At 72.9% G+C, this 114,989-nt stretch carries 99 protein-coding genes, 1 pseudogene and 1 riboswitch (1 of these 101 running past the window's edge); of the genes and pseudogenes, 74 read left to right on the top strand and 26 right to left on the bottom strand.

The window, feature by feature from the left end:
• The 5 genes from ACFY61_RS25680 to ftsH all read left to right on the top strand — a co-directional run.
• Positions 1 to 893, top strand: the 3' portion of a protein-coding gene (locus ACFY61_RS25680) for an ammonium transporter (RefSeq protein WP_389475508.1). The gene continues 454 nt to the left of window position 1, outside the view; only the last 893 of its 1,347 coding nucleotides appear in the window; its start codon lies off the left edge, out of view; its stop codon occupies positions 891 to 893.
• Complete coding sequence (locus tag ACFY61_RS25675; RefSeq protein ID WP_389475506.1) at positions 890 to 1,228, top strand: P-II family nitrogen regulator; 339 nt, start codon at positions 890 to 892, stop codon at positions 1,226 to 1,228. The genes ACFY61_RS25680 and ACFY61_RS25675 overlap by 4 nt, the downstream gene beginning before the upstream one ends.
• Before the next feature lie 17 nt (positions 1,229 to 1,245).
• Positions 1,246 to 3,678, top strand: a complete 2,433-nt coding sequence (locus ACFY61_RS25670; protein WP_389475504.1) for a [protein-PII] uridylyltransferase — start codon at positions 1,246 to 1,248, stop codon at positions 3,676 to 3,678.
• Between the two features lie 870 nt (positions 3,679 to 4,548).
• Positions 4,549 to 6,117 carry a signal recognition particle protein gene (gene ffh / locus ACFY61_RS25665; RefSeq protein ID WP_389475502.1) on the top strand — a complete coding sequence of 523 codons (1,569 nt, stop codon included), beginning with the start codon at positions 4,549 to 4,551 and terminating at the stop codon, positions 6,115 to 6,117.
• 172 nt (positions 6,118 to 6,289) lie between these two features.
• Complete coding sequence (ftsH, locus tag ACFY61_RS25660) at positions 6,290 to 8,227, top strand: ATP-dependent zinc metalloprotease FtsH (RefSeq protein WP_389475500.1); 1,938 nt, start codon at positions 6,290 to 6,292, stop codon at positions 8,225 to 8,227.
• Here the strand turns inward: ftsH and ACFY61_RS25655 are convergent.
• Positions 8,224 to 8,901 (bottom strand): methyltransferase type 11, encoded by a 678-nt coding sequence (locus ACFY61_RS25655; RefSeq protein ID WP_389475498.1) that lies wholly within the window; start codon positions 8,899 to 8,901, stop codon positions 8,224 to 8,226. The genes ftsH and ACFY61_RS25655 overlap by 4 nt on opposite strands.
• 143 nt (positions 8,902 to 9,044) lie before the next feature.
• Between ACFY61_RS25655 and proS the strand changes: the two genes are divergently transcribed.
• The 18 genes from proS to ACFY61_RS25565 all read left to right on the top strand — a co-directional run bounded on the left by proS (position 9,045) and on the right by ACFY61_RS25565 (position 23,262).
• The gene (gene proS, locus ACFY61_RS25650) at positions 9,045 to 10,457 is read left to right on the top strand and encodes a proline--tRNA ligase (protein ID WP_389475496.1); all 1,413 of its coding nucleotides are present in this window, start codon (positions 9,045 to 9,047) and stop codon (positions 10,455 to 10,457) included.
• Between the two features lie 198 nt (positions 10,458 to 10,655).
• Positions 10,656 to 11,255 carry a hypothetical protein gene (locus tag ACFY61_RS25645; RefSeq protein ID WP_389475494.1) on the top strand — a complete coding sequence of 200 codons (600 nt, stop codon included), beginning with the start codon at positions 10,656 to 10,658 and terminating at the stop codon, positions 11,253 to 11,255.
• A 158-nt stretch (positions 11,256 to 11,413) separates the two neighbouring features.
• The gene (gene rpsP / locus ACFY61_RS25640; protein WP_389475492.1) at positions 11,414 to 11,851 is read left to right on the top strand and encodes a 30S ribosomal protein S16; all 438 of its coding nucleotides are present in this window, start codon (positions 11,414 to 11,416) and stop codon (positions 11,849 to 11,851) included.
• Positions 11,852 to 11,853: 2 nt separating this feature from the next.
• Positions 11,854 to 12,093: an RNA-binding protein gene (locus ACFY61_RS25635; protein ID WP_266383839.1), complete on the top strand. Its 240-nt coding sequence runs from the start codon at positions 11,854 to 11,856 to the stop codon at positions 12,091 to 12,093.
• Positions 12,094 to 12,175: 82 nt separating this feature from the next.
• A complete protein-coding gene (gene rimM / locus ACFY61_RS25630; protein WP_389475490.1) occupies positions 12,176 to 12,730 on the top strand; it encodes a ribosome maturation factor RimM in 555 nt (184 codons plus the stop codon).
• Entirely contained in the window at positions 12,730 to 13,551 is an 822-nt protein-coding gene (gene trmD / locus ACFY61_RS25625; RefSeq protein WP_389475488.1) for a tRNA (guanosine(37)-N1)-methyltransferase TrmD, read from the top strand. The genes rimM and trmD overlap by 1 nt, the downstream gene beginning before the upstream one ends.
• Positions 13,552 to 13,683: 132 nt before the next feature.
• Positions 13,684 to 14,034: a 50S ribosomal protein L19 gene (gene rplS / locus ACFY61_RS25620; RefSeq protein WP_389475486.1), complete on the top strand. Its 351-nt coding sequence runs from the start codon at positions 13,684 to 13,686 to the stop codon at positions 14,032 to 14,034.
• A gap of 42 nt (positions 14,035 to 14,076) precedes the next feature.
• A complete protein-coding gene (lepB, locus tag ACFY61_RS25615; protein WP_389475482.1) occupies positions 14,077 to 14,808 on the top strand; it encodes a signal peptidase I in 732 nt (243 codons plus the stop codon).
• Entirely contained in the window at positions 14,801 to 15,610 is an 810-nt protein-coding gene (gene lepB / locus ACFY61_RS25610) for a signal peptidase I (RefSeq protein WP_389475480.1), read from the top strand. The genes lepB (ACFY61_RS25615) and lepB (ACFY61_RS25610) overlap by 8 nt, the downstream gene beginning before the upstream one ends.
• A 133-nt stretch (positions 15,611 to 15,743) precedes the next feature.
• Positions 15,744 to 16,637, top strand: a complete 894-nt coding sequence (gene lepB, locus ACFY61_RS25605) for a signal peptidase I (protein ID WP_389475651.1) — start codon at positions 15,744 to 15,746, stop codon at positions 16,635 to 16,637.
• Positions 16,638 to 16,683: 46 nt separating this feature from the next.
• On the top strand, positions 16,684 to 17,454 hold the full coding sequence (gene lepB / locus ACFY61_RS25600) for a signal peptidase I (RefSeq protein ID WP_389475478.1): 771 nt from the start codon (positions 16,684 to 16,686) through the stop codon (positions 17,452 to 17,454).
• Complete coding sequence (locus ACFY61_RS25595; RefSeq protein ID WP_389475476.1) at positions 17,444 to 17,959, top strand: NUDIX hydrolase; 516 nt, start codon at positions 17,444 to 17,446, stop codon at positions 17,957 to 17,959. The genes lepB (ACFY61_RS25600) and ACFY61_RS25595 overlap by 11 nt, the downstream gene beginning before the upstream one ends.
• A 55-nt stretch (positions 17,960 to 18,014) precedes the next feature.
• Positions 18,015 to 18,323: a DUF2469 domain-containing protein gene (locus ACFY61_RS25590; protein ID WP_153486264.1), complete on the top strand. Its 309-nt coding sequence runs from the start codon at positions 18,015 to 18,017 to the stop codon at positions 18,321 to 18,323.
• A 105-nt stretch (positions 18,324 to 18,428) separates the two neighbouring features.
• The gene (locus ACFY61_RS25585) at positions 18,429 to 18,791 is read left to right on the top strand and encodes a YraN family protein (protein WP_389475474.1); all 363 of its coding nucleotides are present in this window, start codon (positions 18,429 to 18,431) and stop codon (positions 18,789 to 18,791) included.
• The gene (locus ACFY61_RS25580; RefSeq protein WP_389475472.1) at positions 18,791 to 20,416 is read left to right on the top strand and encodes a YifB family Mg chelatase-like AAA ATPase; all 1,626 of its coding nucleotides are present in this window, start codon (positions 18,791 to 18,793) and stop codon (positions 20,414 to 20,416) included. Before ACFY61_RS25585 ends, ACFY61_RS25580 begins: the two co-directional genes overlap by 1 nt.
• Positions 20,413 to 21,606: a DNA-processing protein DprA gene (dprA, locus tag ACFY61_RS25575; protein WP_389475470.1), complete on the top strand. Its 1,194-nt coding sequence runs from the start codon at positions 20,413 to 20,415 to the stop codon at positions 21,604 to 21,606. The genes ACFY61_RS25580 and dprA overlap by 4 nt, the downstream gene beginning before the upstream one ends.
• Positions 21,607 to 21,815: 209 nt before the next feature.
• On the top strand, positions 21,816 to 22,652 hold the full coding sequence (whiG, locus tag ACFY61_RS25570) for an RNA polymerase sigma factor WhiG (protein WP_389475468.1): 837 nt from the start codon (positions 21,816 to 21,818) through the stop codon (positions 22,650 to 22,652).
• Positions 22,653 to 22,704: 52 nt separating this feature from the next.
• Positions 22,705 to 23,262, top strand: coding sequence for a TetR/AcrR family transcriptional regulator (locus tag ACFY61_RS25565; protein ID WP_389475649.1), 558 nt, complete (start codon positions 22,705 to 22,707; stop codon positions 23,260 to 23,262).
• A 111-nt stretch (positions 23,263 to 23,373) separates the two neighbouring features.
• On the opposite strand, the pseudogene ACFY61_RS25560 reads toward ACFY61_RS25565, so the two are convergent.
• Positions 23,374 to 23,709 (bottom strand): annotated as a pseudogene (locus ACFY61_RS25560) (peptidoglycan DD-metalloendopeptidase family protein); the annotation flags it as partial.
• A 287-nt stretch (positions 23,710 to 23,996) separates the two neighbouring features.
• Here ACFY61_RS25560 and rpsB point away from each other — a divergent pair.
• From rpsB to ACFY61_RS25515, 9 genes are all read left to right on the top strand, one after another.
• Complete coding sequence (gene rpsB, locus ACFY61_RS25555; protein ID WP_389475466.1) at positions 23,997 to 24,896, top strand: 30S ribosomal protein S2; 900 nt, start codon at positions 23,997 to 23,999, stop codon at positions 24,894 to 24,896.
• Positions 24,897 to 25,031: 135 nt separating this feature from the next.
• The gene (tsf, locus tag ACFY61_RS25550) at positions 25,032 to 25,868 is read left to right on the top strand and encodes a translation elongation factor Ts (RefSeq protein ID WP_389475464.1); all 837 of its coding nucleotides are present in this window, start codon (positions 25,032 to 25,034) and stop codon (positions 25,866 to 25,868) included.
• A gap of 162 nt (positions 25,869 to 26,030) precedes the next feature.
• The gene (gene pyrH / locus ACFY61_RS25545; RefSeq protein WP_389475462.1) at positions 26,031 to 26,810 is read left to right on the top strand and encodes a UMP kinase; all 780 of its coding nucleotides are present in this window, start codon (positions 26,031 to 26,033) and stop codon (positions 26,808 to 26,810) included.
• Positions 26,811 to 26,882: 72 nt separating this feature from the next.
• A complete protein-coding gene (gene frr / locus ACFY61_RS25540; RefSeq protein WP_389475460.1) occupies positions 26,883 to 27,440 on the top strand; it encodes a ribosome recycling factor in 558 nt (185 codons plus the stop codon).
• The gene (locus ACFY61_RS25535; protein WP_389475458.1) at positions 27,440 to 28,420 is read left to right on the top strand and encodes a phosphatidate cytidylyltransferase; all 981 of its coding nucleotides are present in this window, start codon (positions 27,440 to 27,442) and stop codon (positions 28,418 to 28,420) included. Before frr ends, ACFY61_RS25535 begins: the two co-directional genes overlap by 1 nt.
• Before the next feature lie 86 nt (positions 28,421 to 28,506).
• A complete protein-coding gene (gene rlmN, locus ACFY61_RS25530) occupies positions 28,507 to 29,619 on the top strand; it encodes a 23S rRNA (adenine(2503)-C(2))-methyltransferase RlmN (RefSeq protein ID WP_389475456.1) in 1,113 nt (370 codons plus the stop codon).
• A 20-nt stretch (positions 29,620 to 29,639) separates the two neighbouring features.
• Positions 29,640 to 29,749, top strand: a riboswitch (TPP riboswitch).
• A gap of 88 nt (positions 29,750 to 29,837) precedes the next feature.
• Positions 29,838 to 30,935, top strand: coding sequence for a thiamine ABC transporter substrate binding subunit (locus ACFY61_RS25525; RefSeq protein ID WP_389475454.1), 1,098 nt, complete (start codon positions 29,838 to 29,840; stop codon positions 30,933 to 30,935).
• A gap of 53 nt (positions 30,936 to 30,988) precedes the next feature.
• A complete protein-coding gene (locus tag ACFY61_RS25520; RefSeq protein ID WP_389475452.1) occupies positions 30,989 to 32,602 on the top strand; it encodes an ABC transporter permease in 1,614 nt (537 codons plus the stop codon).
• An 8-nt stretch (positions 32,603 to 32,610) separates the two neighbouring features.
• Complete coding sequence (locus tag ACFY61_RS25515) at positions 32,611 to 33,627, top strand: ABC transporter ATP-binding protein (protein WP_389475647.1); 1,017 nt, start codon at positions 32,611 to 32,613, stop codon at positions 33,625 to 33,627.
• A gap of 39 nt (positions 33,628 to 33,666) precedes the next feature.
• Here the strand turns inward: ACFY61_RS25515 and ACFY61_RS25510 are convergent, their stop codons facing one another.
• From ACFY61_RS25510 to ACFY61_RS25485, 6 genes are all read right to left on the bottom strand, one after another.
• Positions 33,667 to 34,566 (bottom strand): hypothetical protein, encoded by a 900-nt coding sequence (locus tag ACFY61_RS25510; protein ID WP_389475450.1) that lies wholly within the window; start codon positions 34,564 to 34,566, stop codon positions 33,667 to 33,669.
• Positions 34,567 to 34,645: 79 nt separating this feature from the next.
• Positions 34,646 to 35,737 (bottom strand): LOG family protein, encoded by a 1,092-nt coding sequence (locus tag ACFY61_RS25505; protein WP_389475448.1) that lies wholly within the window; start codon positions 35,735 to 35,737, stop codon positions 34,646 to 34,648.
• Between the two features lie 51 nt (positions 35,738 to 35,788).
• Positions 35,789 to 36,907 (bottom strand): hypothetical protein, encoded by a 1,119-nt coding sequence (locus tag ACFY61_RS25500; RefSeq protein ID WP_389475446.1) that lies wholly within the window; start codon positions 36,905 to 36,907, stop codon positions 35,789 to 35,791.
• Positions 36,889 to 37,698 carry an ABC transporter ATP-binding protein gene (locus tag ACFY61_RS25495; protein WP_389475444.1) on the bottom strand — a complete coding sequence of 270 codons (810 nt, stop codon included), beginning with the start codon at positions 37,696 to 37,698 and terminating at the stop codon, positions 36,889 to 36,891. Before ACFY61_RS25495 ends, ACFY61_RS25500 begins: the two co-directional genes overlap by 19 nt.
• Before the next feature lie 173 nt (positions 37,699 to 37,871).
• Complete coding sequence (locus tag ACFY61_RS25490; protein WP_389475442.1) at positions 37,872 to 39,251, bottom strand: aspartate aminotransferase family protein; 1,380 nt, start codon at positions 39,249 to 39,251, stop codon at positions 37,872 to 37,874.
• The gene (locus tag ACFY61_RS25485; RefSeq protein ID WP_389475440.1) at positions 39,236 to 39,739 is read right to left on the bottom strand and encodes an Lrp/AsnC family transcriptional regulator; all 504 of its coding nucleotides are present in this window, start codon (positions 39,737 to 39,739) and stop codon (positions 39,236 to 39,238) included. The genes ACFY61_RS25490 and ACFY61_RS25485 overlap by 16 nt, the downstream gene beginning before the upstream one ends.
• A gap of 169 nt (positions 39,740 to 39,908) precedes the next feature.
• On the opposite strand from ACFY61_RS25485, the gene ACFY61_RS25480 reads away from it, so the two are divergent.
• The gene (locus tag ACFY61_RS25480) at positions 39,909 to 41,348 is read left to right on the top strand and encodes a gamma-aminobutyraldehyde dehydrogenase (RefSeq protein ID WP_389475438.1); all 1,440 of its coding nucleotides are present in this window, start codon (positions 39,909 to 39,911) and stop codon (positions 41,346 to 41,348) included.
• 72 nt (positions 41,349 to 41,420) lie between these two features.
• Complete coding sequence (locus ACFY61_RS25475) at positions 41,421 to 42,599, top strand: PotD/PotF family extracellular solute-binding protein (protein ID WP_389475436.1); 1,179 nt, start codon at positions 41,421 to 41,423, stop codon at positions 42,597 to 42,599.
• Positions 42,600 to 42,649: 50 nt separating this feature from the next.
• Here ACFY61_RS25475 and ACFY61_RS25470 read toward each other — a convergent pair whose 3' ends face one another.
• The 4 genes from ACFY61_RS25470 to ACFY61_RS25455 form a co-directional block, all read right to left on the bottom strand.
• On the bottom strand, positions 42,650 to 43,339 hold the full coding sequence (locus tag ACFY61_RS25470) for a glycerophosphodiester phosphodiesterase (RefSeq protein WP_389475434.1): 690 nt from the start codon (positions 43,337 to 43,339) through the stop codon (positions 42,650 to 42,652).
• 20 nt (positions 43,340 to 43,359) lie between these two features.
• Entirely contained in the window at positions 43,360 to 44,421 is a 1,062-nt protein-coding gene (locus ACFY61_RS25465; protein WP_389475645.1) for an adenosine deaminase, read from the bottom strand.
• Between the two features lie 70 nt (positions 44,422 to 44,491).
• On the bottom strand, positions 44,492 to 46,084 hold the full coding sequence (locus ACFY61_RS25460; RefSeq protein WP_389475433.1) for a TROVE domain-containing protein: 1,593 nt from the start codon (positions 46,082 to 46,084) through the stop codon (positions 44,492 to 44,494).
• A 374-nt stretch (positions 46,085 to 46,458) separates the two neighbouring features.
• Positions 46,459 to 47,016, bottom strand: coding sequence for an NADAR family protein (locus ACFY61_RS25455; RefSeq protein WP_389475431.1), 558 nt, complete (start codon positions 47,014 to 47,016; stop codon positions 46,459 to 46,461).
• A gap of 174 nt (positions 47,017 to 47,190) precedes the next feature.
• Between ACFY61_RS25455 and ACFY61_RS25450 the strand changes: the two genes are divergently transcribed.
• The 7 genes from ACFY61_RS25450 to ACFY61_RS25420 all read left to right on the top strand — a co-directional run bounded on the left by ACFY61_RS25450 (position 47,191) and on the right by ACFY61_RS25420 (position 55,080).
• Positions 47,191 to 48,705, top strand: coding sequence for a gamma-aminobutyraldehyde dehydrogenase (locus ACFY61_RS25450; protein WP_389475429.1), 1,515 nt, complete (start codon positions 47,191 to 47,193; stop codon positions 48,703 to 48,705).
• Positions 48,706 to 48,756: 51 nt separating this feature from the next.
• Positions 48,757 to 50,007, top strand: coding sequence for a spermidine/putrescine ABC transporter substrate-binding protein (locus ACFY61_RS25445; protein WP_389475427.1), 1,251 nt, complete (start codon positions 48,757 to 48,759; stop codon positions 50,005 to 50,007).
• Between the two features lie 84 nt (positions 50,008 to 50,091).
• Complete coding sequence (locus ACFY61_RS25440; protein WP_389475425.1) at positions 50,092 to 51,240, top strand: ABC transporter ATP-binding protein; 1,149 nt, start codon at positions 50,092 to 50,094, stop codon at positions 51,238 to 51,240.
• Positions 51,237 to 52,166: an ABC transporter permease gene (locus tag ACFY61_RS25435; protein ID WP_389475424.1), complete on the top strand. Its 930-nt coding sequence runs from the start codon at positions 51,237 to 51,239 to the stop codon at positions 52,164 to 52,166. The genes ACFY61_RS25440 and ACFY61_RS25435 overlap by 4 nt, the downstream gene beginning before the upstream one ends.
• The gene (locus ACFY61_RS25430; protein ID WP_389475422.1) at positions 52,166 to 52,960 is read left to right on the top strand and encodes an ABC transporter permease; all 795 of its coding nucleotides are present in this window, start codon (positions 52,166 to 52,168) and stop codon (positions 52,958 to 52,960) included. The genes ACFY61_RS25435 and ACFY61_RS25430 overlap by 1 nt, the downstream gene beginning before the upstream one ends.
• A gap of 29 nt (positions 52,961 to 52,989) precedes the next feature.
• On the top strand, positions 52,990 to 54,408 hold the full coding sequence (locus ACFY61_RS25425; protein WP_389475421.1) for an NAD(P)/FAD-dependent oxidoreductase: 1,419 nt from the start codon (positions 52,990 to 52,992) through the stop codon (positions 54,406 to 54,408).
• Positions 54,409 to 54,609: 201 nt separating this feature from the next.
• Positions 54,610 to 55,080 (top strand): hypothetical protein, encoded by a 471-nt coding sequence (locus ACFY61_RS25420; RefSeq protein ID WP_389475419.1) that lies wholly within the window; start codon positions 54,610 to 54,612, stop codon positions 55,078 to 55,080.
• 23 nt (positions 55,081 to 55,103) lie between these two features.
• Here the strand turns inward: ACFY61_RS25420 and ACFY61_RS25415 are convergent, their stop codons facing one another.
• Together ACFY61_RS25415 and gabT are read right to left on the bottom strand one after the other, a co-directional pair.
• The gene (locus ACFY61_RS25415; protein ID WP_389475417.1) at positions 55,104 to 55,883 is read right to left on the bottom strand and encodes a phosphatase PAP2 family protein; all 780 of its coding nucleotides are present in this window, start codon (positions 55,881 to 55,883) and stop codon (positions 55,104 to 55,106) included.
• Between the two features lie 133 nt (positions 55,884 to 56,016).
• Positions 56,017 to 57,366: a 4-aminobutyrate--2-oxoglutarate transaminase gene (gene gabT, locus ACFY61_RS25410; RefSeq protein ID WP_389475415.1), complete on the bottom strand. Its 1,350-nt coding sequence runs from the start codon at positions 57,364 to 57,366 to the stop codon at positions 56,017 to 56,019.
• A gap of 303 nt (positions 57,367 to 57,669) precedes the next feature.
• Here gabT and ACFY61_RS25405 point away from each other — a divergent pair, with 303 nt between their 5' ends.
• From ACFY61_RS25405 to ACFY61_RS25360, 10 genes are all read left to right on the top strand, one after another.
• The gene (locus ACFY61_RS25405; RefSeq protein WP_389475643.1) at positions 57,670 to 59,868 is read left to right on the top strand and encodes an ATP-binding protein; all 2,199 of its coding nucleotides are present in this window, start codon (positions 57,670 to 57,672) and stop codon (positions 59,866 to 59,868) included.
• 85 nt (positions 59,869 to 59,953) lie between these two features.
• On the top strand, positions 59,954 to 61,534 hold the full coding sequence (locus ACFY61_RS25400; protein ID WP_389475413.1) for a PucR family transcriptional regulator: 1,581 nt from the start codon (positions 59,954 to 59,956) through the stop codon (positions 61,532 to 61,534).
• 288 nt (positions 61,535 to 61,822) lie between these two features.
• Positions 61,823 to 63,268 carry an aldehyde dehydrogenase family protein gene (locus ACFY61_RS25395; protein ID WP_389475411.1) on the top strand — a complete coding sequence of 482 codons (1,446 nt, stop codon included), beginning with the start codon at positions 61,823 to 61,825 and terminating at the stop codon, positions 63,266 to 63,268.
• A 146-nt stretch (positions 63,269 to 63,414) separates the two neighbouring features.
• Positions 63,415 to 65,385, top strand: a complete 1,971-nt coding sequence (locus ACFY61_RS25390) for an acyl-CoA dehydrogenase family protein (protein WP_389475409.1) — start codon at positions 63,415 to 63,417, stop codon at positions 65,383 to 65,385.
• 162 nt (positions 65,386 to 65,547) lie between these two features.
• The gene (gene dxr, locus ACFY61_RS25385) at positions 65,548 to 66,798 is read left to right on the top strand and encodes a 1-deoxy-D-xylulose-5-phosphate reductoisomerase (RefSeq protein WP_389475407.1); all 1,251 of its coding nucleotides are present in this window, start codon (positions 65,548 to 65,550) and stop codon (positions 66,796 to 66,798) included.
• Positions 66,795 to 68,096: a M50 family metallopeptidase gene (locus tag ACFY61_RS25380; protein WP_389475405.1), complete on the top strand. Its 1,302-nt coding sequence runs from the start codon at positions 66,795 to 66,797 to the stop codon at positions 68,094 to 68,096. The genes dxr and ACFY61_RS25380 overlap by 4 nt, the downstream gene beginning before the upstream one ends.
• 174 nt (positions 68,097 to 68,270) lie before the next feature.
• Positions 68,271 to 69,428, top strand: coding sequence for a flavodoxin-dependent (E)-4-hydroxy-3-methylbut-2-enyl-diphosphate synthase (gene ispG / locus ACFY61_RS25375; protein WP_389475403.1), 1,158 nt, complete (start codon positions 68,271 to 68,273; stop codon positions 69,426 to 69,428).
• A 177-nt stretch (positions 69,429 to 69,605) separates the two neighbouring features.
• Entirely contained in the window at positions 69,606 to 70,448 is an 843-nt protein-coding gene (locus ACFY61_RS25370) for a GNAT family N-acetyltransferase (protein ID WP_389475641.1), read from the top strand.
• 46 nt (positions 70,449 to 70,494) lie between these two features.
• Positions 70,495 to 71,046 carry a GNAT family N-acetyltransferase gene (locus ACFY61_RS25365; RefSeq protein WP_389475401.1) on the top strand — a complete coding sequence of 184 codons (552 nt, stop codon included), beginning with the start codon at positions 70,495 to 70,497 and terminating at the stop codon, positions 71,044 to 71,046.
• Positions 71,047 to 71,055: 9 nt separating this feature from the next.
• Positions 71,056 to 72,759 (top strand): proline--tRNA ligase, encoded by a 1,704-nt coding sequence (locus tag ACFY61_RS25360; RefSeq protein ID WP_389475399.1) that lies wholly within the window; start codon positions 71,056 to 71,058, stop codon positions 72,757 to 72,759.
• 277 nt (positions 72,760 to 73,036) lie between these two features.
• Here the strand turns inward: ACFY61_RS25360 and ACFY61_RS25355 are convergent, their stop codons facing one another.
• The 4 genes from ACFY61_RS25355 to ACFY61_RS25340 all read right to left on the bottom strand — a co-directional run bounded on the left by ACFY61_RS25355 (position 73,037) and on the right by ACFY61_RS25340 (position 76,062).
• Entirely contained in the window at positions 73,037 to 74,065 is a 1,029-nt protein-coding gene (locus ACFY61_RS25355; RefSeq protein WP_389475397.1) for an SPFH domain-containing protein, read from the bottom strand.
• Between the two features lie 62 nt (positions 74,066 to 74,127).
• Entirely contained in the window at positions 74,128 to 75,024 is an 897-nt protein-coding gene (locus ACFY61_RS25350) for an aminoglycoside phosphotransferase family protein (RefSeq protein ID WP_389475395.1), read from the bottom strand.
• A gap of 16 nt (positions 75,025 to 75,040) precedes the next feature.
• Entirely contained in the window at positions 75,041 to 75,490 is a 450-nt protein-coding gene (locus ACFY61_RS25345; RefSeq protein WP_389475393.1) for a ferritin-like domain-containing protein, read from the bottom strand.
• The gene (locus ACFY61_RS25340; protein WP_389475391.1) at positions 75,487 to 76,062 is read right to left on the bottom strand and encodes a hypothetical protein; all 576 of its coding nucleotides are present in this window, start codon (positions 76,060 to 76,062) and stop codon (positions 75,487 to 75,489) included. The genes ACFY61_RS25345 and ACFY61_RS25340 overlap by 4 nt, the downstream gene beginning before the upstream one ends.
• 174 nt (positions 76,063 to 76,236) lie before the next feature.
• Between ACFY61_RS25340 and rimP the strand changes: the two genes are divergently transcribed.
• The 10 genes from rimP (at position 76,237) to ACFY61_RS25290 (ending at position 88,880) form a co-directional block, all read left to right on the top strand.
• Positions 76,237 to 76,734 carry a ribosome maturation factor RimP gene (rimP, locus tag ACFY61_RS25335; RefSeq protein WP_389475390.1) on the top strand — a complete coding sequence of 166 codons (498 nt, stop codon included), beginning with the start codon at positions 76,237 to 76,239 and terminating at the stop codon, positions 76,732 to 76,734.
• A 2-nt stretch (positions 76,735 to 76,736) separates the two neighbouring features.
• Positions 76,737 to 77,744, top strand: a complete 1,008-nt coding sequence (gene nusA, locus ACFY61_RS25330; RefSeq protein ID WP_389475388.1) for a transcription termination factor NusA — start codon at positions 76,737 to 76,739, stop codon at positions 77,742 to 77,744.
• Between the two features lie 114 nt (positions 77,745 to 77,858).
• Positions 77,859 to 78,137: a YlxR family protein gene (locus ACFY61_RS25325; protein ID WP_389475386.1), complete on the top strand. Its 279-nt coding sequence runs from the start codon at positions 77,859 to 77,861 to the stop codon at positions 78,135 to 78,137.
• Between the two features lie 148 nt (positions 78,138 to 78,285).
• Entirely contained in the window at positions 78,286 to 81,375 is a 3,090-nt protein-coding gene (gene infB / locus ACFY61_RS25320; protein ID WP_389475384.1) for a translation initiation factor IF-2, read from the top strand.
• A 150-nt stretch (positions 81,376 to 81,525) separates the two neighbouring features.
• The gene (locus ACFY61_RS25315; RefSeq protein ID WP_249768059.1) at positions 81,526 to 81,819 is read left to right on the top strand and encodes a DUF503 domain-containing protein; all 294 of its coding nucleotides are present in this window, start codon (positions 81,526 to 81,528) and stop codon (positions 81,817 to 81,819) included.
• Positions 81,820 to 81,844: 25 nt separating this feature from the next.
• A complete protein-coding gene (gene rbfA, locus ACFY61_RS25310) occupies positions 81,845 to 82,285 on the top strand; it encodes a 30S ribosome-binding factor RbfA (RefSeq protein WP_389475382.1) in 441 nt (146 codons plus the stop codon).
• Positions 82,282 to 83,190, top strand: coding sequence for a tRNA pseudouridine(55) synthase TruB (truB, locus tag ACFY61_RS25305; RefSeq protein WP_389475381.1), 909 nt, complete (start codon positions 82,282 to 82,284; stop codon positions 83,188 to 83,190). The genes rbfA and truB overlap by 4 nt, the downstream gene beginning before the upstream one ends.
• A 236-nt stretch (positions 83,191 to 83,426) precedes the next feature.
• Positions 83,427 to 87,134, top strand: a complete 3,708-nt coding sequence (locus tag ACFY61_RS25300; RefSeq protein ID WP_389475380.1) for a serine protease — start codon at positions 83,427 to 83,429, stop codon at positions 87,132 to 87,134.
• Positions 87,135 to 87,247: 113 nt separating this feature from the next.
• Positions 87,248 to 88,204 (top strand): bifunctional riboflavin kinase/FAD synthetase, encoded by a 957-nt coding sequence (locus ACFY61_RS25295; RefSeq protein ID WP_389475378.1) that lies wholly within the window; start codon positions 87,248 to 87,250, stop codon positions 88,202 to 88,204.
• A 13-nt stretch (positions 88,205 to 88,217) separates the two neighbouring features.
• Positions 88,218 to 88,880 carry a pentapeptide repeat-containing protein gene (locus tag ACFY61_RS25290; protein WP_389475377.1) on the top strand — a complete coding sequence of 221 codons (663 nt, stop codon included), beginning with the start codon at positions 88,218 to 88,220 and terminating at the stop codon, positions 88,878 to 88,880.
• Between the two features lie 59 nt (positions 88,881 to 88,939).
• On the opposite strand, the gene ACFY61_RS25285 is transcribed toward ACFY61_RS25290, so the two are convergent.
• From ACFY61_RS25285 to eccE, 3 genes are all read right to left on the bottom strand, one after another.
• Complete coding sequence (locus ACFY61_RS25285; protein ID WP_389475375.1) at positions 88,940 to 91,213, bottom strand: SCO5717 family growth-regulating ATPase; 2,274 nt, start codon at positions 91,211 to 91,213, stop codon at positions 88,940 to 88,942.
• Positions 91,214 to 91,755: 542 nt separating this feature from the next.
• On the bottom strand, positions 91,756 to 92,463 hold the full coding sequence (locus ACFY61_RS25280; RefSeq protein WP_389475373.1) for a hypothetical protein: 708 nt from the start codon (positions 92,461 to 92,463) through the stop codon (positions 91,756 to 91,758).
• Positions 92,460 to 93,731, bottom strand: coding sequence for a type VII secretion protein EccE (gene eccE, locus ACFY61_RS25275; RefSeq protein ID WP_389475371.1), 1,272 nt, complete (start codon positions 93,729 to 93,731; stop codon positions 92,460 to 92,462). Before eccE ends, ACFY61_RS25280 begins: the two co-directional genes overlap by 4 nt.
• 306 nt (positions 93,732 to 94,037) lie before the next feature.
• Between eccE and eccB the strand changes: the two genes are divergently transcribed.
• The 4 genes from eccB to ACFY61_RS25255 all read left to right on the top strand — a co-directional run bounded on the left by eccB (position 94,038) and on the right by ACFY61_RS25255 (position 97,725).
• Complete coding sequence (gene eccB, locus ACFY61_RS25270) at positions 94,038 to 95,621, top strand: type VII secretion protein EccB (RefSeq protein WP_389475369.1); 1,584 nt, start codon at positions 94,038 to 94,040, stop codon at positions 95,619 to 95,621.
• Positions 95,622 to 95,629: 8 nt separating this feature from the next.
• Positions 95,630 to 96,883 (top strand): type VII secretion-associated serine protease mycosin, encoded by a 1,254-nt coding sequence (gene mycP, locus ACFY61_RS25265; RefSeq protein WP_389475367.1) that lies wholly within the window; start codon positions 95,630 to 95,632, stop codon positions 96,881 to 96,883.
• A 154-nt stretch (positions 96,884 to 97,037) separates the two neighbouring features.
• Complete coding sequence (locus ACFY61_RS25260; RefSeq protein WP_389475365.1) at positions 97,038 to 97,379, top strand: WXG100 family type VII secretion target; 342 nt, start codon at positions 97,038 to 97,040, stop codon at positions 97,377 to 97,379.
• 34 nt (positions 97,380 to 97,413) lie between these two features.
• The gene (locus tag ACFY61_RS25255) at positions 97,414 to 97,725 is read left to right on the top strand and encodes a WXG100 family type VII secretion target (protein WP_389475364.1); all 312 of its coding nucleotides are present in this window, start codon (positions 97,414 to 97,416) and stop codon (positions 97,723 to 97,725) included.
• A 96-nt stretch (positions 97,726 to 97,821) separates the two neighbouring features.
• Here the strand turns inward: ACFY61_RS25255 and ACFY61_RS25250 are convergent, their stop codons facing one another.
• From ACFY61_RS25250 to eccCa, 3 genes are all read right to left on the bottom strand, one after another.
• Entirely contained in the window at positions 97,822 to 98,055 is a 234-nt protein-coding gene (locus ACFY61_RS25250) for a DUF397 domain-containing protein (protein ID WP_389475362.1), read from the bottom strand.
• Between the two features lie 64 nt (positions 98,056 to 98,119).
• A complete protein-coding gene (locus tag ACFY61_RS25245; RefSeq protein WP_389475360.1) occupies positions 98,120 to 98,545 on the bottom strand; it encodes a hypothetical protein in 426 nt (141 codons plus the stop codon).
• Between the two features lie 68 nt (positions 98,546 to 98,613).
• Positions 98,614 to 102,582, bottom strand: coding sequence for a type VII secretion protein EccCa (eccCa, locus tag ACFY61_RS25240; protein ID WP_389475358.1), 3,969 nt, complete (start codon positions 102,580 to 102,582; stop codon positions 98,614 to 98,616).
• Between the two features lie 235 nt (positions 102,583 to 102,817).
• Between eccCa and eccD the strand changes: the two genes are divergently transcribed.
• From eccD to ACFY61_RS25210, 6 genes are all read left to right on the top strand, one after another.
• Positions 102,818 to 104,323 carry a type VII secretion integral membrane protein EccD gene (gene eccD, locus ACFY61_RS25235; protein ID WP_389475356.1) on the top strand — a complete coding sequence of 502 codons (1,506 nt, stop codon included), beginning with the start codon at positions 102,818 to 102,820 and terminating at the stop codon, positions 104,321 to 104,323.
• Positions 104,324 to 104,482: 159 nt separating this feature from the next.
• Complete coding sequence (gene rpsO, locus ACFY61_RS25230; protein WP_219667631.1) at positions 104,483 to 104,770, top strand: 30S ribosomal protein S15; 288 nt, start codon at positions 104,483 to 104,485, stop codon at positions 104,768 to 104,770.
• A gap of 306 nt (positions 104,771 to 105,076) precedes the next feature.
• Complete coding sequence (locus ACFY61_RS25225; protein ID WP_389475354.1) at positions 105,077 to 107,296, top strand: polyribonucleotide nucleotidyltransferase; 2,220 nt, start codon at positions 105,077 to 105,079, stop codon at positions 107,294 to 107,296.
• A complete protein-coding gene (locus ACFY61_RS25220) occupies positions 107,293 to 108,672 on the top strand; it encodes a M16 family metallopeptidase (RefSeq protein WP_389475352.1) in 1,380 nt (459 codons plus the stop codon). The genes ACFY61_RS25225 and ACFY61_RS25220 overlap by 4 nt, the downstream gene beginning before the upstream one ends.
• A gap of 29 nt (positions 108,673 to 108,701) precedes the next feature.
• The gene (dapB, locus tag ACFY61_RS25215; RefSeq protein WP_389475350.1) at positions 108,702 to 109,454 is read left to right on the top strand and encodes a 4-hydroxy-tetrahydrodipicolinate reductase; all 753 of its coding nucleotides are present in this window, start codon (positions 108,702 to 108,704) and stop codon (positions 109,452 to 109,454) included.
• 8 nt (positions 109,455 to 109,462) lie between these two features.
• Positions 109,463 to 109,915 carry a hypothetical protein gene (locus ACFY61_RS25210; protein ID WP_389475348.1) on the top strand — a complete coding sequence of 151 codons (453 nt, stop codon included), beginning with the start codon at positions 109,463 to 109,465 and terminating at the stop codon, positions 109,913 to 109,915.
• A gap of 55 nt (positions 109,916 to 109,970) precedes the next feature.
• Here ACFY61_RS25210 and ACFY61_RS25205 read toward each other — a convergent pair whose 3' ends face one another.
• Both ACFY61_RS25205 and ACFY61_RS25200 read right to left on the bottom strand, forming a co-directional pair.
• The gene (locus tag ACFY61_RS25205) at positions 109,971 to 110,513 is read right to left on the bottom strand and encodes a PH domain-containing protein (RefSeq protein ID WP_389475347.1); all 543 of its coding nucleotides are present in this window, start codon (positions 110,511 to 110,513) and stop codon (positions 109,971 to 109,973) included.
• Between the two features lie 44 nt (positions 110,514 to 110,557).
• Positions 110,558 to 110,797 carry a hypothetical protein gene (locus tag ACFY61_RS25200; RefSeq protein ID WP_389475345.1) on the bottom strand — a complete coding sequence of 80 codons (240 nt, stop codon included), beginning with the start codon at positions 110,795 to 110,797 and terminating at the stop codon, positions 110,558 to 110,560.
• A 161-nt stretch (positions 110,798 to 110,958) separates the two neighbouring features.
• Here ACFY61_RS25200 and thyX point away from each other — a divergent pair, with 161 nt between their 5' ends.
• The 3 genes from thyX (at position 110,959) to ACFY61_RS25185 (ending at position 114,601) form a co-directional block, all read left to right on the top strand.
• Positions 110,959 to 111,708, top strand: coding sequence for an FAD-dependent thymidylate synthase (thyX, locus tag ACFY61_RS25195; RefSeq protein WP_389475343.1), 750 nt, complete (start codon positions 110,959 to 110,961; stop codon positions 111,706 to 111,708).
• 191 nt (positions 111,709 to 111,899) lie between these two features.
• The gene (gene dapA / locus ACFY61_RS25190; RefSeq protein WP_389475341.1) at positions 111,900 to 112,799 is read left to right on the top strand and encodes a 4-hydroxy-tetrahydrodipicolinate synthase; all 900 of its coding nucleotides are present in this window, start codon (positions 111,900 to 111,902) and stop codon (positions 112,797 to 112,799) included.
• Positions 112,800 to 112,915: 116 nt separating this feature from the next.
• Positions 112,916 to 114,601: a ribonuclease J gene (locus ACFY61_RS25185; protein WP_389475340.1), complete on the top strand. Its 1,686-nt coding sequence runs from the start codon at positions 112,916 to 112,918 to the stop codon at positions 114,599 to 114,601.
• The last annotated feature ends 388 nt before the right edge of the window (positions 114,602 to 114,989 follow it).

Genomic DNA, 114,989 nt, shown 5'->3' with positions numbered 1-114,989 from the left:
TCTACTTCCCCGTCGCCCACTGGGTCTGGGGCGCCGGCGGCTGGCTCTTCGAGATGGGCGTCATCGACTTCGCCGGCGGCACGGCCGTCCACATCAACGCCGGCGCCGCCGCCCTCGGCGTCATCCTCGTCATCGGCAAGCGCGTCGGCTTCAGGAAGGACCCGATGCGCCCCCACAGCCTCCCGCTGGTCATGCTCGGCGCCGGCCTGCTCTGGTTCGGCTGGTTCGGCTTCAACGCCGGCTCCTGGCTCGGCAACGACGACGGCATCGGCGCCGTCATGTTCGTCAACACCCAGGTCGCCACCGCCGCCGCCATGCTCGCCTGGCTCGGCTACGAGAAGCTCCGCCACGGCTCCTGCACCACCCTCGGCGCCGCCTCCGGCGCGGTCGCCGGCCTCGTCGCCATCACCCCCGCCGGCGGCTCCTGCTCCCCGCTCGGCGCCATCGCCATCGGCGCGATCGCCGGCCTGGTCTGCGCCATGGCCGTCGGCCTCAAGTACAAGTTCGGCTACGACGACTCCCTCGACGTGGTCGGCGTCCACCTCGTCGGCGGCATCCTCGGCTCCCTCCTCGTCGGCCTCTTCGCCACCGGCGGCGTCCAGTCCGAGGCCAAGGGCCTGTTCTACGGCGGCGGCCTGGAACAGCTCGGCAAGCAGGCCGTCGGGGTCTTCGCGGTCCTCGCCTACTCTCTCGTCGTGTCCGCGGTGCTCGCCTTCCTCCTCGACCGGACCATCGGGATGCGGGTCAGCGAGGACGACGAGGTCTCCGGCATCGACCAGGTCGAACACGCCGAGACCGCCTACGACTTCAGCGGCGCCGGCGGCGGCGCCTCCTCGCGGAGCACCGCCGTCCCCGTCCCCGCCGTCCAGCACTCGAAGAAGGTCGACGCATGAAGCTGATCACCGCGATCGTCAAGCCCCACAAGCTCGACGAGATCAAGGACGCCCTGCAGGCCTTCGGCGTCCAGGGGCTGACGGTCTCCGAGGCCAGCGGATACGGACGCCAGCGCGGCCACACCGAGGTCTACCGGGGCGCCGAGTACACCGTCGACCTCGTCCCCAAGATCCGCATCGAGGTGCTCGTCGAGGACGACGCGGCCGAGGACGTCATGGGCGTCGTCGTGGCCGCCGCCCAGACCGGCAAGATCGGCGACGGGAAGGTGTGGAGCGTGCCCGTCGACTCCGTGGTCCGGGTCCGCACCGGCGAACGCGGCGCGGACGCCCTCTAGACCCCGGGAGCCGTTGGGTGACGAGCACCGAGAACACGACGAAGGGCCCGGACGGGCCCGACCCCTCGGGACCCAGCGGATACGCCGCGGCCCGGCTGCGACTCCTCCACGAGGAGTCGCGGTCCGGGCCTTCCCGGCGTGCCGCCCTGGCCCGGCTGACCGACGACTGGCTGACCGGCCTCTTCACCGCCGCCGCCCGCGAGACCGGGGTCCGCGGCGCCGCCCTGGTCGCCGTCGGCGGCTACGGCCGCGCCGAACTCTCCCCGCGCAGCGACCTCGACCTGCTGCTGCTCCACGACGGCACGGCCCCGGCCGCCGCGCTCGCCGCGCTCGCGGACCGGATCTGGTACCCCGTCTGGGACCAGGGACTCGCCCTGGACCACTCCGTGCGCACCCCCGCCGAGGCCCGCCGGACCGCCGGGGAGGACCTCAAGGTCCACCTCGGCCTGCTGGACTCCCGCCCCGTCGCCGGGGACCTCGGCCTGCTCACCGGGCTGCGCACCGCCGTCCTCGCCGACTGGCGCAACCAGGCCCCCCGCAGGCTGCCCCAGCTGCACTCCCTGTGCCGCGAACGGGCCGAACGTTCCGGGGACCTCCGCTTCCTGCTCGAACCCGACCTCAAGGAGGCCAGGGGCGGGCTCCGCGACCTCACCGCGCTGCGGGCCGTCGCCGCGTCCTGGCTCGCCGACGCCCCCCGCGAGGGCCTCGCCGAGGCCCGGCGCCGGCTGCTCGACACCCGCGACGCACTGCACCTCGTCACCGGCCGGGCCGCCGACCGGCTCAGCCTCCAGGAGCAGGACCAGGTCGCCGCCCGGCTGGGCCTGCTCGACGCGGACGCCCTGCTCCGCGAGGTGTACGAGGCCGCCGGGGTGGTCGCGTACGCCGCCGACGTCACCTGGCGGGAGGTCGGCCGGGTGCTGCGGGCCCGCGCCGCCCGGCCCCGGCTGCGGGGACTGCTCGGCTCCCGGGGCGCCGCCGCCCCGGAACGGGCGCCGCTCGCCGACGGCGTGGTCGAGCAGGACGGCGAGGCGGGCCTGGCACTGGCCGCCCGGCCGGACCGCGACCCCGTCCTGCCGCTGCGGCTCGGCGCGGCCGCCGCCCAGGCCGGCCTGCCGGTCTCCCGGCACGCCGTACGGCGGCTCGCCGCGCAGGCCGCCCCGCTGCCGGTGCCGTGGCCCGCGGAGGCCCGTGAACAGCTGCTCACGCTGCTGGGCGCGGGCGAGCCGACCGTCCCCGTATGGGAGGCCCTGGAAGCGGAGGGGATCGTCTCCCGCCTCCTGCCCGACTGGGAGCGGGTCCGGTGCCGGCCGCAGCGCAACCCCGTGCACACCTGGACCGTGGACCGGCACCTGGTGGAGACCGCGGTCCGCGCCTCGTCCATGACCCGCCGGGTCGGCCGTCCGGACCTGCTGCTGATGGCCGCGCTGCTGCACGACATCGGCAAGGGCTGGCCGGGCGACCACTCGGTGGCCGGCGAGACCATCGCCCGCGACGTCGCCGTCCGGCTGGGGTTCGGCCCCGCCGACGCCGCGGTCCTCGCCACGCTGGTACGCCACCACCTGCTCCTGGTCGAGACGGCCACCCGGCGCGACCTGGACGACCCGGCGACGGTACGGGCGGTCGCCGGCGCCGTCGGCTCCCGCGGCACGCTGGAGCTGCTGCACGCCCTGACCGAGGCGGACGCCCTCGCCACCGGCCCGGCCGCGTGGTCGGCCTGGCGGGGCTCGCTCGTCGCCGACCTGGTACGGCGGGTGGCGGCCGTGCTGGACGGCGCCGCACCGGCGGCCGATCCGCCCGCGCCGGGCGCCGACGAGGAACGGCTCGCGGTGGAGGCCCTGCGGACCGGCGAGGCCGTCCTCACGCTGCACGCGCGGCAGGAGGAGGACGCGGTCGGGGTGGAGCTGGTGGTCGCCGTCCCCGACCAGGACGGCGTCCTCCCGGCCGTCGCCGGGGTCCTGGCGCTGCACCGCCTGACGGTCCGCGCGGCCGACCTGCGGCTGATGGAACTCCCCGGCCTGCCGGGAGAGGTGCTCGTGCTGAACTGGCGGGTGGCGGCGGAGTACGGCTCGCTGCCCGAGGCCGCGCGGCTGCGGGCGGACGTCGTCCGGGCGCTGGACGGCTCGCTGGACGTCCCGGGCCGGCTCGCGGCCCGCGAGGCGGCCTACCCGCGCCGGCGGGGGGTCGTGCCGCCGCCCCCGAGGGTCGCGGTCGTGCCCGACGTCTCCTCCCTCGCCACGGTCCTGGAGGTCCGCGCCCCGGACGCGCTGGGCCTGCTGCACCGGATCGGGCGGGCGCTGGGGGAGGCGGGGGCGCGGGTGCGGAGCGCGCGGGTGTCGACGCTGGGCGCGAACGCCGTGGACACGGTGTACGTGGTCGACCCGGACGGCAAACCCCTCGCTCCCGCGGCCGCCGCCGCGCTGGCCACGAAGCTCGAGTCCGCCCTGACCTGACCCCCGACCGGCCGCCGCCCGGCCCCGCCCCCGGGCCCGCTCGACCCCGCCCGGCGCCCGACCGGACCGGGCGGAAGCCCCCGGGCACCGGGCTGCGCGGCCGTCAAGCCCGAGCGGCGTTTGAGCGGGCCCGGCCGAGGCCCCGGGGCATGGGCCGGGCGGGCTTCGCCGTGCCCTGCGGGGCTCCGCCCCGCACCCCCGCGCCTCAATCGCCGGCGAGGCTGGATGTGCCGACCGGCGCCGGCCCGTTGCCCCGGGCCCGTTCCAGCCCGAGCGGCGTTTGAGCGGGCCGGGCGGAAGCCCCCGGGCACCGGGCTGCGCGGCCGTCAAGCCCGAGCGGCGTTTGAGCGGGCCCGGCCGAGGCCCCGGGGCATGGGCCGGGCGGGCTTCGCCGTGCCCCGCGGGGCTCCGCCCCGCACCCCCGCGCCTCAATCGCCGGCGAGGCTGGATGTGCCGACCGGCGCCGGCCCGTTGCCCCGGGCCCGTTCCAGCCCGAGCGGCGTTTGAGCGGGTCCGGCGGAAGCCCCGGAGTGCCGGGGGCCCCCGGGCGCCCACCAAGCCCGAGCGGCGCTCGAGCGGGCCGGGCAGGAGCCCCGGAGTACGGGGCCGGTCCCGGGCCACTTCCTGCCACGGCGCGCCCGCCGGGCGTGACCGGGGAGCGGGGTGCTCGTTGTCGGGGTGTGCTCCCCGCCGCTGTGGGGGCGATCCCGAGCGCGCCCGAGGGGCCGCGGTGTCCCGTGCCTGCTCCCCGGCCCCTGCGGGGCTCCGGTTCCGTCCGCCAGTCAGGCGGGCGGGACCTATTCGTCTGCTCGGCCGGATACCCTGGAGGGCGATTCTCAACGTCCCCGAGCCCAAGGACCAGCGAGCGCCGTGTTCGATACCCTCTCCGACCGCCTGGCGAGTACCTTCAAGACCCTGCGAGGCAAGGGCCGCCTGTCCGAGGCGGATGTCGACGCCGCGGCCCGGGAGATCCGTATCGCGCTCCTCGAAGCCGACGTCGCCCTCCCCGTGGTCCGCTCGTTCATCAAGAACGTCAAGGAGCGGTCGCTCGGCGCCGAGGTCTCCAAGGCGCTGAACCCCTCCCAGCAGGTCCTCAAGATCGTCAACGAGGAGCTCGTCGGCATCCTCGGCGGCGAGACCCGCCGCCTGCGGTACGCCAAGACCGCACCCACCGTGATCATGCTCGCCGGTCTCCAGGGTGCCGGTAAGACCACCCTCGCCGGAAAGCTCGGTCTGTGGCTGAAGGGCCAGGGCCACTCCCCGCTGCTGGTCGCCTGCGACCTCCAGCGCCCCAACGCCGTCAACCAGCTCAGCGTGGTCGCCGAGCGCGCCGGCGTCGGCGTCTACGCGCCGCAGCCGGGCAACGGGGTCGGCGACCCGGTCCAGGTCGCCAAGGACTCGGTCGAGTACGCCCGCACCAAGCAGTACGACATCGTCATCGTCGACACCGCCGGCCGCCTCGGCATCGACGCCGAGCTGATGCAGCAGGCCGCCGACATCCGCGACGCGGTCAGCCCGGACGAGATCCTCTTCGTCGTCGACGCCATGATCGGCCAGGACGCGGTCAACACCGCCGAGGCCTTCCGCGACGGCGTCGGCTTCGACGGCGTCGTGCTGTCCAAGCTCGACGGCGACGCCCGCGGCGGTGCCGCGCTCTCCATCGCGCACGTCACCGGCAAGCAGATCATGTTCGCCTCGAACGGCGAGAAGCTCGACGACTTCGACGCCTTCCACCCGGACCGCATGGCCGGCCGGATCCTCGACATGGGTGACATGCTCACCCTCATCGAGCAGGCCGAGAAGACCTTCTCGCAGGCCGAGGCCGAGAAGATGGCGGCCAAGCTCGCCAAGGGCCCCAAGGAGTTCACCCTCGACGACTTCCTGGCCCAGATGGAGCAGGTCCGGAAGATGGGCTCCATCTCCAAGCTGCTCGGCATGCTTCCCGGCATGGGCCAGATCAAGGAGCAGATCAACAACATCGACGAGCGCGACGTGGACCGCACCGCCGCGATCATCAAGTCGATGACCCCGGCGGAGCGCCAGGACCCGACGATCATCAACGGCTCCCGCCGCGCCCGTATCGCCAAGGGCTCCGGCGTCGAGGTCAGCGCCGTCAAGAACCTCGTGGAGCGGTTCTTCGAGGCCCGCAAGATGATGTCCCGCATGGCCCAGGGCGGCGGCATGCCCGGCATGCCCGGCATCCCGGGCATGGGCGGCGGCCCCGGCCGGCAGAAGAAGCAGGTCAAGCAGGCCAAGGGCAAGCGCAAGAGCGGCAACCCGATGAAGCGGAAGGCCGAGGAGGCCGCCGCCCAGGCGCGCCGGGAGCAGGGCCCGCAGGGCGAGCTGCCGGCCGGTGCGGGCAACCCGTTCGGCCTCCCCGCCGGCGGGCCCGGTGAGGACTTCGAGCTCCCGGACGAGTTCAAGAAGTTCATGAAGTAGGCGGTCGCGGTCGCGGTCTGCGGCGCGGCAGGGCCGCACCCCCTTCCCCCCGGGAAGGCGGGGTGCGGCCCTGCCGCATGTCCGGGCGCCGTCCCCACCCGCACCCCATATCGGGCAAAGGTCCGATTCGTCGCTTAGGGTCGGCCGGAGGACGGACGAAGGAGGCCCTCCGGTGCCCACCCCCACCCCCGTGCCCCCGCGCGACCGGGCGGACACGCCCTGGCGGTCCGAGGGAGCCCCGCCCTCCCCGCCGCCGAGGAAGAAGATGCCCGGGGGCTGGCGGGGCCTGGTCCTCGCCGCGCTGATCGTCTACCTGATCACCAACCTGGTCCTGTCCTTCTTCAACGACGTCGACGAGCCGACCATCTCCTACACGGAGTTCAGCAAGCAGGTCGCCGCCGGCAACGTCTCGAAGATCTACTCCAAGGGCGACGCCATCCAGGGCCAGCTGAAGGACGCGCAGCAAGTGCCCGGCGGCAAGGGCGACTACACCAAGTTCGTCACCCAGCGGCCCGCCTTCGCCGACGACGAGCTCTGGTCCGGCCTCACCGCCAAGGGGGTGACCGTCACCGCCGAACCCGTCGTCGCCCAGCGCAGCTTCCTGGCCAACCTGCTCCTCTCGCTCGCCCCCATGCTGCTGCTCGTCGCGCTGTGGATGCTGGTCGCCCGGCGGATGGGCGGGGCGATGGGCGGCATGGGCGGGCTCGGCCGGAAAGCGCCCCCCAGACCGGTCGAACTGCAAGGGGCCAAGCGCACCACCTTCGAGGACGTCGCCGGCATCGACGAGGTCGAACAGGAGCTCAGCGAGGTCGTCGACTTCCTCAAGAACCCCCAGGCCTACCGCCGCATGGGCGCCCGGATGCCCGGCGGTGTCCTGCTGGCCGGCCCGCCCGGCACCGGCAAGACCCTGCTGGCCCGTGCCGTGGCCGGCGAGGCCGGCGTGCCGTTCTTCTCGGCGTCCGCCTCCGAGTTCATCGAGATGATCGTCGGCGTCGGCGCCTCCCGGGTCCGCGAGCTCTTCGCCGAGGCCCGCAAGGTCGCCCCCTCGATCATCTTCATCGACGAGATCGACACCATCGGCCGCGCCCGCGGCGGCGGCGCCGGCATGGGCGGCCACGACGAGCGCGAGCAGACCCTCAACCAGATCCTCACCGAGATGGACGGCTTCTCCGGTTCCGAGGGCGTGGTCGTCATCGCCGCCACCAACCGGATGGACGTGCTCGACCCCGCCCTGACCCGCCCCGGCCGCTTCGACCGCACCGTCACCGTCGCCCCGCCCGACCGCGCCGGCCGCGAGGCCATCCTGCGCATCCACACCCGGGACATCCCCCTCGGCCCCGACGTGGACCTGGCCCGGGTCGCCCGCACCACCCCCGGAATGACCGGCGCCGAGCTGGCCAACCTCGCCAACGAGGCCGCCCTGCTGGCCGTGAAGCGGAAGCAGGACGCGGTCACCCGGGCCGACCTCTCCGACGCCCTGGAGAAGGTCCAGCTCGGTGCCGAACGCCCGCTGGTCATGCCCGAGGAGGAGCGCCGCCGCACCGCCTACCACGAGAGCGGCCACGCCCTCCTCGGCATGCTGCACCCCGGGGCCGACCCGGTCCGCAAGATCACCATCGTGCCGCGCGGCCGCGCCCTCGGCGTCACCCTGTCCACCCCGGAGGCCGACCGCTACTCCTACACCGAGGAGTACCTCCGCGGCCGGATCATCGGCGCCCTCGGCGGCATGGCCGCCGAGCAGGTCGTCTACGACGTCGTCACCACCGGCGCCGAGAACGACCTGGAACAGGTCACCAACCTCGCCCGCGGCATGGTCGGCCGCTGGGGCATGAGCGAACGCGTCGGCCGGCTCACCGCGATCCCCGCCGACGGCCAGTCCCCGTACGGCCTGACCGCCGCCCCCGCCACCCTCGACGCGGTGGACGCCGAGATGCGCCGGATCGTCGACGAGTGCTACGAGAACGCCTGCCGCCTGCTGCGCGAGCACCGCGACAAGCTGGACGCCCTCGCCACCGCCCTGCTGGCCAACGAGACCCTGGACGAGGACGCCGCCTACGCCGCCGCCGGCATCACCCGGCTCGCGAAGAAGCCCGCCGCCGAGTCCTCCTAGGGCACCCGGGCGATGACGTAGCGGAAGATGTTCGGCAGCCAGACCGAACCGTCCGCCCGCTCGTACGGGTGCAGCGCCTCGGTCAGCTCCTTCTCCGCCTGGACCGGGTCCGACAGGTCGTACATCCCGGTCGACAGCAGACCCCGTACGGCGCTCTCCGCGTCCGCGTACCCGAACGGGCAGAACACCCGGCCCGAACCGTCCGGTCTCAGGCCCGCGCGCTCCACCAGCGCGTCCAGGTCCACCGGCGCCGGCAGCCCCGGCACGGTGCAGCGTTCCCGCGGCCCCCAGCCCGACAGCACCACCGCCCCGCCCCGGCGCACCGCCGGCAGCGCCTCGGCCAGCTCCGCCGGCGCCGGAGAGAAGGCGGTCAGTACGTCGTACGGGTGAGGGCCCGGCCCGGACACCGCGACCGGCGGCGCCGAGAGCACCTCCAGCAGTCGCTCCCGGGCGAGTTCCCGGCGGGCCGGGTCCCGTTCCACGCCGGTGGCGCGGGCGCCCCGCGCGCCGGCCAGCAGCAGGGCCAGCCCGGCCCCGCAGTCCAGGGCCAGCAGCCGCCTGCCGGGCCCGAGGTCGAGCCGGTCGTTGACCGCCTCGTACAGCGGTACCAGCATCCGTTCCTGGATCTCCGCCCAGTCCCGGGCCACGTGCGTCGCTGTCGGTGTCGGTGTCATAGAAAGAGCGCTCCTGATTCCCGTCTCGCCCCCATGCCCCCGTTGCCAGGGAACTCCCACTTCGCCCCCGCGTCCAGAGGAGCGCGCATCCGGATTCCGGCCCGATTCACGCTCGGCGTGCCCGGCGCCGTACCATTCGCGCCATGGCAAAGGCTCCCGTTCTCACCCCCCAGGCGGAGGACTTCCCCCGCTGGTACCAGGATCTGATCAACAAGGCCGAGCTGGCCGACAACGGCCCAGTGCGCGGCACGATGGTCATCCGACCGTACGGCTACGGGCTCTGGGAGCGGATGCAGCAGGAGATGGACGCGCGCATCAAGGAGGCGGGCGCCCAGAACGCGTACTTCCCGCTCTTCATCCCGCAGTCCTACCTGACCAAGGAGGCCGAGCACGTCGAGGGCTTCGCCCCCGAGCTCGCGGTCGTCACCCACGGCGGTGGCAAGGAGCTGGAGGAGCCGGTCGTCGTCCGCCCCACCTCCGAGACGATCATCAACGACTACTTCTCCAAGTGGGTCCAGAGCTACCGCGACCTGCCCCTGCTGATCAACCAGTGGGCCAACGTGGTCCGCTGGGAGATGCGCCCGCGCGTCTTCCTCCGTACGAGCGAGTTCCTCTGGCAGGAGGGCCACACCGCCCACGCCACCTACGAGGACGCCCGCGACTACGCCGCGCACATCCACCGGAACGTGTACGGCGACTTCATGACCAACGTGCTCGGCATCGACGTCGTGCTCGGCCGCAAGACCGCCAAGGAGCGGTTCGCGGGCGCCATCAACACCCTCACCCTCGAGGGCATGATGGGCGACGGCAAGGCCCTCCAGATGGGCACCAGCCACGAGCTCGGCACCAACTTCGCCAAGGCCTTCAACACCTCCTACCTGTCCAGGGACAGCAAGCAGGAGCTGGTCTGGCAGACCTCCTGGGGCGTCTCCACCCGCATGGTCGGCGGTCTGATCATGTCCCACGGCGACGACAACGGCCTGCGGGTCCCGCCGCGCCTGGCGCACGTCCAGGTCGTCGTCATGGCCATCAAGGGCGACGAGGCCGTGGCCAAGGTCCGCGAGCTCGGCGACCGGCTGAAGGCCGCGGGCATCCGGGTCTTCGTCGACGACCGGGTCGACACCCCGTTCGGCCGCCGTGCCGTCGACTGGGAGCTCAAGGGCGTCCCGGTGCGCATCGAGATCGGCCCGCGCGACCTGGAGAACGGCACCGCGATGCTGGCCCGCCGCATCCCCGGCGGCAAGGAGCCGGTGCAGATCGACTCCCTCGTGGACCTGCTGCCCAAGGTCCTCGACGAGGACCAGGCGCAGCTGCTGCGCGAGTCGCGCGAGCGCCGCGAGGCCCGCACCACCGACGTCACCACCGTCGAGGCCGCGGGCGAGGCCGCGGTGGCCGGCGGATGGGCGCGCATCCCGTGGGACGTGCTGGGCCCCGAGGGCGAGGCCAAGCTCGCCGAGCAGGCCGTCTCGGTGCGCTGCCTGATCGCGGAGGACGGCTCGGTGCCGGAGGCGGACGACGCCCCGGGCACCCTGGCGATCGTGGCGCGCTCGTACTGACGGGACACCGGTCGACGGATGTGGTCCCCCGGGCTCGTTCCGGGGGACCTCCCGTACGTACCGACTCCTCCTGCTCCATACGGGCTTCGGCGTAACCGCCCTCGTCAGGACGCATGAGACTGAACTGACTGGTACGTGCAAAAAATTTGGAATGGCCCGGAATCGGAACACCCGGGCACCCCGGCTCGTTGTCACGACGTGAGCACGACACCACCTGTACTCGCCGCAGAGCTGGCGCAGGCGTGGGCCGACATTCAGCGGTACCACCCCGAGCTGCCCGACCTTGCCGCGCCCGAGTCCCTGATCGGAGAGTCCTCGTCCGCCTGCGGCGCCGAACTCTCCTTCGAGCGACTGCTGCACGAGGCAGTCCACGGCATCGCCGCAGCCCGAGGAGTGCGCGACACCTCGCGGGCCGGCCGCTACCACAACCGCCGGTTCCTCGCGATCGCCGAGGAGATGGGCCTGGACCACTCCGAGGAGCCGCACGCCAGCAGCGGGTTCTCGCTGGTCTCGCTCAACCCCGAGGCCAAGAAGCGCTACCGGGCCACCATGGAGCGGCTCCAGCGCGCGCTCAAGGCGCACACCGCGGCCACCGCGGCCGACACCAAGCGCAGCTTCCGCGGCCCGGCCGCCCGGCACGGCTCCTCCGGCGGCGGCGTCCGGGTCAAGGCGGTCTGCGACTGCGGGCGGAACGTCCGGGTGGTGCCCTCCGTGCTGGCCCAGGCCCCGATCGTGTGCGGCGGGTGCGGCAAGCCCTTCCGGATCCCCGAGGTGGCGGTGGCCGCAGCCGCGTCCTGACCCCGGATGGGCGTGTGGCACAATGAGTAGCTGTACTCGACAGCCGCACAGGACCCCTCTCTCCTCCGGCTGACGCGTCCATCGGGCACCCGAGTACCGCAACCCCACGTGGCATCTCGTTGTGCCCAACCACGTCAAGACCAGGAGACACCACTCCAGTGGCAGTCAAGATCAAGCTGAAGCGTCTCGGCAAGATTCGCTCGCCCCACTACCGCATCGTCGTCGCCGACTCCCGCACCCGCCGGGACGGTCGCGCGATCGAGGAGATCGGCCTCTACCAGCCGACGTACAACCCGTCGCGCATCGAGGTCGACTCCGAGCGTGCGCAGTACTGGCTGTCCGTCGGCGCCCAGCCGACCGAGCCGGTCCTCGCCATCCTGAAGCTCACCGGCGACTGGCAGAAGCACAAGGGCCTGCCGGCCCCGGAGAAGCCGCTGCTGCAGCCGGCGACGAAGGAAGACAAGCGTCGTTCCTTCGACGAGTTCGCGAAGGCGCTGGAAGGTGGCGACGCCAAGGGCGAGGCCATCACCCAGAAGAAGAAGGCTGAGAAGAAGGCGGACGAGGCCGAGGCCGCCGCCGAGTCGACCGAGGCCTGAGCATGCTCGAGGAGGCTCTTGAGCACCTCGTGAAGGGCATTGTCGACAACCCCGAAGACGTGCAGGTCGCCTCGCGCAACCTGCGCCGCGGGCAGGTGCTGGAGGTCCGGGTCCACCCCGACGACCTCGGCAAGGTGATCGGCCGCAACGGCCGCACCGCGCGTGCCCTGCGGACCGTCGTGGGCGCCATCGGCGGCCGGGGGATCCGCGTCGACCTCGTCGACGTGGACCAGGTCCGCTGAGCAAGTCGAATCACCGGCACGGGCCGGGGAGGGCGATCGTGCCCGCCCCGGCCCGTCGTCGTCCTGACAGGAGATATGGATCGTGGAGCTCGTAGTCGCGCGGATCGGGCGCGCCCACGGCATCAAGGGTGAGGTCACCGTCGAGGTGCGCACCGACGAGCCCGAGCTGAGGCTCGGCCCGGGTGCCGTGCTCCGGACGGAACCGGCGTCGGCCGGCCCGCTGACCGTCGAGACGGGCCGGGTGCACAGCGGCCGGCTGCTGCTCCGCTTCGCCGGCGTCAAGGACCGCAACGCCGCCGAGGCGCTGCGCAACACCCTGCTCATCGCGGACGTGGACCCGTCGGAGCTCCCCGAGGACCCGGACGAGTTCTACGACCACCAGCTGATCGACCTGGACGTCGTGCTCGCCGACGGGACCGTGATCGGGCGGATCACCGAGATCTCCCACCTGCCGTCGCAGGACCTGTTCATCGTCGAGCGCGAGGACGGCAGCGAGGTGATGGTCCCCTTCGTGGAGGAGATCGTCACCGAGATCGACCTGGAGAACCAGCGCGCCGTCATCGACCCGCCGCCCGGCCTCGTCGACGACCGCGCCGAGATCGCCTCCCCCCGTGACGCCGCAGGGGACGAGGGCTGATGCGGCTCGACGTCGTCACGATCTTCCCGGAGTACCTGGCGCCGCTGAACGTCTCCCTCGTCGGCAAGGCCGCAGCCCGCGGCCGGCTCGACGTACACGTCCACGACCTGCGCGAATGGACGTACGACCGCCACAACACGGTCGACGACACCCCGTACGGCGGCGGTCCCGGCATGGTCATGAAGACCGAGCCCTGGGGCGACTGCCTGGACGACGCCCTGGCGGCGGGCTACGAGGCCGGCGCGCACGGCCCGGTCATGGTGGTGCCCACCCCCAGCGGCCGCCCGTTCACCCAGGAACTCGCCGTCGAGCTGTCCGAGCGGCCCTGGCTGATCTTCGCCCCGGCCCGGTACGAGGGCATCGACCGCCGGGTGATGGACGAGTACGCCACCCGCATGCCGGTCTACGAGGTCTCCATCGGCGACTACGTGCTGGCCGGCGGCGAGGCAGCGGTCCTGGTGATCACCGAGGCGGTGGCCCGGCTGCTGCCCGGCGTCCTCGGCAACGCCGAGTCCCACCGGGACGACTCCTTCGCGCCCGGCGAGATGGCCAACCTGCTGGAAGGACCGGTCTACACCAAGCCTCCGGTGTGGCGCGGCCGCGGCATCCCGGAGGTGCTGCTCAGCGGCCACCACGGGAAGATCGCCCGCTGGCGCCGCGACCAGGCCTTCGCGCGCACGGCGCTGAACCGGCCCGACCTGATCGAGCGCACCGACTCCGCCGCCTTCGACAAGAAGGACCGCGAGACCCTCAGCATCCTGGGCTGGTCGCCATCCCCGGACGGCCGATTTTGGCGCAGGCCCGAGGCCGTGGAAGAATAGGCGGCTGCTGTACGCCCGCGTGCGCCCCTGCCACAGGGGGACAGTCGCCCGCAGGGTGGAACGGCTCCCGAATCATCCACGAAAACCCGTACGGCGACCTGTGGCGTCGTGCGAAGAAAGCAGACGAAGAACATGTCTTCTCTCCTCGATGGCGTCAACGCCGCCTCCCTGCGCTCGGACGTCCCGGCGTTCCGCCCGGGTGACACCGTCAACGTTCACGTCCGCGTGATCGAGGGCAACCGCTCCCGTATCCAGCAGTTCAAGGGCGTCGTCATCCGCCGGCAGGGCTCCGGCGTCTCCGAGACCTTCACCGTCCGCAAGGTCTCCTTCTCCGTCGGCGTCGAGCGCACCTTCCCGGTGAACTCCCCGATCTTCGAGAAGATCGAGCTCGTCACCCGCGGTGACGTCCGCCGCGCCAAGCTGTACTACCTCCGTGAGCTCCGCGGCAAGGCCGCGAAGATCAAGGAGAAGCGCGACAAGTGATCTCGGCTCCGGGTCCGGGGGCAGCCGGATAGGCTCCCCCCGATGGACACCGAAGCACGAATCCCGGAACGCGACCGCGCCGCCCCCGAGCAGGGGGTGGAGCGGTCGCGTTCCGCGTTCTCCGGGGTGCTCGCGGGGCTGACCCGGCGGCGGGCCGTCCTCGCCGGCCTGGCGGGGGCCCTCGGCGTGGTGCTGTTCGCCAACTTCGTCCTGCAGCCCTTCCTGATCCCGAGCCGGTCGATGGAGCCCACGCTGGCCGTCGGCGACCGGGTACTGGTCAACAAGCTGGCGTACCGTTTCGGCAACGAGCCGCGCCGCGGCGACCTGGTGGTCTTCGACGGCACCGGCTCCTTCGTACGGGAACGGGCCGGGGCCGACCCGCTGGGCGAGGCACTGCACGGCGCCGCCGCGGCCCTGGGCCTCGCCGAGCCTGCCGAGACCGACTTCGTTAAGCGGGTGGTGGGCGTGGGCGGCGACGACGTGGTCTGCTGCGACGCCGACGGCCGGATCACCGTCAACGGCGAGCCAGTCCACGAGCCCTACCTCCACCCCGGCGACGCCCCCTCCACGGTGCCCTTCAAGACCGTCGTCCCACTGGGCACCCTGTGGGTCATGGGCGACCACCGCTCCCAGTCGAGGGACTCCCGCGACCACCTCGGCTCACCGGGAGGCGGCATGGTGCCCGTGGAGAAGGTGATCGGCCGGGCCGAGTGGATCGGCTGGCCGCTCTCCCGCTGGGGCAGACCCGGCGGATCCGGCGGCGGACATGGGTAGCAGGGGGCGGTCCCGCGCCGAACGCGACCGGGACCTGGCCGCGCTCGGCGGGAGGGCCGAGCGGCGCCGGCTGGCCCGCCGCGTCAGGCGGCGCCGGCGGACCCGGACGGTGGGCGAGCTGCCGCTGCTGGTGGCGGTCGCCCTGCTGATCGCCCTGCTGCTGAAGACCTTCCTCGTGCAGGCCTTCTACATCCCCTCCGGTTCCATGGAGCAGACCATCCGGATCGGCGACCGGGTGCTCGTGGACAAGTTCACCCCCTGGTTCGGCAGCCGGCCGGAACGCGGTGACGTGGTGGTCTTCAGGGACCCGGGGGGCTGGCTCCAGGGCGAGGCGGCGCGGCCGGCCCCCGACCCGATCGGCGTCAAGCAGCTCAAGCAGGTGCTGACCTTCATCGGCCTGCTGCCCTCCTCGGACGAGCAGGACCTGATCAAACGGGTCATCGGGGTCGGCGGGGACACCGTCAAGTGCTGCGACGCCAAGGGCCGGGTGAGCGTCAACGGGTACGCGATGAACGAGCCGTACGTGATGCGCGGCAACGCCCCCTCCGAGATCAGGTTCGAGGTCGTCGTGCCAGAGGGCCGGCTCTTCGTGATGGGCGACCACCGGTCCAACTCCGCCGACTCCCGCTACCACCTGGACGAGGCCCACCAGGGCACCATCGCGGAGAGCAGCGTGGTCGGCCGGGCCTTCGTGATCGCCTGGCCCACGGACCACTGGCGGCAGCTCGAACAGCCCGCCGTCTTCGCCTCCGTGCCCGATCCCGCGCGCCGCGGGCGCCGCCGGAGCAGACCGTTCGCATAGTGTGTCCTGGGTCTTGCGAGTGTGTGTCCTGGGTCTCCCGAGCCTTGGGGAACTTCCGCTCGTTAAGGGAGTGGAGACCCGTGCCCTGTCCGGCACGGGCGTGTCATACGAGTGAGGAGTGGACGTGGGGGATGTGGCAGTAGGCGCACGGTCGTCCGGACGCGAGGAGCCCGAGGACCGGCCCGAGCAGCCGGCCGACCCCGAGCAGGGCGTCGAGGCCGGGATGGCCGCGGACGAAGGCGACGACGCGCGCCCGCAGCGCTCCTTCTGGAAGGAGCTGCCCCTCCTCATCGGTATCGCCCTGGTCCTCGCCCTGCTGATCAAGACCTTCCTGGTCCAGGCGTTCTCCATCCCCTCCGACTCGATGCAGAACACCCTGCAGCGCGGCGACCGGGTGCTGGTGGACAAGCTGACCCCCTGGTTCGGGTCCGAGCCCGAGCGGGGCGAGGTCGTGGTCTTCCACGACCCGGCGCAGTGGCTGGCCGGAGAGCCGACCCCCGAGCCCAACGCCTTCCAGCGGGTGCTGAGCTTCATCGGCCTGATGCCCTCGGCCGAGGAGAAGGACCTGATCAAGCGGGTCATCGCGGTCGGCGGGGACACCGTGGAGTGCCAGAAGGGCGGCCCGGTCAAGGTCAACGGCAAGGCCCTCGACGAGCAGTCGTACGTCTTCCCGGGGAACACCCCCTGCGACGACAAGCCGTTCGGCCCGCTGAAGGTGCCCGCCGACCACATCTGGGTGATGGGCGACCACCGGCAGAACTCCTACGACTCCCGCTACCACACCGAGGACGTCACCAAGGGCTTCGTGCCGAACGACAAGGTCGTCGGCCGGGCCGTCGTCGTGGCCTGGCCGGTGACGCGCTGGGCCACCCTGCCGGTGCCGGACACCTTCGACCAGCCCGGCCTCGGCGGGCAGGCCGCGGCCGCCGCGGTCGGGCTCGCCCCGGTCGGCCTGGGGCTGGCCGGCGCGGTGCCGCTGGTGCTCTGGCGCAGGCGCAAGCTGACCGGCGGGCCCACCGCCGGATAGGGTGCCGCCCAGGTCGACGATCTCCGAACGTGTGGGGGGCGCTGGGATGGGCGGATCGATACGTGACACCGGTGGCCGCGGCCGCCTCGGCAACGTGTTGTCGGGGCTGGCCGTGGCCATCGGTTTCGTGATGTTCCTGGGCGGGTTCGTGTGGGGGGCGCTGGTCTACCAGCCGTACACCATCCCCACGGACTCGATGATGCCGACGGTGCGGCCCGGGGACCGGGTGCTGGCGCAGCGCATCGACGGCGGGGAGGTGCGCCGCGGCGACGTGGTGGTCTTCACTGATTCCATGTGGAGCAACGCGCCCATGGTCAAGCGGGTCGTCGGCATCGGCGGCGACACCGTCCGCTGCTGCGGCGAGGGCGGCCGGCTCACCGTGAACGGCAAGGAGCTCGACGAGCCCTACCTGGACGGGAGCCGGGCCGGCGGCTCGGGCCAGGGTTCCGGGGCGGCTTCGGAGACCCCGTTCGAGGTGAAGGTCCCCGAGGGCAAGCTCTTCCTGCTGGGAGACCGCCGAGCCGCCTCGCTCGACTCCCGCGCCCACCTGCAGGAAGCCGGTCAGGGCACCGTTGGGCGCTCGGCCGTGACCGGCCGGGTGGACGCCCGCGCCTGGCCCGGCCCGGCGATGCTGGAGCGGCCCCGTACGTACGCGGCCCTGCCCGGCGGGACCTCCGTGCCCGGCCCGCTGCGGATCCAGCTGGCCGCGGTCGTGGCGGGGGCGGTGTTGGTGGTGGCGGGCGCCGCGTACGGGCCGGTGGCCAGGCGGTTCGGCCGGAGCGGGCGGAGCGGGCGGGAGCCGTACGGTGTCCGTTGAGGAGCCGGACGGCGGTGTCCCGGGCGGCGTCCGGAAGGTCTCGCGGGTGATCCTGCTGGACCCCGCGGACCGCGTCCTGCTGCTGCACGGGTTCGAGCCGGAGGATCCCGGGGTCGACTGGTGGTTCACCCCGGGCGGCGGCCTGGAGGAGGGGGAGAGCCGCGAGCAGGCCGCCCTGCGCGAGCTGGCGGAGGAGACCGGGATCACGGCGGTGGAGCTGGGGCCGGTGCTCTGGCACCGGTACTGCTCCTTCCCGTTCGCCGGCCGCCGCTGGGACCAGGACGAGTGGTACTTCCTGGCCCGCACCGAGCAGACCGAGACCGCGCCGTCGGGGCTGACCGACCTGGAGCGGCGCAGCGTGACCGGGGCGAGGTGGTGGACCTCCGAGGAACTGTCGGCGGCACGTGAGACGGTGTACCCGACCACGCTCGCCGGGCTGATCCGCACCCTGCTCGACGAGGGTCCCCCCGGAGCGCCGGTGGTCCTGCCCCCCGAAATCGTTTAGGGGCCCGGCGGACTGGCGCACAATAGGGGGACGCACGGCTGAAGGGGAACATGCCATGAGCGCCGAGGACCTCGAGAAGTACGAGACCGAGATGGAGCTGAAGCTCTATCGGGAGTACCGCGACGTCGTCGGGCTGTTCAAGTACGTGATCGAGACGGAACGTCGCTTCTACCTCACCAACGACTACGAGATGCAGGTGCACTCGGTGCAGGGCGAGGTGTTCTTCGAGGTCTCGATGGCCGACGCGTGGGTCTGGGACATGTACCGGCCGGCCAGGTTCGTCAAGCAGGTCCGCGTCCTCACGTTCAAGGACGTGAACATCGAGGAGCTCAACAAGAGCGACCTGGAGCTCCCGGGCACCTGATCTCACCCCTGGGGGTGAGCGCGCCGTCCACAGGGGCCCGGTCGTCCACCAAGATCCACAAGGTGGGCGGGGGTGCGGGACCGTCGGTACCGGAGGTGGTGCCGGATGGACGCACGAGGGGCACTCGGCAGGTACGGCGAGGAGCTGGCCGCGCGGCGGCTGGTCCTGGTCGGGATGACGGTGATCGCGAGGAACTGGCGGTCCGGGCGGAGCGGTGAGATCGACATCCTCGCCCGCGACGGCGACGCCCTGGTGGTCTGCGAGGTGAAGACCCGCAGGGCGGGCACGTTCGAACACCCGATGGCCGCGGTGACGGCCGGCAAGGCGGAACGGCTGCGCCGGCTCGCCGAGCAGTGGCTGGCCGACCACGGCGGTCCGCCGCCGGGCGGGGTCCGCATCGACCTCGTCGGAGTGGTCCTGCCGCGGCGCGGGGCCCCCGTGGTCGAGCACGCCAGGGGGGTGGCGTGATGGGGTTCGCGCGTACCTGCTCGGTGGCCCTGGTGGGGGTCGAGGGCGTGCTGGTGGAGGTCCAGGCGGACCTGGAGCCCGGCGTGGCGGCCTTCACCCTGGTGGGCCTGCCCGACAAGACGCTGGTGGAGAGCCGGGACCGGGTCCGGGCGGCGGTGGTGAACTCGGGCGCCGAATGGCCGCAGAAGAAGCTCACGGTCGGGCTCAGCCCCGCGGCCGTCCCGAAGTCCGGCTCGGGCTTCGACCTCGCTGTGGCGACGGCCGTCCTCGGCGCGGCGGAGAGCGTGGACCCCGCCGCCATCGCCGGGCTCGTCCTGATCGGCGAGCTCGGGCTGGACGGCCGGGTCCGCCCCGTCCGCGGGGTGCTGCCGGCCGTACTCGCCGCCGCGGAGGCCGGGTACCGACAGGTCGTGGTGCCGGAGCAGTGCGCCGGCGAGGCCGCCCTCGTGCCGGACGTCTCGGTGCTCGGCGTCCGCAGCCTGCGCCAGCTCATCGCCGTCCTGACCGGCGCCGACGTACCCCAGGAGGACCCGCTCGCCACCCCGGGCCACCCCGACCCCGCACTGGCCGGCCTCGCCGTCCCGGGCGCGGCGCGCGCGGCGGGGCTCGGTCCCGGCCAGGGCGTCCGGGGCGACCTGCCCGACCTCGCCGACGTGGCCGGGCAGCGGGCGGCCCGCCGGGCCCTGGAGGTCGCGGCCGCCGGCGGCCACCACCTGTTCCTCACCGGGCCCCCGGGCGCCGGCAAGACGATGCTCGCGGAGCGGCTGCCGGGAATCATGCCGCCGCTCGGCCGGCGGGAGTCCCTGGAGGTCACGGCCGTCCACTCGGTCGCCGGCATGCTGCCGCCCGGCGAACCCCTGGTCCGGGCCGTTCCGTACTGCGCCCCGCACCACTCGGCCAGCATGCAGGCGCTGGTCGGCGGCGGGAACGGGCTGCCGCGTCCCGGCGCGGTCTCCCTGGCCCACCGCGGCGTGCTGTTCCTGGACGAGGCTCCGGAGTTCGGTCCCAGGGCCCTGGACGCGCTGCGCCAGCCGCTGGAGTCGGGGGAGGTGGTCGTGGCCCGGTCGGCCGGGGTCATGAGACTGCCCGCCAGGTTCCTGATGGTGCTGGCGGCCAACCCCTGCCCCTGTGGCCGGCACACCCTGCTGGGGGCCGGCTGCGACTGCCCGCCCTCCTCGGTCCGGCGCTACCAGGCCCGGCTCTCCGGGCCGCTGCTGGACCGGGTGGACCTGCGGGTCCAGGTGGAGCCGGTCACCCGCTCCGAGCTGCTCGGGCAGGGCGGCAGGGGCGAGTCCAGTGCCGCCGTCGCCGAACGGGTCCGGCGGGCCCGCGACAGCGCGGAGGCGCGGCTGGAGGGCACGCCCTGGCGGGCCAACTGCGAGATCCCCGGTCACGAGCTGCGCACCCGCTGGCAGCCCGCGCCGGGCGCGCTCGCCCAGGCCGAGCGGGAACTCGAACGCGGCCTGCTCACCGCCCGCGGCCTGGACCGGGTGCTCCGAGTGGCCTGGACCGTCGCCGACCTCGCCGGCAAGGAAAGGCCGGACGCCCTGGACGTGGCTGTCGCGCTGGAGCTGCGCACGGGCATCGCCCGCGGGGTGCCGCTCGCGGCCGGAGGCCCGTCATGACGCCCGGCGGGACCCCGGCCGGCAGCGCGCCGGATCAGGAACTGCTGGCCAGGGCGGCCCTGACCCGGGTGTTCGAGCCCGGCGACGAGCAGGCCGGCCGCTGGCTGACCCGGTACGGCGCGGCCGGGTTGATGCGGCGGCTCACCGGGCCCGCCGGAGACCGCGGCCTCGACGGGGTGGGCCCGGAGCGCCTGGACGGCTACCGCAGACGGGCCGCCGCCGCCGATCCGGCCGCGGACCTGGTCCTGATCCGGGAGGCCGGCGGCCGGTTCGTCGGCCCCGGATCGGTGGAGTGGCCCTCGCAGCTGGACGACCTCGGCGACGCCCGGCCGGTGGGGCTCTGGGTCCGGGGCGGACCCGACCTGCGGGTCTGGGCGCTGCGTTCGGTCGCCCTGGTCGGAGCCCGGGCCTGCACCCCGTACGGCGCGCACATGGCGCAGATCCTCGGGGCGGGGCTCGCCGAGCGCGGCTGGGTCGTGGTCTCCGGCGGTGCCTTCGGCATCGACGCCGCGGCCCACCGAGGGGCCCTCGCCGCGGGCGGCGCCACCGCGGCCGTGCTGGCCTGCGGCGTGGACACCCCCTACCCGCGGGCGCACGCCGGCCTGCTCGGCCGGATCGCCGGGCAGGGGCTCGTCCTCGCGGAGCTGCCGCCCGGGAGCCACCCCACCCGCAGCCGGTTCGTGCTCCGCAACCGGGTCATCGCCGCCCTCACCCGCGGCACCGTCGTCGTCGAGGCCGCCTACCGCAGCGGCTCCCTGGTCACCGCGCGGCGGGCCCGCCGGCTCGGCCGGTTCGTCATGGGCGTACCCGGGCCCGCGACCAGCGGGCTCTCCGCCGGTGTGCACGAACTGCTGCGCACCGACGCGACCCTGGTCACCGACGCCGACGAGGTGGTCGAGCTGGTCGGGCGGATCGGCGAACTGGCCCCCGAGCGGCGCGGGCCCGTACTGCCGCACGACCTGCTGCCGCCAGCAGCGGCCCGGGTCCTGGAGGCGCTTCCCGCGGGCCGGCCGGCCGACGTCGGGGAGGTGGCGCTCGCCGCGGGCACCGGCACCGATGAAGTCATCGGCAGACTGTACGAACTTCACTCTCTGGGGTTCGTCGAACGGCGGGACGGGGGCTGGAGGTTGACCGGCCCCCCGGGCGACGGGGCCACTCGAACCGGTGGCGACCGGCGAGGCGGTCATTGACCTGGGGTGTTCCGGTGAAAGAGTGAAGCCGATGAGAGAAGCGGTCTTCCGGATGCCAGCCGCCGGGACTGCGCGCACGGCGCCGGTCCCGGACCGCCCGCGCGGCGAACGGCCCCCTTGCGCCGTCATACCATCCCGTACTCTTCGCGCACCGCGACTATCCAGTCACGCTACGCTCGCAAGGAATCCGTCCCCGACGAAGGCGACGCATGCCCCAGCACATCTCAGGGTCTGACCGCGCCGCGGCACCCCCCGCTGCCCGCAGCAGCGTGCGGGCCACCGCGCCCTCGCCCCTGGACGCGCTGTGGCGCTCGTACAAGGAGTCGGGGGACGAGCGGCTCCGGGAGCAGCTGATCCTGCACTACTCGCCGCTCGTGAAGTACGTGGCGGGCCGGGTCAGCGTCGGCCTCCCGCCCAACGTGGAACAGGCCGATTTCGTCTCCTCCGGGGTCTTCGGGCTGATCGACGCCATCGAGAAGTTCGACATCGACCGCTCCATCAAGTTCGAGACCTACGCCATCACCCGGATCCGCGGCGCGATGATCGACGAACTGCGTGCCCTGGACTGGATCCCCCGCTCCGTCCGGCAGAAGGCCCGGGCCGTGGAACGCGCCTACGCCACGCTGGAGGCGCAGCTGAGGCGCACTCCCACCGAGACCGAGGTGGCCTCGGAGATGGGCATCGCCGTGGAAGAACTCCACGCCGTCTTCAGTCAGTTGTCGCTGGCCAACGTGGTCGCCCTGGACGAGCTGCTGCACGTCGGCGGCGAGGCGGGCGACACCCTCTCGCTGATGGAGACCCTGGAGGACACCGCCGCGGACAACCCGGTGGAGGTCGCCGAGGACCGCGAACTGCGCCGGCTGCTCGCCCGGGCCATCAACACCCTCCCGGAGCGCGAGAAGACGGTGGTGACCCTCTACTACTACGAGGGGCTCACGCTGGCCGAGATCGGCCACGTGCTGGGCGTCACGGAGAGCCGGGTCAGCCAGATCCACACCAAGTCCGTGCTGCAACTGCGGGCGAAGCTGGCGGATGTCGGCCGGTGACCTTGCGGTACCTCCGTAAAGTGGAGAGGTGCCCAGGATTCGAGCGGCCTCCGTGGCCGAGCACCGGACGATGCAGCGCGGCGCCCTGCTGGACGCCGCGCGTTCCCTGCTGTCGGAGGGTGGGACGGAGGCGCTGACCTTCCCCGCCCTCGCCGAGCGGACCGGGCTCGCCCGGTCCTCCGTCTACGAGTACTTCCGCTCCCGCGCCGCCGTGGTCGAGGAGCTGTGCGCGGTGGACTTCCCCGTGTGGGCGGCCGAGATCGAGGCCGCGATGGAGGCCGCGGACAGCCCCGAGGCGAAGATCGAGGCCTATGTCCGGCAGCAGCTGGCGCTGGTCGGGGACCGCAGGCACCGCGCCGTCGTGGCGATCTCCGCGAGCGAGCTGGACGCCGGGGCCCGGGAGAAGATCCGCGCCGCCCACGGCGGGCTGGTCGCCATGGTCGTCGAGGCGCTGGGCGCCCTCGGCCACCACCGGCCCCGGCTGGCCGCGATGCTGCTCCAGGGCGTGGTGGACGCCGCCGTCCGCCGGATCGAACTGGGTGCCGCCGAGGACCCGGCCGAGGTCACCGAGGCCGCCGTGGCCATGGCCCTGCGGGGCGTGAGCGGCTGAGCCGGCCGGGAGCGGCAGCAGCCGGGGGACCGGCCGGGGCGCGAGGGTCAGCGGGTTGAGGTAGGTCTCCCCGGACAGCAGGCCCCAGTGCAGGCAGGACACAGCGCAGTGGGACCCCGCCTCCAGCACGGCCACCGGCTGCCCGGCCCGCACCGGCTCGCCCTCCGCCACCAGCGGCCGCACCGGCTCGTACGTCGTGCGCAGGCCGCCCGGGAGGGTGAGCGACAGCACACCGCGGCCCGCCACCCGTCCGGCGTAATGGACCCGGCCGGGGCCCACGGCCCGCAGCTCCGCCCCGACCGGGGCGGCCAGGTCGACCCCGCGGTGCCCGGCCGCGTACGGAGTCGGCGGCGGGTCCCACCAGCGGAGCACCTCCAGGGGTGCCGGGAGGGGCCGGGACAGCGCGGCTGTCGCGGCCAGCAGCAGGGAGATCAGCAGCGTGGTCATGTCCGGCAGCGTGCCCGGACCCGGCCGCGCGCCGCCCGGCCCTGTGGACGACGGGGCGGTTGTGGACGGCGCCCACCCCCGGACGGAGGTCCCCCGGGGCGGGCGTCACCCGGCACGCTCCCCGGTCCCGTACACTTCTGGTGGCGATCCGGGTCACCGGGTCGACTTCGCACGCCCCAGCACCGGTCACCAGTGACCAGGTGAAAGCGTCTCTCGGTCCCCTGCGAACGGGGGCAGGACGCGGCGGGGCGTCAGGAACCAAACCGAGAATCCAAGGAGATACGGCCATGGCCGTCGTCACGATGCGGGAGCTGCTGGAGAGCGGCGTCCACTTCGGTCACCAGACCCGTCGCTGGAACCCGAAGATGAAGCGCTTCATCTTCACCGAGCGCAACGGCATCTACATCATCGACCTGCTCCAGTCGCTGTCGTACATCGACCGCGCCTACGAGTTCGTCAAGGAGACCGTCGCGCACGGCGGCTCCATCATGTTCGTGGGCACCAAGAAGCAGGCCCAGGAGGCCATCGCCGAGCAGGCGACCCGCGTCGGCATGCCGTACGTCAACCAGCGCTGGCTGGGTGGCATGCTCACCAACTTCTCCACCGTCTACAAGCGCCTCCAGCGTCTGAAGGAGCTTGAGGCGATCGACTTCGAGGACGTGGCCGCCTCCGGCCTCACCAAGAAGGAGCTCCTGGTCCTCTCCCGCGAGAAGGCCAAGCTGGAGAAGACCCTCGGCGGCATCCGCGAGATGCAGAAGGTGCCGAGCGCCGTCTGGATCGTCGACACCAAGAAGGAGCACATCGCCGTCGGTGAGGCGCGCAAGCTCCACATCCCGGTCGTCGCGATCCTCGACACCAACTGCGACCCCGACGAGGTCGACTACAAGATCCCGGGCAACGACGACGCGATCCGCTCCGTCACCCTGCTCACCCGTGTGATCGCCGACGCCGTCGCCGAGGGCCTCATCGCCCGCTCCGGCGTCGCGACCGGTGACTCGAAGCCGGGCGACAAGGCCGCCGGCGAGCCGCTCGCCGAGTGGGAGCGCGACCTCCTCGAGGGCGACAAGAAGGCCGACGAGGCCCCCGCCGCCGCCGAGGCCCCCGCTGCCGAGGCTCCGGCCGACGAGGCCCCCGCCGCCGAGGCGCCGGCCGCCGAGGCTCCGGCCGCGGACGCCGAGCAGGCCTGACCCACTGGGGGCGCCCCGCGTTCACCCGCGGGGCACCCACAGCACGGACGATGACGACGGGGGACGGTGCGCACCTGGCACCGGCCCCCGCCGTTCACCCGTAGATCCACGACTTCGAGAGAGAATCACAGACTCATGGCGAACTACACCGCCGCTGACGTCAAGAAGCTCCGCGAGCTCACCGGCGCCGGCATGATGGACTGCAAGAAGGCCCTGGACGAGGCCGACGGCAACGTCGACAAGGCCGTCGAGGCGCTGCGCATCAAGGGCCAGAAGGGCGTCGCCAAGCGCGAGGGCCGTTCCGCCGAGAACGGTGCCGTCGTGTCCCTCCTCGCCGACGACAACACCTCCGGTGTCCTCGTCGAGCTGAAGTGCGAGACCGACTTCGTCGCCAAGGGCGAGAAGTTCCAGTCCGTCGCCGCCGACATCGCCAAGCACGTGGCCGCCACCTCCCCGGCGGACATCGAGGCGCTGCTCGCCTCCGAGATCGAGGCCGGCAAGACCGTCCAGGCGTTCGTGGACGAGGCCAACGCCAACCTCGGCGAGAAGATCGTCCTGGACCGCTTCGCGCAGTTCGCCGACGGTTTCGTCTTCTCCTACATGCACCGCACCATGCCCGACCTGCCCCCGCAGATCGGTGTCCTGGTCGAGCTGGACAAGGCCGACGCCGAGCTCGCCAAGGGTGTCGCGCAGCACATCGCCGCCTTCGCCCCGAAGTACCTCTCCAAGGAAGACGTCCCGGCCGAGGTCGTGGAGTCCGAGCGCCGCGTCGCCGAGGAGACCACCCGCGCCGAGGGCAAGCCCGAGGCCGCGCTCCCGAAGATCGTCGAGGGTCGCCTCAACGGCTTCTTCAAGGACGCCACCCTGCTGGGCCAGCCGTACGCGCTGGACAACAAGAAGTCCGTCCAGCAGATCCTGGACGAGGCCGGCGTCACCCTGAAGCGCTTCACCCGCATCAAGGTCGGCATCTGAGTCCGTTCGTACGCGACGGACACCGGACCCCGGTAGGGTCTGAAGCAGTCGTCCGCGCTCGCGCCGGACGACCGCAGATCTGACGAGGAGGCCATTGCCGTTGAGGGAGCCGCAAGGACCCACCGGCAATGGCCTTCTTCGTATGTGCACGAGGAGAACCCCATGAATCAGGTCGTGGACCCCCACACCGCCTCCGACGACAAGAGCGACCACGACAAGAAGGGCCGCCGCTTCATGCTGAAGCTGTCGGGCGAGGCCTTCTCCGGCGGCGGGGGACTGGGCGTCGACCCCGACGTCGTCCACGCCATCGCGCGCGAGATCGCCGCGGTGGTCCGTGACGGGGCGGAGATCGCCGTCGTCATCGGCGGCGGCAACTTCTTCCGCGGCGCCGAGCTGCAGCAGCGCGGCATGGACCGGGCCCGGTCGGACTACATGGGCATGCTCGGCACCGTCATGAACTGCCTCGCCCTCCAGGACTTCCTGGAGAAGGAGGGCATCGACTCCCGCGTCCAGACCGCCATCACCATGGGCCAGGTCGCGGAGCCGTACATCCCGCTGCGGGCCGTACGGCACCTGGAGAAGGGCCGCGTCGTGATCTTCGGCGCCGGTATGGGCATGCCCTACTTCTCCACCGACACCACCGCCGCGCAGCGTGCGCTGGAGATCGACGCCGAAGCCCTCCTCATGGGCAAGAACGGCGTGGACGGGGTCTACGACTCCGACCCCAAGACCAACCCGGACGCCGTGAAGTTCGACGCGCTGGAATACGGCGAGGTGCTCTCCCGCGACCTCAAGGTCGCCGACGCCACCGCCATCACGCTGTGCCGCGACAACAAGCTGCCGATCCTCGTCTTCGAGCTGCTGGCCGAGGGCAATATCGCCCGCGCGGTCAAGGGTGAGAAGATCGGCACGCTGGTGAGCGACCAGGGCACCCGGGCCTGAACGCATCGCCGACCGGCCCCGGCCCGGCCCGCCCCGCCCGAACCATCCATATCTGACATGCAGGAGCACGTGGTGATCGAAGAAATCCTCCTCGAGGCCGAGGAGAAGATGGAGAAGGCCGTCGTGGTCGCCAAGGAGGACTTCGCCGCGATCCGCACCGGCCGTGCGCACCCGGCGATGTTCAACAAGATCGTGGCGGACTACTACGGCGCCCTCACGCCCATCAACCAGCTCGCCTCGTTCTCGGTGCCCGAGCCGCGCATGGCCGTCGTCACCCCGTTCGACAAGAGCGCCCTGCGCAACATCGAGCAGGCCATCCGTGACTCCGACCTGGGCGTCAACCCCAGCAACGACGGCAACATCATCCGTGTGGTGTTCCCCGAGCTGACCGAGGAGCGCCGCCGCGACTACATCAAGGTCGCCAAGAGCAAGGCCGAGGACTCGCGCGTCTCGATCCGCTCCGTCCGCCGCAAGGCCAAGGACCTCCTGGACAAGCTGGTCAAGGACAAGGAGGCCGGCGAGGACGAGGTGCGCCGCGCCGAGAAGGAGCTCGACGACACCACCGCGAAGTACGTCGCCCAGGTGGACGAGCTGCTCAAGCACAAGGAAGCCGAGCTCCTCGAGGTCTGATGAACGACTCTCCCTGGGAGGCGGAGCCGGTTCCGGCAGGTGCCGCATATGATCGGGGGGCCGTCCTTCCGGACGGCCCCCCGGTCCGCGTAGAGATGCCGCCGCAGGAGCCCATGCCCACGCCACCCCCGCAGGCCCCGCAGGACGACGCTCCGCCGCCCAAGAAGCGCGCCGGGCGTGACCTGCGCGCCGCCATAGGGGTCGGTGTCGGCCTCGGCGCGGTCATCTTCGCCTCGCTGCTGATCGTCAAGGCCGTCTTCGTCGGCGTCATCGTCGTCGCCGTGGTCGTCGGCCTGTGGGAGCTGACCTCCCGGCTCCAGGAGCGCAAGTCGATCAAGGCGCCCCTGGTCCCGCTCGCGGTCGGCGGCGCCGCCATGGTCATCGCCGGTTACCTCCGGGGCGCCGAGGGCGCCTGGGTCGCCATGGCCCTGACCGCGCTCGCGGTCCTGGTGTGGCGGATGACGGAACCGCCCGAGGACTACCTCAGGGACGTCACGGCCGGTGTGTTCGCCGCTTTCTACGTGCCCTTCCTGGCCACCTTCGTCGCGATGCTGCTCGCGGCGGACGACGGCCCGCAGCGGGTGATCACCTTCCTGGTGCTCACCGTGGTCAGCGACACCGGCGCGTACGCGGTGGGCTGGCGCTTCGGCAAGAACAAGCTGGCCCCGCGGATCAGCCCGGGCAAGACCCGCGAGGGCCTGCTGGGGGCGGTGGCCTTCGCGATGGTGGCCGGCGCGCTGTGCATGGAGTTCCTGGTCGACGACGGCTCCTGGTGGCAGGGCCTGCTGCTGGGCCTGGCGGTGGCCGTCAGCGCCACCCTCGGCGACCTGGGCGAATCCATGATCAAGCGGGACCTGGGGATCAAGGACATGGGCACGCTGCTCCCCGGTCACGGGGGCATCATGGACCGCCTGGACTCGCTGCTGCCGACCGCTCCGGTGGTCTGGCTGCTGCTGGCGCTGTTCGTCGGCACGGGCTGAGCCGGGCCCGTACGGACCCCCACCCGGTACTCTGGAAAGGCGCGCTGCCGGTGCAGCGCGCCTTTCGTCTTAGAGGAGTACCTGCCATGGCCCGCCCCGCTCCGGGAGAGCTCACCTTCGTCGCCCCTCGCGGAGCCAAGAAGCCGCCGCGGCACCTCGCCGACCTCTCGCCGGCCGAGCGCCGCGAGGCGGTCGCCGCCGTCGGCGAGAAGCCCTTCCGGGCCAAGCAGCTCTCCCAGCACTACTTCGCGCGGTACGCGCACGACCCCGCCGAGTGGACCGACATCCCGGCGGCCTCGCGCGAGAAGCTGCGCGAGGCGCTGCTCCCCGAGCTGATGTCCGTCGTGCGCCACATCTCCTGCGACGACGACACCACCCGCAAGACCCTGTGGAAGCTGCACGACGGGACCCTCGTGGAGTCCGTGCTCATGCGCTACCCCGACCGGGTCACCATGTGCATCTCCTCGCAGGCGGGCTGCGGCATGAACTGCCCGTTCTGCGCCACCGGCCAGGCCGGTCTGGACCGCAACCTGTCCACCGCCGAGATCGTCCACCAGATCGTCGACGGCATGCGCGCCCTGCGCGACGGCGAGGTCCCGGGCGGCCCGGCCCGCCTCTCCAACATCGTCTTCATGGGCATGGGCGAGCCGCTCGCCAACTACAACCGGGTGGTCGGCGCCATCCGCCGCCTCACCGACCCGGAGCCCGACGGGCTCGGCCTGTCCCAGCGCGGCATCACCGTCTCCACCGTCGGCCTGGTCCCGGCCATCCACCGCTTCGCGGACGAGGGCTTCAAGTGCCGCCTCGCGGTGTCCCTGCACGCCCCCGACGACGAACTCCGCGACACCCTGGTCCCGGTGAACACCCGCTGGAAGGTCCGCGAGGTGCTCGACGCGGCCTGGGAGTACGCCGAGAAGTCGGGCCGCCGCGTGTCCATCGAGTACGCCCTGATCCGCGACATCAACGACCAGGCCTGGCGCGGTGACCTGCTGGGCCGCCTGCTCAAGGGCAAGCGGGTGCACGTCAACCTGATCCCGCTGAACCCGACGCCCGGCTCCAAGTGGACCGCCTCCCGCCCCGAGGACGAGCGGGCCTTCGTCCAGGCCATCGCCAACCACGGCGTCCCCGTCACCGTCCGTGACACCCGTGGCCAGGAGATCGACGGAGCCTGCGGCCAGCTGGCGGCGAGCGAACGGTAGGGTGGGCCCCGTACATCTGCATATTCCGACAGGGGAGCGCCACAGCGCTGAGAGTGCGGCACCGTCAGGCCGCAGACCCTCTGAACCTCGCCCAGGTCATTCTGGGTAGGAAGTTCGGTCACCACCTCAAGCTGTTGCGCCCCGCCCGGGCCTCCCGCTCCTCGTGAGCGCCCGGGCGGGGCCGCGTCTTCTCCTGGTCACCCCCAGGAGGAATTTCCGTGAACACCACCCAGAAGATGGCGGGGACCGCGCTCGCCGCGGCGCTCGGCATGACGGCGCTCACCGCCTGCGGCGGCGACGCCGGGGACAAGGACGGCGCCGCCACCGGCGGTACCGGCTCCAAGACCGTCACCCTCGTCTCCCACGACTCCTTCAACGCCTCCGAGGCGATCCTGAAGGAGTTCGAGAAGCAGACCGGCTACACGGTCAAGGTGGTCAAGAGCGGGGACGCGGGCGCGGCCCTGAACCAGGAGATCCTCACCAAGGGCAAGCCCCGCGGCGACGTCTTCTTCGGCGTGGACAACACGCTGCTCTCCCGTGCCCTCGACAACGGCATCTTCACGCCCTACGAGGCCAAGGGCCTGGCGGGCGTCGAGAGCCAGTACCACCTGGACAAGGAGCACCGGGTCACCCCGGTCGACAGCGGCGACGTCTGCGTCAACTACGACAAGAAGTACTTCGCGGACAAGAAGCTGGCCCCGCCGCAGACCCTGGACGACCTGGTCAAGCCCGAGTACAAGAACCTGCTGGTCACCGAGAACGCCGCGACCTCCTCGCCCGGCCTCGGATTCCTGCTCGCGACCGTGGGCAAGTACGGCGAGGACGGCTGGAAGGACTACTGGAGCAAGCTCGAGGCCAACGGCGTCGAGGTCGTCGACGGCTGGGAGCAGGCCTACAACGAGCGGTTCTCCGGCTCCGCCGGCGGCAAGAAGGCCGGCGGCGACCGCCCGCTGGTGGTCTCCTACGCCTCCAGCCCGCCGGTCGAGGTGCTGTACGGAGACCCGCAGCCGGCCGAGGCCCCGACGGGCGTGTCCACCGGCACCTGCTTCCGCCAGATCGAGTTCGCGGGTCTGCTCAAGGGCGCCGGGAACGAGGCGGGCGGCAAGGCCCTGATCGACTTCATGATCGGCCGCGGGTTCCAGGAGGACATGCCGCTGAACATGTTCGTCAACCCCGTCGTCAAGGACGCGAAGCTGCCCGAGATCTTCACCAAGCACGGCGTGGTGATCGAGAAGCCGGAGACCGTCGCTCCGGACACGATCGCCAAGAACCGTGAGCAGTGGGTCCGGGCATGGTCCTCGCTCGTCGTGAAGTAGCACGCGGGAGCGTTCGGAAGGGACGCGGCGGCACGGCCGTCCGGCCGGCCCTGATGGCCGTGCCGCTCGCGTTCTTCGCGGTCTTCTTCGCCTGGCCCGTCGCCTCGATCGTGGGGCGCGGGCTGAAGACCGGTTCCGGGTGGCAGTTCGGCCGCATCGGCGAGGTGCTCGCCCGCCCGGACATCGCCGGGGTGCTGTGGTTCACCACCTGGCAGGCCCTCGCCTCCACCGCGCTCACCCTGCTCCTGGCGCTGCCCGGTGCCTACGTCTTCGCCCGGTTCGAGTTCCCGGGCAAGCAGCTGCTGCGGGCCGTGGTCACCGTGCCGTTCGTCCTGCCGGCCGTGGTCGTCGGCACCGCCTTCCTGGCGCTGGTCGGGCGGGGCGGCCTCACCGACGAGCTGTGGGGCGTCCGGCTCGACACCACGGTGTGGGCCATCCTGCTGGCCCACGTGTTCTTCAACTACGCGGTGGTGGTGCGCACCGTCGGCGGGCTCTGGGCGCAGCTCGACCCCCGCCAGGAGGAGGCCGCCCGGGTGCTCGGCGCCGGCCGGTTCGGGGCCTGGCGGCAGGTGACCCTGCCCGCGCTGGCGCCGGCGGTCGCCGCGGCCGCGCTGATGGTGTTCCTGTTCACGTTCAGCTCCTTCGGCGTCGTGCAGATCCTCGGCGGACCCTCGTACGCCACCCTGGAGGTGGAGGTCTACCGGCAGACCGCGCAGCTGCTGGACCTTCCGACGGCCGCGGTGCTGACCCTCGTCCAGTTCGCGGCGATCGGCGCGATCCTGGGCGTGCACGCGTGGACGGTGCGCCGCCGCGAGACCGCGCTGCGGCTGGTCGACCCGGCCGGGACCGCCCGGCGGCCGCGCGGTGCGGGCCAGTGGGCGCTGCTCGGCGGGGTCCTGCTGTCGGTCCTGCTGCTGGTCGTGCTGCCGCTGGGAGTCCTGGTGGAACGTTCCCTCGACGCTCCCGGCGGCTACGGCCTCGGCTTCTACCGGGCCCTGCAGGACGCCGGCGCCACCGGAACCTTCCTGGTCCCGCCGCTGGAGGCCATCGGCAACTCCCTGGAGTTCGCGCTGGCCGCCACCGCCATCGCCCTGGCCGTCGGGGGCCTCGCGGCCGCGGCCCTCACCCGGCGGGGCGGCCGCTTCACCCGCGGCTTCGACGCGCTGCTGATGCTCCCGCTGGGCGTGTCCGCCGTCACCGTCGGCTTCGGCTTCCTGATCACCCTGGACGAGCCGCCGCTGGACCTGCGGGACTCGTGGATCCTGGTGCCGCTGGCCCAGGCGCTGGTCGGCGTGCCCTTCGTCGTACGGACCATGCTGCCGGTGCTGCGCGCCGTGGACGGGCGGCTCCGGGAGGCCGCCGCCGTACTGGGCGCCTCGCCGTGGCGGGCCTGGCGGGAGGTGGACCTGCCGCTGGTGCGCCGGGCCCTGCTGGTCGCCGCCGGATTCGCCTTCGCCGTGTCCCTGGGCGAGTTCGGGGCGACGGTGTTCATCGCCCGGCCCGACGAGCCCACCCTGCCGGTGGCCGTCGCCCGGCTGCTCGGCCGCGCCGGCGAACTCAACTACGGCCAGGCCATGGCCCTGAGCACCATCCTCATGCTGGTGTGTGCGGTGTCCCTGCTGCTGCTGGAACGCCTGCGCCCCGACAAGACCGCCGGAGAATTCTGATGCCGGGAATGCTGGAACTCGAAGGACTGTCGGTGTGCTTCGGCACCCGGACCGTGCTGGACGACGTGGACCTCGACGTCGCCGACCACGAGATCGTGTGCGTGCTCGGCCCCAGCGGAAGCGGCAAGTCCACGCTGCTCCGGGCCGTCGCCGGGCTCCAGCCGGTCTCCGCCGGCCGTGTCCGGCTGGCGGGCGCCGACCAGACCGGGGTCCCGGTCCACAAGCGCGGCGTGGGGCTGATGTTCCAGGACCACCAGCTCTTCCCGCACCGCGACGTCGGCGGCAACGTCGCCTTCGGCCTGCGCATGCAGGGCGCCCGGCGCGAGTCGTACGAGGCCCGGGTCGCGGAACTGCTGGAGCTCGTCGGCCTGCCCGGCGCCGAGCGGCGGGCGGTGTCCTCGCTGTCCGGCGGCGAACAGCAGCGGGTGGCGCTGGCCCGGGCCCTGGCCCCCTCGCCCCGCCTGCTGATGCTGGACGAGCCGCTCGGCCAGCTCGACCGGGGGCTCCGCGAGCGCCTGGTGGTCGAGCTGCGGGCGCTGTTCCACCGGCTGGGCACGACCGTACTGGCCGTCACCCACGACCAGGGCGAGGCCTTCGCGCTGGCCGACCGGGTGGTGGTGATGCGGGACGGCCGGATCGCCCAGGCGGGCAGCCCGCTGGAGGTGTGGCACCGGCCGGCCTCCGAGTTCGTGGCCCGCTTCCTGGGGTTCGAGAACGTCGTCGCGGCCACCGTCACCGACGGCTCGGCCGACACCCCGTGGGGCCGGATCCCGGTGCCCGCCGGCACCCCCGCGGGGCGGCACCGGCTGCTGGTCCGCCCCGCCGGAGTCCTGCTCGGCCGGACCGGACTCGACTGCGTGGTGGAGTCCCGCACCTTCCGCGGCACCCACGTGGCGCTCACCCTGCGGCCGCGCTCCGGCCCGGCCCTGGAAGCGGAGTGCGAGCTGGCCGAGGCGCCCGAGGTGGGCGCCGACGTGTCGGTGGCCTTCGCCCCGGCCGACGTGGTGGTCCTCCCGCCGCACTGACCCGCCCGCGCACCGGAGCCGGAGCGGTGCCGACGGCGATCAGACGGCCACCGGCTCCCGCTCCCGCTCCGGTTCCGCCGCCCCGTGCTTCCCGAACCAGGCCACCGCCACCGCGCCGGCCACCGCGAGGACGAAGCCCAGCACTGCCAGCCAGGCCAGGCCCGCGCGGGACGCGTCGCCCAGCCAGAGCACGCCGATCGCGCCCGGCAGCACGGTCTCGCCGACCACCAGCGCGGCCGTCGCCCCGTTCACCGAACCGATCTGCAGGGCCACCGTGTGCAGGTACATGCCGCCCGCCCCGGCCAGCACGATCGCGTACAGCGCCGGATCGGACAGCAGCCGGACCGGGTCGAACGGGTCGACCCCGTCGAGGATCCGCACACCGACGCCCAGCGCCCCGAAGCCCAGGCCGGACAGCAGACCGGCGAGGATCGCGGCCCGCGCGCCGAGCAGCCGCACCGCCACGGTGCCGCCCACGATGATCAGCGCGGTCACGGCCAGCAGCCACCAGTGGGTGGAGACGGGGGTGTTCCCGCCGCCCTCGTGCCCGGCGGCCGTGGCCAGCAGCACCAGCGCCGTGCAGACGACGGCGATGGACGCCCACTCCTTCCGGGTGAGCCGGATGCCCAGCATCCGCACGCTCAGCACCGCAGTGATCACCAGGTTCGCGCTGATCACCGTCTGCGAGAGGAACAGCGGCAGCATGCGCGCCGCCAGCGCGCCGAGCCCGAAGCCGACGAAGTCGAGGACCGTGCCCAGGACGAACTCCCAGGTCATCGCCGCCTTCGCGGTGGAGGCCAGGTTGGGGCCGCCGTGTGCGGTCACCCCGGCGGCGGCGGGGGTGGCGCGGGCGGCCCGGCGGGAGCCCACCGCTTGCAGCACGGACCCCGTCCCGTAGCAGATGGACGCCGCGACGGCGGTGAGCAGGCCTATGAGCACGGAGCGCTCCGTTCACGTCTGACAGGTTTCGCGTACCTCTGCCAGACGTGTGAACGGCCCTCCGCGTTGCCTGCCGCGCTCAGTGCATCGCGGCGAGGACGGCCGGCACCTCCGCGACCGAGTCCACCAGCGCGATCCGCCGCTCCATCGGGCGGCCCACCGCCAGCGACCGCAGCAGCGGCCAGGCGGGCAGCCGTTCGGTCCACTGCTCCCGGCCGACCAGGACCATCGGGACCGGCTCGCCCCGGGACCGGTAGTAGTTCGGGGTGGTGGCGTCGAAGACCTCCTGGACGGTTCCGGCGGCGCCCGGCAGGAAGACCACGCCCGCGTCGCACCGGGCCAGCAGCCCGTCCTCCCGGGTGGCGTTCGCGAAGTACTTGGCGATGTGGCCGGCGAACGGGTTCGGCGGCTCGTGCCCGTAGAACCAGGTCGGGATGCCCACCGAGTCCCCGCCGGACGGCCACCGCTCGCGCACGGCGAACGCGGCCCGCGCCCAGTCGGAGACGGACGGGACGAAGGAGGGCGCCTTCGCGAGCATGTCCACCGCCTCGTCCAGCGCCCCGTCCGGCGCCGGCGCCAGGTAGGCGCCGAGGTTCGCCGCCTCCATGGCGCCCGGGCCGCCGCCGGTGGCCACGGTCAGCCCGGTACGGGTCAGGGCCCGACCGAGCTCGGCGGCGCCGCGGTACTCGGCGGTGCCCCGGCCCATGGCGTGGCCGCCCATCACCCCGACCACCCGGGTGCCGCGCAGGTGTTCGTCGAGGGCGTCCGAGACCGCGTCGTCGTGGACCGAGCGCAGCATCGACGAGAGGACGTCGCCGTCGGACCCGGTCTCCCGGAACCACTCGTACGTCCGGGCGTCGGGCGTCGCCGCGTATCCCGAGGGGAGCGAGGCGTACAGCTCGTCGGGGGTGTAGAGCAGTCCCCGGTAGGGGTTGAAGGGGAGGTCCGGCACGGGCGGGAAGACGAGCGCCCCGTCGGCCCGGACCTTGGCGGCGGCGTCCGGTTCCATCGGGCAGCCCAGGAACACGGCGTCCGTGGTGTCCGCGCTCAGCAGGGCGAAGGTCCGGTCGAGCAGGTCGACCGACTGGATGCGGTATCCGCTGAGGGAGCCGCGGGCGACGACCTGGTCGAACTCGGCGAGGGTCTCGATCTCGATGTCTGCGTGGGCCACCCCGCCCACCCTAAGGGCCGCTGCGGCCGTACGGCCGTACAGCCGTACGGGTCAGCGGGCGAGGGCGGCCGCGGCCACCTGGGCCGTCCCCCAGCTGACCGGAACGCACACCAGGAGCACCGCGGCCACCCGCAGGGCCGCCGCCGTCCGCAGCATCCGGACCGGGGTGCCCAGCTCCAGCAGCGTCGCCCGGCTCGCGGCCCGTGACTGCCGGGTCTCGACCGCCGCGGCCACCAGGATCGCGGCGGCGCAGCCCAGCACCAGAGCGGCGGCCGGCCCGGTCAGCGCTCCCAGGGGCGCGGGGAGTCCGCCGTCCGCGCGCAGGGCCGGAGCGGCGAACCCGGCCGCGGCGACCGCACACGCCACCCCGACCGCGCCGCCGAGCCGCCCGGCTTCCTCCTGCAGGGGCCGTCCGGCCAGCAGCCGCAGGGCGCCGGGGCGTACGGCCTGGACCAGCGCCCCGCACGCGTGCAGCAGGCCGGGCCCGGCGAGGGCCAGCCCCAGCGCGGTCAGCGACCACGCGGCGAGCAGGCCGGCCGTGCGCGGGCCGGCGTACGCCCCGGCGGCCGGCCCGCACGCGGCGAGGGCCACGCCCCAGGGCAGCCCGGCCCACGGGACCCGCGGTGACCGGGTCCGCGTGGTGAGGGCGGCGCCCGCGGAACCGGCGAGCGGCACCAGGGCCAGCAGGGTGAGGGCGGCCGCCGACGGCAGCGGCCGGCCGGCGTGCAGCGGTCCGGCCGCGGCGCCGTCGAACGGGAGGCCGGTCAGGTCGCCGCGCAGGTGCAGGAAGGCGGCGAGGGCGAGGGCGCTGCCGAGGGCGCAGGTGACGGCGGTGGAGACGGCCGCGACCAGACCCAGCCGTACGGGCCCCAGCCCGGCGGCGGACAGCGAGTCGGCGGACGGCGCGTCGGCGGAAAGCGCGTCGGCGGAAAGCGTGTCGGCGGGCCGGGTCGCCGGGTCGGTCCGGGCCACGGCGACGGCCAGCCGCACGGTGAGGACCAGCGGAACCAGGGCCCACAGCAGCCGGGGGAACGATCCGGCGGGCCGGGCGGTGGCGTCCGCGAGCACCGCGAGGAGCAGGAACCCGGTGCCGGCGCAGGCCAGCGCGACCAGCAGCCGGCGCACCTGGACCAGGGGCCGGGAGCCGCGGACTAGGCGGAGAGCGAGCACTCGGCGCTGCCCTCCGGCGTGTCGGGGGCGGCGTCCTGGGCGGCGTCACGAACGGCGTCACGGACGGCGTCGTGCACGGCGAGGGCCGCGCCGGCGGGGCGGCCGTCGAGCAGGTCGAGCCGACGGTCGGCGACGGCGGCGGTCCCGCCGTCATGGGTGGCCAGCAGGACGGTGATGGCGTGCGAGCGGGCGGCGGTGGTCAGGGTGCGCAGCAGCAGGGCGCCTTCGGCGCGGTGCAGCGGGGCGGTGGGTTCGTCGGCGAAGACCACCGAGGGCTCGTTGACCAGGGCGCGGGCCAGGGCGACCCGCTGGCACTCGGCCCGGTTCAGGGCACCGGGGTGCCTGCGGGCGAAACCGCCGATGTCCAGCCGGTCCAGCCAGGCGCAGGCCGCCGTCCGGGCGGTGCGGTGGGGGACTCCGGCGAGGAGCAGGGGCAGGGCGGCGTTCTCCCATACGTTCAGCTCGGGGAGGAGCCGCGGCTCCGGGCCGATCCAGCCGAACCGGTCGCGGCGCAGCCGTTCCCGGGCCGCGGGGCCCATGGTGTGCACGGGGACGCTGTTGAACCACACCTCGCCCCGGTCGGGCAGGAGCTGCCCGGACAGGCACCGCAGCAGGGTGGTCTTCCCGCTGCCGCGCGGGCCGGTGACGGCGAGCACCTCCCCCTCGCGGACCCCGGCGGAGACCCCGACGAGCGCGGGCGAGCCTCCCTGCGACTGCGTCCGGGGGGACCCCCGGTGCGAGTAGTGCAGGGCCCGTGCCCAGAGCACGTCGTTGTCCGGTGGAGCCACCATCTCGTACACCTCCGTCCGGGGGAACGAAGCGGAGGCGCATCGGTCACTGGCCGGGCGGACAGATGTGGGGCGTGCGGCGTCCCGGCCGCGTACGGCACACGGCCCGGACCCCCGCGTTCTCACTCGAACGGGGGATCCGGGCCGTGGGTGGCGCCGGGACGGCGGCGACGTGACTAGAGCTTGGTCCACGCCTCGGTGAGCACCGACCGCAGGATCTGCTCGATCTCGTCGAACTGCTCCTGGGTGGAGATCAGCGGCGGGGCCAGCTGGATGACCGGGTCACCGCGGTCGTCGGCGCGGCAGTAGAGGCCGGCGTCGAACAGGGCCTTGGAGAGGAAGCCGTAGAGCACGCGCTCGGTCTCCTCGTCCGTGAAGGACTCCTTGGTGTTCTTGTCCTTGACGAGCTCGATGCCGTAGAAGAAGCCGTTGCCGCGGACGTCGCCGACGATCGGCAGGTCGTGCAGCTTCCGCAGCGTCGAGAAGAAGGCGCCCTCGTTGTCCAGCACGTGCTGGTTGAGGCCTTCCTTGTCGAAGATGTCGAGGTTGGCCAGCGCGACCGCGGAGGACACCGGGTGGCCGCCGAAGGTGTAGCCGTGCAGGAAGGTGTTGTCGCCCTTGTAGAACGGCTCGGCGATGCGGTCGGAGACGATGCACGCGCCGATCGGGGAGTAGCCCGAGGTCATGCCCTTGGCGCAGGTGATCATGTCCGGCACGTAGCCGAACTTGTCGCAGGCGAACATCGTGCCGAGGCGGCCGAAGGCGCAGATGACCTCGTCGGAGACGAGCAGCACGTCGTACTGGTCGCAGATCTCGCGGACCCGCTGGAAGTACCCGGGCGGCGGCGGGAAGCAGCCGCCGGCGTTCTGCACCGGCTCCAGGAAGACCGCGGCGACGGTGTCCGGGCCCTCGAACAGGATCTGCTGCTCGATCTGGTCGGCGGCCCAGCGGCCGAAGGCCTCGGGGTCGTCGCCGAAGATCGGGGCGCGGTAGATGTTGGTGTTCGGGACCTTGTGGGCGCCCGGGACCAGCGGCTCGAAGGGGGCCTTCAGGGCCGGCAGGCCGGTGATGGACAGGGCGCCCTGGGGGGTGCCGTGGTAGGCGACCGCGCGGGAGATGACCTTGTACTTGGTCGGCTTGCCCTTGAGCTTGAAGTACTGCTTGGCGAGCTTCCACGCGGTCTCGACGGCCTCGCCGCCGCCCGTCGTGAAGAAGACCTTGTTCAGGTCGCCGGGGGCGTAGTGCGCCAGGCGCTCGGCGAGCTCCACTGCCTTCGGGTGGGCGTAGGACCACACGGGGAAGAAGGAGAGCTCCTGGGCCTGCTTGTAGGCGACCTCGGCCAGCTCCTTGCGGCCGTGGCCCGCGTTCACCACGAACAGCCCGGCGAGACCGTCCAGGTAGCGCTTGCCCTTGTCGTCGTAGATGTAGGTGCCCTCGCCCCGCACGATGGTCGGGACGGGGGAGTTCTCGTACGAGGACATGCGGGTGAAGTGCATCCACAAGTGGTCGTACGCGGTCTTGGACAGGTCCTGGGTCACGGTTATCGGGTTCCCCACATGTAGGTCTGCTTCTTCAGCTTCAGGTAAACGAAGCTTTCGGTAGTTCGCACGCCGGGGAGTGTGCGGATCTTCTTGTTGATCGTTTCCAGCAGGTGGTCGTCGTCCTCGCAGACGATCTCCACCATCAGGTCGAACGAGCCCGCGGTCATCACCACGTACTCGCACTCGGCCATGGAGGTCAGTGCGTCGGCCACCGGGTCGAGGTCGCCCTCGACGTTGATGCCGACCATCGCCTGCCGCCTGAGGCCCACGGTGAGCGGGTCCGTGACGGCGACGATCTGCATGACCCCCTGGTCGAGCAGCTTCTGTACGCGCTGGCGCACAGCCGCCTCGGAAAGGCCCACGGCCTTGCCGATCGCCGCATAGGGACGGCGTCCGTCCTCCTGCAGTTGCTCGATGATCGCGAGGGACACAGCATCGACCGAAGGGGACGGTTGTCTGTTCCTGGAGTCTGCGCTTCGACTGACCACGGCCTCACTGTGCACGAGGAGTCGTCTGTTCCGCAACCCGAAACCGATGAAATCCGTTGTCGAGCGTCTCTGATCTCACTGATTTCGCAGTTACTCATGCGTGGCTCTGTCGAAAGCGTCGCCCGAGGCACTAGGCTAGGGGGGCTGTCTCAACCATTGGACATTGATCAGGAGTGTGGGTGTTGTGACCACCGAACTGCGTCGTCTGCGCAACTACATCGGCGGGGAGTTCAAGGACGCCGCCGACGGGCGGACCACCGAGGTGGTCAACCCCGCCACCGGCGAGGTGTACGCCACCGCCCCGCTGTCGGGCCAGGCCGACGTCGACGCCGCGATGGCCGCCGCCGCGGCTGCCTTCCCGGGCTGGCGCGACACCACGCCCGCCGAGCGCCAGAAGGCCCTGCTGAAGATCGCGGACGCGATCGAGGCCCGTGCCGAGGAGCTCGTCGCCGCCGAGTCGGAGAACACCGGCAAGCCGCTGGGCCTCACGGCCAGCGAGGAACTGCCGCCCATGGTCGACCAGATCCGCTTCTTCGCGGGTGCGGCCCGCCTGCTCGAAGGCCGCTCGGCCGGCGAGTACATGGACGGCATGACCTCGATCGTCCGCCGTGAGCCGGTCGGCGTCTGCGCCCAGGTCGCGCCGTGGAACTACCCGATGATGATGGCCGTGTGGAAGTTCGCCCCGGCCATCGCCGCGGGCAACACCGTGGTGCTCAAGCCCTCGGACACCACCCCCGCCTCCACCGTGCTGATGGCCGAGATCTTCGGCGACCTGCTGCCCAAGGGCGTCTTCAACGTCATCTGCGGTGACCGCGAGACCGGCAAGGCGATGGTGGAGCACCGCGTCCCGGCGATGGCCTCCATCACCGGCTCGGTCCGGGCCGGCATGCAGGTCGCCGAGAGCGCCTCCAAGGACGTCAAGCGCGTGCACCTGGAGCTCGGTGGCAAGGCCCCGGTCGTCGTCTTCGAGGACGCCGACATCGCCAAGGCCGTCGAGGACATCGCCGTCGCCGGCTACTTCAACGCCGGCCAGGACTGCACCGCCGCCACCCGCGTGCTCGTCCACGAGTCCATCCACGACGAGTTCGTGACCGCCCTCGCCAAGGCCGCCACCGACACCAAGACGGGTCAGCCGGACGACGAGGACGTGCTCTACGGCCCGCTGAACAACCCGAACCAGCTCAAGCAGGTCGCGGGCTTCATCGAGCGCCTGCCCGCCCACGCCAAGGTCGAGGCGGGCGGCCACCAGGTCGGCGACAAGGGCTACTTCTACGCCCCCACCGTCGTCTCCGGCCTGAAGCAGGACGACGAGATCGTGCAGAACGAGGTCTTCGGCCCGGTCATCACCGTCCAGTCCTTCACGGACGAGGCCCAGGCCCTGAGCTACGCGAACGACGTCGAGTACGCCCTCGCCTCCTCGGTGTGGACCAAGGACCACGCCCGGGCGATGCGCATGTCCAAGAACCTCGACTTCGGCTGCGTGTGGATCAACACCCACATCCCGCTGGTCGCCGAGATGCCGCACGGCGGCTACAAGAAGTCCGGCTACGGCAAGGACCTCTCCGCCTACGGCTTCGAGGACTACACCCGCATCAAGCACGTGATGACCTCGCTCGACGGCTGATCGTTCCGCGCGGGGCGGGCAGTAGACACTGTGTCTATTGCCCGCCCCTCGGCGTTCCCGGAAGCTTTGGCCATGCCCCAACTCCCCCTCTCCCGCCGCTCGGTGCTGCGCGGCCTCGGCGCGGCCGGCCTGGCCGCCACCCTCACCGGCTGCGGGGTCCCCGCCGCGTACGTGCCCGAGGGCCGGCGCGGCGGCCCGGACCGCTCCGCGCGGGACCGGAGCGTGGACTTCGCCAACTGGCCGATGTACATCGACAGCGACGAGGAGGACGAGACCAGGCGGCCCACCCTCGACGCCTTCGCCGAACGCACCGGGATCTCCGTCCGCTACACCGAGGAGATCAACGACAACGACGAGTTCTTCGGCAAGGTCAGCCCTGCCCTGATGAACCGTCAGGAGACCGGCCACGACCTGGTGGTGGTCAGCGACTGGATGGCCGCCCGGTTCGTCCGCCTGGGCTGGGCCCAGGAGATGGACCGCTCCGCACAGCCGAACGTGACCGCCCACCTCGACCCGCAACTGCGCTCGCCCGCGTTCGACGAGGGCCGCAGGCACAGCGTGCCCTGGCAGTCCGGGATCACCGGCATCGCCTACAACCGCAGGGCGCTGGGCCGCGAGATCCGCTCGGTATCGGACCTGTGGAAGCCCGACCTGGCCGGCAAGGTGACCCTGTTCTCCGGCCTGGACGAGTCCTTCGCGCTGCTGATGCAGGGCGACGGGGTCGACGTCACCCGGTGGACCGCGTCCGACTTCCACCGGATGTGCGACCGGGTCGAGGCGCTGGTCGCCAAGGGGCACGTCCGCCGCTTCACCGGCAACGACTACACCTCCGACCTCGCCAAGGGCGACGTACTGGCCTGCCAGGCCTACTCGGGTGACGCCATCCAGCTCCGGGCCGACGACCCCGGCATCGAGTTCGTGATCCCCGAGGAGGGGGCGGAACTCTGGGCGGAGAGCCTGCTGATCCCCAACCTGGCCCGCCACAAGGCCAACGCGGAGGCCCTGATCGACCACTACTACGACCCGGAGGTCGCCGCCGAACTCGCCGCCTCGGTCAACTACGTCTGCCCGGTGCCCGCCGCGCGCGAGGTGCTGGCCGCCTCCGAGGACGAGGAGACGCGCGGCCTCGCGGAGAACCCGCTTGTCTTCCCGGACGAGGACATGCGCCGTCGCCTCGCCGTCGCCATGGACGTCCCGGCGGCCCACCGCCGCGAGTTCGCCAAGCGGTGGAACGGCATCGTCGGCCTGTGACCCGCCCGGCACCGGGCACCGGGTGCGGGGTGCCGGGTGCCGGCGGTGGCCTAGCGGCCGTGTTCGGCGCGGACCTCGGTCAGGGCGTCGATGCGGTTCGTGGTGATCGAGTCCACGCCGGCCGCGAGCAGCCTCCGCATCGTCCGGCGGGTGTCCGCCGTCCAGGCCGAGACCAGCAGCCCGTCCCGGTGCAGGGCCCCGGTCAGCTCGGGGGTGACCAGGCCGAACCGGTAGTTCAGCCAGCGCGGCGCCACCGCGTCCAGCAGAACCCGGCGGGGCGGGCTGAGGGTGGTCCAGGTCAGCGCGATCTCCGCGCCCGGATCGGCGGCGCGGACGGCCAGCATCGTCGTGGGGCCGGCGCAGTAGTACGTGCGGTCGCGGGCGCCGCACTCGCGGACCTGGCCCACCACCGTCCGCACCGCCTCCGCCGAGGCCCCCGGCAGGTCGATCATGACCCGGCCGGCCCCGGCGGCCTGCAGGGCCTCCCGGAGGGTGGGGACCCGGCCGCCGGTGAGCTCCCGCAGCTGGGCGGCGGTCATCCCGGACAGCGGGACGTCCGCACGCCACAGCCGTCTGAGCGAGTCGTCGTGCAGCAGGACCGGAACCCCGTCGCGGGTGAGCCGTACGTCGATCTCGACCGCGTCCGCCCCGCGCGCGAACGCGGAGCGGATCGAGTCGAGGGTGTTCTCACGTACTCGGTAGGGATCGCCGCGGTGCGCGACGGCCGTGGTGGTGCGCATCGTCCCATTGTCCGCTCCGGTCAGCGGGCCAGCCAGGCTTCGGTGTACGTGTCGATCTCCGCCGCCAGCCGGGCCTTGCCGGCCGGGTCCAGGAACGAGGCCTCCACGGCGTTCCTGGCGAGCGCGGCCAGACCGCGCTCGTCCAGCTCCAGCAGGCGGGCCGCGACCGCGTACTCGTTGTTCAGGTCGGAGCCGAACATCGGCGGGTCGTCGCTGTTGACGGTGACCAGCACACCCGCCGCGGCCATCTCCTTGACCGGGTGCCGGTCGAGGTCGGTGACGGCCCGGGTCGCGATGTTGGAGGTGGGGCAGACCTCCAGCGCGATCCGGTGGTCGGCCAGGTACTTCAGCAGGTCCGGGTCCTGGGTGGCGCTGGTGCCGTGGCCGATGCGCTCGGCACCCAGCTCGTTGATCGCGTCCCAGATCGTCTGCGGGCCGGTCGTCTCGCCCGCGTGCGGCACGCTGTGCAGGCCGGCCGCCCGCGCCCGGTCGAAGTACGGCTTGAACTGCGGGCGCGGCACGCCGATCTCGGGCCCGCCCAGCCCGAACGAGACCAGGCCCTCGGGGCGCAGGTCGACGGCGAGCCGGGCGGTCTCCGCCGCGGCCTCCAGGCCGGCCTCGCCCGGGATGTCGAAGCACCAGCGCAGGACGACGCCCAGCTCCGCCTCGGCGGCCCGGCGGGCGTCCTCGATGGCCTCCATGAAGGCCTTCTCGTCGATGCCCCGGCGGGTCGAGGAGTACGGGGTGATCGTCAGCTCGGCGTAGCGGATGTTCTGCCGGGCCATGTCGCGGGCGACCTCGAAGGTGAGCAGCCGCACGTCCTCCGGCGTGCGCACCAGGTCCACCACCGACAGGTAGACGTCGATGAAGTGCGCGAAGTCGGTGAAGGTGAAGTAGTCGGCGAGCGCCTCGGGGTCGGTCGGCACCTTCGAGTCCGGGTGCCGGGCGGCCAGTTCGGCCACGATGCGGGGCGACGCGGATCCCACGTGGTGCACGTGGAGTTCGGCCTTGGGCAGCCCCGCGATGAAGGGGTGCAGGTCGGTCATGGAGGTCCTTCGGGTGCGGTGCGGCGGACGGGGCAGGGCCTCATCGTAGGCACGCCGGCCTCCCGGGCGCGGTACGTGCCCGGGAGGCCGGCGGGAGGGGCGCGCCTCAGCCGGCCCAGGGCCAGTCGGCGGACCGGCCGCTCTCGATCAGCGGCACCATCCGGAACGCGGCGTCGGTGAGCCCGCCGAACGTGTGCCGGTGCGCACCGCCGGACGGGCCGTGGCCCACCCGGTAGCCGGCCATGTTCCAGGTGTACACGGGCACGTCGGCCGGCACCTGGGAGGTCGGGCCGTCCGGGTGCGCCGCCGGGCCGTGCTGCTCGTCGGTGACGATGAGGACCCGGTCGTGCCCGCGGTAGTGCGCGCGCACCGCCCCGGTGGTGTCCGTGCCGCCGAGGTCGTGGAACCGCTCCAGCACCTTCAGGACGGACTCGCCCCTGCGGTACGGGACCGCGGCGCTGCTCGTGCCGTACTCCACCAGGTCCGCGTGGTCGGCGCGCAGCGCCAGCGCGGTGCCGAACAGCGCCGCCGCGTCGGCCCGGTTGAGCTTCGACCGCTGGGACGCCGCCGCCCAGAACATCGACCCGGACCGGTCCACCAGGACCAGCGTCCGCCCGGGCAGCGCGGGCACGTTGGCCAGCGAGTGCCCGAGCGCCCGCTCCAGCGGGTACGCCCAGCGCAGTGAGGGCGCGTGCTGGTGGGCGGCCAGGTAGCGGAACGGGAACTGCCGGGACCGGGCCACCTCCTCCGGGGCGGAGATCCGCTCCGCGACCCGTGCGGCCACCTCGTCCGAGACCCCGGCCGCGTCGAAGTTCCTGAGGTTCCGCAGCAGCGCCATCGGGCCCATGGACGGGATGACCGCCTCCCAGGCCGCCGCGTCCATCGGCCCCCGCAGCCAGCCGGCCAGCGCCTCCCAGGTCATCCCCGCCGCGGCGAGGCGTTCCGCGCCGCCCGGGCCGGTCACCACCGCCCGCCGCTCGGCGACCGGCAGTTCCATCAGTTCCCGGTGGGCGGCCAGTACGGGGCTGGACGCCGGCGGCACCGCCGACTCCGGATGGTGCCGGCGGTCCAGGGCGTACCGGAACAGATCGCCCTGCCACGGCTTGGCGGGGTCGGGGGAGGCGTGGACCAGGTTGAGCACGTCACCGAAGCGGTAGCCCTTGGAGGCCGTGTCGTACTTCAGCAGGGAGGTGCCGGAGTAGAGCCGGCGCACCGCGTCGGCGATTCCGCGCTTGACCGGCTTGGGCACGTTCCGCCCGTACGCGGAGGTCCAGTACGCGAGGAACTCCCCGGGCTCGTCGGCCCGCTGGAGCACGCTGTCCACGACGGACCGGTTGGACGGGCCGTCGACCGCGCCCGCTTCGAGCCGCGCCCTGACGTACTCGGCCGCCCCGACCAGGGAGGCGGTCCGCATGTTGCCCTCGCCGCGCAGCCAGCCCAGCAGCCCGGCCGTCCACTCGGGGTCCTCGACCGCGAGCCGGCGCACCAGCGAGGCGAACCGGTCGTCCCGGTCTCCGGCGCCCTCGTGGAAGGTCGTCTGGGAGACGAAGTTGGCGACGGCGAGCAGGAACAGCTCGGAGCGCGGCTCGCGCAGGTGGCCCGCGCCGCCGAGCTCCGTAGGGGCGGTCCGCCCGGTGGAGCGGACCGGCGACAGGGGCGCGGTGGCCGTGCGCGTACGGCGCTGGTTGAAGCGGGACATGGTGAATCCCCCCGAATTCACGGCTGGTTCGGGGAGGCGGACGTGGAGGGTGCCCGAGATCGGGTCGGCGGCGGACTGTTTCTGGTGCTCTCCCGGATTGAGCTACCGGCCGGAGCCGGACGGGACTTGAACCCGCAACCACCAGACGGAAGAAGTAACCGCTGCCTGCGCACCGGGCACCCACCACGCGCGCCTCCCGAGATCGAAGTGGCGGCGGCGTGGTTTCGTGGAAGAAGTAGCCGCGTGCCGGGCGCACCGGGAGGTGCGATGTGACGACCTTACGAGTACCCGGGCGGGCCCGCCACGCAATTAGCCCCCGTCGGGCGGGCCGGTCCCGGCCGGGCTCCGCAACCCGGGCGGGGGCCCGCCCGTGGTCAGGCCGCGGCCGCGCTCCGCAGCCGCTCCCGCGCGTCCATCAGCGCGAAGCCCAGCAGGTTCAGCCCGCGCCAGCGCCTCGGGTCGCCCGCCCGCTCGTCGTCCGCGGCCAGCCCGATGCCCCAGATCCGGTCCAGCGGGCTCGCCTCGACCAGCACGCGCTCGCCGGTGCCCAGCAGGAACCCGGTCAGCTCGGGAGCGGAGGAGAACTTGTGCACGCTGCCCTCGACCACGATCCGGTAGCGCTCGCGCTCCCAGACCCCGTCGTCGAAACCGCGCACCAGCCGCCCCGCCTTCTTGGCCGCCGCCGGGCTGCTCGCGGTGAGCGCCGCGCGTTCCGCTTCCGCGTCCCCGAAGAGCCTGGCCTTCTCCGCCATCATCCAGTGCTCGGCGGTGGCGTAGACGGTGTCACGCACGGTGAAGGGCGAGGGCCACCACTGGCTGAGGCAGCTCGGGCCCAGGGTGCCGTCGGGGCGCGGCCGGTGCCCCCAGAAGGGCAGATACTTGACCCGTCCACCCCGGCTGACCTGCTCGATCAGCGTGTCGATCTTCTCCATGCACGCCAGTCTCCCAGTCGCCACGGACACTTCGTACGGGATTTGCGGCCAGGCTCGACAGATGGTCGACCGATTCCGTCGCGTAACCAAAAGGCAACAACGGAATCACTTGGCGGGGAGGAAGGCCTCTGCCAGGATCGGCACTCAATTCGAGCTGGAGCTACGGAGAGCGTGATGGGCAACCGCTTCCAGACCAAGGACCGCTTCGCCGCGGGCGCGCAGTTCATCGACGGCCGGCTGCGGTCCGGCACCTCGGGACGATGGCACGCCGTCGTCGACCCCGCCACCGGCGAGGAGGTCCTCCGCTACGAACTCGCGGGCACCGGGGACGTCGACGCGGCCGTGGCCGCCGCCAAGCGGGCCTTCCCCGCCTGGGCCGGACTCACGCCGGGCGAGCGGTCCGACGCCCTGCACCGGCTGGCCGCCGTCCTCACCGAGGAGGCGGAGGAGTTCGCGTACGCCGAGTCCCTCCAGTGCGGCAAGCCGATCAAGCTGTCCACCGAGTTCGACGTGCCCGGCACCATCGACAACACCGCGTTCTTCGCGGGCGCCGCACGCCACCTCGCCGGCCAGGCCGCCGCCGAGTACTCCGGCGACCACACCTCCTACGTCCGCCGCGAGCCGCTCGGCGTCGTCGGCTCCATCGCCCCCTGGAACTACCCCCTCCAGATGGCCGCCTGGAAGATCCTCCCGGCCATCGCCGCGGGCAACACCATCGTCCTCAAACCGGCCGAGCTCACCCCGCTCACCTCCCTGATGTTCGCCCAGGCCGCCCAGCGGGCCGGGATCCCCGACGGCGTCGTCAACATCGTCACCGGCGCCGGCCGAGACGCCGGCGAGCACCTGGTCGGCCACCCCGACGTGGTCATGACCTCCTTCACCGGCTCCACCGCCGTCGGCAAGCGCGTCGCCGAGATCGCCACCGCCACCGTCAAGCGGCTCCACCTGGAGCTCGGCGGCAAGGCCCCGTTCGTCGTCTTCGACGACGCCGACCTCGAAGCCGCCGCACACGGCGCCGTCGCCGCCTCCCTCATCAACACCGGCCAGGACTGCACCGCCGCCACCCGCGCCTACGTCCAGCGCCCCCTCTACGAGGCCTTCACCGCCCGCGTCGCCGAGCTGATGGAGACCGTACGGCTGGGCGACCCGTTCGCCCCCACCACCGACCTCGGCCCCCTCGTCTCGCACGCCCAGCGCGACCGCGTCGCCGGCTTCGTCGAGCGGGCCCGCGGCTACGCCACCGTCGTCACCGGCGGCGAGGCCCCCGGTGGCGAGCTCGCCGCCGGCGCGTACTACCGTCCCACCCTGATCGCCGGCGCCGCCCAGGACAGCGAGGCCGTCCAGTCCGAGATCTTCGGTCCGGTCCTGGTCGCCCTGCCCTTCGACACCGACGACGAGGGGCTGGCCCTGGCCAACGACACCCCCTACGGCCTCGCCGCCTCCGCCTGGACCCGCGACGTCTACCGGGCCGGCCGGGCCACCCGCGAGATCCAGGCGGGCTGCGTCTGGGTCAACGACCACATCCCGATCATCAGCGAGATGCCGCACGGCGGGGCGAAGGCCAGCGGCTACGGAAAGGACATGTCGGTCTACTCCTTCGAGGAGTACACGCAGGTCAAGCACGTGATGTTCGACAACACCGGGGTGCCGGCCAAGGACTGGCACCGCACGATCTTCGGGGACCGATAGCAGCGCTCCGCCCGACCAGCGGACACCACGACACCCGAAAGGGCACAGCGCATGGAGCAGTACGAGCCCGACCGCCTGTCGGCGGCGCAACTCGCCGCGATGCGGCGCAGTCTCACCAGCGGCCGCGGCGCCCTCACCCGCCGCTCGCTGCTGCGCGCCTCCGGAGTCGGAGCGCTCACCGTCGGCGGTCTGGCCGGCCTCGCCGGATGCGGGATCCCGCCCGCGAAGCGCGAGGACCGCGGAGCCCCGGCCACCGAGGACTTCTCGGCCGCCGAGAAGCAGCTCGCGTTCTCCAACTGGACCGAGTACATGGACACCAGCGAGGACGAGAAGAGCCGTCCCACCCTGGAGGAGTTCACCAAGCGGACCGGCATCGAGGTCAAGTACACCGAGGACATCAACGACAACGTCGAGTTCTTCGGCAAGATCAGGCCGCAGCTCGCCGCCGGCCAGGACACCGGCCGCGACCTGGTCGTCGTCACCGACTGGCTCGCCGCCCGCATCATCCGCCTCGGCTGGGCGCAGCGGCTCGACCCCGCCCACCTCCCGCACGCCTTCGCGAACCTGTCCCCGCAGTTCCGCAGCCCCGACTGGGACCCGGGCCGCGCGTACACCTACCCGTGGACCGGCATCTCCACCGTCATCGCCTACAACACCAAGGCCACCGGCGGGAAGAAGGTCGACTCCGTCACCCAGATGCTCGACGACCCCTCCCTCAAGGGCCGGGTCGGCTTCCTCACCGAGATGCGCGACACCGTCGGCATGACCCTGCTCGACATGGGCAAGGACCCGGCGGCCTTCGCCGACGCCGACTACGACGCCGCCGTCGGCCGGCTCCAGAAGGGCGTGGACAAGAAGCAGATCCGCCGCTTCACCGGCAACGACTACACCGCCGACCTGGACAAGGGCGACCTCGCCGCCTGCCTGGCCTGGGCCGGCGACGTCATCCAGCTCCAGGCCGACAACCCCGACATCCAGTACGCCATCCCGGCCGCCGGATACATCACCTCCAGCGACAACCTGCTGGTCCCCGCCAAGGCCCGGCACAAGGCCAACGCCGAGAAGCTGATCGACTACTACTACGAGCTCCCGGTCGCCGCGCAGCTGGCCGCCTACATCAGCTACGTGTGCCCCGTCGACGGGGTCAAGGACGAACTCGCCAAGATCGACCCGGCCCTCGCGGACAACACCCTGATCGTCCCGGACAAGGCCATGGCCGCGAAGTCGCACGCCTTCCGCTCCCTCACCAGCGAGGAAGAGACCGCGTACGAGGAGAAGTTCGCCAAGCTCATCGGCGCGTAGCGGCGCGCGGCCGCGGCGCGCCGGCGGCCCCGCGACGCCGCCGGCCCGACGACCCCTTGACCGACCCAACCCCGGGATCCCTCCATGACTGACAAGACCACCGGTGGCGACGTGCGCCTCGCCGGGATCAGCAAGCACTACGGCTCCTTCACCGCCGTCCACCCGCTCGACCTCACCATCCCCCAGGGCTCCTTCTTCGCCCTGCTGGGAGCCTCCGGCTGCGGGAAGACCACCACCCTGCGCATGATCGCCGGCCTGGAGGAACCCTCCACCGGCACGGTCAGCCTCGGCGACCGGGAGGTCACGCATCTCCCGCCGTACAAGCGGCCCGTGAACACGGTGTTCCAGAGCTACGCCCTCTTCCCGCACATGGACATATTCGAGAACGTGGCGTTCGGCCTGCGCCGCCGCGGCATCAAGTCGGTGAAGAAGCAGGTCGACGAGATGCTGGACCTCGTCCAGCTCGGCCAGTTCGCCCGCCGCAAGCCGCACCAGCTCTCCGGCGGCCAGCAGCAGCGCGTCGCCGTCGCCCGCGCCCTGATCAACCACCCCCAGGTGCTGCTCCTCGACGAGCCGCTGGGCGCCCTCGACCTCAAGCTGCGCCGCCAGATGCAGCTGGAGCTCAAGCGGATCCAGACCGAGGTCGGCATCACCTTCGTGCACGTCACCCACGACCAGGAGGAGGCCATGACCATGGCCGACACGGTCGCGGTGATGAACGGCGGCCGGGTCGAGCAGCTGGGCGCCCCCGCCGAGCTGTACGAGAACCCGCGCACCACCTTCGTCGCGAACTTCCTCGGCACCTCCAACCTCATCCAGGCCTCCGTGGAGACCGCCGGCGACGAGGTCGTGGTCTCCGCGAGCGGTACGAAGCTCCGGCTGCCCGGCGCCCGCTGCTCCACCACCCCGCGCACCGGCGGGCAGCTGCTGGTCGGCGTCCGGCCGGAGAAGATCTCCCTGGTCCCCGCCGGCGAGGAGCACACCGTCGCCGCCGGCCGCAACAAGGTCACCGGCCGGATCGCCGACTCCTCCTTCATCGGCGTGTCCACCCAGTTCGTGGTCGACAGCCCGGCCTGCGCCGGGCTGGAGGTGTACGTCCAGAACGTCGAGCGGGACGCCCGGCTCGTGCCCGGCGCCGAGGTGGTGCTGCACTGGAACCCGGAGCACACCTTCGGACTCGACGCGTCGATGGACATCGACGCGGGCGCCCTGACCGTCGGGGAGAGCGCGTGACCGTCACCGAAGCGCCGCCGCAGGCGCCCGCCCCCGCCGGACCCCCGGTCCACAAGCCCTCCACCCGCAAGCGGCTCGTCCCGTACTGGCTGCTGCTGCCGGGCATCCTGTGGCTGCTGGTGTTCTTCGTCCTCCCGATGGCCTACCAGGCCTCGACCTCGGTGCAGACCGGCTCGCTGGAGGAGGGCTTCCAGGTCACCTGGCACTTCGCCACCTACTGGGAGGCCTTCACCGAGTACTACCCGCAGTTCCTGCGCTCCCTGCTGTACGCCGGCACCGCCACCGCGCTGTGCCTGCTGCTCGGCTACCCGCTTGCCTACCTGATCGCCTTCAAGGCCGGCCGCTGGCGCAACCTGCTGCTGATCCTCGTCATCGCGCCGTTCTTCACCAGCTTCCTGATCCGCACCCTGGCCTGGAAGACGATCCTGGCCGACGGCGGCCCGGTGGTGGAGGTCCTCAACACCCTGCACGTACTGGACGTCACCGGCTGGCTCGGCATGACCGAGGGCGGCCGGGTGCTGGCCACCCCCCTCGCGGTGGTCTGCGGCCTGACGTACAACTTCCTGCCGTTCATGATCCTGCCGCTCTACACCTCGCTGGAGCGCATCGACACCCGCCTCCACGAGGCGGCCGGCGACCTGTACGCCACCCCCGCCACGACCTTCCGCAAGGTCACCTTCCCGCTGTCCATGCCGGGCGTCGTCTCCGGGACCCTGCTCACCTTCATCCCGGCCAGCGGCGACTACGTGAACGCCGAACTGCTCGGCTCCACGGACACCCGGATGATCGGAAACGTCATCCAGTCGCAGTACCTGCGGATCCTCGACTACCCGACGGCGGCCGCGCTGTCCTTCATCCTCATGGCCATCGTGCTGATCATGGTCACCGTCTACATCCGCCGAGCGGGAACGGAGGACCTGGTCTGATGCAGTGGCTCCGACGCAACCTCGTCGTCATCGCGGGTCTCGGCACGCTCGCGTACCTGATCCTGCCGAACGTCGTCGTGACGGTGTTCTCCTTCAACGACCCCGCCGGGAAGTTCAACTACGCCTGGAAGGAGTTCTCGCTCGACGCGTGGAAGGACCCCTGCGGCGTGGCCGACCTGTGCGGCTCCCTCGCGCTGTCCCTCCAGATCGCCCTCTGGGCCACCATCGGCGCGACCGTGCTCGGCGCGATGATCGCCTTCGCGCTGGTCCGCTACCGGTTCCGGGCCCGCGGCGCGGTCAACTCGCTGATCTTCCTGCCCATGGCCATGCCGGAGATCGTGATGGCCGCCTCGCTGCTCGCGCTCTTCCTCAACATGGGCATCGAGCTGGGCTTCTGGACGATCCTGATCGCCCACGTCATGTTCTGCCTCAGCTTCGTCGTCGCCGCCGTGAAGGCGCGCGTGCTGTCGATGGACCCCCGCCTGGAGGAGGCCGCCCGCGATCTCTACGCGGGCCCGGTGCAGACCTTCCTCCGGGTGACCCTGCCGATCGCCGCCCCCGGCATCGCGGCGGGAGCGCTGCTCTCCTTCGCGCTCTCCTTCGACGACTTCATCATCACCAACTTCAACTCGGGCAACACCGTCACCTTCCCCATGTTCGTGTGGGGTTCGGCGCAGCGCGGTACGCCCGTACAGATCAACGTCATCGGTACGGCGATGTTCGTCATCGCGGTGCTGGTGGTGCTGGCCGGCCAGATGGCCGGCAACCGCCGCAAGAAGGCACAGCCCAAGTAGTCCAGCAATTCCGTAGGGAGTTGGAAGCCATGGCCCCAGTCGCCATGCGAAGTGTCACACGATCCCTTTCCGAAGCACTGCCGGTCTCGTACTGGCTCGACGACCCCGGCAAGCCCGCCGCACGACCCGCCCTGACCAGCGACGAGCACTGCGACCTGCTGGTCGTCGGCGGCGGCTACAGCGGGCTGTGGACCGCGCTGATCGCCAAGGAGCGCGACCCCGGCCGCGACGTCGTACTGATCGAGAGCAAGGAGGCGGGCTGGGCCGCCTCCGGCCGGAACGGCGGCTTCTGCGCCGCCTCCCTCACCCATGGCCTCTCCAACGGCCTGTCCCGCTGGCCCGACGAGCTCGACCGGCTGGAGGAGCTGGGCGCCCGCAACCTCGACGAGATCGAGGCGGCCGTCGCCCGCTACGGCATCGACTGCGACTTCGAACGCACCGGCGAGATCGACGTGGCCACCGAACCCCACCAGGTCGAGGAGCTGCACGAGCTGTACGCCCAGGCCGAGGGCCTCGGCCTCGCCGGCGGCCTGGAGCTCCTCGACAAGGACGCCGTCCGGGCGCAGGTCGACTCGCCGACCTTCCTCGGCGGCCTCTGGGACCGCCACGGCGTGGCCATGCTCAACCCGGCGAAGCTCGCCTGGGGCCTCAAGCAGGCATGCCTGGACCTCGGCGTCCGCATCTACGAGAACACCCGCGGCCTGGACCTCACCGGCTCCGGCGCCGGCATGGCCGTCCGCACGCCCTACGGCCGGGTGTTCGCCCGCCGGGTCGCCCTCGGCACCAACATCTTCCCGTCCCTGGTCAAGCGGATCCGGCCGTTCACCGTCCCGGTGTACGACTACGCGCTGATGACCGAGCCGCTCTCGCCCGAGCAGCTCAAGGCCGTCGGATGGCAGAACCGGCAGGGCCTCGGCGACAGCGCCAACCAGTTCCACTACTTCCGCATCACCCCCGACCACCGGATCCTGTGGGGCGGCTACGACGCGATCTACCCCTACCGGGGCAAGCTCGACTCGGAGTACGACCACCGGCCGGAGACCTACCTCAGGCTGGCCCAGCACTTCTTCACCTGCTTCCCGCAGCTGGAGGGGCTGAACTTCAGCCACGCCTGGGGCGGGGCCATCGACACCTGCTCGCGGTTCTCCGCGTTCTTCGGCACGGCGCACTCCGGCCGGGTCGCCTACGCGGCCGGCTTCACCGGGCTCGGCGTCGGGGCGACCCGGTTCGGCGCCGACGTGATGCTCGACCTGCTGGACGGAACCCCCACCGAGCGCACCCGGCTGAAGATGGTCCGCTCCAAGCCGATGCCGTTCCCGCCGGAGCCCATCGCCTGGACCGGCATCACGCTGACCAAGTGGTCCCTGGCCCGGGCCGACGCGCGCGGCGGCCACCGCAACCTGTGGCTGCGCGCCATGGACCGGTTCGGTCTCGGCTTCGACAGCTGACGGGCCGCCGGCCGGACGGGCCCGCCGGCCCGGACGCGACCGGTGCGCGCCCCCGATGCGCGCCCCCGGCGCACTCCCGTGCCCGCCCCTCGACCCGTTTCACTCCCACGGGGTGGTGAAAGTCGCGTCATCCTCGCATCCGACCGCGCTCCTCCTGGTGAAGGACGTGTTCGTTCACCACGGGGAAACGGAGGCCGGGCGATGCAGGGCTCGGAGATCAAGACGGCGGTGGAGTGGCTGGTCTCGGCGGCGCCGGACCCGGACGCCTGCCGGTGGGAGTGGGAGCGCCATCCCCTCGGGGTGGCGCTGCTGCCCGCCGGCCGGCGCTGGGACGTGCTGATCCTGCCCGGCGGGCTGGGGGCGGCCACCCTGGAGGTGCTCCGGCGGCTGCCCGCCCCGCCCGGCCCGGTCCTCGCCGACTTCGGGGGCTCCCGGGTGGGCTTCTTCGTGCCCGCCGGCACGGCCGCCCGGTGGCTGGCGACGGGCGTGCGCGGAGCCGGCCGCGGCACCTGGATCGTCGTGCCCTATCCGGGCCGGGCCACCGGCGGGGTGCGCTGGCTGGTGCCGCCGGACGGCCGGGGCACGCTCACCGACCCGGTGCTGCTGGAGCGGGCGATGCACGCGGCCGCCGCCGGTGTCCCGGGCCCGGCCCGGAACGGCTCGGGGGCCTGACGGGGGCCGGGCTGCCGCCCGGGTCAGCCGCGGTCCCGCCGGACGCCGTGCCGTACCCACAGCAGGAGCGGAGTGCAGAGCAGGACGCTGGCCAGCACGTCCAGGGGCCAGTGGAAACCGCGCAGCACCAGCCCCAGGGCCGTCGCCACCGTGAGCAGCACGGCGGCGGCCCCCGGCGCGGCGGCGGCCCCCCGCCGGGCGCGCCGCGCGTACGGGGACAGCAGCAGGGCGGCGCAGCCGTAGGCCACCATCGCGGTGGCCGTGTGCCCGGAGGGGAAGTAGCCGGCGGCCCATGGTTCCAGCGGGCCCGGCCGGGCCGTCCACAGCTTCAGCGGCACCACCAGGGCCGGCACCAGGAGCATCGCCGCCCCGGCGGCGAGGACCGCGCGCCGGGCGCCGCGGTACAGCGCGTACGCCATGGCCGCGAGCAGCACGGGGACGGCGACCGGGACGTTGCCGAGGTCGGCGAGGCGTTCGGTGACGGCATCCGGCACCGAGCGGAGCAGCACACGGCTGAGGGACTCGTCCACGGCGAGCAGCGGGCCGGAGGCCAGGACCTGCCAGGCCGTCAGGGCGAAGAGGAGGACGCACGCGGCGGAGAGGATGGCCGGCCGTCCAGGAACAGGGGGGATGGTTCCGGGACGGCCGCCCGGATCGGGCCGGCGCGCGCCCCGGGGGGTTTGGGGCGGGCGTTCGTCCGATCGGAGAGGAGTGATGTGCGCGAACGCATGCCCGGTACGGCGCTGGGGAAGCCCGGTGCCGGGGTCGCCCTCGGAAGCCCGCGGGCGGGGTGTCTCACTCATCTGCAGAAACCGTACGGCAGCGGAAGGGGGACCGACAGCAGGATCGCGCTCCTGCCATCGGCCCCCCACACCTTCTTCACACCGCCCGACGGTTACCGCTGGTACCGATCGAGCACGGTGTTCGGACCTTCGATCAGACGGACGCCGTACCGATGCCGGCGAACGCCGCCTCGATCAGGTCGAGGCCCTCGTTGAGCAGGTCCTCGCCGATGACGATCGGCGGGAGGAAGCGGAGCACGTTGCCGTAGGTGCCGCAGGTGAGGACCAGCAGGCCCTCGGCGTGGCAGGCCTTGGCCAGCGCGCCGGCCGCCTCCGGGTTCGGGGTCTTGGACTCGGGGTCCTTGACCAGCTCGATCGCGATCATGGCGCCGCGGCCGCGGATGTCGCCGATGATGTCGTACTTCTCCTGCATCGCCGACAGGCGCGACTTCATGATCGACTCGATCTTCTTCGCCTTGGCGTTGAGGTCGAGCTCCTTCATGGTCTCGATGGCGCCGAGCGCACCGGCGCAGGCCACCGGGTTGCCGCCGTAGGTGCCGCCCAGGCCGCCCGCGTGCGCGGCGTCCATGATCTCGGCGCGGCCGGTCACGGCGGCGAGCGGCAGACCGCCCGCGATGCCCTTGGCGGTGGTGATCAGGTCGGGGACGATGCCCTCGTCCTCACAGGCGAACCACTGGCCGGTGCGGCAGAAGCCGGACTGGATCTCGTCCGCCACGAAGACGATGCCGTTGGCGTTGGCGAACTTGACGATCTCCGGCAGGAAGCCCTTGGCCGGCTCGATGAAGCCGCCCTCGCCGAGCACCGGCTCGATGATGATCGCGGCGACGTTCTCGGCGCCGATCTGCTTGGTGATCTGGTCGATCGCCTGGGCGGCGGCCTCGGGGCCGCAGTTCTCGGCGCCCGTGGGCCAGCGGTAGCCGTAGGCGACCGGCACGCGGTAGACCTCGGGGGCGAACGGACCGAAGCCGTGCTTGTACGGCATGTTCTTCGCGGTCAGCGCCATGGTCAGGTTGGTGCGGCCGTGGTAGCCGTGGTCGAAGACGACGACGGCCTGGCGCTTGGTGTACGCGCGGGCGATCTTGACGGCGTTCTCGACGGCCTCGGCGCCCGAGTTGAACAGGGCGGACTTCTTGGCGTGGGTGCCCGGGGTCAGCTCGGCCAGCGCCTCGCAGACCTCCACGTACGCCTCGTAGGGCGTGACCATGAAGCAGGTGTGGGTGAAGTTCTCCAGCTGGGCGGTGGCGCGGCGCACGACGGCCTCGGCGGAGGCGCCGACCGAGGTCACGGCGATGCCGGAGCCGAAGTCGATCAGGCGGTTGCCGTCGACGTCCTCGACGATGCCGCCGTCCACGCGCGCGGTGAAGACGGGCAGCACCGAGCCCACGCCTCCGGCCACCGCCTCCACGCGGCGGGCCTGAAGCTCCTGCGACTTCGGGCCGGGGATCGCGGTGACGAGCTTGCGCTCCTGCGGGACAGCGGTCATAGGGGGCTCCTGGGGTTTTCGGACGCACTTGTGTCTTTGATCCGCAGGCTAGGGCCGGGGGAGGGGCCTCGGCATGCTCCGTTCGGTAGTGGTGGCCGCGTGTCCTTGTCCGTGACGGCCATAGAGGGACCCCGCTCACCCCTCCGGACGCACGCCCCGCACCGCCTCCTGGCCCCGCTCCGCCGCAGCCCCGGCGCGCTCCGGCGACCGGGCCGGCCGACCGGGGCCGGCTCCGCCCGCGGGGCGGCCACGGGCACTAGATTGAGCGCCGCAGCAATGGAAACCGGCAGGGGGCAGGGGTTCATGGACACCGACGGCACGCACGGCAGCACGCACGACGCCACCCGGCGCGCGGGCCAGGTGCCGAAGCCCGCCGGCCCCCCGCCCCTCCCGCCCGTGCCCCTCCCGCCCGTGCCCCTCCCGCCCGTGCCCGGCGCGCCGGCGGCCGGTGGCCCGCCGCCCGGCGGCCCCGCGGCCGGGGTGCCGCCCCGCCCCGCCCACGCCCCCGGCCCGGCCACCGCCTTCGCCGACTGGCTGCGCACCCCGCGCCGCCCCGAAGGGCCCGGCGTCTGGGCGTACGGGCACGTCCCGCGGCCCGCCGAGGAGCCCGAGCCCACCCCCACCCGCCAACTGGTCAGCGGTGCGCTGATCTCACTGCTGGCCGGGCTGCTGCTGTGGTCCCTGCTGTGGAACGGCTACCTCGGCGGGTTCTGGCTCTGGCCCCTCTACATGTTCACCCCCGACTCCTGGGCGAACCGGCTGCCCTCCGTCGTCGCCTCCTACGTCTGGTACGCCCTCGTCGCAGGAACGCTCCTCTACGGCTTCGGACGGCTCGGCCGCTGGGCCGAACTCGGCCGCCGCGTCGTCCGCGGCCCCGCCGAACGCGCCGCCGTACGGGCCCGGCACCCCGAACCCCCCGCCCCCGGCGGTCCCGCCGACCCCGCCGAATGGCCCCAGCTGCGCGCCGCCGGCCTGGACGCGGCCGCCGACCGGCTGCGCGCCGACGCCGCCGCCGGGCGGATGAACGACGTCGACGCCGCCCGCATCCGCCGCGCCTGGGACTCCGTACTCGCCGACCCCGCCCGTCGCGCCGCCTTCGCCGACGCCGTCCACGACCGCGGCGCCGGGGCCTGCGTCCATCCGTCCGGCGCCCGGGACCTGCCCGTCCGGGCCGCCCGGCACGACCTGCTGGCCCGCCAGGTCCGGCTCGGCACCGTCGAGGACGGCCCGCGCAACCCCTACCCGCGCCGGGGCACCGGCCTCGCGCTCGACCCCGCCGTGCTCGGCACCTCGCTGCTCGCCGTCGGGCCGCCCGGCACCGGCAAGACCAGCCGGCTGGTCCGGCCGGTCGTCGAGTCCCTCGCCCTGCAGGCCCTCGCCGGCCAGGCCGCCGTCGTCGCCGTCTGCGCGGCGGGCACCCCGCTCGGCCCGGACGAGGCGTACGACGTCGTCGTCCGGATCGGCGACCCCGCCACCGCCCACGACCTCGACCTGTACGGCGGCACCACCGACCCCGACGAGGCCGCCACCCTGCTCGCCGAAGCCTTCGTCGGCGACGTCCCCGGCACCGACGTACGCCGGGCCGCCACCGCCCTCGCCCAGCTCCTCGGCCCGTTCCGCACCGCCCACGGCCGCTTCCCCGGCGTCCCCGAACTGCGCGAACTCCTCGACGGGGTCCCCGCCGCCCTGGACGCGCTGCGCCACGCCCTGCACACCGCCGGGGAGGACGGCATGCTCCGCGAACTCGACGCCAGGGCCCGCCAGGCCGGCGCGCACGGCGACCCGGGCCCGCTGCTCGCCGACCGGACCGCCCTGCTCGACCGGCCCGCCTTCCACGGGTTCTTCGACACCACCGGCCGGCACGGCCGCCCCTTCTCCCTCCGCAGCCTGGAACACCCCGTCCGGGTCCGCGTCGACCTGCCCGAACGCGGCCACGCCGACGCCTCCCGCATGCTCGCCCGGCTGCTGCTCGCCCAGTTCGCCGCCGGCGCCACCGCCCGCGCCGACCGCTCCCTGTTCGCCTTCCTCGCCCTGGACGACGCCGCGCACACCCTCACCCGGGAGACCGTCCGCGGGGTGCAGCGGCTCCGCTCGGCCAACGCCGGGGTCCTGCTGGCCCTGCGCAGCCTGGACGACGTACCGGAGGAGCTGCGCACCCCCCTCTTCGGGGCCGTCGGCTGCCGCCTGGCCTTCTCCGGGATCACCACCTGGGACGGCCGGCGCTTCGCCGAGGCCTGGGGGACCGAGTGGGTGGAGGCCAGGGACGTCACCAGCCGCACCGTCTTCGCCGACCAGCCCCTCACCCGGGCCGTCCACGCCTTCCGCAAGCTGGTCACCGGCAAGGCCGTCACCACCGACGCCGTCACCGTCCGGCAGGTGGAGCGCGAACGGTGGTCGGCCTCCGAGCTCGCGCACGCCGTACCCCCAGGGCACGCGGTGCTCTCGCTGACCTCGGTCCGCGGGGAGCGGGCCGCCCCGCTGCTGGTCCGGCTGGAGGGCTGAACACACCGGGAACCCGTACGGGGTGGCAGAATCGAGCTGAGCCGTTCATACGCCACGGCGAAAACCGCCTCCCGGAAAGCCCCAGATGCCGCTCACCCTCGCCTCGCTCGTCCAGCACTCGGCGCTCAAGCTCAGCGTCCGCGCGGGGGAGGGCCGCCTCGACACCCCCGTGCGCTGGGCCCACGTCAGCGAGCTCGCCGACCCGGTGCCGTACATGGAGGGCGGCGAGCTGCTCCTCATCACCGCGATGAAACTGGACGCCGAGGACCCGGAGGAGATGCGCCGCTACGTACGGCGGCTCGCCGCGGCGGGCGTCGTCGGCATCGGCTTCGCCGTCGGCGTGAACTACGAGGCCATCCCGGAGGCCCTGCTCGCGGCCGCGCGGGAGGAGGACCTGCCGCTGCTGGAGGTTCCGCGGCGGACCCCGTTCCTCGCCATCAGCAAGGCCGTCTCCGCGGCCCTCGCCGCCGACCAGTACCGGGCCGTCACCGCCGGGTTCGAGGCCCAGCGGGAACTGACCCGCGCCGCGCTGTCCGCCGACGGGCCGGTCGAACTCCTCACCCGGCTCGCCGCGCACGTCCAGGGCTGGGCCGCGCTGTACGACTCCTCCGGCGCCGTGGTCGCCGCCGCCCCGGAGTGGGCCGCGCGGCGGGCCGCCCGGCTCACCCCCGACGTGGAACGCCTCCGGGAGCGGCCCGCCCCGGCCAGCGCGGTCGTCGGCGGCTCCGAGGACCGGGTCGAACTCCAGTCCCTGGGCACCGGCCGGCGCGCCCGCGGCGCCCTCGCGGTCGGCACCGGTGCCCCGCTCGGCACGGCCGAACGGTACGCGGTGCACTCCGCGGTGGCCCTGCTCACCCTCACCACCGAACGCTCCCGCTCGCTGCACGAGGCCGAGGCCCGGCTGGGCGCGGCGGTGCTGCGGATGCTGCTCGCCGGCGAGGCGGAGCACGCCCGGGCGGTGGCCGGCGACCTGTACGGGGCGCTGCTCGAGGCCCCGTTCCGGCTGGTCATCGCCGAACCCGCGGTCTCGGGCGCCGACCGGCAGGAGGGGCTGGCCCTGCTCGCCGACGCGGTCGAGGCGGCGGCCGGGCGGGCCGGCGAGGCGGTGCTGCTGGTCCCGGACCCCGGGCGGCTGGTGCTGCTCGCGGGGGAGGGCGGGGCGGCGGTGCAGGCGGTCGCCGACCACGCGGAGGCCCAGGAGTCGCGGCGGGGCCGGGACGCGACCGGCCCCGAGCCGGACGAGGTCGTCGTCGGCCTGTCCGCCACGGCGGACCCGGCGGGCGCGGGGGCCGCGTTCAAGCAGGCCGACCAGGCCCTGGCCGTCGCCCGGCGGCGGGGCCGCCCGCTGGTCGAGCACGAGGACCTGGCGGCGGGGTCGGTACTGCCGCTGCTGGCGGACGACGCGGTGCGGGCCTTCGCGGACGGCACGCTGCGGGCGCTGCGGGAGCACGACGCGACGGGCCGCGGCGACCTGGTGGCCTCGCTCCAGGCGTGGCTGTCCCGGCACGGCCAGTGGGACGCGGCCGCGGCGGACCTCGGCGTGCACCGGCACACCCTCCGCTACCGCATGCGGCGCGTCGAGGAGATCCTCGGCCGCTCCCTGGACGACCCGGACGTCCGCATGGAACTCTGGCTGGCCCTCAAGGCCACGACCCCGACGCTCTGACCCACCCCGGGCCCCGCAGGGCTCTGCCCCGACCCCCGCGCCCACTCGCCGGCGAGCCCGGAACCGCGGCCCGGCCGCGCCCCAAGCCCGAGCGGCGTTCGAGCGGGCCCCGTCGGAGGCGCCGGGGACGGCCGGGGCCGGGCGGCATGCGCGGGCCGCCGGCAACAGTGACAAAGCGGCGAAGGCGCAGCCGCCCCCGCTCCAGTGCGGACAAGCGCCAGACCGCCCCCGCCGCCCTACCTTGGGAGGGACAGGCACCACCGCACACACCGAAGGGCCGGGATCCGCATGACTTCCACCCACGCCTTCTGGCTCGCCGGCCGCCAGGCGACCGGCGAGGACAGCTTCGACGTCCACAACCCGTGGGACGGCCGTCTCGTCGGCACCGTCAGCGTGCCCACCGACGCCCAGGTCGAAGAGGCAGTGGCCGCGGCGTACGCCGTGACCGCGGAGTTCTCCGCGACCCCCGCCCACGTCCGCGCCGCCGCCCTGGACCACGTGTCCAAGCGCCTCGCCGAGCGCACCGAGGAGATCGCCCAGCTGATCTCCGCCGAGAACGGCAAGCCCATCAAGTGGGCCCGCGGCGAGGTCGGCCGCGCCGTCTCCGTGTTCCGGTTCGCCGCCGAGGAAGCCCGCCGCTTCAACGGCGGCGAGGCCCAGCGCCTCGACACCGACGCCGGCGGCGTGGGCCGCCTCGCCCTGACCCGCCGCTTCGTCAAGGGCCCGGTCCTCGGCATCGCCCCGTTCAACTTCCCGCTGAACCTGTGCGCCCACAAGGTCGCCCCGGCCATCGCCGTCGGCGCCCCCATCATCCTCAAGCCCGCCCCGGCCACCCCGCTGTCCGGTCTGATCCTCGGCGAGCTGCTCGCCGAGACCGACCTGCCCGCCGGCTCCTGGTCCGTGCTGCCCGTCGCCAACGACAAGATGCCGGCCCTGGTCCAGGACGAGCGCCTGCCCGTCATCTCCTTCACCGGCTCCGACAAGGTCGGCTACGCCATCCAGCAGTCGGTGCCCCACAAGCACTGCACCCTGGAGCTCGGCGGCAACGCCGCCGCCGTCGTCCTCGACGACTGGTCCTCCGAGGCGGACCTGGACTGGGCCGCGACCCGCATCGCGACCTTCTCCAACTACCAGGCCGGCCAGTCCTGCATCTCCGTGCAGCGCGTGATCGCCGACGCCTCCGTCTACGACCGCCTCGTGGAGAAGGTCGTCGCCAAGGTCCAGGCCCAGGTCACCGGCGACCCCGCGGACGACGCCACCGACGTCGGCCCGCTGGTCTCCGAGGACGCCGCCAAGCGCGTCGAGTCCTGGGTGGACGAGGCCGTCGCCGCCGGCGCCAAGCTCCTCACCGGCGGCAAGCGCGAGGGCGCCTCGTACGAGCCGACCGTGCTCGCCGAGCTGCCCGACGGCGTCACCCTGGCCTGCGAGGAGGTCTTCGGACCGGTCCTCACCCTGCACCGCGTGGAGAACACCGACGAGGCCTTCGCCAAGGTCAACGACTCGAAGTTCGGCCTGCAGACCGGCGTGTTCACCCACAACGTCCAGACCGCGTTCCGCGCCCACCGCGAGCTTGAGGTCGGCGGCGTCGTCGTCGGCGACGCCCCCTCCTACCGCGCCGACCAGATGCCGTACGGCGGTGTCAAGCAGTCCGGTGTCGGCCGCGAGGGTGTCCGCTACGCGATGGACGACTACACGTACGAGCGAGTCCTGGTCCTGACCGGCCTCGACATCTGATCCCGTACGGCCAAAAAGCCGACGGCCGGAGCCTACTGTGCGGGGGCTCCGGCCGTCCCCCTTTTCCCCGGGGACCGGAACGGGTACGACTCACAGGTAGCACCCAGCGGTAGCGTCCCCGACCCGGCGGCGAGGTGAGCCCCCTCATGTCCGCAACACAACCCGCACAGCCTGCCCAGCCAGCCCAGCCCGCACAGCCCAAGGTGACCGAGCGCGAGGCACGGCAGGTCGCGGAGGCGGCCCGCGAGTCCGACTGGCGCAAGCCCAGCTTCGCCAAGGAACTCTTCCTCGGCCGGTTCCGCCTCGACCTGATCCACCCCCATCCCCAGCCCGCCGCCGAGGACGTCCGCCGCGGCGAGGCGTTCCTGGCCCGCATGCGCGAGTTCTGCGAGACGCAGGTCGACGGGCGGCGCATCGAGCGCGAGGCCCGCATCCCCGACGAGACCGTGCGCGGACTCAAGGAGCTCGGGGCCCTCGGCATGAAGATCGACCCCAAGTACGGGGGACTGGGCCTCACCCAGGTCTACTACAACAAGGCCCTCGCCCTGGTCGGGTCGGTCAGCCCGGCCATCGGCGCCCTGCTGTCCGCGCACCAGTCCATCGGCGTGCCCCAGCCGCTGAAGATGTTCGGCACCCAGGAGCAGAAGGACGCCTTCCTGCCCCGCCTCGCCACCACCGACATCAGTGCCTTCCTGCTCACCGAGCCCGACGTCGGCTCCGACCCGGCCCGGCTCGCCACCACCGCCGTCCCCGACGGCGACGACGCGTACGTCCTGGACGGGGTGAAGCTGTGGACCACCAACGGGGTGGTCGCCGACCTCCTCGTGGTCATGGCCCGCGTCCCCAGGAGCGAGGGCCACAAGGGCGGCATCACCGCCTTCGTCGTCGAGGCCGGCTCGCCGGGCATCACCGTCGAGCACCGCAACGCCTTCATGGGCCTGCGCGGCCTGGAGAACGGCGTCACCCGCTTCCACAACGTCCGGGTGCCCGCGGCGAACCGGATCGGCCCCGAGGGCGCCGGCCTGAAGATCGCCCTCACCACCCTCAACACCGGCCGGCTCTCCCTGCCCGCCATGTGCGTCGGCGCCGGCAAGTGGTGCCTGAAGATCGCCCGCGAGTGGTCCGGCGTCCGCGAGCAGTGGGGCCGGCCCGTGGCCAGGCACGAGGCGGTCGGCGCGAAGATCTCCTTCATCGCCGCCACCACCTTCGCCCTGGAAGCCGTGGTCGACCTCGCCTCCCAGATGGCCGACGAGGACCGCAACGACATCCGCATCGAGGCCGCCCTCGCCAAGCTGTACGGCTCCGAGATGGCCTGGCTGATGGCCGACGAGCTGGTCCAGATCCGCGGCGGGCGGGGCTTCGAGACCGCCGAGTCGCTGGCCGCCCGCGGCGAGCGCGCCGTCCCCGCCGAACAGCTGCTCCGCGACCTGCGCATCAACCGCATCTTCGAGGGCTCCACCGAGATCATGCACCTGCTGATCGCCAGGGAGGCCGTCGACGCCCACCTGTCGGTCGCCGGCGACCTCATCGACCCGGACAAGGACCTCGGCGACAAGGCGAAGGCGGGCGCCCGCGCCGCCGGGTTCTACGCCCGCTGGCTGCCCAGGCTCGCCGCCGGCCCCGGCCACGTCCCCACCAGCTACCGCGAGTTCCACCCGCGCGGCCACACCGACCTCTCGGTGCACCTGCGCTACGTCGAACGCACCGCCCGCAGGCTCGCCCGCTCCACCTTCTACGCCATGTCCCGCTGGCAGGGCCGCATGGAGACCAAACAGGGCTTCCTCGGCCGGGTCGTCGACATCGGCGCGGAACTCTTCGCCATGAGCGCCGCCTGCGTCCGCGCCGAACACCTGCGGGCCACCGGCGACCACGGCCGCGAGGCGTACCAGCTGGCCGACGCCTTCTGCCGGCAGTCCCGGCTGCGGGTGGAGGAGCTCTTCGGCCGGCTCTGGGCCAACACCGACGACCTCGACCGCAAGGTGGTCGCCGGAGTGCTCTCCGGCACCTACACCTGGCTGGAGGAAGGCGTCCTGGACCCGTCCGGCGACGGGGCCTGGATCGCGGACGCCGCCCCCGGCCCCTCCCAGCGGAAGAACGAGCACCGCCCCTACCGCTGACCTCGGCCCGGCGCGTGGCGCTCCTCCTGCGCCACGCACCGGACCCGGTCACCGCCGCGGTCCTGGACCGCCTCGACCCGGTCACCCGCCGCCACCTGCGGCCTCCCTCCGCCGGGGGGAGGCCGTGTCGGGGCACCCCCGGGATGCGGCAAGAATGGGGGCATGAGCGACCGCCCAGCCCCCCTCGCCGATCCGCACCTCCTCTTCGACGCCGCGGCCGGCCGCCGGGACATCGTCATCCTCGGGTCCACCGGGTCCATCGGCACCCAGGCCATCGACCTCGTCCTGCGCAACCCCGACCTCTTCCGGGTGACCGCGCTGTCCGCCGCCGGCGGCCGGGCCGGGCTCCTCGCCGAGCAGGCCCACGCGCTGCGGGTGGAGAAGGTGGCGGTGGCCCGCGAGGACGCCGTACCGGCCCTGAAGGAAGCCCTGGACGCCCGGTACGGGGCCCAGCCGCAGCCGGAGGTCCTGGCGGGCCCCGACGCCGCCGCCGAGCTGGCCGCCTCCCCCTGCCACACCGTCCTCAACGGCATCACCGGCTCCATCGGCCTCGCGCCCACCCTCGCCGCCCTCGAGGCCGGCCGCACCCTCGCCCTCGCCAACAAGGAATCGCTGATCGTCGGCGGCCCGCTGGTGAAGGAGCTCGCCGCGCCGGGCCAGATCATCCCGGTGGACTCCGAGCACGCCGCCCTCTTCCAGGCCCTGGCCGCCGGCACCCGCGCCGACGTCCGCAAGCTGGTGGTGACCGCCTCCGGCGGCCCCTTCCGCGGCCGCACCCGCGACGAGCTGGCCCGGGTCACCGTCGAGGACGCCCTCGCCCACCCCACCTGGGCGATGGGTCCGGTCATCACCGTCAACAGCGCCACCCTCGTCAACAAGGGCCTGGAGGTCATCGAGGCGCACCTGCTGTACGACATCCCGTTCGAGCGGATCGAGGTGGTCGTCCACCCCCAGTCGTACGTCCACTCGATGGTGGAATTCACCGACGGCTCCACCCTCGCCCAGGCCACCCCGCCGGACATGCGCGGCCCCATCGCCATCGGCCTCGGCTGGCCCCACCGGGTCCCGGACGCCGCCCCCGCCTTCGACTGGACCAAGGCCTCCACCTGGGAGTTCTTCCCCCTGGACGCCGAGGCCTTCCCCGCCGTGGACCTGGCCAGGCACGTCGGAACGACCGGCGGCACCGCCCCCGCCGTGTTCAATGCGGCGAACGAGGAGTGCGTGACCGCGTTCCTGGCCGGTCGGCTGCCGTTCACGGCAATCATGGATACGGTCGCAGCCGTGGTCGATGAGCACGGGACGCCCGGACGGGGAACTTCCCTGACCGTCGCGGACGTCCTCGAAGCGGAGACCTGGGCCAGGGCCCGGGCGACGGAGATGGCGGCGAAGGCCGCCGCGGAGGCGCGCGCATGACAGCTTTCATGACGGTGGTCGGCATAGTCGTCTTTGCCGTCGGCCTGCTCTTCTCCATCGCCTGGCACGAGCTCGGACACCTCTCCACGGCCAAGCTCTTCGGCATCCGCGTGCCCCAGTACATGGTCGGCTTCGGCCCGACCATCTGGTCGCGGAGGAAGGGCGAGACCGAGTACGGGATCAAGGCCATCCCCATGGGCGGCTACATCCGCATGATCGGGATGTTCCCGCCCGGCGAGGACGGCAAGGTCACCGCCCGCTCCACCTCCCCGTTCCGCACCATGATCGAGGACGCCCGCTCGGCGGCGTACGAGGAGCTGCGGCCCGGCGACGAGACCCGGCTCTTCTACACGCGCAAGCCGTGGAAGCGGATCATCGTCATGTTCGCCGGACCGTTCATGAACCTGGTCCTGGCCGTGGCGATCTTCCTCACCACCCTGATGACCTTCGGCGTGAACACCCAGACCACCGTGGTGAGCTCCGTCTCCGACTGCGTCATCCAGCAGAGCGAGAAGAGGGACAGCTGCGCCCCCGGCGACCCCGCCGCCCCCGCCAAGGCGGCCGGCCTGAAGTCCGGGGACAGGATCGTCGCCTTCGACGGCAGGCCCGTGGAGGACTGGGCCGGGCTGCAGAAGGACATCCGGTCCACCCTCGGCCCCGCCACCATCACCGTGGAGCGCGACGGCCGGCGCATGGACCTCCAGGCGAACCTGATCGAGAACAAGGTCGCCAAGACCGACGGCAACGGCCGCTACGTCGAGGGCGAGTACGTCACCGCGGGCTTCCTGGGCTTCGCCCCGGCCGTCGGCTACGTCGAGCAGTCCTTCGGCCAGTCCCTCACCCGCATGGGCGACATGATGCAGGCCGGCGTGCAGTCGATCATCGACCTGCCCTCCCGGGTCCCCGCCCTGTGGAACGCGGCCTTCAACGGCGGCGAACGCGAGCAGGACGGCCCGATGGGCATCGTCGGCGCCGCCCGGGTCAGCGGCGAGATCTTCACCCTCGACGTGCCCGCCAAGAACCAGCTGGTGTTCTTCCTCAACCTGCTGGCCGGATTCAACCTCTCGCTGTTCCTCTTCAACATGCTCCCGCTGCTGCCGCTCGACGGCGGACACATCGCGGGCGCCCTGTGGGAGTCGGTACGGCGCAACGTGGCCCGGCTCTTCCGGCGACCCGACCCCGGCCCGTTCGACGTGGCCCGGCTGATGCCCGTGGCGTACGTGGTGGCGGGAGTGTTCGTCTGCTTCACCCTGCTCGTGATGATCGCCGACGTGGTGAACCCCATCAAGATCACCTGAATCCGGCGGATCCGCACCGGACACCGGGGAGCCGGGCACACCTGTGCCCGGCTCCCCGCGTTCGGGTGGCGGACCCCCCTCTGATGCGGGACCGGGCCCCGGGGTGGCGTAATCTCGAAGGCTGGAGCCCGCCGATCTCGGGACCTCGATCCACACCTTGGGGTTGCACAGCAGATGACTGCCATCTCTCTCGGAATGCCGTCCGTGCCGACGAAGCTCGCCGACCGGCGGGTCAGCCGCAAGATCATGGTCGGTTCCGTGGCCGTCGGCGGAGACGCACCCGTCTCCGTGCAGTCGATGACCACGACCCGGACCTCCGACATCGGCGCCACCCTCCAGCAGATCGCCGAGCTCACCGCCTCCGGCTGCCAGATCGTCCGCGTCGCCTGCCCGACCCAGGACGACGCCGACGCCCTCGCGACCATCGCCCGCAAGTCGCAGATCCCGGTGATCGCCGACATCCACTTCCAGCCGAAGTACGTCTTCGCCGCCATCGACGCCGGCTGCGCCGCGGTCCGCGTCAACCCCGGCAACATCAAGCAGTTCGACGACAAGGTCAAGGAGATCGCGAAGGCCGCCAAGGACGCGGGCACCCCGATCCGGATCGGCGTCAACGCGGGCTCCCTCGACGCCCGGCTGCTGAAGAAGTACGGCAAGGCCACCCCGGAGGCGCTCGTCGAGTCGGCCCTCTGGGAGGCCAGCCTCTTCGAGGAGCACGACTTCCGCGACATCAAGATCTCGGTCAAGCACAACGACCCGGTCGTCATGGTCGAGGCCTACCGCCAGCTCGCCGCCCAGTGCGACTACCCCCTGCACCTCGGCGTCACCGAGGCCGGCCCGGCCTTCCAGGGCACCATCAAGTCCGCCGTCGCCTTCGGCGCCCTGCTCTCCCAGGGCATCGGCGACACCATCCGGGTCTCCCTCTCCGCCCCGCCGGCCGAGGAGATCAAGGTGGGCATCCAGATCCTGGAGGCCCTCAACCTCCGCCAGCGCCGCCTGGAGATCGTCTCCTGCCCGTCCTGCGGCCGCGCCCAGGTCGACGTCTACAAGCTCGCCGAGGAGGTCACCGCGGGCCTGACCGGCATGGAGGTGCCGCTCCGCGTCGCCGTCATGGGCTGCGTCGTCAACGGCCCCGGCGAGGCCCGCGAGGCCGACCTCGGCGTCGCCTCCGGCAACGGCAAGGGCCAGATCTTCGTCAAGGGCGAGGTCATCAAGACCGTCCCCGAGTCGAAGATCGTCGAGACGCTGATCGAGGAGGCGATGAAGATCGCCGCCCAGATGGAGGCCGACGGCATCACCTCCGGCGAGCCCACCGTCGCCATCGGCGTCTGAACCGCCCCGCGAACGCCCCCCGGCGCCCCCGCCCGACCCCGGTCGGCGGGGGCGCCGCCGCGTCCACGGCCGCCCGTACGGGTACCGGCCGCCCGGCGCCCGGGGGAGCGAGCCGCGCCCGGCCATCGGGGGTACAGTGCACAGACCAGCAGACTTGCAGGGTGAGGCCCCCACGTGTTGACGCAGACCACCACCCGGGTCCTCGGGCCCGGCGACCTCGCCGCCGCGCTTGAGGTGCTCGAACGCGACCCGGTCGCGAACGCCTTCGTCACCTCCCGGGTCCAGGTCGCCGGTCTCGACCCGTGGCGCCTCGGCGGCGAGATGTGGGGCTACTACGCCGAAGGCGCGCTCCGCTCCCTCTGCTACGCCGGCGCCAACCTGGTGCCCGTCTGCGCCACCCCCGACGCCGTCCGCGCCTTCGCCGACCGGGCCCGGCGCACCGGCCGGCGCTGCTCCTCCGTCGTCGGCCCCGCCGAGGCGACCTCCGAGCTGTGGCGGCTGCTCGAACCGCACTGGGGTCCGGCCCGCGAGGTCCGCGCCCACCAGCCCCTGATGGTCACCGACCGGCCCTCCCCGGACATCGCCCCCGACCCCCTGGTCCGCCGGGTCCGCAAGGACGAGATGGACCTGATCATGCCCGCCTGCGTGGCCATGTTCACCGAGGAGGTCGGCGTCTCCCCGCTGGCCGGCGACGGCGGCCTGCTCTACCAGGCCCGGGTCGCCGAACTGGTCTCCACCGGCCGTTCCTTCGCCCGCGTCGAGGACGGCAAGGTCGTCTTCAAGGCCGAGATCGGCGCCGCCACCGCCCGCGCCTGCCAGATCCAGGGCGTCTGGGTCGACCCCGAGTTCCGCGGCCGCGGCCACTCGGAGACCGGCATGGCCGCCGTCGTCGAGTACGCCCTGCGGGACGTCGCCCCCGTCGTCAGCCTCTACGTCAACGACTACAACACCGCCGCCAGGGCCGCCTACCGCCGCGTCGGCTTCCGCGAGGTCGGCGCCTTCATGAGCGTCCTGTTCTGACGGCGGACGCTGTCGCAGGCGGGCGACGCCGAAGTATGGTCGCCGCATGGTGCTGCACTCGCCGGCCGGACTCGACATCGGCCCCCTCGACCTCGTGGCCCGCGTCGACGAGGCGCTGCGGGTCCAGGCCGTCGCCTTCGGCCTCAGCGAGGAGGAGGTCGGCATCCGGCGCTACCTCGTGCAGCGGCACATGTCCTGCCGGGGCGCCCGCGCGCTCGGCGCCTTCACCGAGGACGGGGCGCTGGCCGGCTTCGTCTACGGCATGCCCAACGACCGCACCCACTGGTGGTCCACCATCGTCGAGCCCTACCTGCGGGCCGGCGGACACGACGGCTGGCTCGACGACTCCTTCGCCATCACCGAGCTCCACGTCCACCCCGGCTTCCAGGGGCACGGCGTCGGCCGCGAGCTGATCACCCGGATCACCGACTCCGCCACCGAGCCCCGCTCCATCCTGAGCGCCGTCGACACCGACACCCCGGCCCGCGCGCTGTACCGCTCCCTCGGCTACCAGGACCTGGCCCGCCGGGTCGTGTTCCCCAGCGCCGCCCTGCCCTACGCCGTAATGGGCGCGACACTCCCACTGCGCCGCCGATAGCCTCCCGGCATGTCCACTCAGCACGCACCGCGGGTCAGGCGCATGTCCACCCTGATGGCCCGCACCCTCCGCGAGGACCCGGCCGACGCCGAGACCCTCAGCCACCGGCTCCTCGTCCGCGCGGGGTACGTCCGCCGCTCCTCCGCCGGCGTCTGGACCTGGCTGCCGCTCGGCAAGCAGGTCCTCGACAACGTCTGCCGCGTCGTCCGCGAGGAGATGGACGCCATCGGCGCCCAGGAGGTGCTGCTGCCGGCCCTGCTGCCGCGCGAGCCGTACGAGGTGAGCGGCCGCTGGTCGGAGTACGGCGACCTGCTGTTCCGGCTGAAGGACCGCAAGGGCGCGGACTACCTGCTGGGGCCCACCCACGAGGAGATCTTCACCCAGGTGGTGAAGGACCAGTGCACGTCCTACAAGGACCTGCCGGTGATGCTCTACCAGATCCAGACGAAGTACCGGGACGAGGCGCGGCCCCGGTCGGGCGTGCTGCGCGGGCGCGAGTTCCAGATGAAGGACTCGTACTCCTTCGACGTGACGGACGAGGGCCTGGCGGAGTCCTACCGCCTGCACCGCGAGGCCTACGTGCGGATCTTCACCCGGCTCGGACTGGACCACCGGATCGTCTCCGCCGTCTCCGGCGCGATGGGCGGTTCCGCGTCGGAGGAGTTCCTGGCCCCGGCGGCCGCCGGCGAGGACACCTTCGCCTCCTGCCCGTCCTGCGGCTACGCGGCCAACACCGAGGCGGTGACCTTCCCGCTGACGCCGGTGGAGGGGCGGCACGGGCCGGTGGAGGAGCTCGACACCCCCGACACCCCGACGATCGAGACGCTCGCCGCACACCTGGGCGTGCCGGCCTCCGCCACGCTGAAGAACCTCCTGGTGAAGGTGGACGGCGAGATCGTCGCGGTCGGCGTCCCCGGCGACCGCGAGGTCGACCTGGGCAAGCTCGGCGAGCACCTGGCGCCGGCGGTGGTGGAGCTGGTCACCGCGGAGGACTTCGCCGGCCGGCCCGACCTGGTCCGCGGCTACGTCGGCCCGCAGGGCCTGGACAAGGTCCGCTACCTGGCCGACCCCCGGGTCGCGCCGGGCACGGCCTGGGTGACCGGCGCGAACCGGCCCGACACGCACGCCCGGAACGTGGTCTGCGGCCGGGACTTCGAGGTCGACCGGTACCTGGACGTGGTCGTGGCCGAACCCGGTGACCCCTGCCCGTCCTGCGGGGCGGGACTCTCGCTGGACCGCGCGATCGAGGTGGGCCACATCTTCCAGCTGGGCCGCAAGTACGCGGACGCCTTCGGCCTGGACGTCCTCGGCCGCGAGGGCAAGCCGGTCCGGGTGACGATGGGCTCCTACGGCATCGGGGTCTCGCGGGTGGTCGCCGCGCTGGCCGAGCAGACGGCCGACGAACGGGGCCTGAGCTGGCCGGCGGAGGTCGCCCCGGCCGACGTCCACGTGGTCGCCGCGGGCAAGGCGGTCCAGCAGGAGCTGGCCGCGCGGGCCGCGGACGCCCTGGCCGGCGCGGGCCTGCGGGTCCTGCTCGACGACCGGGCGGGGCTGTCGCCGGGCGTCAAGCTCACGGACGCGGAGCTGATCGGGGTCCCCTGGATCCTGGTGGCGGGCCGCGGGGCCGCGGAGGGCCTGGTCGAACTCCAGCACCGCCGCACCGCCACCCGCGAAACCCTCCCCCTCGCCGAAGCCCTGACCCGCCTCACGTAACCCCCACCACCCCGCGGCGCGGCGCTTGAGCGCGTCCTGGCGGGGCCGGGCGGTGGGGCGGCGCCTGCCCCCGGCTCGCGGGGCCCTGCCCCGGACCCCGCGCCTCGATCGCCGGCGGGGCTCTGTTCGCCGGGGGCGGGTGTTTCAGCCTGCGCGGCGTTTGAGCGCGTGCCGGGCGGCGGTGCCGGCCGGGTTGTAGAGCCCCGCCGGCGATCGAGGCGTTTCGGGAAGGGGCGGGGTGGGGGACCTGCCCCGCGCAGCGGCAGCCCCGCCGCGGCTACGGCCCGGGCTCCGGCGCCACGGCCTCGTCCGCCGTACCTTCCGCCGGCGGTCCACCCACCGACCCGCCGGACCCCGGCGCCTCCGCCCCGCCAGGGGCAGCCGACCGAGCCGAGCCGAGCGCGGGAACCTCCGCCCCGCCCGACGGGGCGATCGGCTCCGCCGAGCCAGGGGCAACCGGCTCCGCCCCGCCCGGGGCGACAGGCTCCACCCCGTCAGGGCCAGGGGCAGCCGGCTCCGCCCCGCCCGGGGCAGTCCGCGGCTGCGCCTCGGCCGCGCGTTCCAGGAACCGGAGCAGTTCCACCGGGAACGGCAGCACCAGCGTCGAGTTCTTCTCCGCCGCCACCGCGACCACCGTCTGCAACAGCCTCAGCTGCAGCGCCGCCGGCTGGTCCGCCATCACCCCCGCCGCCTCCGCCAGCTTCCGCGACGCCTGCAGCTCCGCGTCCGCGTTGATGACCCGCGCCCGCCGCTCCCGATCGGCCTCCGCCTGCCGGGCCATCGACCGCTTCATCGTCTCCGGCAGGGACACGTCCTTGATCTCGACCCGGTCGATCTGCACGCCCCACCCCACCGCCGGCGAGTCGATCATCAGCTCCAGCCCCTGGTTGAGCTTCTCCCGGTTCGAGAGCAGGTCGTCCAGGTCGGACTTGCCGATGATCGAGCGCAGCGAGGTCTGCGCCATCTGCGAGACCGCGAACCGGTAGTCCTCCACCTCGATGATCGCGTTCGCGGGGTCGACCACCTTGAAGTACACGACCGCGTCCACCCGGACCGTCACGTTGTCCCGGGTGATGCCCTCCTGCGCCGGCACGGGCAGCGTCACGATCTGCATGTTGACCTTGCGGAGCTTGTCCACGACCGGGACGACCATCGTGAAGCCGGGCCGCCGGATCCCCGGCCTGAGCCGGCCGAAGCGGAAGACCAGGCCCCGCTCGTACTGCTTCACCACCCGGGCGGCACCGGCGACGTACACCACCGCCGCGACGGCCGCGCCGACGGCCGCGGCCAGCAGTTCTTCGAACATGGCGGCCCCCTGGGCATCCGGAACGGTCGCCTCCGTACCTACGGTATGCCCGGCAGGCAGGCCTACAACCAGGCCGCGAACTCCAGCAGCAGCTCCGAGTCCCGGCGCCGGCCGGCCGCCAGCGCCCGCACGCCCGACTCCACCGCCCGGAACAGCGTCCAGCCGCGCAACCGGTCCCGGTCGACCTCCAGCGCGTCCGCCAGCTTGGTGACCCGGCGCCGCGCGCCCGCCGCGCCCGCCGACGCGGCCACCTGGTCCTCCAGCCGGTCCCGGACCAGCCGCGCCAGGTCGTACGCCCGCTCGCCGACCAGCGGCTCCGGGCCCACCGCCAGCCACGGTGCCCGCTCCCCGGCCAGCACCTTGCCCTGCCGGAAGTTGCCGTGCAGCAGCAGCTCCTCCGGCGCGAGCGCCGTCAGCTCGTCCCGCGCCGCCAGCGCCGCGTCGGCCAGGTCCCGCAGCTCGGCCGGCGCCGCCTTCAGCCCCGCCGACTGGCGTTCCGTCCGCTCCGCCACCGTCTCGAAGCCGTGCCCGGACGGCGGCGCCACCCACAGCCGGCGCACCGTGCCCCCCGCCTCCAGCAGCGCCTTCGCCTCCGGCAGGGACCGCAGGGACACCTCCGGCTGGAGGCGCTCCAGCAGCAGCGCCCCGTCGTCGTGCCGGGTGTCCAGCAGCCGCACGGCACCGAAGCCGCCCCAGTGCGCCAGGGCCGCCACCTCCCGGTCCGGCCGGGCGGCGGGCGGCGCCAGCTTCAGCGTCGCCGGCGTCCCGTCGGCGTACCGGACCAGCACGACGAGGCTGCTGCGACCGCCGGGGGCCTGCACCCGCTGGGCCCGTACCGCGCGGCGGTCCAGCGCCTCCTCGGCGAGGCCGGGGAGCCGGTCCAGCCACTCCTCGTTCTGCGCGGTGTCCGGCAGCTCGCCGAGCGCCCGTACGAGCCGCTCCGGCGGTTCGAAAGCCATGCGTGCGTGGTCCCCTTCAGCTGGTCCGGGCTGGTGCCGCGTGTTCCGCGAGCCCAGGGAAGGCTACGCCGCCGCCCCGCCAGCGTGCCGCCCGGACCGCCGCCTCGGTCAGCGCGTCGGCCGCCTCCCGGCGCAGCGCGCCGCCGGCGGCGCGCACCAGATCGGAGTACGCGCCGGCCACCCGCTCCTCCACCTCCGCGGCCAGCCGCGCCGCGTCGTCGGGGGTGCGCACCTCGAACGGCAGCCGGTACCCGGCCTCCGCCGGGCGGGGCGTACCTCCGAGCCGGCGCACCGTCCGCGCGAGGGCGTCGCGGCGGGCCAGGTGGGCGCCGTAGGCCTCCCTGGCCTCGGCCGCCCGTTCGCCGGACCGGGCGCCGACCACCCCGTACCCGTAGGCGGCGGCGTGCTCGGCGGCGAGTGCGGCCTGGGCCGCCTCCAGGGCGGCGGTCGCGGGGTGCTCGCTCATGCCGTGTCCTCCTTGGCCCGGGTCAGCAGGTGGTGGTGGACGTGCCCGCAGGCCGCCACCGAGGCCAGTACGCGGGCCAGCTCGCCGGGGGCGCCGGCCAGCTGGGCCGTCCGCGCCCCGGCCAGGGCGCGCTCGGCGGCGGCCAGCGCCTCCAGGGCGTCCGCCGCCCGGGCCGGTACGGGAGCGGCCGGCGAGGCCCCCGGGGTCGCACCGGCGGACGCACCCGCGGACGCACCCGGCCCGGCGGCGCGGCCGCCGTCCCCCGCCGGCGGGGGAGAGGCCGTCGCGCCCGGCCCGTCGGGGTGCAGCTCGGCGGCGTGCGCGGCCACCGCGGCCCGCAGGGGGGCGAGCACCGGCGCCAGCGCGGCGTGCGCCGCCAGGGTGGCGTCGTAACGTTCCAGCAGGTGGCGGCTCTCACGGACAGCGGCTTCGCGCATCCGCCGTTCGGGTGGAGCCTCGGCGTCCGGGCCGGAGCGCGCGCCGGTGTGCGTGCAGCCGGGCAGCAGCGTGGCGCCGAGCGCGCCGGCACCGGCGGCGAGCAGGCTTCTTCGCGTGGGCAGGGTCCACGGCACGGCGACGTCCTCGGGGGTGGTGGGGTTCTTCGTGGCAGGCAGTGATCACGGTACCCGGGGCGCCGTCCACAGGGCGGACGGCAACACCCTCCGCGACCGGATACCCTTTGACCTGACACACGCGATCCACGCGACGGAAACCACAACAGCACACGCGGCCGAGGAGTCACCCGGATGAGCACCACCCAGAGCGACAGGCTGCGCGGACTGCTGGAGCCGCTGGTCGCCGCGAGGGACCTGGACCTCGAGGACATCGAGATGTCCCGGGCGGGCAAGCGGCGGATGCTCCGGATCGTGGTGGACTCCGACGAGGGCGTGGAGCTGGACACCTGCGCCGAGCTGAGCCGCGAGATCTCCGACCGACTGGACGAGACCGACGTGATGGGCGAGGACGAGTACGTCCTCGAAGTCAGCTCCCCGGGCGCGGACCGCCCCCTCACCGAGCACCGGCACTACGTCCGGGCCGTGGGTCGTCTCGTGAAGTTCCAGCTGGCGGAGGGCGGCGACCTGGTCGCGCGCATCCTCGGCGTGGACGACGAGGGCCTGGACCTGGAGGTCCCCGGCCTGAAGGGCCGCAAGGCCACCACCCGCCGCCTCGCCTTCACGGACGTCGCCAAGGCGCGTGTCGAGATCGAGTTCAACCGCAAGGACAAGAAGGAAGAGGAGGCGTAGCCGTGGACATCGACATGAGTGCCCTGCGGGGTCTGGTCCGGGAGAAGGAGATCTCCTTCGACCTGCTCGTCGAGGCGATCGAGTCGGCCCTCCTCATCGCCTACCACCGCACCGAAGGCAGCCGCAGGCGCGCCCGCGTCGAGCTGGACCGCACCAACGGACACGTGACGGTCTGGGCGAAGGAAGACCCGCAGGATCTGGAGGAGGGCCAGGAGGCCCAGGAGTTCGACGACACCCCGTCGGGCTTCGGCCGGATCGCCGCCACCACCGCCAAGCAGGTGATCCTCCAGCGTCTGCGCGACGCCGAGGACGACCTGACCTTCGGCGAGTTCGCCGGCCGCGAGGGCGACGTCATCACCGGCGTCGTCCAGCAGGGCAAGGACCCCAAGAACGTCCTCGTCGACATCGGCAAGCTGGAGGCCATCCTGCCCGTGCAGGAGCAGGTCCCCGGCGAGGAGTACCCGCACGGCCTGCGCCTGCGCACCTACGTGGTCCGGGTGGCGAAGGGTGTCCGCGGCCCGTCCGTGACCCTCTCGCGGACCCACCCCAACCTGGTGAAGAAGCTCTTCGCGCTGGAGGTCCCGGAGATCGCCGACGGCAGCGTCGAGATCGCCGCGATCGCCCGCGAGGCCGGTCACCGCACGAAGATCGCAGTCCGGTCGACCCGTTCCGGGCTGAACCCGAAGGGCGCCTGCATCGGCCCCATGGGCGGCCGGGTGCGCAACGTGATGGCGGAGCTGCACGGCGAGAAGATCGACATCGTCGACTGGTCCGAGGACCCGGCGGAGATGGTCGCGAACGCCCTGTCACCCGCCCGGGTGAGCAAGGTGGAGATCGTCGACCTGGCCGCCCGCTCGGCCCGGGTGACCGTGCCGGACTACCAGCTGTCGCTGGCCATCGGCAAGGAGGGGCAGAACGCCCGCCTCGCCGCGCGGCTCACCGGCTGGCGCATCGACATCCGCCCCGACACCGAGCCCGCCGGCGGCGGGCAGGCGGGCGCAGCGGAATAAACCGCTACCGGCCGGGGTTCCGGCCGGGTAGACAGGAACCGACAGAACCAAGACGACAACCGTTCGATTTTTCGCCCGCAGGGGTGAGGTCGGTGCGGGGAGGTAGACTTAAGCGTGTCTGGCCGGACGCATGCCCGCGCATGCCCTGAGCGCACCTGCGTGGGATGCCGGGAGCGAGCGGCCAAACACGATCTGCTGCGCATCGTGGCGGTCGAGGACGAGTGCGTCCCCGATCCTCGCGGTACGCTGCCCGGTCGGGGTGCCTACGTGCACCCCGCCGTGGTCTGCCTCGACCTGGCGGTCCGCCGCCGGGCGTTCCCCCGGGCCCTCAGGACCCAGAGGACGCTCGACACGGCGGAGCTCCGCAAGGCCGTCGAGGCGGCGACACCGTAAGAAGAAGTACGGCACGGACACCCCGTGCGGTCAGGTACCTCGCGAGTTGGAAGTAGGTCGAGATTGCGATGAGCACTCGATGAGTACGCGATGAGTACGCCCATGAAGTAGCGACGGTCCGGCGTAACCCGGACCTAAAAGGAGCGAAGTGGCTAAGGTCCGGGTATACGAACTCGCCAAGGAGTTCGGAGTTGAGAGCAAGGTCGTCATGGCCAAGCTCCAGGAACTCGGTGAATTCGTCCGTTCGGCGTCCTCGACGATCGAGGCGCCCGTTGTACGCAAGCTGACCGACGCGTTGCAGGGACCCGGCGGTGGCGCCGGCAAGACCGCTGCAAAGCCCGGCGCGCCCCGCAAGGCGACGCCCGCCAAGCCCGCTGCGCCGTCCCCGGCGTCCGCGGCACGTCCCGCTGCCCCGAAGCCCGGCGCCCCGGCCCCCAAGCCGGCCGCCGCCGAGGCTCCGTCCGTCAGCACCCCGGTGACCCCGGCCGCTCCCGGCCCGCGTCCCGGTCCCAAGGCTCCGGCCCCGAAGCCCGCTCCGGCGGCTCCGGCCCCGGTCGCGGCCGAGTTCCAGGCACCCCCGGCCGCTCCGGCGCGTCCGGCCGCCAGCCCCGGTCCGCGCCCCGCCGGCGCGCGTCCGGCCGCCCCCGGCCAGGCCGGCGGCCGTCCCGGCGCGCCGCGCCCGGGTGCGACCCCCGGTGCCCAGGCCCCGCGCCCCGGTGGCTCCGCGCCGCAGGCCCCGCGTCCGGGCGCCCGCCCGGCCGGCCCGCGTCCCGGCAACAACCCCTTCACCTCCGGTGGCTCCACCGGCATGGCGCGCCCGCAGGCTCCCCGCCCGCAGGGTGCTCCGCGCCCCGGCGCCCCCGGTGCCGGCCAGGGTGGTCCGCGTCCGCAGGGTGCCGGCCAGCCCGGTCCCCGTCCGCAGGCCCCGGGCCAGGGCGGTCCCCGTCCCTCGCCGGCCGGCATGCCCCGTCCGCAGGGCGGCGCCCCGCGTCCGGGCGGTGCCCCGGGCGGTAACCGTCCGAACCCCGGCATGATGCCGCAGCGTCCCGCTGCCGGCCCGCGTCCGGGCCCCGGCGGCCGTGGCCCGGGTGGCCCCGGCGGTCGTCCCGGCGGCGGCGGCGGTGCCGGTCGTCCCGGCGGCGGCTTCGCCGGCCGTCCGGCCGGTCCGGGCTCCCGCCCGGCCGGTGGCGGCGGCGGCTTCGGCGGCCCGCGTCCCGGTGGTGGCGGCGGCTTCGGCGGCGGTCCCGGCGGTGGCGGCGGTGGCCGTCCCGGCTTCGGCGGCCGTCCCGGCGGCCCCGGCGGCCGTGGTGGCACGCAGGGCGCCTTCGGTCGTCCCGGCGGTCCGGCCCGTCGCGGCCGGAAGTCGAAGCGTCAGAGGCGCCAGGAGTACGAGGCCATGCAGGCCCCGTCCGTGGGCGGCGTGATGCTGCCCCGCGGCGGCGGCGAGACCATCCGCCTGTCGCGCGGTGCGTCCCTCACCGACTTCGCGGAGAAGATCAACGCCAACCCGGCGTCGCTCGTCGCGGTCATGATGAACCTCGGCGAGATGGTGACGGCCACGCAGTCCGTCTCCGACGAGACGCTGCAGCTCCTCGGTGACGAGATGAACTACCAGGTTCAGATCGTCAGCCCCGAGGAGGAGGACCGCGAGCTGCTCGAGTCCTTCGACATCGAGTTCGGCGAGGACGAGGGCGGCGAGGAGTTCCTCGTCGCACGTCCGCCGGTCGTGACCGTCATGGGTCACGTCGACCACGGAAAGACCCGGCTCCTCGACGCGATCCGCAAGACCAACGTGGTCGCGGGCGAGGCCGGCGGCATCACCCAGCACATCGGTGCGTACCAGGTGGGCACCGAGGTCAACGGTGAAGAGCGCAAGATCACCTTCATCGACACCCCGGGTCACGAGGCGTTCACCGCCATGCGTGCCCGCGGTGCCAAGTCCACCGACATCGCGATCCTCGTGGTCGCGGCCAACGACGGCGTCATGCCGCAGACCATCGAGGCGCTCAACCACGCCAAGGCTGCGGACGTCCCGATCGTGGTCGCGGTCAACAAGATCGACGTCGAGGGCGCGGACCCGGTGAAGGTGCGCGGTCAGCTCACGGAGTACGGCCTGGTGGCCGAGGAGTACGGCGGCGACACCATGTTCGTCGACATCTCCGCCAAGCAGGGTCTGCACATCGACTCCCTGCTGGAGGCCGTCGTCCTCACCGCCGACGCCTCGCTCGACCTGCGGGCCAACCCGGAGCAGGACGCACAGGGCATCGCGATCGAGTCGCACCTCGACCGTGGCCGCGGTGCCGTCTCCACCGTCCTCGTCCAGCGCGGAACGCTGCGCATCGGCGACACGATGGTGGTCGGCGACGCGTACGGCCGTGTCCGCGCGATGCTCGACGACAAGGGCAACAACGTCGAGGAAGCGGGTCCGTCGACCCCCGTCCTGGTCCTGGGTCTCACCAACGTCCCCGGCGCCGGCGACAACTTCCTCGTCGTGGACGAGGACCGTACGGCCCGCCAGATCGCCGAGAAGCGTGCTGCGCGCGAGCGCAACGCCAACTTCGCCAAGCGCGTCCGCCGGGTGTCCCTCGAGGACCTCGACAAGGTGCTCAAGGCCGGTCTGGTCCAGGAACTCAACCTCATCATCAAGGGCGACGCGTCCGGTGCGGTCGAGGCTCTCGAGTCCTCGCTGCTCCAGCTCGACGTCGGTGAAGAGGTCGACATCCGGGTCCTGCACCGCGGCGTCGGTGCGGTCACCGAGTCCGACATCGACCTGGCGATGGGCTCCGACGCCATCGTCATCGGCTACAACGTCCGTGCGGCCGGCCGTGCCGCGCAGATGGCGGAGCGCGAGGGCGTCGACGTCCGGTACTACTCGGTGATCTACCAGGCCATCGAGGAGATCGAGGCGGCCCTGAAGGGTCTCCTCAAGCCGGAGTACGAAGAGGTCGAGCTGGGTACGGCGGAGATCCGCGAGGTCTTCCGGTCGTCCAAGCTGGGCAACATCGCCGGTGTCCTGGTGCGGTCGGGCGAGGTCAAGCGCAACACCAAGGCGCGCCTGCTCCGCGACGGCAAGGTCGTCGCGGAAAACCTCACCATCTCCGGCCTGCGTCGCTTCAAGGACGACGTCACCGAGATCCGCGAAGGCTTCGAGGGCGGTATCAACCTCGGAAACTTCAACGACATCAAGGTCGACGACGTCATCGCGACGTACGAGATGCGCGAGAAGCCGCGCGTCTGACGCGAGGCAGTTCGAGCCGTGTCGTGACCGGGGCCGGTCGGCGGAATTTCCGTCGATCGGCCCCGGCCGTTGCGTGTACGGTTCTGGTGTTCCTGCCGCGCGTCGGCCGGCAGGCCACCGAACCCGAACCGGCGGGACATCCGGCACCGCATGTACGTGGGGACCCTGTCCTTCGACCTGCTCCTCGGCGACGTCCATTCGTTGAAGGAGAAACGCTCCGTCGTCCGGCCCATCGTCGCCGAGCTCCAGCGGAAGTTCTCCGTGAGCGCCGCCGAGGTGGGCGACCAGGACCTCCACCGCAGGGCCCGCATCGGGGTCGCGCTGGTGTCCGGGGACGCCGGATTCCTGTCGGACGTGCTCGACCGCTGCGAGCGGCTGGTCGCGGCACGTCCGGAAGTGGAGCTGCTGTCCGTGCGACGGCGGATCCACGGTGATGAAGACTGATAGCAACAAAGAAGGAGACGGACCAGTGGCCGACAACGCGCGGGCTAAGAAGCTGGCAGACCTCATCCGGGAGGTGGTCGCCCAGAAGCTGCAGCGGGGAATCAAGGACCCGCGCCTCGGTACGCACGTGACGATCACGGACACCCGGGTCACCGGCGACCTGCGGGAGGCCACGGTCTTCTACACGGTCTACGGCGACGACGAGGAGCGGGCCGCCGCGGCCAAGGGCCTGGAGAGCGCCAAGGGCATCCTCCGCTCGGCCGTCGGCCAGGTGGCGGGCATCAAGTTCACGCCCACCCTGACCTTCGTCGCGGACGCCCTGCCGGAGAACGCCCGCACCATCGAGGACCTCCTCGACCAGGCGCGCGCCTCCGACGCGCAGGTCCGCGAGGCCTCCTCGGGCGCCACGTACGCCGGCGACGCCGACCCGTACAAGAAGCCGGACGAGGACGACGCAGCCGAATGAGCAAGCACGCAACCACGACGCCGGACGGCCTTGTCATCGTCGACAAGCCGTCCGGCTTCACTTCGCACGACGTGGTCGCCAAGATGCGCGGGATCGCCAGGACCCGCCGGGTCGGCCACGCCGGCACCCTCGACCCCATGGCCACCGGAGTCCTGGTCCTCGGCGTCGAGAAGGCCACCAAACTCCTCGGCCACCTCGCGCTGACCGAGAAGGAGTACCTCGGCACCGTCCGCCTCGGCCAGAACACCCTGACCGACGACGCCGAGGGCGAGATCACCTCCTCCACCGACGCCTCCGCGGTCACCCGCGAGGCCGTGGACGAGGGCATCCGCAAGCTGTCCGGCGAGATCATGCAGGTCCCGTCCAAGGTCAGCGCCATCAAGATCAACGGGGTCCGGTCCTACAAGCGCGCCCGCGACGGCGAGGAGTTCGACATCCCGGCCCGCCCGGTCACGGTCTCCTCGTTCCAGCTCCACGACATGCGCGGGGCCACCGCCGAGGACGGCACCCCCGTGGTCGACCTGGTCGTCTCCGTGGTCTGCTCCAGCGGCACGTACATCCGCGCGCTGGCCCGCGACCTCGGCGCCGACCTCGGCGTCGGCGGCCACCTGACCGCGCTCCGGCGCACCCGGGTCGGCCCGTACAAGCTGGACAAGGCCCGCACCCTGGACCAGCTCCAGGAGGAGCTGACCGTGATGCCCCTCGCGGAGGCGGCCGAGGCCGCGTTCGCGCGCTGGGACCTGGACGCCCGGCGCGCCTCGCTGCTCGGCAACGGCGTCCGGCTGGACATGCCCGACGAGTACGCCACCGGCCGGCCGGTCGCCGTGTTCGGCCCCGAGGGCCGGCTGCTCGCCCTGGTGGAGAGCAAGGGCGGCAAGGCGAAGTCCCTCGCGGTCTTCGTCTGACCCGCCCCGGTTCGGGCCCGAGCCGGATCCGCGGGCGGACCTTCCGTCGACGTGGAGCGGTGAGCGCAGCCCCTGCTGCTCACCGCTCCACGACCCCCCTCGGGTAGGTCTCTATCCACCCCGGAGCCCTTATTCACCCGACCGAGCAGGCGCTCGGAGTGAATGGAGGGAGCGTAAGGGGGCGCTTTCGGCTCACGAGCTTCTCCCGCTGATCTTCGGCGGCCTACGGTCGTCAGATGGAAGGCAAGGGGGAGCCGGCCGAGCTGGTCCGGATCTGTGATCCCGACGGACGGCCGCGCGGCAGCGGCTTCGTCGCGGACGACCGGGGCACCGTCGTCACCAGCCACGAGGCGGTGGACGGACTGGACCGGCTGCTGCTGCACGGCCCCGGGCAGCGCACCTGGACGGCCGGCCGCGACGCCGTCACACCCCTGGCCCCGGCGGGGCTCGCGCTGGTGCGCACCGACGGGCTCGGCGCCCGGCCGCTCCCGGTGGCCGCCGCCGAACAGGTGCCCCCCGGCGCGTACGTACGGCTCGCCGCCCGGGGCTGGCGGCAGGCCCGCGTGCTGGGCGAGGCGGAGGTCACCTACACCGCGGGGGGCCGCAGCCACGTGCTCGGCGCCGCCCTCGACCTGGCCCTCGGCACCGACGGCATGGACGCGCTCCGCCTCGGCGGCGAGGCCTGCGGCACGCCCCTGCTCGACGCGCGCACCGGGGCCGTGCTCGCGGTGGTCGGCACGGCCCTGCACGCCCGGCACCGCTCCGGCGGCTTCGCCGTGCCACTCCGCGCGGCCGCCCGCGCCGAACCGGGCGGCCCCCTGGCCGCGCTGCTGGACCGCAACGCGGTCACCGTTCCCTGCTACGGCACCGAACTCAACCTGGCCGGCGCGCTCCAGCTCACCGGCACCACCCTGGGCACCGCCCTCGCGGACGCCGCCGGAGCGGTCGACCGGCCCGACGTGATCGGCGCCCTCTCGGCCTTCACGGTCAGCCCCGCCCAGGTCTTCGCCCTGGTCGGCGACCCCGGAACCGGCCGCACCACCGAACTCGCCGCCCTGGCCGCCCGCCGGGCACTCGGCCCCCGCCCCTCCCCGACCCTCTGGCTACGGGGCGCCGACCTGCGCCCCACCGACACCTCGCTCGCGGACGCCCTGACCCGAGCCCTGACCTCGGCGACCCGCATCACCACGGCAGAACCCCCGCCGCCCGGCTCCGGGGACCCCCGGGCGGAGCCGGAGTCGGGGTCAGGGCCCGGATCAGGGCCGGAGCCGGGTCACGAGCCACGCGCCCAGGCCGGGTCCGGCTCGGGCCCGTGCTGCGGTCCGGGCTGCCGCCCAGGGGCCGAGGCGGCGGCGGGGCCGGGGGACGGCCCGGGCGTCGGGTGCGGCTGTGGAGACCGTGGGGTGGGCCCCGGGTTCGGTGGTGCGTACGGCGAGGGGTCCGCAGGCGGGCCCGGTCCGGACGCGGATCACCGGCCCGGGCGGGTGGCCGCTCTGGCGCTCGCCGCCGGGCGGCCGCTGGTGGTGTTGCTCGACGCGCCCGAGGAGATGCCCCCGCAGCTCGCCCAGCGGCTCGCCGACTGGACCGCCGCCAGCGTGCGCTGGCTGCGGGAGCACACCGTCCGGATGGTCGTCGCCACGCGGCCCGAGTACTGGGAGCGGGCCGGGGCCCTGTACCCGCCGGACTCGCTGCACACGCCGGCCCGCCCCGCCCACGGCCTGCCGCCCGCCCTCCACCTCGCCGACCTGACCCCGGCCGAGGCCGAGGAGGCCCGCGTACGCCACGGCATCCCGGCCGACTCCGTGCGCCGCCCGGACGACCGGCACCCGCTCACCCTGCGGCTGCTCTCCGGCATCCGGGCGGCCGGGGTCACCGAGGGCCGCCCCGGCCGGCAGGAGGTCTTCGCCGCCCATCTGGACCTGCTCTGCCTGCGGGTCGCCGTCCGCATCGCCGCCGGCCACGCCACTCCCGGTCGCGTGGTGGCCGATGTCCGGCGCGGTGCGGCCGTCCACGGTCCCGGGGTGCGCCGGCTGGCGACCCGCGTGGCCGGCCGCGTGCACGAGGCGGCCCGCCGCTGCCTCGGCCCGGGCCAGGGTCGGCTCGACCGCGAGTCCTTCGAGGAGCTGTTCCCCTGGCGCACCGGATGGGCCCCGGCCGTCCTCACCGAAGGCCTGCTGGAACTCACCGGCACCGGCTACCGCCTCGCCCACGAGGAGTTCGCCGACTGGCTGCAGGCCGTCCACCTCGACCTCCCCGCCGCCCTCGACGCCCTCGTCCACCGCACCGGACCACCCCCCGGAACACCGGTGCCCCGCCACCGCATCGGCCCGGTCCTCGAAGCACTGCTCCTGCTGCCCCCCGCCGCCCTCGCCGGCACGCTGACCGGCCTGGTCGCCGCCCTCGACCGGTTCGCCGGAGAAGGCCCGCCCGCGGCCCTGCCCGAGGCCCCGCCCGAGGCCGCCGCCGGAGACGCCACCGACCCCGACCGGGTGTGGTGGGCCCGCCGGCTGCTCCGCGGCGCCCTGCTGCGCGCTCCCGACGCCCGCCCGCTGCTCGACGTCCTGCACGGGCTCGCCGAGCACGTCGTACGGGCCGGTCCCGACGGGTTCGGCGGACGGTTCTGGAACCGGCTCCGGCTGCCCGAAGCCGACCGGCTGGACCTGCTCCGGCGGGTCCTCCCGGCCGATCCCGCCGGCCCCGCCGACCCGGGCGCCACCCACGGCCCGGGCTCCGACCGCTGCCTCGACGCCGCCGCCCGGCGCCTGGTCCGCGACCCCCGGCTCGTCCAGCCCCTGCTCTGCGCCTGGTTCGCCGACGAACGCCCGCTGCACGGCAGGCCCGGCGCCACCGTGGCGACCGCCGCCCAGGCCCTGCTGCACACCCAGCGCCGGCTCGCCCCGGACGACCTCACCGAAGCCCTGGTCCGGGCGGCCCACCCGCGCGCCGACCAGCTGCTCGCCGTACTCGCAGAGGAGGAGCCCGCCGCCGTCTGCCGGGCCGTGTTCCGCTGGGCCCGCGACGACCGCCCCGGCCGCGCGGTCGCGGCCGCCGCCTACGGGCAGGCCGCCGCCCCGCACGTCACCGACGCCGCCGACCGGGCGTTGCTGGGCCGGGCCGCCCTCGCCCTGCTGGAGCGGCCCGGCGCCACCGCCCTGCACGCCGCCGCCCTCGCCGTCCTGCTGCGCGACCCCGCCGAACGCGACCGCCGCCTCCCCGCCGCCCTCGCCTGCCCGGACGTGCCCGCCGCCGCCCTCGTCGACGCGGCGGAGGCGCTGCCCGACCGGGCCGGGGCCGTGTTCGACGCGCTCGGGTCCCGGCCGGCCGCGGAGGTACTGCCCGCGCTCGCCGCCCTGACCGGGCCGGGCCCGGCCGCCCGCGCCGCCGGGTTCGTAAGGGAGCACCTGGCCCGGCACCCCGCGGACGCCCGGCACGCCGCCGGCTACCTGCACCGCCGCCTGGACCGGGGCCCGGCCGCCGCCCCCGGGCTGCGCCTCCTGATCGCCGAGCTGCTGGCCGGGCCCGCCGAGGTACGGGCCGCGGTGGCCGGGGTGCTGGGCGCGGCGGGCGCCGAGGCCTCGCGACCGCTGCGCGCCGAGCTGCTCGACGTACTGCTGGCCCGGGAAGGCGACCCCGCGGTGCTGGACGCCCTGCTCGGCGCCGTGGCCGGCTCCGCGGCGACCCGGGGCGAGGACCGCACCCGGGAACTGCTGCGCCGGACCGGCCGCCGGCTGCTGTCGGTGCCCGGCGGTGCCGCCGTCTTCGACCGGCGGGTGGTGGAACTGGCCCGGGCTCTGCCCGCCTTCGCCCGGCTGCTCGGGCACTGGCTCCGGGAGGAGCCGCGCGAGGCGGCCGCCCTGCTCGGCCCCAGCGCCCGCCGCTCGGCCCTCGCGGTGGCCGGGGACGCCGGCGGTGCGGCCCGGGCGGGGCCGCACCGCCCGACTTGACGTGCTCCTGGCGCAGCCGTGATGCCGATGCGGGGTGCCGCCCACCGACATGGCAGTCTTAGACCTGCAATCTCTACACGGCACAACACGGGTTCGGGCGAGGAGCGGTCACAGTGCAGCGCTGGCGTGGCTTGGAGGACATCCCCGAGGACTGGGGACGCAGCGTCGTCACCATCGGCTCCTACGACGGCGTCCACCGGGGCCACCAGCTGATCATCGGCCGCGCGGTCGCCTGGGCGCGGGAGCTCGGCGTGCCGGCCGTCGTCGTCACCTTCGACCCGCACCCGAGCGAGGTCGTCCGGCCGGGCAGCCACCCGGCCATGCTGGCCCCGCACCACCGGCGGGCCGAGCTCATGGCCGAACTGGGCGTGGACGCGCTGCTGATCCTGCCCTTCACCGCCGAGTTCTCGCAGCTGTCCCCGGCCGACTTCATCGTCAAGGTGCTGGTCGACAAGCTGCACGCGCGCGCCGTGATCGAGGGCCCCAACTTCCGGTTCGGCCACCGCGCCGCCGGCAACGTCGAGTTCCTGACCGAGCTCGGCCGCACCTACGACTACGAGGTCGAGGTCATGGACCTGGTGGTGCGCGGCGAGGCCGGCGGCGGCGAGCCGTTCTCCTCCACGCTGGCGCGCCGGCTGGTCGCCGAGGGCGACATGGAAGGCGTGGCCGAGATCCTGGGCCGCCCGCACCGGATCGAGGGCGTGGTGGTCCGCGGGGCGCAGCGGGGGCGGGAGCTCGGCTTCCCCACCGCCAACGTGGAGACCCTGCCGCACACCGCGATCCCCGCGGACGGCGTGTACGCGGGCTGGCTGACGGCCGACGGCGAGCGGATGCCCGCGGCGATCTCGGTCGGCACCAACCTCCAGTTCGACGCCACCGAGCGCACCGTCGAGGCGTACGCGATCGACCGGGTGGGCCTGGAGCTGTACGGGCTGCACGTGACGGTGGACTTCCTCGCGTACGTGCGGGGCATGGCGAAGTTCGAGTCCCTGGACGGGCTGCTGGAGGCCATCGCCGACGACGTGAAGCGGGCGCGGGCGCTCACCGACGCGTACGACACGGCGCGCTAGCCGGGAGCGGCCCTTGACGCGCCGGCGCGAACCCCGGGAACTGGACGCCCTGCCGTACGCCGGGCACCTCGACGCCTTCGACGGGGCGATCGAGCGGGAGGGCGCCTACGAGCGGGTCCACTTCGACGGCACCGTGCTGGCGGACGCGCAGGGCGGCAACTGCCGGTTCGGCGAGTCGGCGTTCTCCTCCGTGACCTTCGAGGGGGGCCGGTTCCGCCGGTCGCGCTTCGACGACGTGTGGCTGCACTCGGTCCGGTTCGTCGGCACCGACCTCGCCGAGACCACCTGGCTGGACGGCGAATGCACCGCGAGCGTGCTCGCCGGGGTCCAGGTCCACGCGGCCGCGCTGCACCGGACCGTCTTCCACCAGTGCAAGTTCGACTCCGTCAACTTCCGCGGGAGCACGTTGAAGGACGTGGTCTTCGTCGACTGCCTGCTGCGCGACGTCGACTTCGGCGGCGCCTCGCTGACGGCCGTGTCCTTCCCCGGCTCGACGCTGGACGCGGCCCGTCTGGACCGGGCCGCCCTGACCCGGGTGGACTTCAGCGGGGCCCTCGCCCTGGGCATCGCCTCCGGGATCGAGGCGCTCAGGGGCGCCACGATCAGCTCGCTCCAGATGCTCGACCTCGCGCCCGCCCTGGCCCGGCACATCGGCCTGACCGTGAAGGACGGCTGAGCCGGGCCCCGGACGCGACGGGGCCCGTACCGCCGACAGGACGGTACGGGCCCCCGTCGTCAGCCCAGGCGGGGGTCCTGCGGGGGCTGGGCGGGCGGCTGCGCCGGGTGCGGCTGCGGCTGCTGGTGCTGGTGCGGCTGTGGCGGGACGGGCGGCTGCGCCGGGTGCGGCTGCTGGGGCCAGGCCTGGCCGGGCTGCGGCTGGCCGTAGGGCTGCCCCGGCTGCCCCTGCTGCGCGGGCTGCCCGGCGTACGGCTGCGGGTGGCCCGGCTGCTGCGGGTACTGCGGCTGGTGGGGGTGGGGCTGGTGGGGGTGGGGCTGCTGCCCGGGGTGGCCGTACGGGCCCTGGCCCGGCTGGCCGGGCTGCGGGTACGGAGGCTGCTGCCCGTACGGCGGCTGACCGGGCTGGGCGTACGGCGGCTGCTGGCCGCCCGGCTGCTGCGGGGCCCAGTGCCCGCCCGCCTGCTGGACGCGGACGAAGTCCTCGGCCACCAGCGACGCCAGGTGGAAGTAGGCCTCGCGGGTCTTCGGCCGCATCATGTCGAGGTCCACCTCGGCGCCGGCGGACAGGTGCTCGTCGAACGGCACCACGACCACGCCGCGGCAGCGGGTCTCGAAGTGCTGCACGATGTCCTCGACCTTGATCATCTTGCCGGTCTCGCGGACCCCGGAGATGACGGTGAGGGAACGGGAGACCAGGTCCGCGTACCCGTGCGCGGACAGCCAGTCGAGGGTGGTGCTGGCGCTGGACGCGCCGTCCACCGACGGGGTCGAGATGATGATCAGCTGGTCGGCCAGGTCCAGGACCCCGCGCATCGCGGAGTACAGCAGGCCGGTGCCGGAGTCGGTGAGGATGATCGGGTACTGGCGGCCCAGAACCTCGATCGCCCGTCGGTAGTCCTCGTCGTTGAACGTCGTGGACACGGCCGGGTCCACGTCGTTGGCGATGATCTCCAGCCCGGACGGGGCCTGGGAGGTGAACCGCCGGATGTCCATGTACGAGTTCAGGTAGGGGATGGCCTGGACCAGGTCGCGGATGGTGGCGCCGGTCTCGCGGCGTACCCGGCGCCCCAGCGTGCCCGCGTCCGGGTTCGCGTCGATGGCGAGGATCTTGTCCTGGCGCTCGGCGGCGAGGGTGGAACCGAGGGCGGTGGTGGTCGTGGTCTTGCCGACGCCGCCCTTGAGGCTGATGACGGCGATGCGGTAGCAGGACATCACCGGGGTGCGGATGAGCTCCAGCTTGCGGCGGCGCTCCGCCTCGGCGGCCTTGCCCCCGAACCGGAAGAGCGAGCCGCCGCCCGCACCGGGCCGGCTGCTCTTCGGCTTCTGCTTGCTGTTGCGCAGCAGCCGGTCCGAGGACAGCTCCACCGCCGCGGTGTAGCCCAGCGGCGCGCCCCCGCCGGACGGAGGGGCCTGGTGGTAGCGCGGGTCCTGCGGGCCCGGGCCGCCGGGGCCGGGCGGCTGCTGCGGCCACTGCTGGGCCTGCCGCGGGTCGTGCTGCGGCGTGGACGGCGGCTGCGCCTGGGGCTGGTCGGACCAGGGCGCGCCCGGCTGGAAGGCCTGGGGCTGGGGCTGGGGCTGCGGTTGCGGTTGCGGCTGGGGCTGGGCGGTGGGCGGGAACCCGTAGCCGGCCGGCACCTGCGCGGCGGGCGGCTGCTGGGGCGGGAAGCCGTAACCGGCGGGTGCCTGCGGCCCGGCCGGCGGGAAGTCGTGGTCCTCGGGCGCGGTCGCCGGCGCCGGGGGAGCGGGCTCGGCGGGCGGGGGCGGCAGCTCCGCCGGGACCGCGTCCCGCGGCTCGTCCTCCACGGGCCCGGTCGCCGGAAGGGGTGACTCCGCGACATCCTCACGACCGTCACCCGCGACCGGGGGAACGGGAGTCCCGAACGGCGGGGTCTCCGTGTACAGCGAGGGCGAGGGCTCCCCACCGGGCGCGGCATCCGGCGGAGTGGCGGTGTACGGCGCCTCCACCTGGGCCTCGACGGGCGGTGCGGCGGCGGGGGGCGCGTCCACGGGAGCCCCGGCAGGCTGCGAAGGCGCGGCCACCGGTACCTCGGGCAGGCCGGGAGCCGCGGGATCCAACGGCTGCGGCGCCGGCTTCGGGGGCGTCAACCGGGTCGTCGAGGGCGAGCCCACGTCACCGGCCCGGTGCGGTTCGAACCCGCTCCCGGCCGGAAGGTCGGGAACCGCGGGCGGGGTCGGCGCGTTCTGCGTGTACCAGGCCGGCGGCGTGTAGTCGATGGTGAACTCGCCCGTCAGTTCGGGCTCCGCGTCGGACTGATCGTCCGTCGGGACGTCCCACGCCCCGCCGCGGCTCTCGCTCCGATCGCCGTTCACTTCCGTCCTCCTGGTCTGGTCGGGCACACTGCCCGGCGCCCACTCCGGGCGCCGCGCCCACGGTCAGCCTAATGGTGCGCCGCCCGAGCACCGGGCCGAGCCCCGTCCCCCACCCCGAAAGAACCACAAGGACCACCCACCCGCACATACCGCACGCCCACCCAGCACCGTCCGGCACCGACCCGCCCAGGCCGCACCCCCATCAGGGGCGCGAGGAACTGCGCGCCCAGCCACGGCTGGCCGGCACCAACCCGTCAACGGTCGGACCCCTGTTCAGGGGCGCGGGGAACTGCGCGACAAGCCGGCATCGTCCGGCACGGGCCCGTCAAGGCCGGGCCCCGTCAGGGGCGCGAGGAACTGCGCGACAAGCCGGCGCCGGCCGGCACAGACCCGTCAACCGTCGACCCCGCCCGCCCCGCGGCCCGGCTAGCCCCACGGCCCCACGGCACGGCAACGCCGGCACCGCATGCCCGCGCAACATCCGCCGCGGAACCCGGCACCGCGGAACCCGGCACCGCGAGCCCGCGAGCCCGCGCACCCGCTCAGTCGATCCGCCGAGCCCCGCCCAGCAGCGAGACCTCCGCCTCCGTGCCCTGCGTCATCACGAACTGCCGGTCCCGCTGCGTGCACCACAGCGTCACCCCGTCGCCCAGCGTCGGCAGTGACTCCACCGCCGCCCGCGGCAGGTTCATCAGCCGCCCGATCTGCTCCGCCTCGTCGGGGGACACCCGCTGCACGCCCACCAGCGCCGACTGCTGCAACAGCCGTGGCGCCGTCGGGCTCAGGTACGGCAGCAGCGTCACCACCGACTGCCAGGGCCCGGCCACCACCCGGCCGCGCGGCGGCCGCATGCCGCAGTCGCGGACCACCAGCACCGGGCTGCCCGCCGACGCGCCCTGCGGGGGGACCCGCCCCACCTCGTGCAGGGTCACGCACTGCTGCCCGCCGCCGGCAGCCTGCGCCAGCGGCGCCCACACCTGGGCCCGGCCGGTCTCCACCGCCACCCGCGCCCCCGTCGCGGCCGCCCGCAGAGCCAGCACCTGCGCCGTCCACAGGCCGCCGATCAGGGTGACGTCGTACGGGCTGGGCCGGTTGATGCCGAGCACCGCCGGACGGCCCTCGGCGTCCATGCCGATCACCACGCCGTCGTCCCCGACCGGCAGCGCCAGCCCGTCCAGGTCGCCGGACGGCATCACATGGCGTTCCCGCCGCGGCCCGACCAGCCCGTAACCGATCCGTCCCGCGCTCATCGCGCACCTCCCAGCGGCAGCGAGGCCAGTACTCCCGGCAGCTGCTCCCGGTCCAGCCGGACCAGCCCGGTGCGCACGCCGCGCGCCGTCCGCTCCAGTTCCCTTCGCGCCGCCACCAGTTCCTCGTCGCTGCGCCCGGTCACCCGGACGTGTCCGGTGACCGTGACCCCGTGCCGGTCGGCCGGGGCCAGCGTCAGGCTGAAGTTCGTGGCCAGCGCGGGCAGCGAGGTCAGCAGGGCCACGAACTGCGGCATCGGGGCCGCACCGCCGCCCAGTTGGGGCCAGCGGGCTATCCAGTACGTGGTGTGCCGCCGGTCGTCGCACCGCCAGGTCCGCGCCGTCTCCTCGGTGCGCCGGCCGGTGCTCGCGGACCGTCCGGCCTGGGTGATGGCCATCGGGTTCGCGCAGCTGGAGGTCGCCAGGGCGGAGGTCAGCTCCTGCTCGGTCAGCACCGTCGCCCGGAACCCGGCCCCGGCCAGCCGGCTGGCCAGCTGGTCCGCGGCCCGCACCACGCAGCGCTGCGCGCCGGTCATCCCGCCGCCGCGCGCGGCCACCGCCTCCGGGCACAGCTCCGGGTCCAGCTTGAGCGCGATCCAGGTCAGCCGCACCGCCGGGGTGCCGGTCTGGGCCTGCAGCGGCGCGTAGTTGCGGGTGGCCATCGACTGCGCGGGCAGGTGCGGGGCGGGCGCCGGCTGGGTGTGCTGGACCAGCTGGGCGGACTCCAGGCGGATGCCGTCGACGTCGAGGACGTCGCGGACGATGCCGAGCGGCAGCGGCCGGGCCGCCCGGTCCGGACGGAGCGCGGTCGCGTCCACGTCCACCTGGACCACCGCGGTCAGGAAGGTGCCGTCGCCGATCATCCCCACGGGCCGCCGGTCCCGGTCGCTGAACGTGTACGTCCGCAGCGCCGGATCGGCCTCGACCACCGGGGCCAGGCCCGGCTCGGTGCCGGCCGGCACGGTGAAGGAAGCCGCCCGCCGGCGCCGGGCGCGCAGCGCCAGGGCCGTTCCGAGCCACTCGGGCAGCGAGCGCTGGTGCCGGCGTACCAGCGCCAGGACGCACAGCACGGCGGCGAGGGCGCCCGCCGGCACCAGCAGCAGCGGCTCCACCACCCAGGCGGCCAGCAGCAGTGCGGCCGCCACCTGGAGCAGGACCAGCTGTTGCAGTCGGAACGGGCCGAACCGTCCCGGGCTCGACTTCGGATGCGGTGTCACTCCGCCGCGCTGCGGCACGGCCGCGGCTGCCCGTCGCTCCGTGGCGGTGGCCATCCTCCGAGCTCCTCCCCTTCCGGGTCCTCCACTGTGTGACTCCCGGCGCGGTGCGGCGCGTGACGCCCCCTCCCCGGAACCTCCCCATCCGCCCCGGCGAGCCCTGAGTGCCCCGGTACGACGGGAGTCGGGCGGCGGCGGACGGCACGGAGCGGAGGCCTCACCCTACCCGCCCCCTGCGGACCCTCCGTCAGCAGGCATAGTAGGGGGCCGGTCCGACAGAATCAGGGCCGGGGATGGGGGCAGCTCCCGGTATCGGCCGGGGAGTGTCCACCGACCGGGCCGGGCGGGGAGAAGCAGACGGTCATGGCATCACGACGCGACGAGCTCAACGCGTACACCTTCGCGAAGCGGCGGACGGTGGCCGCGTTCCTCCAACCCTCCGCCACGGGCACCGAGGAGGGCGCCCCGAAGCCGCTGCGGGCGGTCGTGCCGGGGCTGGTCGTCGGCGCGCTGGTCCTGGCCGGCTTCGGCGCCTGGGGCATGTTCGACCCCAAGGCCCCCAAGGACTGGGACAAGCCCGGCACCAAGGTGATCGTCGGCAAGGACTCCACCACCCGGTACGTCGTGCTGAACACCGGCGGCCAGCCCCGCCTGCACCCGGTGCTCAACCTGGCCTCCGCGCGGCTGCTGCTCGACCCGGGGAAGTTCGACGTCATCCAGGTCGACGACAAGGTCCTCGACAGCGGCAAGCCGCCGCGCGGCCCGATCATCGGCATCCCGTACGCACCGGACCGGCTGCCGTCCGCCAAGGAGGCCGGAACGCCCAAGCGCTGGGCGGTGTGCCAGCAGCCCGGCGGCAACGGCAAGGGCGTGCAGACCGCCACCTTCGTCCTCGCCGAGCGCGAGGCCGGCCTGATGGACGGCCCGGGCAAGCTCGCCGACGGGCAGGTGATGTACGTCCGGGCGCGGACCGCGGGCCCCAACAACACCGAGGTCACGACCCGTTGGCTGGTCGACGCCACCGGCACCAAGTACCGGTTCCCGGAGAACACCCCCGAGGCCGTCACCCTCACCAACGCCCTGGTCGGCAGCGGCACCCCGCAGCTGGTGACCCAGGAATGGCTGGACACCCTCGCCACCGGTGAGGAACTGGGCTTCCCGAAGCTGGAGGCCCGGGCCGGCACCGACGCCAACGTGCCGGGCCTGGTCACCGCCGACAACAAGGTCGGCATGGTGCTGCTGGCGCGCACCGGCTCCGGCCCGCAGCACTACGTCGTCCTGCCCGGCAAGGTCTCCCGGGTGTCGTCCTTCGTGGCCTGGCTGCTGATCAACGCGCCGGCCACCAACGCCCTCGACATGCACGGCAAGGCCCGCGAGGTCGACCTGCAGTCGCTGCGCCCCGACGGCTCGCAGTTCTACGAGAAGAAGCGCTGGCCGCGCACCCAGTCCGGCCAGGTCAACGGCCGCACGGGGGCCGCCCAGACCCAGGGGGCCGAGGCCCGTGACACCGTGTGCAACGTGCTGCGCTCGGTCGACGGCCAGGGCCGGGCCACGCTCAGCACCTGGGCGGGCACGTCCTTCCCGGTCGACATCTCGGCCAGCGGCACCAGCTCCTACGTCACACCCGGCTCCGGCCTGCTGTACACGCAGTTCCAGGGCCGGCAGGCGAAGGGCGGCGGCGGCCTGTTCCTGGTCACCGACACCGGTCTGCGGTACGCCGTCCAGACGAACGGCGACAGCGACGCCGAGCAGTCGCAGATCGGCGCGGCGCCCTCGGCGTCCCCGGGCGCGGGCGGCGAGGAGGGCCCGCCGGAGGCGAGCTTCGCCCAGGCCCGGCTCGGCTACAAGGACATCACTCCGGCGCTCGTCCCGATCGCCTGGTCGGAGTTCCTCTCCAAGGGGCCGCGTCTGGACACCAACGCCGCCCGGCAGCCGCAGGGTTCGTGAGGCCGCCGATGACCCGCACGACCCTCGTCGCCAAGGCCGTCCCGGCCCGTGCCGTGCTCGCCGCGGCCCTCCTCGCCCTCGCCGGCCCGCACGCCCCGGCTGCTTCCGCTGCCGACGGCCGTCCCGTCCCGCCGCCGCCCGCGTTCGCGCTGGCCGGCGCGGGCGAGTGCACCTTCCCCATGAAGAAGCAGATAGCGGGCCGCCCCTGGGCCCTGCAGCGGCTGCTGCTCGACGAGCTGTGGGCCGAGGGCAAGGGCAAGAACGTCCGCGTCGCGGTCATCGACTCGGGGGTGGACCGCGCCAACCCGCAGCTCAGCGCGGCCATCGACACGGGCGCCGGCAAGGACTTCATCGACCCCAAGGGCGGCGACGGCACCAACGACACGGTCGGCCACGGCACCAAGGTGGCCGGGCTGATCGCGGCCCGCCCCCAGCAGGGCACCGGCTTCGTCGGGCTGGCCCCCGAGGCCACCATCATCCCGATCCGGCAGAACGACGGCCAGGGCAAGGGCAACGCGGAGACCCTCGCTCAGGCCATCGACCACGCCGTGGCCAAGGGCGCCCACATCGTCAACGTCTCCCAGGACACCGACGTGCCGATGGCCGCGGACTCCAAGCTGGGGCAGGCGGTCAAACGGGCCCTGGACGCCAAGGTGCTGATCGTCGCCTCGGCCGGCAACGACGGCCTCAACGGGCGCAAGCGCCTGACCTACCCGGCCGCCTTCCCGGGCGTGCTGGCGGTGGCCTCCTCCGACCGCAACAACGAGCGGGCCTCCTTCTCCCAGCCCGGGGTCTTCGTGTCGGTCGCGGCGCCCGGGGTCGACATGGTCTCCACCGTGCCCGGTTTCGGTCAGTGCGTGGACAACGGAACCAGCTTCTCCGCCCCGTACGTCACAGGAGTGGCGGCCCTGTTGAAGGCCCAGCATCCGGACTGGACCCCTCAGGAACTGCTCTGGCAGATCCAGCAGACCGCCGAACGCTCCGTCAAGGGCCGTGACGACTACGTGGGTTGGGGAGTGGTCGACCCGGTCCGCGCGGTCACCGACGACCACGAGAGGCCCCGGGCACCGGTCCCGGACCCGGGTCCGCCGCCGGCGGCCGCTCCCGAGGCGGCCCCGATGGCGCTCACGGAGACGGCCGAGGAGCGGCAGGCCCGGATCGGCACGTACGCGTTGGGCATCGGGGGAGTGGTGATCGCGGTGATCGCCGGAACGGCCGTGGTCGTCCGGGATGCCCGGAACCGCCGCCGCCGTTTGCAGTGAACCGTCACGGTCCACCGACGGCACGGCCCTGCCGATGTTGGGCCGGAGAGATGAACTGACTAGAGTGACAACAGCCTTCACGACTGTGATCGGGGAACTGACGTAGCCACATGCGCCGGTCGGGTCGGTGAATTTAGGAAGTGAGGAGCTTCGGATGACCAATCCTGCAGGCGGTTTCGGACTCGCGGACGATCCGATCGTCCAGGCGAAGAACAAGATCAACACCACCGCCAACGCCGTGACCACCCAGGCACGCGAACTGGCCGACATCCTCGCCACCGTGAGCGCGGGATGGACCGGTTCCGGTGCCGGCGGGTTCATCCAGGCACAGACCATGGTGAACGAGGACCACGACGCCATCCGCCGGCTGCTGGGCGTTCTCCACAACGCCGTGGCCGAGACGAAGAACCTGAGCAACGCCCAGGACGACGACGTGCGCGCGGCGTTCAACGCCATCAAGTCGTCGGCCAACTCGTCCGGCCTCAACGGCATCTGAATCGACCGCCCCGCGGCTTAAGGAGAGAGAGAACATGTCTGGTGCCGACGCCGGCCACATGAAGGTCAGGTACGAGAGCGTCCAGGAGATGGCCAACCGCCTCCGCGCCGTCTCCAAGAAGATCGTCGACGACCTGACCGAGATGGACCAGGCCCTGAAGGTCGTCACGGACACCTGGGACGGTGAGGCGCACGCGCAGTACGTCCAGCTCCAGGCCAAGTACAAGGGCCGCGCCGAGCACATGCGCGACACCCTGGAGAACGTCGCCAAGCTCATCGAGCAGGGCAAGAGCGACTACCGGGCCACGGACGTGAAGGCCTCGCGCCTGTTCACCGAGGGTTTCTGAGCCCAGTCCGGCCGCACGCGCCCGCACGGCGCGCGCACACGTGCCGAAGGGGCGCGCCCGCACCGGGCGCGCCCCTTCGCGCATCTCTCGTCCTGGCTAGACGATGTCGAACTCGCCGTCCCTGGCGCCCAGGACGAACGCCTCCCACTCGGCGGCCGTGTACCGCAGCACCGTGTCACGGTCCAGCGAGGACCGCATGGCCACCCCGCCGCCCGGCAGGTGCGCGATCTCCACCCGCTCCTCGTCGGGGCTGGTCCCGGGCGGGCCCTCCCACTCGACCCCGCTGATGTCGAGCGCGTACAGCTCGTCCTTCTCCGCTTGCGTGCCCATGGGCGGCCTTCCCCTCGGTGGTTCGGCGGTGCAGCGCGTGCCGCTACCGCCGATTATCACCCGATCACAGGCCGTGGAGCTTCGACTTCGGGGCGATCACCCCGAAGCCGTCGCCCGTCGCCTGGTCGTTGCCGGTGAACAGGTTCGACGTGCTCCGCAGCGCGTTCTTCTCCGAGGCCAGGCGGCCCATCAGGTTGGCCACCTGCTTGTCCCACGTGTCCGTCACCTTCTTCAGGCCCACCGCCGTCTGCCAGCCGTCGAAGGTCTTCACCGCCGTGTTCGACGCCTCGTCGGCGTGCTCGGCGGCCTTCTTCGTGCCCGGCTCCAGGTCCGTCTCGATGGTGTTCGCCGCCGCCTTCTTCTGCGCCGGCGTGGAACCGAAGTCCCCCGTGCCCGACAGGGCCGGACCGGGCGGGCCGCTGTTCAGCCGCATCTCCGTCCGGTCCGCGGCCGCAGACCGCAGCTGTCCCCAGTCCTGGTCGAACCCCATTGCCCTGCCTCCCCGTTGCCGGCCGTCGTACGGAACGCCACTTCGAACCTACCAGTGCCCCGCCCCCGCTACATGCCGGGCATCCGGCCGAGCTGCACCAGCGAGGTGCCGCGCTTGCGGGAGGCGAAGTACCCCCGGCCCGGCGGCATCGGCCGGGGCCGGACGCTGCCGATCAGGTCGCCCTCCGCCGGATCGCCGGACAGCACCACGCCCTGCGCGCCGAGCTCCTTGATGCGCTGCATGAACGGCTCGTACATGGAACGCGAGGCACCCGCCGAGTTGCGCGCGATGATGAACCGGACGCCGGTGTCCCGGGCGAACGGCAGGTACTCCACCAACGGGGCCAGCGGATTGCCCTGGCTGGTCGCCACCAGGTCGTAGTCGTCCACGATGATGAACACGTCCGGACCCGTCCACCAGCTGCGGTCCCGCAGCTGCTGCGGGGTGACGTCCGGCGGCGGCTGACGGCGGGCGAACACCCCCGCCAGCGCCTCCATGTGCATCTGCATGGAGCTGGCCATCGGCGCGTACTCCAGCAGGTGCTCCTCCGGCAGCGCGCCCAGCAGCGCCCGCCGGTAGTCGCCCACCACCAGCTTGGCCTGGTCCGGGGTGTACCGCTGGGCGATCTGCGAGGCGATCAGCCGCAGCAGGTTCGTCTTGCCGGACTCGCTCTCGCCGAACACCAGGAAGAACGGATCGGTCTCGAAGTCCACGAACACCGGCTCCAGGTCGGTCTCGTCGATGCCGATCGCGATCCCGTGACGCGGGAACTCCCCGCCCTTGGGCAGCTGCTCGGCGTGCAGCAGCCGCGGCAGCAGCCGCACCCCGGGCGCGGCCTGGCCGGCCCAGCTGCCCTTCACCGCGGCGACGAACGCCGCGGTGCCCTCGGACAGGTCGCCCGGTTCGTGCGAACCGTCGATCCGCGGCAGCGCGCCCAGGAAGTGCAGCTTCTCCGCCACCTGACCGCGGCCCGGCATGCCCGGCGGCACGTTCGCCGCGACCTTGCGGTCGAACTCGGAGTCCATGACGTCGCCCAGCCGCAGCTCCAGCCGGTTCAGCATCTGGTCCTTCAGCGCGGCCCGCACCTCCATGTACCGGGCCGCGGTGATCACCACGTGGATGCCGTAGCCCAGACCACGCGCCGCGATGTCCGTGACCACCGGCTCCAGCCCGTCGTACTCGGTGCGGAAGCCGCCCCAGCCGTCGATCACCAGGAACACGTCGCCCCACGGCTCGCCCGGCAGCTCACCGGCCGCCCGGCGCCGCCGGTAGGTGGCGATCGAGTCGATGCCGTTGGCGCGGAAGAACTCCTCCCGCCGGTTGAGCACGCCCGCCACCTCGGCGACCGTACGGCGCACCCGCTCCGGGTCCAGCCGGGACGCGATCCCGCCCACGTGCGGCAGGTCCGCCACCGCCGACAGACCGCCACCACCGAAGTCCAGGCCGTAGAACTGCACCTCGCGCGGGGTGTGGGTGAGCGCGAACGACGCGATCAGCGTCCGCATCAGCGTGGACTTGCCCGACTGCGGGCCGCCCACCACCATCATGTGGCCGGCCGCACCGGAGAAGTCCCGGTACAGCACCTCGCGCCGCTGCTCGAACGGCTTGTCGATCAGACCCATGGGCACCACCAGACCGCCCGGCCGGGTGTACCCCTCCGCGTGCAGTCCGCGCGCCTCGCTCGCCGCCAGCGCCGGCAGCAGCTGGTCCAGCGGCGGCGCCTGGTCCAGCGGGGGCAGCCACACCTGGTGCGCGGGCACGCCCTGGCCCTCCAGCCGGCCCACGATCACGTCCAGCACCGTGGCCGCCAGCGCGTCGTCCTCCCGGGGCGCCGCCTGCGCCGCCAGGTACGCCGGGTCCGGAGCCGCGTACACCACGGGAACCGGAGCCGCCGTGAACAGCGCCGGCCGCCGCTCCACCGGGAACTGCCCGACCGACAGCTCCGGGCCGCCCGACCGGTACACCCCCGACACGTACGCCGCCTTGAACCGCACCATCTCGTCCGTGCCGAACTTCAGGTAGCCCGAACCCGGCACCGACGGCAGGTGGTAGGCGTCCGGCACGCCGATCGCCGTACGCGACTCGGCCGCCGAGAACGTCCGCAGACCGATCCGGTACGACAGGTAGGTGTCCAGGCCGCGCAGCTTGCCCTCCTCCAGGCGCTGCGAGGCCAGCAGCAGGTGCACGCCCAGCGAACGGCCGATCCGGCCGATCTGGATGAACATGTCGATGAAGTCGGGCTTCGCGGTCAGCAGCTCGGAGAACTCGTCGATGACCAGCACCAGCGAGGCCAGCGGCTCCAGCGGGGCACCCGCCGCGCGCGCCTTCTCGTAGTCGTGGATGTTGGCGTAGTTGCCCGCCGACCGCAGCAGCTCCTGCCGGCGCTGCAGCTCGCCGCGGATGGAGTCGCCCATCCGGTCCACCAGCGTCAGGTCGTCCGCCAGGTTGGTGATCACGGCCGCGACGTGCGGCATCTGCGACATGCCGGTGAACGTCGCGCCGCCCTTGAAGTCCGCCAGCACGAAGTTCAGCGTCTCCGACGTGTGCGTCACCGCCAGGCCCAGCACCAGCGTGCGCAGCAGCTCCGACTTGCCGGAACCGGTCGCGCCCACGCACAGGCCGTGCGGACCCATGCCCTCCTGCGCGGCCTCCTTCAGGTCCAGCATCACCGGGCCGCCGTCCTCGCCGACACCGATCGGCACCCGCAGCCGCTCGCCGGCCGACCGCGGCCGCCAGGTCCGCGCCACGTCGATGGACGCCGCGTCGCCCAGGTTCAGCAGGTCGGTGAAGTCCAGGTTGGCCAGCAGCGGCTCGTCCTCGTCACCGCCACCGGTGCGCAGCGGCGCCAGCTGCCGCGCCAGCGCCTCCGCCGCGGGCAGCGACAGCACGTCCGGCGTGCCCTCGTACGCCATCCCCGCGCCCAGGTCCAGCCGCAGCCGGCCCGGCCGGACGACCACCGACAGGCCGCCCCGCGGCTCGTCCAGCTCGCCGGCGACCACCTCGACGATGGTGACGCCCTGCAGCCCCTCGGCCGCAGCGAACACCGAGTCCGGCGGCACCAGCCCGCCCCGGCCGTCCGCGTCCAGCACCACCACCACGTGCGGCTGGTCGAGCACCGGCGAAACGTCACGGCTGAACCGCGGCCGTCCGTCCAGCCGGGACCCCAGCAGCCCCTCCAGCTCCGCCAGGTCGTCACCGAACAGCCGCTTCGACCCGGCCCCGTCGACCTGCCCCGGCACCTGCGTGTGCGGCAGCCACTTCACCCAGTCCCAGGCCGGCACCGCGCCCGGCGCCGCCACCACCGCCACCATCAGGTCGTCGGGGGAGTGCAGCGTCGCCAGCTGCGCCACCAGCGCCCGGGCGGTGCCCCGCGCCGACGCCGGCTCACCCGACACCGTCACGTGGTAGAAGGCCCGCATCGACACCGCCAGCGGCAGCCCGTCCAGCGAGGAGTGGATCCGCAGGAACCGCTGCATCGCACCGGCCGTCAGCGGCTCCAGCTCGTCCACCGGCGCCGTCTCCGGCGCCACCAGCGGAGTCGCCAGCCGCTGCACGCCCAGCCCGAGCCGGGCCTGCCCGAAGTCCGCGTCGCCGACACGCCGTTCCCACAGCCGCGAGCCCTCGGCCACCACCGACCACAACTGCTCCGGCGCGGGGTGCAGGTAGAGCTGCGCGTCACGCTGCACCCGCGCCGTCCGCCGTACCTGACGGCGGGTCTGGGCCAGGTACTTGAGGTAGTCCCGCCGCACATCGGCCATCTGCCCCTGCGTACCGCGCCGGTAGCGCACCACCTGGGCGATGACCATCGCCACCGTGGACGCCAGCATCAGCACGCCCATGATGCGCATGAACGGCATGGCACCCGGCATGAAGAAGAACACCACCGACGAGCCCATGCCGAGCATCGGCAGGAGCTGCATCAGCACGCTCTCCTGCTGCCCGCGCGGAAGCTCCGGCGGAGCCTGCAGCTTCAGCTCCTCCGAAGGGACTTCGGGCGGCAGCGACCGGGGCGGGCGTTTGACGACGATCTGGCTCACCGGAGCATCAATCCCTCGAAAACGGACGGGACGTCGAAACCGGCGCCCCCAAGTCCCGGGCCCGGCAGGGGCACTCCGCGCGGAACGGGCGCCACCCGGCGGAGGCCGGGGCACGTGATCCTACTTGCCGACTGTCACCCCGCCGCCCGGTAGGGTGTCGCGCGCACCGTGCGCATCCGCGAACGGAAAGCGCGCACAACCGACACGAGTGAAGCCAACCACGGGGGTCACACAGGTGAGTACGGCCACAACGACGGGTTTCGTGAGGGTCACCGTCGTGGCCCCGGACAGCCGCATAGACGTCGCCCTCCCCGAGGACATCGCCGTCGCGGACGTCTACCCCGAGCTGCTCCGCCTCACCGGCCAGACCCAGCCCGTCGGCGCACCCACCGGATACCACCTCGTCCGCCGCGACGGCTCCGTCCTCGACGGCGCCCGCACCCTCGCCGCGCAGACCGTCCTCGACGGCGAAGTGCTCAGCCTGCGCCCCTTCGCCGAGTCCCTGCCGCCGGCCGTCTTCGACGACGTCTCCGACGCCGTCGCCTCCGCCGTGGTCCGCGACCGGCACCGCTGGAGCGACGACATGCTGCGCGCCGCCGGCCTCACCGCCGCGGTCGTGCTCCTCGTCCTGATGGGCTTCGTACTCTGGTACGCCGACCCCGTCCGCCACGACATGCACGGGCTGCCCGGCATCATCGCCGGCGCCGCCGGCCTGCTCCTCACCGCCGCCGCAGGCGTCCGGGCCCGCGTCTACCGCGACCGCGGCTCCGCCCTCGCGCTCGGTCTCGGCGCGCTCCCGCTGGTGCTGATCGCCGGCTCCGGCATCCTGGCCCCCGCCGCCGGGCAGGGCCCCGGCAGGCTCCAGTTCCTGCTCGGCTGCGTCTGCGTGCTCGTCGCCTCCGTCACCCTGGTCGCGCTCACCCCCAACGGCGACGCCCTCTTCGTCGCCACCACCTTCCTGGCCGCCACCGGCACCCTCGCCACCTTCACCGCGATCCTCACCGGAGCCTCCGCCACCGGCGCCGCCTCCGTGTGCGCCCCCGTCGCGGTCGGCCTGATCGCCTTCCTGCCCGGCCTCTCCGCCCGCTTCGCCCGGCTGCCCATCGGCTACGCCGCCCCGCAGAGCTCCGTCGACGACTACGAGAACCCCGACGGCCAGGGGCGCTACGACGAGCCCTACGGCGACCAGACCGCCGACCTGCCCGACGCCACCCCGCTCGACGCCGAGCTCATCGCCGCCCAGGCCCGCCGCGGCCACGAGATGCTGCTCGGCCTGGCCGGCGGCTGCGCCGCCGTCGCGGTCGGCTCCGCCGCCGTACTCGGCTTCTCCGACAACACCTGGGGCCGGCTGCTCGCCCTGGCCACCGGCCTCGCCCTGCTGCTGCGGGCCCGCCTCTTCCGCTACACCTCCCAGGTCGTCTGCGCCCTGGCCGCCGGCCTCGCCGCGATCGCCCTGCTGGTCCTCGGCCTGGCCCTCAACCCGCCCCACGACCTCGTCACCGAGCTCCTCAAGTACGGCGAGAGCGGCGGCCTGGACCTGCGCACCATCTGGCTGTCGGCCGCCGTGGCCGCCGGTGCCGCGCTCCTCGCCGCCATCGGCCTCGTCGTCCCCCGCAAGGGCCTCTCGCCCTTCTGGGGCCGGCTCCTCGACCTCACCGAGGCCGCGGTCCTGCTCAGCCTGGTGCCGCTGTGCCTGGCCGTGCTCGACGTCTACGTCCGGGCCCGCTCTCTCACCAGCTGAGACCGGGCCACCCGGCAGCCTGGTACGCTGTGTGACGGTTGTCTGTGCAGTGCGCCCGAACGGGCTGCCGCCGGACCCCACCCGCCCCACGAGTCACCGAAGCCCCCCAGAGAAGCAGACCTGGGGCACTCCGGGGCGAACTCACTACAAGGAGTAAGCGTGTCGCTCGACGCCGCCACCAAGAAGCAGATCATGGCCGAGTTCGGTACCAAGGAGGGCGACACCGGCTCCCCCGAGGTCCAGGTCGCGCTGCTCTCCCGCCGCATCTCGGACCTGACCGAGCACCTGAAGGCCCACAAGCACGACCACCACTCCCGCCGTGGTCTGCTGATCCTCGTCGGCCAGCGCCGCCGCCTGCTGCAGTACCTGGCCAAGAAGGACATCCAGCGCTTCCGTACGCTGGTCGAGCGCCTGGGCATCCGCCGCGGTGCCGCCGGCGCCAAGTAAGACGCCGTGAAGGGAGCGGTTCCCACTCTTAGGGGGCCGCTCCCTTTGCTGTACGTGCGGGACGTACCGGACGCTTTGTAGTCTGGTCACAACGCACACCGAAGCTGTACGACGAAGCACAACTGAAGAGGGGGAGCGCCCTCCCTACGCACCGCCGGTCCTCGGTAGTGGCACCCGGAGAGCCCGTACGGGCCCCGTCCCGGGTGCTTCGATCGAAGACCGGCCCGCACGCAAGGCGCGCTTCTCCGAAACCGTCCCCCGCCACACGGGCGGAGGACGGAGACGACGAAAATGGAGAAAACGCTAGTGGAGAACGAGACCCACTACGCCGAGGCCGTCATCGACAACGGCTCCTTCGGCACCCGCACCATCCGCTTCGAGACGGGCCGTCTGGCCCGCCAGGCCGCCGGCTCCGCCGTTGCCTACCTGGACGACGACACGATGGTCCTCTCCGCGACCACCGCGTCGAAGAAGCCCAAGGACCAGCTCGACTTCTTCCCCCTCACGGTGGACGTCGAAGAGCGCATGTACTCCGCCGGCAAGATCCCCGGCTCCTTCTTCCGCCGTGAGGGCCGCCCCTCCGAGGACGCGATCCTCACCTGCCGCCTGATCGACCGCCCGCTGCGCCCGTCCTTCCGCAAGGGCCTGCGCAACGAGATCCAGGTCGTCGCCACGATCATGGCGCTCAACCCCGACCACCTGTACGACGTCATCGCGATCAACGCCGCGTCCGCGTCCACCCAGCTGGCCGGCCTGCCCTTCTCCGGCCCGATCGGCGGCGTCCGCGTCGCGCTGATCCGCGGCCAGTGGGTCGCCTTCCCGACGCACACCGAGCTCGAGGACGCCGTCTTCGACATGGTCGTCGCGGGCCGCACCCTGGATGACGGCGACGTCGCGATCATGATGGTCGAGGCCGAGGCCACCGAGAAGACGATCCAGCTGGTCAAGGGCGGCGCCGAAGCCCCCACCGAGGAGATCGTGGCGGCCGGCCTGGATGCCGCCAAGCCGTTCATCAAGGTCCTCTGCAAGGCCCAGGCCGACCTCGCCGCCAAGGCCGCCAAGCCCACCGGCGAGTTCCCGGTCTTCCTGGACTACCAGGACGACGTCTACGCCGCCCTGTCCGACGCCGTCCGCGGCGAGCTGGCCCAGGCGCTGACCATCGCCGGCAAGCAGGAGCGCGAGACCGAGCTGGACCGCGTCAAGGAGCTCGCCGCCGAGAAGCTCCTCCCGGCCTTCGAGGGCCGCGAGAAGGAGATCTCCGCCGCCTACCGCTCCCTGACCAAGGCCCTGGTCCGCGAGCGCGTCATCAAGGACAAGGTCCGCATCGACGGCCGCGGCGTCACCGACATCCGCACCCTGGCCGCCGAGGTCGAGGCCATCCCGCGGGTCCACGGCTCCGCCCTGTTCGAGCGTGGCGAGACCCAGATCCTGGGCATCACCACCCTGAACATGCTCCGCATGGAGCAGCAGCTGGACACCCTCTCCCCGGTGACCCGCAAGCGCTACATGCACAACTACAACTTCCCGCCGTACTCCACCGGCGAGACCGGCCGCGTCGGCTCCCCCAAGCGCCGCGAGATCGGCCACGGCGCCCTCGCCGAGCGCGCCCTCGTCCCGGTCCTGCCGACCCGCGAGGAGTTCCCCTACGCGATCCGCCAGGTCTCCGAGGCGCTCGGCTCCAACGGCTCCACCTCCATGGGCTCGGTCTGCGCCTCCACCATGTCGCTGCTGAACGCCGGTGTGCCCCTCAAGGCCCCGGTCGCCGGCATCGCCATGGGCCTGATCTCCCAGGAGATCGACGGCGAGACCCACTACGTCACCCTCACCGACATCCTCGGTGCGGAGGACGCCTTCGGCGACATGGACTTCAAGGTCGCCGGCACCAAGGAGTTCGTCACCGCCCTCCAGCTCGACACCAAGCTGGACGGCATCCCGGCCTCCGTCCTGGCCGCGGCCCTCAAGCAGGCCCGCGACGCGCGCCTCCACATCCTCGACGTGATGATGGAAGCGATCGACACCCCGGACGAGATGTCCCCGAACGCCCCGCGGATCATCACCGTCAAGATCCCCGTGGACAAGATCGGCGAGGTCATCGGCCCCAAGGGCAAGATGATCAACCAGATCCAGGAGGACACCGGCGCCGAGATCACGATCGAGGACGACGGCACCATCTACATCGGTGCCGCCGACGGCCCGGCCGCCGAGGCCGCCCGCGCCACGATCAACGGCATCGCCAACCCGACCATGCCGGAGGTCGGCGAGCGCTACCTGGGCACGGTCGTCAAGACCACCACCTTCGGTGCCTTCGTCTCCCTGCTCCCGGGCAAGGACGGCCTGCTGCACATCTCGCAGATCCGCAAGCTCGCCGGCGGCAAGCGCGTGGAGAACGTCGAGGACGTCCTCGGCGTCGGCGCCAGGGTCCAGGTCGAGATCGCCGAGATCGACCAGCGCGGCAAGCTCTCCCTGATCCCCGTGATCGAGGGCGAAGAGGGCGCCGAGGCCGAGAAGGACGACTCGGCCCAGTGACCTCCCGCAGTTCCCGTGTGACGGCCCGCCCCTCCTCCGAGGGGCGGGCCGTCGCCCGTACCCAAACCCTGCTCAAGGGCACCAACGGCATCGGCACCGTCCGCCGCACCGTCCTGCCCGGCGGACTGCGCGTCGTCACCGAGACGCTGCCCTCCGTCCGCTCCGCCACCTTCGGGATCTGGGTGAACGTCGGCTCCCGCGACGAGACCCCCACCCTCAACGGGGCCACCCACTACCTGGAGCACCTCCTGTTCAAGGGCACCGCCAAGCGGTCCGCCCTCGACATCTCCGCCGCCATCGACGCGGTCGGCGGCGAGATGAACGCCTTCACGGCGAAGGAGTACACCTGCTACTACGCGCGCGTCCTCGACACCGACCTGCCGCTGGCCATCGACGTGGTCTGCGACATGCTCACCGGCTCCCTCATCCAGGAAGCCGACGTCGACGCCGAGCGCGGGGTCATCCTCGAAGAGATCGCGATGACCGAGGACGACCCCGGCGACATGGTCCACGACCTGTTCGCCGAGACCATGTTCGGCGACAGCCCCCTGGGCCGCCCCGTCCTCGGCACCGTCGACACGATCAACGCGCTCACCCGCGACCAGATCGCCCGCTTCTACAGGAAGCACTACGACCCCACCCACCTGGTCGTCGCCGCCGCCGGCAACGTCGACCACGCCAAGGTGGTCCGCCAGGTCCGCGCCGCCTTCGAGAAGGCCGGTGCCCTCGGCCGCACCGACGCCGTCCCCACCGCCCCGCGCACCGGCTCCCGCAGGATCCGCACCGCCGGCCGCGTCGACCTGGTGAACCGCAGGACGGAGCAGGCCCACGTGGTCCTCGGCATGCCGGGCCTCGCCCGCACCGACGACCGCCGCTGGGCCCTGGGCGTACTCAACACCGCCCTGGGCGGCGGCATGTCCTCCCGCCTCTTCCAGGAGGTCCGGGAGAAGCGCGGCCTCGCCTACAGCGTGTACTCGTACACCTCCGGCTTCGCCGACACCGGCCTCTTCGGCGTGTACGCGGGCTGCCGCCCCAACCAGGTCCACGACGTCCTGCGGATCTGCCGCGACGAACTCGACAAGGTGGCCTCCGAGGGCCTCACCGACGAGGAGATCAGGCGGGCCGTCGGACAGCTCTCCGGCTCCACCGTCCTCGGCCTGGAGGACACCGGCGCCCTGATGAACCGCATCGGCAAGAGCGAGCTGTGCTGGGGCGCCCAGATGTCGGTCGACGACATGCTGGCCAGCATCGCCGCCGTGACCCCGGACGACGTCCGCGCGGTCGCACAGGATGTACTGGCCCAGCGACCCTCCCTCTCGGTGATCGGCCCGCTCAAGGAGAAGCAGGCCGCCCGCCTCGACGAAGTGGTCGCGTAGTTCCGTACGCACGTAAGGAAGCGAACAACATGAGCAAGCTGCGCGTGGCCGTCCTCGGTGCCCAGGGCCGCATCGGCTCCGAGGCCGTCAAGGCCGTCGAGGCCGCCGGGGACATGGAACTGGTCGCCGCGCTCGGCCGCGGCGACAAGCTGGAGACGCTGGCCGAGGCCGGCGCCCAGGTCGCGGTCGAGCTGACCACCCCCGCCTCGGTGATGGGGAACCTCGACTTCCTCGTCCGCCACGGCATCCACGCCGTGGTCGGCACCACCGGCTGGACCGAGGACCGCCTCGCGCAGCTCCGCGGCTGGCTCGCCGGCTCCCCGGAGACCGGCGTGCTCATCGCCCCCAACTTCTCCATCGGCGCCGTCCTCACCATGAAGTTCGCCGCCCAGGCGGCCCGCTACTTCGAATCCGTCGAGGTCGTCGAACTGCACCACCCCGACAAGGTCGACGCCCCCTCCGGCACCGCCACCCGCACCGCCCAGCTCATCGCCGAGGCACGGACGAAGGCAGGCTGCGCCCCGCAGCCCGACGCCACGGCCACCGCCCTCGACGGAGCCCGCGGCGCGGACGTGGACGGCGTCCCGGTCCACGCCGTCCGCCTGCGCGGCCTCCTGGCCCACCAGGAGGTCCTGCTCGGAGGCGAGGGCGAGACCCTGACCATCCGTCACGACTCCCTGCACCACAGCAGCTTCATGCCCGGCATCCTGCTGGGCGTCCGCCGCGTGACGCAGACCCCGGGCCTCACCTTCGGCCTGGAACACTTCCTCGACCTGAACTGAGCGAAGACATGCGCGCGAAGATCACCTACCTCGTCACCGCCGCCGTCCTGGCCCTGTACTTCGTCCTGGCCGGCGGCCGCGGCGTGGCCCTGCTCCGCATCGGCACCCCCCTGACCGTCACCTTCGGCGTGATGGTGCTGATCCTGCCCGTCATCGGCATCTGGTTCCTCTGGAAGAACACCCGCTTCGTCCAGAAGGCCAACCAGCTCTCCGCCGAACTGGAGGCGGAGGGCGGCCTGCCGGTGGACGAGCTGGAACGCGACGAGTACGGCCGCATCCTGCGGGACTCCGCCGACGAGGTCTTCGCGCGCCGCAAGGCCGAGACCGAGGACGCGCCGGGCGACTGGCGCACCTGGTTCCGCCTCGCCGTCGCCTACCACGACGCCCGGGACACCCCCCGGGCCCGCAAGGCCATGCAGCGCGCCATCGCCCTGCACGACAGGAAGCCCGTACGGGCCTGATCCCCGTACGGGCTCCCCGTACCGCTCGTTCCCGCGCCGGCGGCGCGCCGCGGACTCAGCCGACCGGCACGCCCCGGTACTCGTCCGCCCAGGCCTCCACCGCGTCGGCGGCCCGCTCGAAGGCCTCCGGCCGGGACAGGAAGTCCGCGTCGTGGTCGGTGAGCAGCAGCGGCTGCTCGGAGCCGCCCTGCACCGCCACGGTCAGCGCCTGCCCCTGCACCGTCCTCGGCAGCCCCAGCCAGCGCACCGGCTGCTGCACCGTACGGACCCCGGCGACCTGCTGCCACTTCAGCGACCGGGTGGCGAAGAAGCCCACCCGCCGCAGTCCGGACCCGCTCACCCACACCCCGGCCCGCAGCAGCCGCCCCGCGGCACCGACCACGGCGAGCGCCGCGGCCAGGCAGACCGCGGCCCCGCTCCAGGCCCCCGCGAACGCGATGATCATCGTGGCCAGCAGCATGAAGGACGCGACGAGCAGCAGTAGCGCCCCGATCGCCACCCGCCAGGGTCCCGGCCGGTAGGGCCGGCGCCAGCGCTCGTGGTCGTCGTGGGGGAGGGCGACTTCGTCCGGTTCGGCCGTCAGGAAGGGCAGGGGCACGGCTGATCCTCACTCATGTGCACAGGCGGCCGGGACCCGGCGGATCAGCGCCCCTCGGCCGCCTCGGACTGCTGTGCCTTCTGGGGCGCCTGGTGGGGCTGCAGTGCGGGCATGCCGAAGAGCAGCGAGCCGACGAGCCCCGCCACCACGGTCAGTCCGACCAGGGTACGGGCGGCGAGCTGGGTCTTGCTCAGGCGCTCCCGGGGCGGCGGAGTGACGTTACTGCGGAAACGGTCGGCCTCGGCGACGAAGGCGAACGGGACGGGTTCGCGCCGGCTGAACATGTCGGGCCTCACTCCTCACGGGTCGTCATGGTGCGTTGCTACCAAGTACGACGTACGAAGGGCCCGATCGGTGCCGGTTTTCGGCACATTACCCAAAGTTTATGCCTGTGTGTCAGCTGTAGAGTGGCCGGGCCCCTCGCACGCGACTTGGAAGGACCCTGGTGAGCGAGACCGCCGCTTCAGAGGCAACGGACCTGAAACCCAGCTTCCGCAGTGACGTCACGGTGGAGTTGGTGAAGCACGCCGCGACGGACTCCGACGTGCTGTGGGCCGCCCGTGTCTCCACGGCCGGCGAGCAGTCCCTCGACGAGTTGCAGAAGGACCCCGAGCGCTCCAAGGGCCTCATCAACTACCTGATGCGGGACCGGCACGGCAGCCCCTTCGAGCACAACTCGATGACCTTCTTCATCAGCGCCCCGATCTTCGTCTTCCGCGAGTTCATGCGGCACCGGGTGGGCTGGTCCTACAACGAGGAGTCGGGCCGCTACCGCGAGCTCCAGCCCGTGTTCTACGTGCCGGACGCCGAGCGGAAGCTGGTCCAGGAGGGGCGCCCGGGCAGGTACGTCTTCGTCGAGGGCACCCAGGCGCAGCAGGAGCTGACCGGCCGCGTCATGGAGGACTCGTACCGGCAGGCCTACGAGGCCTACCAGGAGATGCTGGCGGCCGGCGTGGCCCGCGAGGTAGCCCGCTCCGTCCTGCCGGTGGGCCTGTTCTCGTCGATGTACGCCACCTGCAACGCCCGCTCGCTCATGCACTTCCTGGGCCTGCGCACCCAGCACGAGCTCGCCAGGGTGCCGTCCTTCCCGCAGCGGGAGATCGAGATGGTGGGCGAGAAGATGGAGCAGCACTGGGCGAAGCTCATGCCGCTCACGTACGCCGCCTTCAACGCGAACGGCCGGGTGGCCCCGTAACCCCCTACCCGTACGGATGTACGAAGCGCGCTTCCGAAGTGTCCGTATTGCGACGTTTCGTGAAGTTCATCTAGGCTGATCAAACGGACCCGGCACTGCTTGAACCCCCGAGCAGGCAGTGCCGGGCTCCACACACCGTTGACGTGCCCCGAGGGGACACCGCGAGCATGGCAGCGAGTAGCGTGTTACCCATGGCTCCGATCTCGACTCCGCAGACCCCCTTCGGGCGGGTCCTCACCGCCATGGTTTCGCCGTTCACGGCAGATGGCGCACTCGACCTCGACGGCGCGCAGCAGCTCGCCGTCCACCTGGTGGACGCAGGCAACGACGGCCTGGTCATCAACGGGACCACCGGCGAGTCCCCGACCACCACCGACGCGGAGAAAAACGACCTCGTACGAGCCGTACTGGAGGCGGTCGGCGACCGCGCCCACGTGGTCGCGGGCATCGGGACCAACGACACCCACCACAGCATCGAGCTCGCCCGCCAGGCCGAGCGCACCGGCGCACACGGCCTGCTCGCCGTCACGCCGTACTACAACAAGCCCTCTCAGGAGGGCCTGTACCAGCACTTCTCGGCCATCGCCGACTCCACCGGCCTCCCGGTCATGCTGTACGACATCCCCGGCCGCAGCGGCGTCCCGATCAACACCGAGACCATGGTCCGGCTGGCCGAGCACCCCCGCATCGTCGCCAACAAGGACGCCAAGGGCGACCTCGGCCGCGCCAGCTGGGCCATCGCCCAGTCCGGCCTCGCCTGGTACTCCGGCGACGACATGCTCAACCTCCCGCTGCTCTCGGTCGGCGCGGTCGGCTTCGTCTCCGTCGTCAGCCACCTGGTCACCCCCGAGCTGCGGTCCATGATCGAAGCCCACGTCGGCGGCGACGTGCAGAAGGCCACCGAGATCCACCAGAAGCTGCTCCCGGTCTTCACCGGCATGTTCCGCACCCAGGGCGTCATGACCACCAAGGCGGCCCTGGCCCTCAAGGGCCTCCCGGCCGGCCCGCTGCGGCTCCCCCTCGTCAGCCTGAGCGCCGAAGAGACCGCCCAGCTCAAGCTCGATCTCGCCGCCGGCGGGGTACAGCTCTGAACAACGGACTTCACAACTGAATAAGCAGGACCACACAAAAACAACAGCAAGTGCACGAATGTCACACGCGCCACGTGCCTTAAGGGGTACGTGGCGCGTGTGGTGAGGAGAGTCTTTTGAGCCATCCGCATCCGGAACTCGGCCCGCCGCCGAAGCTGCCCAAGGGCGGCCTGCGCGTCACCCCGCTCGGCGGCCTCGGCGAAATCGGCCGCAACATGACCGTCTTCGAGTTCGACGGGCGACTGCTGATCGTCGACTGCGGCGTCCTCTTCCCCGAGGAGGAGCAGCCGGGCGTCGACCTGATCCTGCCGGACTTCACGTCCATCCGGGACCGTCTCGACCAGATCGACGGCATCGTCCTCACCCACGGCCACGAGGACCACATCGGCGCCGTCCCCTACCTCCTCCGGGAGAAGCCGGACATCCCGCTGATCGGCTCCAAGCTGACGCTCGCCCTGATCGAGGCGAAGCTCCAGGAGCACCGCATCCGCCCCTACACCCTCGAGGTGAAGGAAGGTGACCGCGAGCGCCTCGGCAACTTCGACTGCGAGTTCATCGCGGTCAACCACTCCATCCCGGACGCCCTCGCGGTGGCGATCCGGACCGACGCGGGCCTGGTCGTCGCCACCGGCGACTTCAAGATGGACCAGCTCCCGATGGACAACCGCCTCACCGACCTGCACGCGTTCGCGCGGCTGAGCGAGGAGGGCATCGACCTCCTCCTCTCCGACTCCACGAACGCCGAGGTCCCGGGCTTCGTCCCGCCGGAGCGCGACATCTCGAACGTGATCCGCGGCGTCTTCGCCGGCGCCCAGAAGCGGATCATCGTCGCGTCCTTCGCCAGCCACGTGCACCGCATCCAGCAGGTCCTGGACGCCGCGCACGAGTACGGCCGGCGGGTCGCCTTCGTCGGCCGCTCCATGGTCCGGAACATGGGCATCGCCCGGGACCTCGGCTACCTCCGGGTGCCGGCCGGTCTCGTGGTGGACGTCAAGACCCTGGACGACCTGCCGGACGACGAGGTCGTGCTGGTCTGCACGGGTTCCCAGGGCGAGCCGATGGCGGCCCTGTCCCGCATGGCCAACCGCGACCACCAGATCCGCATCGTCCCCGGTGACACGGTGATCCTGGCGTCGTCCCTCATCCCCGGCAACGAGAACGCGGTCTACCGCGTGATCAACGGCCTGACCCGGTGGGGCGCCAACGTGGTCCACAAGGGCAACGCGAAGGTCCACGTCTCCGGCCACGCCTCCGCCGGCGAGCTGCTGTACTTCTACAACATCTGCAAGCCGAAGAACCTCATGCCGGTCCACGGCGAGTGGCGCCACCTCCGCGCCAACGCCGAGCTCGGCGCGATGACGGGTGTCCCCAAGGACCACATCGTCATCGCCGAGGACGGTGTGGTGGTCGACCTGGTGGACGGCCGCGCCCGCATCACGGGCAAGGTCCAGGCCGGGTACGTCTACGTCGACGGCCTTTCGGTCGGCGACGTCACCGAGGTCCACCTCAAGGACCGCAAGATCCTCGGCGAGGAGGGCATCATCTCCGTCTTCGTCGTGGTGGACAGCTCGACCGGCAAGGTCGTGGGCGGCCCCAACATCAACGGCCGCGGCTCCGGAATCGAGGACTCCGCCTTCACGGCGGTTGTGCCGAAGATCGAGGAGGCCATCGCCAAGGCCGCCCAGGACGGCGTGGTCGAACCCCACCAGGTGCAGCAGCTCATCCGCCGCACGCTGGGCAAATGGGTCTCCGACGGCTACCGCCGCCGGCCGATGATCCTCCCCGTCGTGGTCGAGGTCTGACCCTCGCGTAGCGCGACGCACCGGAGCGGGGCAACCGGATTTGCATCCGGGGGCCCCGCTCCAGTAAGTTGACGGCTCCACCCCAGCAAGGACCGCGGCACACACGTGTGCCCGTACGGCTCCGGCGGGCGAGTGGAAATCCAGACCTGGGAAACCTGATATGGTCTGATCCGCCCGAAAGGGAAAAGGCCCTCCAACGGCCACCGGAAACGAATTCCGAACCGGAAACGGAGCGGAAAACGGATCTGGTAAGGTTGGAAACGCCGGAAAGAGAAACGCGAGAGCGAAGACCTGGAAAGCGCCGAGGAAATCGGATCGGAAAGATCTGATAGAGTCGGAAACGAAGAACGAAGGAAGCGCCCGGAGGGCCCGGAGACGGGAACGAAGG

It is taken from the genome of Streptomyces sp. NPDC012888 (assembly GCF_042900645.1).
In the GTDB taxonomy this organism is placed as follows: Bacteria; Actinomycetota; Actinomycetes; order Streptomycetales; family Streptomycetaceae; genus Streptomyces.
This window is presented reverse-complemented; position numbering and strand designations above follow the sequence as displayed.

What these genes read in the sequence shown, in the direction of transcription:
- ACFY61_RS25515 (WP_389475647.1), top strand. Translation starts at nt 32,611, where the DNA reads ATGCTGGAACTCGAAGGACTGTCGGTGTGCTTCGGCACCCGGACCGTG.
- dapB (WP_389475350.1), top strand. Translation starts at nt 108,702, where the DNA reads ATGAGCAAGCTGCGCGTGGCCGTCCTCGGTGCCCAGGGCCGCATCGGC.
- ACFY61_RS25245 (WP_389475360.1), bottom strand. Translation starts at nt 98,545, where the DNA reads ATGGGGTTCGACCAGGACTGGGGACAGCTGCGGTCTGCGGCCGCGGAC.
- lepB (WP_389475480.1), top strand. Translation starts at nt 14,801, where the DNA reads ATGGGTAGCAGGGGGCGGTCCCGCGCCGAACGCGACCGGGACCTGGCC.
- eccE (WP_389475371.1), bottom strand. Translation starts at nt 93,731, where the DNA reads ATGGCCACCGCCACGGAGCGACGGGCAGCCGCGGCCGTGCCGCAGCGC.
- dapA (WP_389475341.1), top strand. Translation starts at nt 111,900, where the DNA reads ATGGCTCCGATCTCGACTCCGCAGACCCCCTTCGGGCGGGTCCTCACC.
- ispG (WP_389475403.1), top strand. Translation starts at nt 68,271, where the DNA reads ATGACTGCCATCTCTCTCGGAATGCCGTCCGTGCCGACGAAGCTCGCC.
- ACFY61_RS25360 (WP_389475399.1), top strand. Translation starts at nt 71,056, where the DNA reads ATGTCCACTCAGCACGCACCGCGGGTCAGGCGCATGTCCACCCTGATG.
- ACFY61_RS25635 (WP_266383839.1), top strand. Translation starts at nt 11,854, where the DNA reads ATGCTCGAGGAGGCTCTTGAGCACCTCGTGAAGGGCATTGTCGACAAC.
- ACFY61_RS25585 (WP_389475474.1), top strand. Translation starts at nt 18,429, where the DNA reads ATGGACGCACGAGGGGCACTCGGCAGGTACGGCGAGGAGCTGGCCGCG.
- gabT (WP_389475415.1), bottom strand. Translation starts at nt 57,366, where the DNA reads ATGACCGCTGTCCCGCAGGAGCGCAAGCTCGTCACCGCGATCCCCGGC.
- ACFY61_RS25355 (WP_389475397.1), bottom strand. Translation starts at nt 74,065, where the DNA reads ATGTTCGAAGAACTGCTGGCCGCGGCCGTCGGCGCGGCCGTCGCGGCG.
- ACFY61_RS25405 (WP_389475643.1), top strand. Translation starts at nt 57,670, where the DNA reads ATGGACACCGACGGCACGCACGGCAGCACGCACGACGCCACCCGGCGC.
- ACFY61_RS25580 (WP_389475472.1), top strand. Translation starts at nt 18,791, where the DNA reads ATGGGGTTCGCGCGTACCTGCTCGGTGGCCCTGGTGGGGGTCGAGGGC.
- ACFY61_RS25470 (WP_389475434.1), bottom strand. Translation starts at nt 43,339, where the DNA reads ATGCGCACCACCACGGCCGTCGCGCACCGCGGCGATCCCTACCGAGTA.
- ACFY61_RS25400 (WP_389475413.1), top strand. Translation starts at nt 59,954, where the DNA reads ATGCCGCTCACCCTCGCCTCGCTCGTCCAGCACTCGGCGCTCAAGCTC.
- rimP (WP_389475390.1), top strand. Translation starts at nt 76,237, where the DNA reads ATGAGCACCACCCAGAGCGACAGGCTGCGCGGACTGCTGGAGCCGCTG.
- ACFY61_RS25455 (WP_389475431.1), bottom strand. Translation starts at nt 47,016, where the DNA reads ATGGAGAAGATCGACACGCTGATCGAGCAGGTCAGCCGGGGTGGACGG.
- mycP (WP_389475367.1), top strand. Translation starts at nt 95,630, where the DNA reads ATGACCCGCACGACCCTCGTCGCCAAGGCCGTCCCGGCCCGTGCCGTG.
- ACFY61_RS25315 (WP_249768059.1), top strand. Translation starts at nt 81,526, where the DNA reads ATGTACGTGGGGACCCTGTCCTTCGACCTGCTCCTCGGCGACGTCCAT.
- rpsB (WP_389475466.1), top strand. Translation starts at nt 23,997, where the DNA reads ATGGCCGTCGTCACGATGCGGGAGCTGCTGGAGAGCGGCGTCCACTTC.
- ACFY61_RS25380 (WP_389475405.1), top strand. Translation starts at nt 66,795, where the DNA reads ATGACAGCTTTCATGACGGTGGTCGGCATAGTCGTCTTTGCCGTCGGC.
- ACFY61_RS25450 (WP_389475429.1), top strand. Translation starts at nt 47,191, where the DNA reads ATGGGCAACCGCTTCCAGACCAAGGACCGCTTCGCCGCGGGCGCGCAG.
- whiG (WP_389475468.1), top strand. Translation starts at nt 21,816, where the DNA reads ATGCCCCAGCACATCTCAGGGTCTGACCGCGCCGCGGCACCCCCCGCT.
- truB (WP_389475381.1), top strand. Translation starts at nt 82,282, where the DNA reads ATGAGCAAGCACGCAACCACGACGCCGGACGGCCTTGTCATCGTCGAC.
- lepB (WP_389475482.1), top strand. Translation starts at nt 14,077, where the DNA reads ATGGACACCGAAGCACGAATCCCGGAACGCGACCGCGCCGCCCCCGAG.
- rlmN (WP_389475456.1), top strand. Translation starts at nt 28,507, where the DNA reads ATGGCCCGCCCCGCTCCGGGAGAGCTCACCTTCGTCGCCCCTCGCGGA.
- ACFY61_RS25675 (WP_389475506.1), top strand. Translation starts at nt 890, where the DNA reads ATGAAGCTGATCACCGCGATCGTCAAGCCCCACAAGCTCGACGAGATC.
- ACFY61_RS25425 (WP_389475421.1), top strand. Translation starts at nt 52,990, where the DNA reads ATGGCCCCAGTCGCCATGCGAAGTGTCACACGATCCCTTTCCGAAGCA.
- ACFY61_RS25535 (WP_389475458.1), top strand. Translation starts at nt 27,440, where the DNA reads ATGAACGACTCTCCCTGGGAGGCGGAGCCGGTTCCGGCAGGTGCCGCA.
- lepB (WP_389475478.1), top strand. Translation starts at nt 16,684, where the DNA reads ATGGGCGGATCGATACGTGACACCGGTGGCCGCGGCCGCCTCGGCAAC.
- ACFY61_RS25345 (WP_389475393.1), bottom strand. Translation starts at nt 75,490, where the DNA reads ATGAGCGAGCACCCCGCGACCGCCGCCCTGGAGGCGGCCCAGGCCGCA.
- trmD (WP_389475488.1), top strand. Translation starts at nt 12,730, where the DNA reads ATGCGGCTCGACGTCGTCACGATCTTCCCGGAGTACCTGGCGCCGCTG.
- ACFY61_RS25210 (WP_389475348.1), top strand. Translation starts at nt 109,463, where the DNA reads ATGCGCGCGAAGATCACCTACCTCGTCACCGCCGCCGTCCTGGCCCTG.
- ACFY61_RS25300 (WP_389475380.1), top strand. Translation starts at nt 83,427, where the DNA reads ATGGAAGGCAAGGGGGAGCCGGCCGAGCTGGTCCGGATCTGTGATCCC.
- ACFY61_RS25390 (WP_389475409.1), top strand. Translation starts at nt 63,415, where the DNA reads ATGTCCGCAACACAACCCGCACAGCCTGCCCAGCCAGCCCAGCCCGCA.
- rplS (WP_389475486.1), top strand. Translation starts at nt 13,684, where the DNA reads ATGTCTTCTCTCCTCGATGGCGTCAACGCCGCCTCCCTGCGCTCGGAC.
- ACFY61_RS25430 (WP_389475422.1), top strand. Translation starts at nt 52,166, where the DNA reads ATGCAGTGGCTCCGACGCAACCTCGTCGTCATCGCGGGTCTCGGCACG.
- ACFY61_RS25420 (WP_389475419.1), top strand. Translation starts at nt 54,610, where the DNA reads ATGCAGGGCTCGGAGATCAAGACGGCGGTGGAGTGGCTGGTCTCGGCG.
- ACFY61_RS25200 (WP_389475345.1), bottom strand. Translation starts at nt 110,797, where the DNA reads ATGTTCAGCCGGCGCGAACCCGTCCCGTTCGCCTTCGTCGCCGAGGCC.
- ACFY61_RS25280 (WP_389475373.1), bottom strand. Translation starts at nt 92,463, where the DNA reads ATGAGCGCGGGACGGATCGGTTACGGGCTGGTCGGGCCGCGGCGGGAA.
- eccB (WP_389475369.1), top strand. Translation starts at nt 94,038, where the DNA reads ATGGCATCACGACGCGACGAGCTCAACGCGTACACCTTCGCGAAGCGG.
- ACFY61_RS25460 (WP_389475433.1), bottom strand. Translation starts at nt 46,084, where the DNA reads ATGTCCCGCTTCAACCAGCGCCGTACGCGCACGGCCACCGCGCCCCTG.
- ACFY61_RS25520 (WP_389475452.1), top strand. Translation starts at nt 30,989, where the DNA reads ATGGCCGTGCCGCTCGCGTTCTTCGCGGTCTTCTTCGCCTGGCCCGTC.
- ACFY61_RS25395 (WP_389475411.1), top strand. Translation starts at nt 61,823, where the DNA reads ATGACTTCCACCCACGCCTTCTGGCTCGCCGGCCGCCAGGCGACCGGC.
- dxr (WP_389475407.1), top strand. Translation starts at nt 65,548, where the DNA reads ATGAGCGACCGCCCAGCCCCCCTCGCCGATCCGCACCTCCTCTTCGAC.
- tsf (WP_389475464.1), top strand. Translation starts at nt 25,032, where the DNA reads ATGGCGAACTACACCGCCGCTGACGTCAAGAAGCTCCGCGAGCTCACC.
- ACFY61_RS25655 (WP_389475498.1), bottom strand. Translation starts at nt 8,901, where the DNA reads ATGACACCGACACCGACAGCGACGCACGTGGCCCGGGACTGGGCGGAG.
- ACFY61_RS25590 (WP_153486264.1), top strand. Translation starts at nt 18,015, where the DNA reads ATGAGCGCCGAGGACCTCGAGAAGTACGAGACCGAGATGGAGCTGAAG.
- pyrH (WP_389475462.1), top strand. Translation starts at nt 26,031, where the DNA reads ATGAATCAGGTCGTGGACCCCCACACCGCCTCCGACGACAAGAGCGAC.
- ACFY61_RS25250 (WP_389475362.1), bottom strand. Translation starts at nt 98,055, where the DNA reads ATGGGCACGCAAGCGGAGAAGGACGAGCTGTACGCGCTCGACATCAGC.
- ACFY61_RS25365 (WP_389475401.1), top strand. Translation starts at nt 70,495, where the DNA reads ATGGTGCTGCACTCGCCGGCCGGACTCGACATCGGCCCCCTCGACCTC.
- ACFY61_RS25475 (WP_389475436.1), top strand. Translation starts at nt 41,421, where the DNA reads ATGCCCCAACTCCCCCTCTCCCGCCGCTCGGTGCTGCGCGGCCTCGGC.
- ACFY61_RS25350 (WP_389475395.1), bottom strand. Translation starts at nt 75,024, where the DNA reads ATGGCTTTCGAACCGCCGGAGCGGCTCGTACGGGCGCTCGGCGAGCTG.
- ACFY61_RS25495 (WP_389475444.1), bottom strand. Translation starts at nt 37,698, where the DNA reads ATGGTGGCTCCACCGGACAACGACGTGCTCTGGGCACGGGCCCTGCAC.
- ACFY61_RS25440 (WP_389475425.1), top strand. Translation starts at nt 50,092, where the DNA reads ATGACTGACAAGACCACCGGTGGCGACGTGCGCCTCGCCGGGATCAGC.
- dprA (WP_389475470.1), top strand. Translation starts at nt 20,413, where the DNA reads ATGACGCCCGGCGGGACCCCGGCCGGCAGCGCGCCGGATCAGGAACTG.
- ACFY61_RS25255 (WP_389475364.1), top strand. Translation starts at nt 97,414, where the DNA reads ATGTCTGGTGCCGACGCCGGCCACATGAAGGTCAGGTACGAGAGCGTC.
- proS (WP_389475496.1), top strand. Translation starts at nt 9,045, where the DNA reads ATGGCAAAGGCTCCCGTTCTCACCCCCCAGGCGGAGGACTTCCCCCGC.
- ACFY61_RS25260 (WP_389475365.1), top strand. Translation starts at nt 97,038, where the DNA reads ATGACCAATCCTGCAGGCGGTTTCGGACTCGCGGACGATCCGATCGTC.
- ACFY61_RS25415 (WP_389475417.1), bottom strand. Translation starts at nt 55,883, where the DNA reads ATGAGTGAGACACCCCGCCCGCGGGCTTCCGAGGGCGACCCCGGCACC.
- ACFY61_RS25445 (WP_389475427.1), top strand. Translation starts at nt 48,757, where the DNA reads ATGGAGCAGTACGAGCCCGACCGCCTGTCGGCGGCGCAACTCGCCGCG.